The following is an 87413-nucleotide window of genomic DNA, read 5'->3' as shown; positions in this document are numbered from 1 at the left end:
GATTTTGTCGTGAAGCCAGTGCCGACGCTGCCGACATAGACCAGGCCGCCTTCTCGCTGTGCCGCCAGCAGAACCCGCCCGATCCCGCCCAGTGCTGCGGCCGACGGTTCGTATCCGACTATGAGAAAGGTCTCCGACTGGATGCACTTGATCTTGAGCCAGTCCCCGCCACGGCCGGAGCGATATGGCGCGTCGCGGCGTTTGGCTATGATGCCTTCGAGGCCCATTTTGCAGGCCAGCTTGAGGAAGTCGGCTCCGTGCGCATCGACTTCCTCGCTCAGACGGATCGAGCTGTGCTGCTTGCCAATCAATCGCTCAAGCATTGCTCGGCGGTCTTCCAGAGACCGGGCCCTTAGATCAACTCCGTCGAGATAGACCAGGTCGAACGCATAGAGCATGGCGTTGCTTGCGAACGCCTTGCCACCGCGGCCGCCCAGCGCCTTCTGGAGAGCGCCGAAATCAGGAGCGCCGCGATCGTCAAGCACGACGGCCTCGCCATCGAGTATCGCAGTGTCGAGGCCGAGCTCGCGCACGTCATGGGCAATCGTAGGGAAGCGCGCCGTCCAGTCGTGGCCGCCTCTCGTGATGACGCGGACATTGCCCGGCTCAACGTGCACGGCCAATCGGTAGCCGTCCCACTTCACCTCGAAGGCCCAATCATCACCCTCCGGGGGTTTCGACTGCAGCAGCGCCAGACAGGGCTCGACGCGATCGGGCATCGGATCCAGCTTGAGCCCGCGTTGACGCTTATTGCGCGGCCTGGGAGTTGGTGGGCTTGATATCGTCTCGGCCGCAGGGCCGACCTTGAGCAGGCGACGCGCCATACTGAACTCCACGCAACAACTCGAACTCGACGAAAGGATTACGAATTCAGCTTCCGGTCATGTTCGTCGTCGGCTTTGTCGGCGTCGGGATCCGGCTCCGGAACCTCGAACTCGCGCTGCTCGACGAGCGGGATTTTCATCCAGTCGCCGGTCGCCTCAAGGCCGTTGGCTTCCGCGTCATCGATCAGCGTGGAGATCAGCTCGTCCGCCCCTCTGCGACGACGCTGATGGCGGCATTCACAGAGGCAGCATCGGTGTCGTCGAGTGGATTCGCCCTGACGCCAGCGATGTCACGGAGCTTGCGCGCGAGCTCTTGCGCCTGAATGGCCACCGGGTCGGAATTGGATCGGGGTGAGCCATTTGCTGGATCAAGTTCGAGGGATTGTTGTCGAGGGTCGTCGGGACGTGTTCCCGCGCCGCTCCGCATGACTTCGCTCGACTGGCTCGACCGGAACATTCGCTGAGCGAACATGACACAACTCCAAACTCGACTGGAGTCGCGAACGGGCGACGCGCGGAATCGTTCCGGAGACGGAACTGACCGGGCTGCGGTTCCGGCGCACACGTCTCGTCATGTCCGCGACGTCGTCCGAGCCGCTGGCTCTTTAGCCACGACGAGCCATCGCGGGGATGTCCCCCGAGGGATTGCGAACAGTCGCCGAAATCAACGTCTTGGCGAAAGGTTCGCCATTGAATGTCGCCCGCATATCTCATTGGTCGCCAGCCCCATCTGCTGCGGCGGTCTGCATCTGATGCGGGTGACGAGGCCTGCCGACAACGCGGTTGACCAACTTGATGCCAATGGTACTGATTGCGGCCGCAAACACCGATTTCAAGTCCAAATGTGTCCGACTTGTCGTATCGTCGTGGGCGTCGTGAAGATTGAGGGTCAAAAGATGCCGACGCAGATGCTCCGTGGCCGCGCCGGCAGCTCAATTCAGCCGACCCACGCCTTGAAGGCGCGGCGATTGGCATCGACAACATTGCTAACAGGCGGTCTGCTGCTGGCGTTGATCACGTTAGTGCCCAGTGCGCAGGCAACCCTGTGGAACGGCAATGCCGACACCAACTGGGATAACCCTGGTAACTGGGCTGGAGGAGCAGTCCCCCTAGGCATGTCGACGGCCGACATTACTGGCGCTACGGGCAACCAGCCCGTTGTGGGCGCCGGCGTGATCGCGAACCCGCGAGGGGTCTCTGTTGATGGAGGACAGCTTTTAACTGTGCAGGACAGCGGCCGGCTAGCAGGCGATTTGCTTGGCGTAGGCTTCGGCTCCGGCCAGGCATCTGCTGTCCTGATCAAAGCGGGCGGTACCGTGTTGGTGGACCGTGTGTCCATCGGTCTTGGTACCAGTGCGGGTGCCATTACCGTGACCGGAGCGGGCTCGACTCTGACAGCAATTAACAACAGAATTTCTGTCGGTCTTGTTTCGGCTGGTCAGCTAATCGTCAGCAATGGCGGCATTGTGACGGTCGCCAGCGGTTACGCGCTTGAGTTGGGTAGAGACGGTGTGGCCGGTACATTGCTGATCGGCAATGGCGCGGCTGCAGGCACAGTAACGGCGGATATAATTCAATTTAATAGCGCGATATCCTCAATCGTTGCTGATATGACTGGCGCGACGACTATTACGGCAATAATCAACGGCGCTGGTAGTCTAACGAAGGCCGGCGCTGGTACGCTAACGCTGACCGGCGCGAACGCCTATTCCGGTTCGACGACGATTTCCGCTGGTACTTTGCAGGCGAACTCGTCTGCCGCGCTAGGCGATGGTTCCACAACCAACACGCTGATTTTCAATGGCGGGACGTTGCAGGCGACGGGTACGATCTCGTCTCCTGCCACGCGCGGCGTTGTGATGACGGGTGCGGGGACGATCGACAGCAACGGCAACGCGGTCTCGATCGCGGGCACGGTCACGGGCGGAGGCGCGCTGACCAAGACGGGCACCGGCACGCTCAACCTGAGCGGTGTCAACACATTCGCGGGCGGCTTAACCTTGAACGCCGGCACTCTCGGCGTCGGCAGTAACAATGCGGTTGGTACAGGGCAGCTCTTCGTCGCGAGCACCGCCACTGTTGTCGCCCTTTCGAACGTAACGCTGGCCAACGCGATCCGGCTCGGCCCCAGCCCCGGCTTGGGCACGGCTAACCCGGTGTTCGACACAGGCGCCAATACGCTGACGCTCAACGGCGTGATCTCGGGAACAGCCGTCGGCATCGAGCAGACGCCCTACGGCCTGACCAAGACCGGCACGGGCACGCTCGTCCTGAACGGCGCCAACACCTATACCGGCGCGACCGTCGTCAATGCCGGCAAGCTCGTCGTCGGCGCGGACGGCACGACCGGCGCCACCATCGCCTCGTCGAGCAGCCTGACCATCGCGGCCGGGGCGACGATCGGCGGCAACGGCGCGACGCCGACACTGACCGTCAACGGCACGATCTCGCCGGGCAATTCGGTCGGCACGCTCAACATCAATGGCGGCCTGATCCTCGGCGCATCCTCGACCACCGTGATCGAGATCGAGGGCGCGACCTCGGACCGCATCAACGTCACCGGCACGGCGGCGCTCAACGGGACGCTGCAACTCGTTGCGGCGGGCGGAACCTATGCGTTCGCGACGCCCTACACGATCCTGACCGCGACAGGCGCACGCACCGGGACCTTCGCGACAGTCAACACCACCGGCAGCTTCGGCGTCGGCGTCACCTCGGCCGTCGCCTATGGCGCCAACAACGTCCAGGTGACGCTGACGGCGGCCCCGCTGGTGGTTGCGCCACCCCCGACACCGGCCACGCCCGCAGCACCGGTCACACCCGTCGTCACGGCAACCGTTCCCGTCTTCGGGCTGACGCAGACGCGCAACATCACCGCGGTCGCCTATGGCCTCGATCGCGCAGTCGCGGGCGGCGCCGACGTCTCCTCGCTCTTTGCCGTCTACAACCAGCCGACCCGCGCGGCGCTGGCGGCCGCTGTCAACACCCTGTCGGGCGAGATCCATACCGCCACGAGCGCGATCGGCTATCGCGCCTCTGACCAGTTCCTGCGCGTGATGCTCGATCCCTTCGCCGTGGGCCGCGACGGCCGCATGCTGGGCGGCGGCGCGAGCGATTTCACCGCCGATGTGCCGAGCCGGAAAGGGCCGGTCCCCGCCCCGACGCTGCGGATCGAGCCGAGCTACAATGTCTGGGCCGCCGTCTTCGGCGCGACCGGCACRACCAATGGCGACGCGACCGTGGTGGGCTCGGCCAAGCGCGAGCTCAAGGAYGTCAACGTCGCCGTCGGYGCCGATGTCCGKSTCGCKCCCGGAACGGTCGCGGGCTTYGCGCTGTCGGGYGGCCAGTCGAACGCCMGGCTKWSTGGCGGGCTTGGCACCGCCGAAGCCGATATCTTCCAGGCCGGCCTCTATGGCGCGACGCARCTCGGCGCGCTGCGGCTGGGCGCCTCGGCGTCCTATGGCTCGATGCAAGTGCAGACGCGGCGTTCGATCCCGGCGCTGGGCCAGAACCCWATCGCCGACTACCGCGCCGACGTCCTGGGCGGGCGGCTGCAGGCGGCCTACGAGGTGTTCAGCAGCGGTGGTTTCTCTGTTTCGCCCTTCGCGGCGCTGCAGATCCAGAGCGTCCATCTGCCGAATTTCCGCGAGACGAATTCGCTGACGGGCGTCGGCGCCGGCGTCAACGGACTGAGCCGGACCAACACCGCGTTCCGCTCGGAACTCGGCGTCAAGGCGGCCAGCGTCACCCAGATCGGCGGCCGCAGRCTGACGCTCTTCACCGAGCTCGGCTGGGGCCAYGATTTCCTGCGCGACATGACCTTCGGMGCGACGCTCGTCGGCGTRCCATCGGCGAGCTTCGTGATCGCCGGCGCACGCCAGGACCGCGACGTCGGCCTGTTCGCCGCCGGGGTCGACTACCWGATCTCGCCCAATCTCGTGCTCGGCGGCCGYTTCGACGGYACCGCATCGGCCAACAGCCGGACATACGCCGGAACCGCCTCGCTCAGAATGAGCTTCTGACGAAGTCCTGGAGGCGACCGCGCCTCAGCGGCTGCCCATCGCCATCGCGACCTTTTCGCGGCGGCGCTCCATCGAGGAGGGGATGCGCAGGGATTCGCGATATTTCGCGACGGTGCGCCTGGCAATGTCGATGCCGCCGGCCTTGAGCCTTTCGACGATGGCGTCGTCGGAGAGTACCTCGGCGGGCCTTTCGTCATCGATCATCTGCTTGATGCGGTAACGCACCGCCTCGGCGGAATGTGCCTCGCCATAGCCGGTGGCGGCGATCGCGGCCGAGAAGAAGTACTTCATCTCGAAGACCCCGCGCGAGCAGGTCAGGTACTTGTTCGAAGTGACCCGCGAGACCGTCGATTCATGCATGCCGATGGCGTCGGCCACGGTTTTCAGGTTCAGCGGGCGCAGATGCTCGACGCCATGGGCGAAAAAACCGTCCTGCTGGCGCACGATCTCGCTGGCGACCTTCAGGATGGTGCGGGCGCGCTGTTCGAGCGAGCGCGTCAGCCAGTTCGCGGTCTGCAGGCATTCGGCGATGAAGGCCCTGTCCTCGTCCTTGAGCACGGCCTTGGAAACCTTGGCGTGGTAGGTCTGGTTGACCAGCACGCGCGGCAGGGTGTCGGGGTTGAGATCGACCAGCCAGGAGCCGTCGGGCGCGGCGCGGATGAAGACGTCGGGCACCACCGTCTCGGCGGTCGAGCCCCCGAAGCCGCGTCCGGGCTTGGGGTCGAGCCGCCGGATCTCGGCGACCATGTCGGCGATGTCCTCGTCATCGACCCCGCAGATGCGCTTCAGGGCGGCGAAATCGCGCTTGGCGACAAGATGGAGGTGGGCAACCAGACACTGCATCGCCGGGTCGAAACGATCGCGGTCGCGCAGCTGGATCGAGAGGCATTCGCAGACGTCGCGCGCGGCAACGCCGGAGGGGTCGAAGCCCTGGATCACATGCAACACGCTCTCAACCCGCGCGACGGAGATGCCGAGCCGCTCGGCTATCTCCGGCACCGGCTCGCCGAGATAGCCGGAATCATCGACGGCATCGATCAGGTGCCGGCCGATGATACGCTGCGCCACGTCGGTGATCGCCATGTCGAGCTGTGCGCTAAGGTGGTCGTGCAGCGAGGCTTCCGCCGTCAGGCTGCTCTCGAAGCCGTCGGGCCCGTCCTCGAACGAGCCGCCCGAGCCGCCATACGCGCCGCCGATGATCGGCAGCGAATCCGCACCACGGGTATCCATCCGGGCGACGCTGGGCTGCTCACCCTGAAAGACGTTGTCGAGCCCGGTGCCGAGGCGGTTCTCCATACCCTCCTGGCTGTTCATGCTCTCGGAGCGGGCGAAGGTGTCGGCATCGACGGCGAGCGGCCCGTCGCCGCCATTGGCCTGCAGCGGCCCTTCCCTGGCATCGTCGCGTTCGAGCAGCGGATTGCGCTCGAGTTCGCCCTCGACGAAGTTCTGGAGCTCGAGATGCGAGAGCTGCAGGAGCTTGATCGCCTGCAGCAACTGCGGCGTCATCACCAGGGACTGGCCCTGGCGCAGCTCCATGCGCGGCATCATCGCCATTGCGCTCTCGATCCCTTCCAAAGCCGCGTGCCATTTCGGCACGGTTCTTGCCTGTGACGAAGAGACTAGCGCCGTCGCAGCGACGCGTCAAAGCCCTTGCCGCATCATTGAGCAGGGAAGTTAATGCAGCGCAGCATAATCTCGCAATCGCAATATATGCGATGCGATCATCGGCCTCAGAGCCGGAAATCCTCACCGAGATAGACCCGGCGCACATCGGGATTGGCGATGATCTCGGCGGGCGAGCCTTCCGTCAGCACGCGGCCGGAATGGATGATGTAGGCGCGGTCGACCAGGCCCAGCGTCTCACGGACATTGTGGTCGGTGATCAGCACGCCGATGCCGCGATCGGTCAATTGCCGCACCAGAGCCTGGATGTCGCCAACGGCGATCGGGTCGATGCCGGCGAAGGGTTCGTCGAGCAGGATGAATGAGGGCTTGCCGGCGAGCGCGCGCGCGATCTCGCAGCGCCGGCGCTCGCCGCCCGACAGCGCGATCGAGGGCGCCTTGCGCAGGCGGGCGATATTGAACTCCTCCAGCAGCGTGTCGAGTTGGCGTTCGCGGGTCTTGCGGTGAGGCTCGACCACTTCGAGCACGGCGCGGATATTGTCCTCGACGCTCAGGCCGCGAAAGATCGAGGCTTCCTGCGGCAGATAGCCGATGCCGAGCCTGGCGCGCTGATACATCGGCAATTCGGTGATATCGTTGCCTTCGAGCGAGATGATGCCGAGGTCGGCCGGCACCAGCCCCGTAATCATGTAGAAGATCGTGGTCTTGCCGGCGCCGTTCGGGCCGAGCAGGCCCACGGCCTCGCCCTGCCGCACGAACAGGCTGGCTTCCGAGACGACGGCGCGACCGCCATAGCTCTTGCGCAAGCCATCGACGGCCAGCACACCGGGCCCGCCGATCGAGGCGGCGGTCGGCTTGCCGGTATCACTGCGGGACCCGATCATGCCGCGCAGGCGGCCAAACAGGCCCGAGCGGGCGACGGTGGGCGCGGCCAGGACCGGCGGCAACGGCGGAGATGGCGGGGTATCGGAAATCGTCACTGCGAGGACTGCGCCTGGTCTGGAAATCGGCGGGACTGAGCCGGCAAAGCGCCGGCCTATGCGATGGAAACAGGTTCAGTTCGTCGGCGGCGCGGGCTTGCCAGGCGTGGCGGGCTTTGCGCCCGGCGCGGTCTTGGCGTCGCCGGAATTTGGCACGAAGAAGCCTTGCACCCGGCCCTTGTTGTTCTCGACATTGGCGACGCCCGTCACCGTGTTGTAGACGAGCCTCTCGCCGCGCGTGATGTTGGGGCCGTCGTTGAGAGCGACATTGCCAGTCATGATCACGACGTTGTTGGCGCGGTCGAAAGTGGCGTTGTCGGAGGTCGCGGCCTGCGTCTTAGACACGACCGTCACCGGGCCGGCGCAGTCGATCTTCTTGATGCTGCTGTCGCCACTGGCCGCCGCCGGCGCTGCAGCGGCGCCTGTGGCTGCAGCCGGCGTCGCGGCAGGCGTCGTCGCCCGCGCCGCGCCGGCGCCACCCTGCTGGCCTCCGCGCCCCTCATAGAACACCGTCATCACCGAGCAGCGCACCGTGGTCTCGCCCTGGACCGCGACGACATTGCCGGTGAAGATCGCCTTGTTCTGCTTGTCGAGCACGTCGAGCTTGTCGGCGTCGATCTTGATCGGCTCCTTGCTGTCGCCGCCAAGTCCGCCGAGCGAATCGCCGCCGCCGCGGGCGCGCTTGGCCGGAGCAGCAGCGGGAGCGGACGTAGCCACGCCGGGCTTGGGCTGGGCCTGTACGGGCAAGCAGGACAGTGTCGCGAACGCAAGCGTCGCAATAGCCGTCACGATCTCAGTGGAGGACTTTGGCGCGAAGGTCATGTCAAGGTCTCGTTTGAGGGGTTGAAGGCCTGTCGGACGATGCGGCAGCGCCATCTGGATTGACAACCGTCGGAGACCGAAGCAGTTCCGGCGCCGGCGTGCTGCCCTCCCGCTCGGGGCCTGAAAGCGTCCGCGCCGGCGCATTCTCGATGAGCGCATGGACGCGGCCCTCGAACACGATCAGCGCACCGCTGTCCTTCACATCGAGCGAGTCGGCGTCGATGGTCGTCGTGCCGAGATTGACCTTGACCGGCTCCTTTGAAACCACCGTCCCGCCCTTGAAGTCGATATCGGCCGTGCGCATGCGGATGTCATAGCCGGTCTCGGTGCGAACATGAACATCGTCGACGAGGCGCAGCTTTTCCTTCTGCGTGTCGAACAGTCCTGTCTTCGAGTTCACCGTGACCCAGCCTTCGCGCTCCATCTGCAGCCTGGCGGTGAGCGTCACCAGTTCGACCTGCGTCGGGTTGCGGATGTCCTGCAGGGCGGCCTCGGCCGTCACCTCATAAGGCCGGTTGTCCTTGCGGTAGCCGGAGAGCCGCGGCGTCTCCATCTTGACCTTGCCGTTGGAAATGCCGACCGCGCCGATCGACACCTTCTCCAGCCCCCGCAACGGGTTCAGGAAGGGCGAGACGATCAGGGCCAGCACAGCCACGACCGCGGTGACCGGAATCGCGCGGCGCAGCAGGCGCACAAGCAGCGTATGCCGGCGCGCCGCCTTGAACGCAGCCTGCCGGCGCGTCGCACGCGCCGGCGGCGCCGACCAGTCACTGGATGTCATCGCCACAGTCATGTCCCGCGCAATGGCAGTCGCTAACGGCTTTTTCGTGTCGGCAGACGCGCGTCAGCCTGCGCCGTGCCGGTTAGCCTCGCTCCAAACTGACGCAAGAAGCCTTAGAATTTGTCAAGTATGGGCAAAGATATCGGTCTCGGCCCAGCCGGCCAGATCGAGCTCCGCCCGAACCGGCAGGAAGGCGAAGCAGGCCTTCGCCAGCTCGGTGCGCCCCTCGCGCGCCAGCAGCGCTTCGAGCCGCGTATGGAGCGCATGGAGATGCAGCACGTCGGACGCGGCGTAGGTCAATTGCGCCTCGCTCAGATTGTCGGCCCCCCAATCGGATGATTGCTGCTGTTTCGAGAGTTCGACGCCGAGCAATTCCCGCACCAGATCCTTCAGCCCATGCCGGTCGGTGTAGGTACGGGTCAGCTTGGAGGCGATCTTGGTGCAGTAGATCGGGCCTGTGACGATGCCGAAGGCGTTGCGCAGCACCGCGACGTCGAAACGGGCGAAGTGAAACAGCTTCAGGACCGCGGGGTCCGTCAGCAGCCTGATCAGGTTTTCCGGGCGCGGGCCGCCTTTCACAATCTGCACGACATCGGCCGAACCGTCGCCACGCGACAGCTGGACGACGCAGAGCCGGTCGCGGTGCGGGTTGAGGCCCAGCGTCTCGGTATCGATCGCAACGCTGGCCCCCGCGACATAGCCGCCGGGCAGGTCGCCGCGATGGAAACGGATGGTCATGACGCAAACCTCGCTGGATGGCGCAAGCGCCCGTGTGAGACGGGCCGCAAGCCCGCTTTCGCAGCTACCGGCGTGGCCGACGCCGTACAAGCGTTTTCTGCCCAGCCGGACGGACGATGAAGACAGGCTCGCATCGTTTTGATATGCGCTGACCTATGGTAATCGCCGGACGCCGGCACTCCGGAGGCAGGGACGGGCATGCGGGATCAAGCCATCGGACCGGCGCTGCAGCAGCTTTCGGAGGCGCTCGTCGCCGCGCAGACGCCCGACGCCTGCACGCTCGCTTTCAAAAGCTTCATCGCCGTCTTCGACATGGTCAACTTCTGCTGCGGCGAATTCGACTGGCGCATCCGGCAGCGCTCGGTGATGAACGTCGTCGAATGGCCGATCACCTGGTTCGAACGCTATGTCGAGACCGGGCTGATCGAGAACGACCCGCTGCTCGCTATGCTGGAGCGGACCAGGAAGCCGGTGACATGGGAGATGATGCGCGCGGCCCCGAACAGGCACCGGCACGAGCGCCTGCTGTTCGAGCTGGCGGAGAGCTTTGGCTGGACAGAAGGCTTTGCGATCCCGATCCCGCGCGGCGGCAGCCGACTTGGTCTCGTCAGCCTGTGCGGAAAGCGCGAGCCTTTTTCTCAAGCGGAAATCGGCGCGCTCTCGCTTGGCTGCGTGTTCTACTATGAGCAATTTCGCGGACTTAATGCCGGCCGGCCCTTTCCGCTGCCGCCCTCTGGGCTGACGCCGCGCGAGATCGAATGCCTCGATCTCGTCGCCAAGGGCAACACCGACCGGGCGATCGCCAGCAGGCTCGGAATTTCGCAGGCGACCGCGCACGACCATGTCGAGAACGCCAAGCGCAAGATCGTGGTCAAGACGCGGGCGGAGGCCATCGCGGTCGCGGTCTCGCTCGGAATCGTCACGACATGATCGGCGTTAACCCTTAATTCACCATAAGCTTCGCCTGGGCGTGGCGACGTGAGAGAAAGGCTTCTGCGAACGGAGCCTGTGCGTCCTTGTCCCTTTTCCGCCTCCTCACCGATTTCGACGGCCGCATCGGTCCGGTCAGGTTCTGGATCGGCAGCGCCATCGTCGCGCTCGCCCTGCTGGCGATCCAGCAGGGCACGGCGCGCCTGCCCGATCGCTATCTCGCCGGCCAGATCGTCGCCTTTGCCAACGCGTTTGCACTGTTCCCATGGGCGGCGCTCGCCGCAAAACGCGCAACCGACCGGGGCGGATCGACGGTGTTCGGTATCCTGCTGGTCTGCGCTATCGTGCTGCCTACCCATCTGCGGCCCTTCCTCGGCATCGGCTGGGAACCTTCGCTGCAGACGGTGTCGCTGATCGCCTGGGTCGTCGCCTTCATCGATCTCGGCATCATGCCCTCGGCGCATGAGGCAACGCGGGTTGCGGAGCGCGCGCCCGATGCTAAAGCGGGGGCATGGACCCCGTTCGCACCGCCGCCCTCGCCTTCGACCCGCTCGACCCTATCGCGCTGACGCAGGCGCTGATCCGCTGCCCCTCGGTGACGCCGCTCGAGGGCGGCGCGCTGACCCTGCTGGCGGATGTGCTGTCGTTCGCCGGATTCGAGACGCACCGGCCGGTCTTCGGCGCCGACGGCATGCCCGACATCGAGAACCTCTACGCCCGGATCGGGACGGAGGGGCCGGTTCTCGTCATCGCCGGACATACCGATGTCGTGCCGGTTGGAGACGCCGCCGCCTGGACGCGCGATCCGTTCGGGGCGGAGATCGACGGCGGTATCCTCTACGGCCGGGGCGCCTGCGACATGAAGGGCGGGCTTGCCGCGATGATCGCGGCCGCACTGCGCTATCGCCGCGACAACCCGGACGCGCCCGGCTCGATCGCCTTCCTGATCACTGGCGACGAGGAGGGTCCTGCCGTCAACGGCACGGTCAAGCTGCTGGCCTGGGCGAAGGAGCGCGGCGAACGCTTCGACCATTGCCTGCTCGGAGAGCCGACCAATCCGGCGACGATGAGCGACATGATCAAGATCGGAAGGCGCGGCTCGCTGACGGGAAAACTCACCGTGCACGGCAAGCAGGGCCATGTCGGCTATCCCCATCTCGCCGAAAACCCGATTCGCGGCATGGTCAGGCTGCTGGCGGCGCTCGACGCTGCCCCACTCGATTCAGGCACGGCCTATTTCGATGCGAGCAATCTCGAAGTGACCACGCTCGATGTCGGCAATCCCGCGACCAATGTCGTGCCGGCGCAGGCCAGGGCGGTGTTCAACATCCGCTTCAACGATGTCTGGACGCCCGACACGCTGGCAGCCGAGATCGAGCGACGCCTGCGCGAGGCCGCAGGCAACACCGTGCGCTACGAACTGACCTTCGAGTCGACCAATGCAGTCGCCTTCCTGACCCAGCCCGGCCCGTTCGTCGACATGGTCGCGGACGCGATCGAGGCGCAGACCGGCAAGTGCCCTGCCCTCTCGACCACCGGTGGCACGTCGGATGCGCGCTTCATCAAGAGCTATTGCCCGGTGGTGGAGTACGGCGTGGTCGGGCAGACGATGCACCAGATCGACGAACGCGTCGCGATCGCCGACCTCGTGACGCTGGAGGCGATCACGCGGCGCCTGCTCCAGAGTTATTTTGCAGTGCAACATAGCCCTTGACGGCCGGGAACTTCGTGGCAGTATGGTCGTTAGACGAAAGTCTAAGATCGACCATCTGGAGTGCCGGCCATGGCGCTTGCTGCCGATGATGTGGCGCGCTCGTTGCGCGGATCCTGGCGTCTGATGTCACAGGGCGCGAAGGCGCTGCCTGAACTCGACCTGACGCGCGAGGGCTTCCTGCGCTCCTATGGCGCGGCGATCCTGACGCTGCCGGCCATGGTCACGGTACTCGCCGCCGAGCGCAGCATCTCCGGCCTGCCCAATGCCGAGGGCCTGTTCCATTCGACGCCGCTGGTGGCGGCGGTGATCATCTCCCAGGTCGCGGCCTTCCTGTGCGTGCCCGCCTTGCTCGTAGCGCTCGCGCCGAATCTGATGCGTTCGCCGGCGCTTTCGGGCTTCATCATCGCCTGGAACTGGACCGAGGTTTTGTCCGCTGGTCTGCTCGCCGTACCAGCCGCCGTCCACGCCATAGGGTGGTCGACACCCGAACTCGCATCGATGCAGTGGTTAGCCTTCGCGGCGATCGTGGCGCGGCTGCGCTATGCAACAGCGAAGGCGACGCTCGGTGCGGAGCATGGCCTTGCTCTGGCGATCGTCTGCGCCAGTTTCCTCGGCCAGTTCGGCATCGCGAGGCTACTGGGGCTGTGGGGCTTCTGAGAGCTCGCCGGCATATCCAGGCCTGTCCGAATCCTGGCAGGCGTCAGTAATCCACGCCCGCCAGATACAGCCCGCAGGGTGGCGCCAGCGCGGCGCATTGCGAGCGATCCTTTGCCGCCAGTACCTTGCCGAGTTTGTTCTCGGGCCAGCGGCCCGCGCCGACCATCTTCAGGGAGCCGACGATCGAGCGGATCTGATGATGCAGGAAGGAACGGGCATGGGCGTAGACCACGATCTCCGACCCCTCGCGGACGACATCGAGACGGTCGAGCGTGCGCATCGGGCTGTTGGCCTGGCATTCGGCGGCGCGGAAGGTCGTGAAGTCGTGATGGCCGAGCAGCGCCTTGGCCGAGCGGTCCATCGCCTCGTGGTCGAGTTTGACGGGCACATGCCAGACGCGATCGTAGTCGAGCGCGGCCTGGGCCCGCCGGTCGAGAATGCGATAAATGTAGTAGCGCCGCTTCGCCGAAATCCGCGCGTCGAAGGTGTCGGGCACGGCGTCCGCGCTCAGGACCACGACCGGCAGATGTTTCAGCCGCGCGTTGCTGGCGTCGCGCACGACATCGCTGCGCCACTCCTTGTCGAGATCGACATGGGCGACCTGATGCGTGGCGTGGACGCCGGCATCGGTGCGCCCGGCGCAATGCAGGCGTACGGCATGGCCGCAAAACGCCTCGACCGCCTCCTCGACGCTCTGCTGCACGGAGGGGCCGTTGAGCTGGCGCTGCCAGCCCGAAAACGGCGTGCCGTCATATTCGATGACGAGCTTGTAGCGCGGCATCAGAGCTTCGCGCCGGCTGCGAGTCTGGCTCCGCGCAGGAAATCGGCCCCCGTCATCGGCTTGCCGCCGGCGCGCTGGACCTGCAGCAGCTTCACCGCGCCCTCAGCGCACGCGACCGTGCCTTCGCCATCGAGCAGCGTGCCGGGTTCGGCCGCGCCTCCCGCCAGCGCCGTGCGCAGCAGCTTCAGCCGCTCTGGACCCTTGCCGAGATCGATTTCGGCATAGGCGCCCGGAAACGGCGAAAGACCGCGCACGAGGTCGTGGACCTGCTGCGCCGGCCGCGCCCAGTTCACCTTGGCTTCGGCATTCGTGATCTTGGCGGCGTATAGCGCGCCTTCCTCGGTCTGCGGCGTGAAGCGCAGGCCGCCACGGCCGAGCGCAGCCAGCGCCCGGACCATCAGATCGGCTCCCAGCGGGGCCATCGCGTCATGTAGCTCGCCTGCAGTCATGTCCGGGCCGATCGCGAGCGTCTCGACCATGCCGACCGGGCCGGTATCGAGGCCAGCCTCCATCTTCATGACGCAGACGCCGCTCTCGGCGTCTCCCGCCATCACGGCGCGCTGGATCGGGGCCGCGCCACGCCAGCGCGGCAGCAGCGAGCCGTGCAGGTTCAGGCAGCCGAGTTCCGGCAGATCGAGGATCGTCTGCGGCAGCAGCATGCCATAGGCGACGACGACCGCGACATCGGCTTCCTGCGAGGCGATGGTCTGCGCGGCCTCGGCCGTCTTCAGGGTTTTGGGCGTGAAGACCGGGATGCCGAAGCGCTCGGCGGCACGCTGGACGGGCGAGGGTTTGAGCTCGAGCCCGCGCCCGGCCTGCGCGGGAGCGCGGGTGTAGCAGGACACGACCTCGTGGCCCTGCCCGATGATCTCAGTCAGGGTCGGCACTGCGAAATCGGGCGTGCCCATGAAGATGACGCGCAGGGTCATGCCCAATAAGCCAAGCGGGCGGCTCGTCCAAACAAGCCCTTATCCTGAGGAGCCGCGCAGCGGTGTCTCGAAGGATGGCCGGGAAGGCTTTGAAGCTTCCTTCGAGACGCGGCCGCACGGCCGCTCCTCAAGATGAGGGCCGAGGGTCTGATCAAACCGAGCATCAAGCCGCGCTCTCGCGCTTCGCGACCTTGGCGAAACGCTTGGTGACGCGCTCGCGCTTCAGCCGCGAGAGATAATCGATGAACAGCACGCCGTTGAGATGGTCGATCTCGTGCTGCAGGCAGGTGGCGAGAATGCCATCGGCCTCGACCTCCTGCGTCGCGCCGTCGAGGTCCATGTAGCGGACCTTGACCGCCTTGGGCCGCTCGACCTCTTCGTAGTATTCCGGGATGGAAAGGCAGCCTTCCTCGTGGATATTCGTCTCCTCCGAGGACCAGGTCACCTCCGGGTTGAGGAAGACCATCGGCTTCTTTTCCTCCGCGTCGGACTTCGTCAGGTCGATCGTGACCACGCGCTTGCGCACGCCGATCTGGATGGCGGCAAGCCCGATTCCGGGCGCGTCATACATCGTCTCCAGCATGTCGGCGGCGAGTGTCCTGATCTCGGGCGTCACGGCGGCGACGGGTTCCGAGGCCAGCCGAAGCTGGGCGTCGGGCAGGATGACGAGAGGACGAATGGCCATGGGGGCTCTGCGCGGAATGTCTGACGGGAGCGCGGACATAAGCATTTGTGGGCAAGCGGTCAAACCGTTCCGCTTTCGTTCGATTTCGACGCTCGAATCGGTTAGACTCACGCGATGAAAGAGATCGCCTTCATCCTGCTCGACCGCCCGGTGACCTGGGCCGAGGCCGCCTTCTGCTTCGCAGGGCTCAGTCTCGTGCTGCTCATGCTGGTCGTGATCTCGATCTGGCGAGGCGCGCGCAGCCGCGAGATCGAGGCGGCGATGGCGTCCGAACGCACACGCGAGATGGACGACAAGGTCGCCGAGATGAACCGGCTGCAGGCGGAGATGACCGGCCGGATGCAGTCCATGGCCGAAATCCTGTCGACGCGGCAGGGCGACCTCGCCCGCCTCGTCGCCGACCGGATGGACGGGTTGAGCCACAAGGTCGGGCAGGGGCTGGAGCAGAATGTCCGCCAGACCACGGAGAGCCTCGGCAAGCTGCAGGAGCGCCTCGCCGTCATCGATTCCGCCCAGAAGAACCTGACCGACCTGACGTCCGAGGTCGTGACGCTGAAGGACGTGCTGTCCAACAAGCAGGCGCGCGGAGCCTACGGCCAGGGCCGGATGGAGGCGATCATCCGCGACGGCCTGCCCGCCGCCTTCTTCTCGTTCCAGCCCCAGCTCTCCAACGGCAAGCGGCCCGACTGCATGGTGACGCTGCCGGGCGACGGGCGCGGGCTGGTGATCGACGCGAAATTCCCACTCGAAAGCTTCACGCAGTTGCGCGAGGCGCGCGGCGACGACGCCCGGAAAGCCGCCGGAGCACGCGTGCGCAACGATGTCGGCGTGCATGTGAAGGACATCGCCGAGCGCTATTTCCTGCCCGGCGAGACGCAGGACATGGCGCTGCTCTTCGTGCCGTCGGAATCGATCTATGCCGACCTGCACGAGTATTTCGACGACGTCATCCAGAAGGCGAGCCGCGCCCGGATCATGATCGTTTCGCCATCGCTGCTGGCGCTGGCGATCCAGCTGATGCAGTCGCTGGTGCGCGATGCGCGGATGCGCGAGGAGGCGCAGGTGATCCAGTCCGAAGTCGGCAAGCTGCTGGACGATGTCCGCCGGCTCGGCGAGCGCGTCGACAAGCTCGACACGCATTTCCGGCAGGCCCAGGACGACGTCGCCCAGATCAAGACCTCGGCCGGCAAGGTCACCGGCCGGGCCGAGAAGATCGGCGCACTGGAGTTCGATGACGCTAGGGGCGCCGAGCCGCCGCTGCCCTTCGCCAAGGGGCTGGAACTCAAGAATGCGGCGGAGTGAGCCGGCGCTAGATCACGACTGAAAGCTCGGGCGTCTCCAGGCGACGCGCCGAGCCGGGCAACGCCCGCAGGATTTCGCGGCGGAGCGATTGCAGCCCCGGCGCGCGAAGGTCGCGCGGGCGCGGCTGCAGGTTGACGAAGCCGCCGGCGACGCCTCCGGTCCTGGCGCAGCGCAGGAGAATGCGGTCGGCGAGCAGCAGCGCCCGATCGAGATCGCCGCCCGCCAGCACGATACCCGGGCGGCTTTCGCTCCAGAGCGTCAGCACAAGGCCAAACAGCCTGTCCTGCGCATCACCGGGCAAGCCGGCGAAGGGTTCGTCGAGCAGCAGGAACTTCGGACGCGTCACGAACAACCGCGCGATCGCGACGGCATGGCGCTGCTCCGGCGAAAGCTGGTCCAGCCTGCGCGCCTCGAACCCGGCCAGGCCAACGCGAGCGAGCGCGTTGGCGACCAGCCCTTCACGGGTGAACGGCGTCAGGCCATCCGCGCCGAAGGCGACGTTGTCGCCGACGCTGAGCCAGCGATAAAGCTCCGCGTCAGGCCCGAGACGGGCGCAGCCCAGGGGCAGTGCCGCGCTCCCCCCAACGGCCTCGCGATCGCCGGCAAATGCACCAAGAAACGCAACGATCTCGCCTGATCTGAAACAAGCGGCGGGCCACCCAGACTGCGCGATATCGGTTTGGCTGAAGGCGGCTTCACCCGGCATGATCGTGCTCCCGCATGGCGCGAAGGGAGCACGCGGCGAGGCTGGGCGCCGCCCGTCATCCCACGCTTTAGCTGCATTTGTTTCGCGCCCGCAAGCTGGTGGCTCAAATCGGCGCGTGTCCTGTTTCTAGGTTCGACCGTTCTTTTTGTCAAACGATCTCCGACTGAAGAAGCTTTGCCGCCGCGCGCCATCGACGGAACGGTTTCGGCCTGTTTGCCGGTCGTGCTACCAGCGTTCAAGGCGCGCATCGCCTGCTTTCGAATCAAGGCCGCCGCCACCGTGACAGCCGTCGCCGACATGCCGCATTTCAGGCTCGCCGAGGTCCTTGCCGATCCGGCCATGGCGGTCGCGCAACTGGCGGACCGCCATGGCAGAGTCGCGGCCAGCGAGATGCGGCCCGAGCTCGTCGCAGGCCTGCGCAGCGTGCTGGAGCAGGGCCACGCCTCGGCGCGGGAGCTGCTCGCGGGCCCACGCAACGGGCTTGCCTGTGCGCAGCGCATCTCAGTGACGATGGACGCCATCGTGACCTGCCTGCATGTCGCGGCGAGCCGCTATTTTTACCCGGCGGTGAACCCCTCCCAGTCCGAGCGCATCGCCGTCGTCGCGGTCGGCGGCTATGGCCGGGGCACGCTCGCGCCGGGCTCGGATGTCGATCTGCTGTTCCTGTTCCCGCACAAGCAGACCGCCTGGGGCGAAAGCGTCGTCGAAGCGATGCTTTATCCGCTCTGGGATCTGAAATTGAAGGTCGGTCATTCCGTCCGCTCGGTCGACGATTGCGTGCGCGAGGCGCGCGCCGACATGACGATCCGCACCGCCTTGCTGGAGGCGCGTTTCGTCGCCGGCGATGCGCTCCTGTTCCACGACATGGTCCGGCGCTTCGGCGCCGAGGTGGTCGAGGGTAGTGCGCCCGCCTTCACCGAGGCGAAGCTCGCCGAGCGCGAGACCCGCGTCCGGCGCGCCGGCACCTCACGCTATCTGGTCGAGCCCAACGTCAAGGACGGCAAGGGCGGCCTACGCGATCTCAACACGCTGTTCTGGATCTCGAAATACGCCTACCGCGTTGAGGATGTCCGCGACCTCGTCAGGGCCGGCCTGTTCGACCGCAAGGAACTCGTGCTGTTCCAGCGTTCGGAGGAGTTTCTCTGGCGGGTCCGCTGCTGGATGCATTTCATCACGGGGCGGGCGGAGGAGCGGCTTTCGTTCGATCTGCAAAGACAGGTCGCGGCCGCGATCGGCTATGCCGGCCGCAGCGGTCAGGCTCCCGTCGAGCGCTTCATGAAGGCGTATTTCCTCGTCGCCAAGGATGTCGGCGACCTGACGGCGATCGTCTGCGCGGCGCTGGAAGCGCGCCAGCAGAAGCCACGCGCCTCGCTGTCGCGGCTGATCGGCTCGTTCACCAAGCGCAAGCGCGTGCGCGCTCTCGGCCATGCCGATTTCACCCTGAAGAGCCAGCGCCTCTGCGTGGTCGATGGCGACGCGTTCCGCCGCGACCCGGTCAACCTGCTGCGGCTCTACGAGATCGCCAGCCGCGACGACCTCGCGATCCACCCCGATGCGAGCCGGCTCGTGACCCAGTCGCTGCGACTCGTCACGCCGCAGTTGCGGGCCGACCCCGAAGCCAACCGCATCTTCCTGGAAATCCTGACGGCGCGGCGTTCGCCCGAAGCGGTGCTGCGGCGGATGAACGAGTCCGGGCTTTTGGGCAAGTTCGTGCCGGATTTCGGCCGCGTCGTCGCGATGATGCAGTTCAACATGTACCACCACTACACCGTCGACGAGCATCTGATCCGCTCGATCGGCGTGCTGGCGGAGATCGACGCAGGTGTGCTCGAACTGGAGCATCCGCTCGCCAACGAGATCATGCCGACGGTCTCGAACCGGCGCGCACTCTATGTCGCGCTGTTCCTGCACGACGTCGCCAAGGGCCGGATCGAGGATCATTCGATCGCCGGGGCGAAGATCGCGCGCAAGCTCTGTCCGCGGCTGGGCCTGAGCGAGGCGCAGACCGAAACCGTGGCCTGGCTGGTCGAGCACCATCTCGACATGTCCACCGTCGCCCAGAGCCGCGACCTCGGCGACCCCAAGACGATCGAGACCTTTGCCGCCACCGTGCAGACACTGGAGCGGCTCAAGCTGCTGCTGATCCTGACCGTCGCCGACATCAAGGCGGTCGGGCCCGGCGTCTGGAACGGCTGGAAGGGCCAACTCCTGCGCACGCTCTATTACGAGACCGAAATCGTGCTCGCCGGCGGCTACTCGGTGATCGAGCGCAAGGCACGCGTCGAGAAGAAGCAGGATGCGCTCAAGGAACGGCTTGCAGACTGGCCGGATACGCTGCGCGACGCCTATCTCGCCCGGCACTACTCGCCCTACTGGATCAAGACGGACCTCGCCCGCCAGGAAAAGCACGCCCGCTTCCTGCACCAGGCCGAGAGCGAGGGCCGCACCACCGCGACGCTGGTCGAGACCGACCAGTTCCGCGGCGTCACCGAACTCACGATCCTCGCGCCCGACCATCCGCGCCTGCTGGCGATCGTCACAGGCGCCTGCGCAGCCGCCGGCGGCAACATCGTCGACGCGCAGATCTTCACCACGACCGACGGGCTCGTGGTCGACACGATCTCGGTCTCGCGCGCCTTCGACATGGACGATGACGAGTTGCGGCGGGCCGAGCGGATCGCAGCGGCGATCGAGCGCGCGCTCAAGGGCGAGATCAGGATCGCCGACCTCGTGGCGCAGCGCCGCGCCCCGCCGCCACGCGGCGGCACCTTCCAGGTCGCGCCCGAGGTCATCATCGACAACGTGCTGTCGGCGCGCCACACCGTGCTGGAGGTCGCAGGCCTCGACCGGCCGGGCCTGCTCTACGACCTGACCACCGCGATCGGGAAGCTCAACCTCAACATCGCCTCGGCCCATATCGCGACCTTCGGCGAGAAGGCGGTCGACGTGTTCTACGTCACCGACCTGACCAATGCGAAGATCGTCTCGACCGCGCGCCAGCTCACCATCCGCAAGGCGCTGCTCGACGTCTTCGCCTTCTGGCACGACAAGCCGGTCACGGCGAAGGCGAAAACACCCGTTCGCGCTTGATTTCGCCGGCGCGAAGCCCGATATCGGCCGCGAATGCAGTCGCCATCCCCGCCGTGGGGACTGCCATGTCCCAATAGGAACTGGATCACGCCATGACGCAGCATCCTGCGCCGGAAAACCCGAACGCCGAACCCGACATCGACGAGACCGCGCTGTCGCCGGAAGAGATCATCCAGGCTAATTTCGCTAAAATCGAAGCCGAGCGCGACGATTTCAAGGACAAACTCCTGCGCACGCTCGCCGACATGGAGAACTTGCGCCGCCGCACCGAACGCGAGATCGCCGACGCCAAGGCCTATGCCGTGACGAGCTTCGCGCGCGACATGCTGGGCTCCGCCGACAATCTGCGCCGGGCGCTCGACAGCGTGCCCGAGGCCGCGCGCGCCGCCAAGGACGCGGCCCTGATGGCGCTGATCGAGGGCGTCGAACTGACCGAGCGCGATCTGCTCAAGACGCTGGAGCGCCACGGCGTGCGCAAGATCGACCCGCAGGGTGAAAAATTCGACCCGAACCTGCATCAGGCGATGTTCGAGGCTCCCGACGCCGAGGCGGCCAAGGGCATGGTCTCGAAGGTCGTTCAGTCCGGCTACAAGATCGGCGAGCGCGTGCTGCGGCCTGCCCTGGTCGGCGTCTCGGCCGGCGCACCCAAGCCGCCCGAAGCCCCGGCGACCGACGCGCCAACCGGCCACTGAGCCGTGCTGGAAGCCGCCGGCGTCGCCGTCTTCGCATTGACCGGCGCGCTGGTGGCGGCCCGCAAGGGCATGGATCCGTTCGGCTTCATCCTGCTCGCGACCGTAACCGGCGTCGGCGGCGGCACGTTGCGCGACCTGCTGCTCGGACGGCTCGTCTTCTGGGTCCGCGACCCCTTCGACGTGCTGGTCTGCTCGGCCGTGGCGCTCGTCTGCTGGGCCACCGCCTATGCGAAACCCGGCATGCTCGACGGCTGGGCCGGGAAGCGCCTGCTGATCTGGGCGGACTCGGCCGGGCTCGCGCTGTTTGCCGTCGCCGGCACGCTCAAGGCGCTGGATGTCGGCATATCGCCTCTGTCTGCGATCGCGCTCGGCGCGATGACCGCCTCCTTCGGCGGCATCCTGCGCGACATCCTCGCCGGCGACCGGCCTATGGTGCTGTGGAGCCGGGATTTCTACGTCACGGCGGCCGCAGCCGGCGCAGCCGTGACGGCGGGGCTTTCGCTGCTCGTCATCGAGCCGGCGATCGTGATGGCGGCGGGGCTTGCGACAGGCTTTGGGCTGCGGGCCGGTTCGATCCTGTTCGGCTGGTCTTTTCCGAACCTGCCGGGCAAAGGCCCCGGGGCCCATTGATCACTCCGCCGGCTTGGTCACGCGCCTGAGCGTCAGGTTGAGCCGCCCGCCCTGCGGCAGCAGTTGCGACGAGCCCGACAAAATGCGGTCGATGCCGTGATAGGCCAATCGCGCTTCGCCGCCGAACAGCAGCGCATCGCCCGAGGCGAGCTTCAACGAGACCGTCTTGCCGCCACGCTTTGTGCCGCCGATGCGGAAGAGCGCGGCGTCGCCGAGCGAGAGCGACAGGACCGGCGCCTCGAAATCCTGCTCGTCGCGATCCTGGTGCAGGCCCATCTTCGCGCCCTTTTCGTAGAAATTGACGAGGCAGGCTTCGGGCGGATGGACGTAGCCTGCAAGTTCCTCCCAGGCCGTCAGCAGAGGGGCGGGCATAAGCGGCCAGGGCTCGCCCGTGTCGGGATGCAGCGGCTGATAGCGATAGCCCCGCTCGTCGGAGACCCAGCCGAGCGGGCCGCAATTGGTCATGCGCACGGAGAACGGTTTTCCGGTCTTGGGCATGCGCGGCTGGAAGAACGGAGCCTGGCGCGCGACGGCGCGCAACTCCGCCACCAGAGCCGCCTGCGAGCCCTCGTCGAGATAGCCCGGCCAGTGCGTGACGCCGGGCGCGATGGCGATCGCGGTCACAGGCTCGCCTCAGAGGCTGTCGAGGCCGAGGACATCGGCCATCGAATAAAGACCCGGCTTGCGGCCGCGCCCCCAGAGCGCCGCCTTGACCGCGCCCTGCGCGAACAGGCTGCGATCCTCCGCGATGTGAGCGAGCTCGATGCGCTCGCCGCTGCCGGCGAAGATAACCTTATGGTCGCCGACGACGGTGCCGCCGCGCAGCGCGGCAAAGCCGATCGTGCCGGGCGGGCGTGCTCCGGTCTGGCCGTCACGGCCGGCAACGCGCGCCTGCGCCAGATCGACGGCGCGTCCGGCTGCAGCGGCCTCGCCGAGCATGACGGCCGTGCCCGAGGGCGCATCGACCTTCATGCGATGGTGCATCTCGGCAATCTCGATGTCCCAGTCAGTGCCGAGCGTGGCTGCGACCTTGCGCACCAGCGCGGCGAGCAGGTTGACGCCGAGGCTCATATTGCCGGACCGGATGATGGCGGCATGGCGCGCGGCCGCCTCGATCTTCGCCAGATGTTGCGGCTCCAGCCCCGTCGTCCCGACGATATGGACGATACGGGCCTGGGCGGCCAGCGCTGCGAACTCGACCGTCGAGTCCGGCGTGGTGAAATCCAGCACGCCTTCCGCCTCGACGAAGGCCGGCAGGGCCTCGTCGCTGACGGGCACGCCGGAGGCCGGCAGGCCGGCGAGCACACCGGCATCCTGGCCGACGACGATGGAGCCGGGCCGCTCGATCGCCGCCGAAAGTACGCAGCCGTCGGTCTCGTGGATTGCTTTGATCAGCATCCGGCCCATGCGCCCGGCGGCGCCGACGACGACGAGACGCATGTCGGTCATGGGTGGGGTCTCCAGAAGGCGAAGCCGGTCGGCACGCAGCCGCTATAGAATGGATCGCGCCGCTGCGACACCCGAAAGCTATCCCGCAACGAAAAACGGCCGGGTTGCCCCGGCCGTCCGTGTCTCGTCTCGCGTCTGGATCAGGCCGTGGTCTGGATGCCCGAAAGCTTCCAGCCGGCGCCGCGCTCGCGCAGGAAGGTCCAGTGCTCCGTAACCTCCTGGGGAACCGTCGCATTGCCCTCGACGATCTTGCCGGACGAACGCTCGTAGAGCGCGTTGATCAGGCTGAAACGCATCGCGACCGTCGCGTAGTCGGCATCGCCCTCGCGCCAGGCTTCCGCAAGATCGCCCTGCAGCAGCTTCACGTCGGTGACGCGGTCGACCAGACCACGCTTGGCGTTGCCGGAGAGATCCTCGTCGAAATAGCCGAACATCTCCTGCGTCGTGCGCTGGCGCAGGCCGGCCTCGTCCTCGTTGGAATAGGAGGCGTTGATTTCGGTCAGCAGGCGCTCGAAGGCGTTGAAGTCGTCGGGTCCGACCTGGATCGGAGCCGTCTGGACGACCGGGCGGGCAGCGCCACCGCCGCCCATCGCCGCCATGCGGTTCTGGGCCTGAGGCTGATAGGCCTCGCGCGGCATCGGCGCGCCGGCGCCGGCGAACTGCGGCTCGGAACGACGACGGAAGAAGCGCAGGGCCAGCCAGATGACGCCGCCGATCAGCGCGATTTGCAGCAGGAAGCCGAAGATGCCGGCCAGCGAGGCGAGGCCGCTGAAGAAGCCCGCGCCGGACAACATGCCGAACAGGCCGGCGCCGAGCAGACCAGCGCCGAGGCCGAGCATCAGGTTGCGCGCCATCGACGGACGAGCCGCCTGCGAAGCGGCGGCCGCCGCGCCAGCCGTTGCGGCCGACGGCCCGGCGGGCGACGGCGTCGCGCTGCGCTGGAAGGGCTGGGCGCCGTTGGGCGCGGTGTCAGTACGGGCCGGCGCCGATTCGGTGCGCGAGCCGCGGCTGCCGACACTCTTGCCGCCACCCGGGCGGGCCTCGGCGATGACAGGCGCTACCAGCAGAGCAGCGGCGACAAAAGCGACGACCCGGCCACGCCGGGCGAGCGAAATCAGGGACATGGTTCCTCCTGGAGCCCCCTCGGGCTCTCTTTGCGGTGATATGGCCCCGCCCCATCAGACTTACAAGACAGGCCAACCCAAAGTATCTACGACTAAAGGCTAAGGTGCCGTTCCTGCCAGGTTTGGGACCGGCGCAATGTCATGCTAGAGTCACGTTCGTTACGGCGGAGGCTCGCTCATGCGTATGATCTCGTCGAGAATGACCTCGACCGGTTGGCTGCTCGGCATCGCCATGGCGGCGTCACTGGCCGCCACCCCGATCGCTTTCGCGCAGGACCGCCCGGTGGCGCTCGACAAGCCCCGGCTCGCGCAAGCACCCGAACCGCTCTGCTTCTGCTGGACTGACGGGCGCAAGATCGCCGAAGGCGCGATGGCGTGTATCCGTACGACACAGGGCCGGCGTCTGGCCGCCTGCGGCCGCGTCATCAACATGATGTCGTGGGAAGTGACCGAGAACCCATGCCCCGAAAGCTGAGCCGGCCCACAGGTTGGCCGGCCATTCCCGCAGCATGCCCCTGAAGACGAAAACGCCGCCGGGTGATGCCCGGCGGCGTTCGTCAAACTCTGCAGTGTGGTCCGTGGGACTTAATGACCGATTCCGGTCAGAACGCGCCCAGCACGATCGCCATCATAAAAATAAAGGCCGCACCCATCACTAAACGGTCGAGACGTAGCGTGAGGCTCATCACACCCTCCTGTGTCATTGACCTGTCATCACGCTAGCAGAACTGCGGCCGGCCGCAAGAGGGCGCGGAGGCGGCAACACCGTGGCACAGCCTAGAGTACGCTTAAAAATCGATTAAACCCTTGTATTGATTTGGGGATAATCTCGTTTACCGCGCTGCCAGAACACAGTTTTCCAAGGCCTTCGCAACTGAAACGACATGTTCGTCTGAGCCGAAGCCGGCGATGATTTGAATGCCGACCGGGAGGTTGCGCGGGCCCCGCACCACCGGAATCGTCAGGCAGGGCACGCCGAGGAGCGTCCAGAGCCGGTTGAACTTGGAATCCCCGGTCGAATCCATCGTGTCCGGCGCCGTGCCGGGCGCGGCGAAGCTCGCGACCACATCGACCTGCGCGAAGAAATCACGCGCTGCCGCGCGGCCCTGTCGCGAGAGCCCGCGCGCCTCGTCATATTGCGCGGGCGTGACGCTGCGGGCAGCGTCGAGATAGGCGCGCAGTTTGGGCGCGATGGCGTCGCGGTGGCCGGCGTACTCCCAGGCGAGCGCCTGCGTCGCCTCCCAGTCTTGCAGGGGGCCGTGGGCGTGGAAGGCCGCGTCCAGTGCCGGCGGACTCGCAAGTTCGACCAGTTGCGCGCCCGCCTGCATCGCGATTTCGCGGAAGCGCTGCAGCGCCGCCTGCGAGGCCGGTTCGGCTGGACCGGCGAAGTCCTGCGCGCATATGCCGATACGCAGGCCCCTGAGTTCGGCGGCATCGGAGTCGAGTTCGGGGCGTTCGGTGATGGCGGCCAATGCGAAGCCGAGATCGTCGGCGCTGCCGGCCATCAGGCCGAGCGTATCGAGAGACCAGGAGAACGGCTTCACGCCGTGGGTCGGCAGCAGGCCATAGGAGGGCTTGATGCCGGCGATGCCGCAATAGGAGGCTGGCCGAATGACCGAGCCGCCGGTCTGGGTTCCGATGGCGAGCGGGATCATTCCCGCACCCACCGCCGCAGCCGAGCCGGCCGAAGAGCCGCCCGGGCTCGCGACCGGGTCGTGGGGATTATGGGTCGGCGCGGGATCGAGGAAAGCGAAGGCGGTGGTATGGGTCTTGCCGGCCACGGTCGCGCCGGCCGCCTTCAGCGCCATCACGATCGGCGCATCGGCGCGCGGCCGCCAGTCCTTGTAGATCGACGAGCCCATCTGCGTCGGCAGATCGGCGGTGTCGATGATGTCCTTGACGCCGCAGGCGATGCCGGCGAGCGGGCCGACGCCGGCGACCAGCGCCTCGGGGCGGCTGACGAAGGCCTTCAAGCCCGGCTCCATGCGGTCGATCAGGGCCGCGCTGCGGGCCAGTTCCGCGTCCGCCGTCGTCTCGCCTTCGGCGATCCGCCGGGTGATCTCGCGCAGGCTCAGCATGTCATTCCCCGATCACTTTGACGATTTCGGCGGTGACCCGGCGCGCCAGCGGCAGCGCGAAGAAAGCCACAACCGCCGCGCTCGGCCACGCGATGGTGAAAGCATGCATCCAGCGCGACAGAAAATCCGGCGAGAAGCCGAGATTGACGAAGGTGATCACGGCCGACACCAGAAACGCCATCATGAAGGCCATGACGACGGGGAAGATGAAGCGGGCCTTGCCGGTCATGTGCAGCGCTCTCGGGGCGGATCAGGTTCTGTCGCACAAGCGATGCCATCCACGCCAGCCTGATTGCGGCATGGGCGGCCGCACCGGATGCGCGGGCGAAGGCAGGCCTTTCGCTGCACTGGTTCCGGGCCGCCTGACGCATCAGGTGACCTTCGGGCAGGGCGAGAACGCCCGGTAACTGCCCGTTAACCGCAGTCCCAAAGTTAACCCGGCTGTGTCGCCGCGGGCTCACCCGGTTGAGAAACCGTTCATCAGACGGGTCGCATTTGATCTGTCATGCGACGCGTTCATCTCGCCCTCATCGCGCTCGGGGTCCTCGGAACGGGCCTTGCCGGCTGCGGAAAATTCCAGAAAGCCCAGCGCGCGCCCTGGCGCGACCAGGCTGAGGCCGCCTGCCTGTCGTCCAAGCAGGTGCAGCTCTCCTCCTATGTCAGCCTGCGCGACAAGCCGCTGGACGGGCCGGGCACATGCGGCATGGAAAAGCCGCTCAAGGTCCAGGCCTTCCTGAACGGCAACGTCCACCTGACCAGCGCGGCGACCCTCGCCTGCCCGGTCGTCGCGACAACCGATGTCTGGTTCGCCAAGGTGGTGCAGCCCGCCGCCCAGAACGTACTGGGCGCGCAGGTCGTCGAAATCCGCGCCGGCTCCTATTCCTGCCGCGCCATGAACAACGGCACGGCAACGACCCGTACATCCGAGCATGCCTTCGGCAACGCCGTCGACGTCTTCTCCTTCCGTCTCAACGATGGCCGCAACGTCACGGTCAAGGATGGCTGGCGCGGCTCGCCGGAAGAGCAGAACTTCCTGCGCGAAATTTTCGTCGGCGCCTGCGAGTATTTCTCGACCGTGCTCGGGCCGGGCGCGGACCCGCTGCATTACGACCATTTCCATATCGACCTGGCGCGGCATTCCAAGGATCGGCACATCTGCAAACCGGTCATCAAATACACGCCGAACTACAACTTGCCGCCGCCGGACCCGGCGCGGCCCTATCAGTCGGCCGAGCCGCTGCCTCGCCAGTCAACGCCGAACATGGTCGCGGGCGGCAGCCTGCTGCGCCAGCCCAGCGACGGCCTGCGCCCGCCGGGCGGGGTGCAGGGCGGTTACCCGGTCGCCACCAGCCGCGCCGGCCAGGGCCTCGACAGCCAGGCCCGCTTCCTCGAGGAATACGACCGCACGCCGCTGAACGCGCCGCGCTACAACCGGCCCGGCTCTGGACAATATCAGCCGCTGCCGAGCGAACAGCGCGGGCCGCTGCAACTGCCGGGCTCGACACCGCCGACCGAGGAGATGGTGCTCGGCGATGACGAAGGCACCGGCGTGATGGACATGGAAGGCTTCGATCAGGCCCAGCCGGCCCAGATCACGCCGGAGAAAGACCCGTTCGCGTTCAGCTCGGGGCGCTCGCCGCAGCGGCGCTAGGCAAGGTGTCCGGCGTTGTTCCGGACGAGCCGCTCCGGACGAGCGATCAACGCGACACCAGCACCTGCCGGCACTCCGCCGGCAATGCATCGAGCGACATCGGCGGCTTGGGTTTCGGCGCGGAGCCGGTACGCGGCGGCTTTGGCGGCGCGAACATCGCAGCGCGCTGGCGCTCGATCCAGCCCGTCAGTTCCTCGCCGCAGCCATCGCCGAAATTCGGCGGCTCCTGGCCCTGGCAGCCCTCCATGCCGATGGGGCAGGTCATCCGAATATGGAAATGATAGTTGTGGCCCCAGATCGGCCGGACCTTGTTGAGCCATGACCGGTCCGCGCCAGCTTCCCGGCAGAGCGCGACCTTGAGCGCCGGATTGACGAAGATGCGCTCGACGCGCGGGTCGCTCGCGGCCGTCCGTATCAGCTTGGTCTGACCGGGGGTCCAGTTCTTCGGATCGACGTCGCGCCAGTCGGCGCGCGCCATGTTGACCGCCGGCATGTTCTCGCGATCGTCCTTGTCGAGCCTCTCCCTCGGCATAGGAGTCAGCCAGAGATCGGCGTCGAGGCCGATCTGGTGCGAGGCATGGCCGGTCAGCATCGGCCCGCCGCGCGGCTGCGAGATGTCGCCGACCAGGAGGCCCGGCCAGCCATTGATCCGGGGCACGTCGCGCGCCAGTTTTTCGAGATAGTCGATCAGGATGGGGTGGCCCCAGTTGCGGTTGCGGGCCAGCCGCATGACCTGCCAGCTCGGCCCGTCGATCGGCAGCGCGGTCGCGCCCGCAAGACAGCCCCTCGCGTAGGAACCGATGGCGCGGGCGCGCATGTCGGCTGGCGCGGTCTTCTGGCCGAAGAGCGCGCGCGCCGCATCCGGGAAGGCGGCGATGTTGGCGGCGCGACGCCTCGCTTCGTCGGCGGCGTTGTCCTGCGCGCGGGCCAGCGGCGACGCGAGCATGGCAGCCATGAGCACGAGGACGGGAGCGATTCGGCGGGCAACGTCGCGCATTGCGGCAGAATCGCCGCGACGGAGGGCAAAGGTCAAGCGCCGTATCGGGCGATTCCCGATGGACAAGTCGGGGCCGAGCCGCCAGCCTTGGACCCAGGCAGAAAGCGGACAGCCAAGTTCCGCAAGATCCTGCACCGGGAGGAGACCACACCATCATGACCGATTTTACGATCGACCGCCGCACGTTGCTTGGCGGGCTCGGCGCAAGCGCCGCCCTGCCGCATGCGGGCTTGGCTCAGGCGGCCTGGCCGCAAGGGCGCACCATCAAGCTCATCGTGCCCTTCCCGCCCGGCGGCGCGACCGACATTCTGGGACGGCTGATGGCCGACAAGCTCGGCCAGGCCTGGGGCAGCAATCTCGTCGTCGAGAACAGGCCGGGCGCCGGCGGCAATATCGGCGTCGACGCCGCAGCCCGCTCGGAGCCCAATGGCGAGACGCTGCTGATCGCCTCGGTCGGCCTCGTTGCCAACCCCTATCTCTACGCCAAGGTCAATTACGACCCGATCAAGGATCTCAACCCGATCACCATGGTCGCGCTGGTGCCCAACCTCCTCGTCGTCAACAAGGAACTGCCGGTCAAGGACACCGTCGAGCTGATCGCCTACGCCCGGGCCAATCCCGGAAAGCTGACCTATGCCTCGTCGGGCGTCGGCACCTCGATCCATCTCGCCGGCGAGCTGTTCCAGAAACTGACCGGCACCAAGATGGTCCATGTGCCCTATCGCGGCTCGTCGCAGGCGCTCCAGGACCTGATCGGCGGACGCGTCGACCTGATGTTCGACAACATCACCTCGGCCCTGCCGCAGGCGCGCGCCGGCCTGATCCGTGGGTTCGGCGTCACCACTGCACGGCGTGCGCCGACCGCAAGCGAGTTCGCGCCGATCGGCGACCTGGTGCCCGGCTTCGACGTCTCGTCCTGGTTTGCGCTGTTTGCTCCGGCCAAGACGCCCCAGGCCATGATCGAGCGCATCCAGGCCGACGCCAAGAGCGCGATCGCCGACCCTGGCGTGCGCGCCAGAATGGACCTCCTGGCGGCCGACCCCGTCGGCAATACGCCCGCCGAGCTTGCCGCGTTCGTCCTGTCCGAACAGACGAAATGGGGCAGCCTGATCAGGGAGGTCGGGATCAGGGCGGAGTAGAGCCGCGCAGCCGCGCGCTGCCTCATGGAACATGCGGACCATTGCTGACGTTCTCCCTGCACATTCGGCCGGCGCTCAGGCGGCGGCCTTGCTCGGGAAGGAACGCCTCATGTCAACGATCCTCATCATCGTCCTGCTGATCGTCCTGCTCGGCGGCGGCGGCTATTACGGCCATCGCAGCTATGGCACGGCCGGCCTCGGCGGCGTGCTTGGCCTGGTGCTGACCATCGTCGTCGTGCTCTGGCTGCTCGGCGCCATCGGCGGGGTGCCGGTTCGCGTCTGACGATCAGGCGGCGGTCGCGTTTTCCCAGACGGCGACCGCCGCCGCCAGATCTTCCAGCGAGACGCCGACCGACTTGAACAAGGTGATCTCGCCACCAGGCGCAGTGCCTGCGATCCGGCCGCAGCAGAGATCGGCCAATGTCCCGGCAATCGCTTCGGCGCTATAACTGCCTTCGGCGATGGCAATCGCGACGTCGCCGCCCTCCCCGATCGCCTTCCTGGAATCAACCACGACGCGGGCGCGGTTCAGCGCATCGGCATCCGTTTCGCGCATCTGCATGGTGAAGGCGCCGATCAGGTCGAGATGGGCGTCGCGCTTGAGCCACTTGCCGTGGATCAGGGGTTCGGTCGCGTTGGTGGCGCAGGAGATGATGTCGGCGGTCCGCGCCTCGCCCTCCAGATCGGTCACGGCGTGCGCCTCGACACCGTCCAAAGCCAGTTCCGCCACCACGGCGGCGGCGGCCTCGGGGCGGCGCGCCCAGATCGCGATGTCGGTCAGCGGCCTGACAGCGCGATGCGCCCGCACCAGAAAGGGCGCGAGCGCGCCGGCTCCGACCATCAGCATGCGGCTGGCATCGGCGCGCGCCATGTAGCGGGCGGCGAGCGCAGACGCCGCAGCGGTGCGCCACAGCGTCAAACGGGTGCCATCCATCACCGCAAGCGGCGCACCGGTCTCGCCATCCATCAATATGTAGGCGCCGAGCACGCCAGGCAGATTGCGCTTGCCGTTGCCGAAGAAGACAGAGACGATCTTGGTGCCGATATAGGGACGCGCCGCATCCGGCCCGCTCCAGGATGGCATGATCAGCAACAGCGCCGGATCCTGACCCGGGCGCTGGACATCGTGGTGGATGCGCGGCGGCATCGCGGCATCGCCGCGAAAGGCTTCGTCGAGCACATCGATCAGACCGGGATAGTTCAGCGCGGCGTCGATTTCGCCATTGCCGAAGAGCCGCATCAGGCGCGGCCGCTGGTCAGCGCAGGCAGGGCGGAATCGGGTACGGCGGCGCGCAGCATCTGCGTTTCGCCGCGCAGGCTGTCGGCCTCGCGCCGGTTGCGCCGCGCCGCACGGCGGTACTTGCCCTGGGCGAGCCAGGAGGCGAAGCCGCCGATCAGGACGCCCGCCGCCAGAGCCGCCAGCACGATGGCGAAGAGCGGCACGTCGAAGGCGACGACAGGTGCATCTCGGCTGATCGGATCGAACGAGATGCGCACGGGTGCGCGATTGGCGACCGAGAACAGCACGATCGCCAGCGCGACCGGCACGAGGATCAGGGCTTTGAAGAAGGCTTTCATCGGGTTTCCTTTCAGCCGCTGTTCCGGTGATGGAGCGCCCGGTATCGAGCCTCGCCATCTTCCATACCCGCGACGTCATTCCGGACAAGCGGCGAAGCCGCGCCGATCCGGAATCCATCATCGAGCACGGTCGGTCGTTTACGATGGATTCCGGGTCTACGCTTCGCTGCGCCCGGAATGACGGCGCGTTTTCATCGACAGTCGCAGCCGGTCAGCCCTTGTCGTTCAACCGGAGCCGAAGCTCCTTGCCGGTCTTGAACACGGGCACGAATTTCTCCTCGACCTCGACGGCGTCGCCGGTGCGCGGATTGCGGCCGACGCGGGCGGAACGCGCCTTGCGGGAGAAGGCGCCAAAGCCGCGCAATTCGACGCGATCGCCACGGCCGAGCGCCTTGACGATCTCGTCGAGGATCGCCGTGACGATGTTCTCGATGTCGCGCTGATAGAGGTGCGTGTTACGCTCGGCGATGCGCTGGACGAGTTCTGATTTAATCATTTTTCCAGTATAACCGCTTGTATCAACATCACTTTTCAAATGCAGGCTGCCAGAGCGCCAAGGGCGCGTCAAGACGCAAACCGATCGGCTGATCGGCGGCACGCGCGATCAGCGTCGCCACGGTTTCGAGCCCCGCCGCCCGCGCCAATGCCTCGCTGGCGCTCCAGAGACCGTAGGAGGAGGATTCGCTGCGCCGGCGCCAGTCGCGCACCGGCAGATCCTTGGCGACGCCCTTCTCGCTCTCCAGCCATGCGATGGCTTCGGGTTCACCGCCGATGCCGTCGATCAGCTTGAGCGTGACCGCCTGACGTCCGGAATGGACGCGGCCGTCGGAGACGGCGGCAAGCTCGGGGTCGCTGATCATGCGGCGGTCGCGGACGAGGCGCTTGAACCAGTCGTAATTGTCGTCGACGACGCGCTGGAGCGCCGCGCGCGCCTCGGGCGAGGTCGGCTCGAAACCGTTGGGCGCCGCTTTCAGCGGGCTCGACTTGATCTCCTCGAGCTTGACGCCAACCGTATCGAGCAGCCGCCCGACATTGGGGAACTGGAAGAGCACGCCGATGGAGCCCACGAGCGAGGTCTGGCGCGCCACGATGCGGTCTGCGCCGAGCGCGGCGATGTAGCCGCCGGACGCAGCGAGCCCGTCGACGACGGAAATGATCGGCTTCTTCGCCGCCAGACTGCGAAGCGCCAGATGCAGCGCTTCCGAGCCGGTGGTGGTGCCGCCGGGGCTGTCGATCTTGATCAGCACGGCCGAGGCCTTGCTGTCCTCCAGCGACTTGATCAGGTCGAGCGTGCGCCTGTCGCCGGAGATGAAGCCGGAAATCGTGACGCGCGCGATATGGGCCTGGCTGATCGAGCCGGGCGTGCGTCCGCTCCAGGCGAGCCCGGCGATGACGGCGGCGGCAATGACGCCGACGACGGCGAGCAGCCGCCAGAGCGTCAGCTTGCGCCTCAGGCTGCGGCGGTCGGCAAGCAGATCGGCATCGGACGACATCGGGTCGGTGCTCCGTCTTCGTAGCCTCGTGATGTAGCCTCGCGCCGCCGGAGGGGCAAGGCGATTGGACAGGCTCAGGCCGCGACCTTCGCACGCGCCCGGTCGAGCGCGAGCAGTGCCAGCCCGCTCGCGACCGAGCGGAAGGCGTCGCCGATATGGACGCGGCTCGCGCCGAAGCGGCGGTCGAACAAGGCGCGGACGGCCGGGACATGCGAGGTGCCGCCGGTCATGAACACGGCCTCGATTGCTCCCGCGGAGACATTCGCGTCGGCCAGCGCCCGGTCGAGCGCGGCCTCGATCGCGCCGACATCGTCGGCGATCCAGCTCTCGAACTCACTGCGGCGGATGACGCGGTCAATCGTCACGCCTGTCTGGCGGAAGCTCAACATGGTCTCGTCTTCGGCCGACAGCGCGATCTTGGCGGCGGAGACGGCGCGGTAGAGTTCATAGCCAAGATCGTATTCGATCACGGTCAGCAAATCCTCGAGCTTGCCCGGCTCGACCGCATCGCGGATCAGGGCCTTGAGCTCGGCCATGGTCTCGCGACTCTTCATCAGCGAGAGCCGGTGCCATTGCGCGAAGGCCGCGTGGTAGTGCGCCGGGATCGGCAGCAGCTTCTCGAAGGAGCGGTAGTCGGTGCCCTTGCCCAGCGCCGGCGAGATGGCGTGCTCGATGATGCGGTAGTCGAAGGTATCGCCGGCGACGCCGACGCCGGCATGCGAGAGCGGGATCGCATCGAGCCGCCCTGCCCCGCCGGGCTCGAAGCGCATCACCGAGAAGTCGCTGGTGCCGCCGCCGAAATCGGCCACCAGCATGGTCTGGGGCTGTTTCAGGTCGCGGGCATACCAATAGGCCGCGCCCAGCGGCTCATAGGCGAAATCGACCTCGGACATGCCGGCTCTGGCATAGGAGGCTTTCAGCCTGCCTAGAGCCAGCTCCTCGTCGGGCCGGTCGCCGGCGAAGACGACGGGGCGGCCGGAGACCAGCGGCGTGCCCGCAAGATCGGCAAGCCCGCTTGTCAGGTCGCCGAGGAAGACGCCAATCAGATCCTCAAGCCTGAAGAGCTTGCCGAAGAGCCGGGTTTCCTGGAAGGCCCGGCTGGAGAGATGGGTCTTCAGCGATTGCAGGAAGCGATGCTCGGTCGTCATGCCCAGCGCCATGTCGAGCGCGTCGGGACCGCTGACATGGGTGATATGGGTCTTGGGCGGCCGGCCCTCGCGCCAGAACATCAGCGCCGATCGATAGGCGTCGACCGCGCCCTGCTTCGTGGCGAAAGAGCGCGTCGTCACCGACCCATTGGCGTTGGCCAGCGCGACGACGCTGTTGGTCGTGCCGAAATCGATGCCAATGGCAGCGGTGGTCATGGTTGGGGTCCTGGGTCTGGCGTCATGGTCGGGCTTGACCCGACCATCTCGGAAACCAGCGCGCTGGTCTGAGAGATTCTCGGGTCTGCGCTTCGCTACGCCCGAGAATGACGAGCAGCGGCGAAACAAAAGCCCGCGCGGATTGCTCCGCGCGGGCTGGCTGGACTACCGGCCGCCAAAGCGGCCGAAAGCTTACTTCTTGTCGGTCGTCGCCTTCTTGAGGGCGGCGCCCAGGATGTCGCCGAGCGAAGCGCCGGAGTCGGCGGAGCCGTACTGCGCCATCGCTTCCTTCTCCTCGGCCATCTCCAGAGCCTTGATCGAGACCTGGATCTTGCGCGCCTTCTTGTCGAACAGGATGACGCGGGCGTCGACCTTCTCGCCAGCCGCGAAGCGCTCGGGGCGCTGCTCGGCGCGATCGCGAGCGATCTCGGCGCGCTTGATGAAGGTGGTCATGTCGGTGCCGACGATCTTGACGTCGAGACCGCCTTCCTTGACCTCGATCACCTCGGTGGTCACGACCTGGCCCTTCTTGAACTCGCCGGCATCCACGAAGGGATCGCCGCCGAGTTGCTTCAGGCCGAGCGAGATACGCTCCTTCTCGACGTCCACATCGAGAACGACAGCCTGCAGCATGTCGCCCTTCTTGTATTCCTCGATGACCTGCTCGCCCGGACGGTTCCAGTCGAGATCGGAGAGATGGATCATGCCGTCGATATCGCCTTCGAGACCCAGGAACAGGCCGAACTCGGTCTTGTTCTTGACCTCGCCCTCGACCACAGCGCCGCTCGGATGGGTCTCCGCGAAGACCTCCCAGGGGTTGCGCAGGGTCTGCTTGAGGCCGAGCGAAATCCGACGCTTGACCTGATCGACCTCGAGGATCGCGACGTCGACTTCCTGCGAGGTCGAGACGATCTTGCCGGGGTGGACGTTCTTCTTGGTCCAGGACATCTCGGAGACGTGGATGAGACCCTCGATGCCGGGCTCAACCTCGACGAACGCGCCGTAGTCCGTGATGTTGGTGACGCGACCCTTGAGGCGCGCACCGACAGGGTAACGGGCCGCAATGCCATCCCACGGATCGGCAAGCAGCTGCTTGATGCCGAGCGAGATGCGGTGCGTGTCCTGGTTGATCTTGATGATCTTGACCTTGACCGACTGGCCGATGGTCACAACCTCGGACGGATGGTTGACGCGACGCCAGGCCATGTCGGTGACATGGAGCAGGCCGTCGATGCCGCCGAGATCCACGAACGCACCGTATTCGGTGATGTTCTTGACGACGCCGTCGATGACCTGCCCCTCTTCGAGCGAAGCCACGAGCTCGGAGCGAGCCTCGGCGCGGGTCTCTTCGAGGACGGTGCGGCGCGACACGACGATGTTGCCGCGGCGGCGATCCATCTTGAGGATCTCGAAGGGCTGCGGCTGGCCCATCAGCGGGCCGACGTCGCGGATCGGGCGAATGTCGACCTGCGAACGCGGCAGGAAGGCCACGGCGCCGTCGAGATCGACGGTGTAGCCGCCCTTGACGGTGTTGAAGATGACGCCCGAAACCTTCTCGCGGGCCTCGAAGGCCTTCTCGAGCTTGACCCAGCTCTCTTCGCGGCGAGCCTTGTCGCGCGAGATGACGGCTTCGCCGAGCGCATTCTCGATCCGGTCCAGATAGACCTCGACCTCGTCGCCGACCTTGATGTCCTGGTCACGGCCGGGGCCGTTGAATTCCTTGAGCGCGACGCGCCCTTCCGTCTTCAGGCCGACATCGATGATCGCCATGTCCTTTTCGATGGCGACGACGATACCCTTGATGACGGAACCTTCGAGGGCGTCGTTCTGGCCGAACGATTCCTCGAGCAGGGCGGCGAAATCCTCGCGGCCCGAATGATAGCTTTCCACGGCTGACATGCAGTCTCCTTAACGCCGGCCGCGTATCCCGCGGATGTCCGGCAAGCGCCGATTGGGTTGGTGCCACACTCCGGATCGCCCCGTCGGCGCCTCGCGAGAGGCTCGTCCGCCTAGGCCCGCGCCATCAGCGCCAGGGCCAGAGCGAACGGCGCTTTGCCGCCGGTTCAGATCCGCATCCGAACGGTCCGTTCCAAACACGAAACGGGAGCCGGCCTGAAAGACCGCCCCCGGCTGTGATCGATCACGGCCTTATCGAACAGGCGCGATGTAGTGGAAAGCGGGGTTGAGGGCAAGGGCGCGAGCCGTCGCCCGAGAAAAGATGAATGCGCGATGAACCCGATCGCCCCTGCCTGCGACCAATGCATGTCCGCCTCGTCCGGGGCGCCGCCATGACCCAGCCGACAGGAGCCTCCGATGCCCAAGACCTTCTCCCTGAAGCTCGCCGGCCTCGCCTTCCTGGCGGCCGGCGTCGCCGGTCCGGCCCTCGCGCAGAGCGCCCCCAGCGCGACCGACTACAAGAACCCGATCCGCGACTGCTCGCATAACGGCATCGCCGCCTATCACGTCACCGTCTGCGAGGGCTCGACCGGTCCCGGCGCCTTCGTCTGGAAGACGCCTCTGCCCGGCGCAAGCTCCGGCAAGGTCACGGGCGCGGCCAATGAGGAAGCGCTCCCGCGCGGCGGCCGCCATGCCGCCACGGCCGGCAGCGCCGGCGGCACCGCGCTGTATGTGAACGTCTCCGGCCGGCATGTCGGCGACAGCCAGATCCTGCTGACGCTCAACCCCGACAATGGCAGCGAGACGAAGGTCTATCTCACCGTCCACGTCATCCGCTGCGACAACACCAACATCAATACGCGCGGCGTCCGCGAGGCGGCGAAGCGGCCAGTCCCGGAACTCCGCGAGACCGTGAAGCGGCCGGCACTGGAACGCCCGACGCCGGTTCCCGCCTCCTTCGGCGAGCGCGAAAAGCAGGGCGGCTGCTGATTGCTCCAGGGCCTGGCCTCGATACGGAATGCCAAGGGGCTCGTGGCAGCGTCGTCGCGGGCCCTTGCCAGCGCAGGCACAGCAGCCAATGTCTCCGGGCAAGGCCGACAGCCCGGCCGGTTCAGCAGCGGAGCCCGCCATGTCAGAGGATGCCGAAACACCGGCCGACAGCAAGCTCACCCGCACCAAGCAGGCCTGGGCGCGGGCCGGCAAATTCCTGACCGGACGGATCGCACGCCCCGAAAGCGAGCGCCTGCCGCCCGGCCAGCATCTGGTCAGGGACTGGCCGGTGCTCGATCTCGGCCTCCAGCCCAATATCGTCGCGGCGAACTGGACGCTCGACATCGACGGCGCTGTCGAAAACCGGCTGCACTGGCGCTGGGCCGATTTTCTGGCGCAGGAGCAGGCGAGCGAAGTCTCCGACATCCACTGCGTCACGACCTGGTCGCGCTACGACAATCGCTGGGACGGCGTTTCGACGCAGAGCCTGCTCGCGCTGGCGCAACCGAAGCCCGAAGCCGGCTTCGTCGTGCTGCATTCCAACGACGGCTACACCACCAATCTGACGCTGGAGGATTTTGCCAGCGAGGATGCGTTGCTCGCCCATAGCTGGGAGGGCAAGCCGCTGACCGCCGAGCATGGCGGGCCGGTACGGCTCGTCCTGCCGAAGCTCTATTTCTGGAAGAGCGCCAAATGGCTCAAGCGGATCGAATTCACCCACGCCAACCAGCCGGGATTCTGGGAGGTGCGCGGCTATCACGACCGCGGCGACCCCTGGCAGGAGCAACGCTACAACGACGATTGACGTTTTGTATCGTCGCTAGATACGCTTCAGCACATAGCCTGCGGCCTCCCGGTCCCAGGTGTCGGGCGTCACGCCGCGCTCGCGCAGCTTGAATTTCTGGATCTTGCCGTTCTCTGTCGCAGGCAGCGCGTCGAGAAAGGCGATGAAGCGCGGCACCGCGAAATAAGCCAGACGCGGCTCGCAATATTGCACGAGATCGAGCGCGCTGACGCCGCTGCCGGGCTGGCGCACGATTGCCGCCATGACCTCGTCCTCCCCGAGTTCGGAGCGCACTGGAAAGACGGCGACAGTCGCGACCCCGGCATGGCCAAGCAGGACTTGCTCGACCTCGAAGGACGAGATGTTCTCGCCGCGCCGTCGGATAGCGTCCTTCAGCCGATCGACGAAGCGAAACAGCCCATCGGGACCGCGCAGCACGCGGTCACCCGAGTGGAACCAGAGATTGCGCCAGGCCTCGGCGGTTTTCTCCGGCATGCCGAAATAGCCGGTTGCGAAGGCGAAGGGCTCGCTCGCACGCAAGACCAGTTCTCCGGCCTCGCCATCAGGCAGTTCGTTGTCGTCCTCATCGACGACACGCGCCTCGAAACCCGGCATGACCGGCCCCATGCAGCCCGGCTTCTGGCGGGCCAGCGGCGCGCCGATGACGAAATTCGTTTCGGTCGAGCCATAGCCCTCTAGCAGCCCGATGCCGGTTCGCTGCGCGAACTCGCCATGGACATGGGGCGGGACGCCGGGCGCCAGCGCAATCCGGACGGTATGGGCGCGCTCGGCGGGGTCCGGCGGGCGCGACAGCAGGATCGGCACCATCGCGCCGAGCAGATAGGTCACGGTCGCCTGCCGCTCGACCAGCATCGACCAGAAGCCCGAGGCCGAGAAGCGCGGCTCATAGGAGACTGTCGCGCCGTGCAGCAGCGCCTGGAACAGGGTGTTGAGCGCATTGGTGTGGAACAGCGGCAGGGTCGTGCAGAGCACATCCGTCTCGTCGATCCCGAGCAACATGCCGCTATTGACGCCCCACCAGTAGAACTGCGCATGCGGGCAGCAGACCCCCTTGGACGGGCCGGTGGTGCCGGAGGTGTAGAGGATCGCCAGCGTGTCGCCTGGCCGAACCGGAGCGGACGGGACCGGCTCGGCGGCGTCGGGCATCTGTCGCGCAATGGCCGGTGGTGCAGGGGCTCCCTCGACTGGCGCGCCGATGGTCCAGATCGTCTGAAGCGGCAGCGTCGCCAGATCGACCGCTTCGAGGATCGGCAAAAATTCGGACTGGATCGCCAGCAGCCTTGCGCCTGAATTCTCCAGCATGTGGCGTAGTTGCGCGCCGCGCGAAGCCGTGTTGATCGGGACGATGACGGCGCCGAGCCAACCGCAGCCCAGCAGCAGCGCAACGAACTCCGGCCGGTTCGAGCAGATCACCGCGACACGGTCGCCTGCCGTGACGCCGGCTTTCGCCAGCATGCCGGCCGCGCGGGCGGCAAGAGCGGGCGCTTCGCCAAAGCTCCAGACCGTCTCGCCGATCCGGACCAGCGCCTTGTCGCCGAAGCGGATAGCCTGACGCTCCAGCATCCTCGGCAATGTCCGCTCGCGAGGCGGGAACAGTTGCTGCCGGCTCGGCGCTGAGATGATCGTCTCCGGCTGTTTCGTCTCGGGCTTTCCGCGCATCCGTGTAACCAACCCTCAGACCGTCAACTGGCCGATGCTTGCGCCGCCGCAGACGTAAAGCGTCTGGCCGGTGACGAAGCTCGCCTCGCGCCCGCAGAAGAACGCGACCGCATTGGCGACATCCTGCGGCTGGCCCAGCCTTTTGACCGGAATGGCCCGCGCCAGCGCGGCCTCCGTCTCGCTGCCGGCCGGCACGACGCCGTGGAACATCTGCGTCCCCGCGATCGGGCCGGGCGCGACCATGTTGACGGTGATGCCGTCGGGCGCGAGCTCCAGCGCCCAGGTCCGCCCCAGTCCGATCAGCCCGGCCTTGGTCGCCGAATAGGCGCCCCGCGTCGCAGCCCCCAGCGCCGCGCGCGACGACATCAGCACGACCCGGCCGAAGCGGCGTTCGCGCATGCCTGGCAGCACCGCCTTGAGCAGGATCAGCGCCGCCCCGAAATGCAGCTGCGCCAGCGTGGTGAAGTCGCTTGGCGGCGTGGTCTCGACGAGGTTTGGAAGGATCACGCCGGCATTATGGACGAGGTGAGTGACGGCATGCCTTGCCGCGACCTCGGCAGCGCTCGCCGCCGTCGCCTCGGGATCGAGCAGATCGACGCTGGTGTGGGTCTGTCGCTCATGCGTCCAGTCGGGCGGATTGCGATCGAGCACGATCACCTGCATGCCGCGCCCGATCAGCGTGCGGCCGATCGCTGCCCCGATCCCGGCGCTGCCGCCGGTGACGATGGCGACATCGCTCATGGCCCGGCTCCGGCGCCGGGGATCAGCGCCAGCACGCGCAACGGGCTGCCCGAGCCCTGCCTGATCTTCAGAGGGGCGGCCACGATCACCGCGCCCTTCGGCGGCAGCTGATCGAGCCGCGTCAGGCATTGCAGGCCATAGCGGCCCTTGCCGTGCATGTAGAAATGCGCCGGATAGGGTGGGTTGAAATGATGCGCCTGACCGGCATCGGTGCCGATCGTCTCGGTGCCGAAGCCGAGCACATCGCGCTTTTCGACCAGCCATTTCACCACTTCGGGGCCGGGACCGGGCGTATGGGCGCCGTCCTCGCGAAGACCGGCAAAGTCGGCAAAGGACTTTTTCGACCAGTCGGTGCGCAGCAGCACCCAGCTGCCGGGCTCGATGCGCCCATGCGCGGCCTCCCACGCCTCGACGAAGGCGATGGTCAGGACGAAATCGGGGTCAACCGCACTCTCGGCGGAACAGTCGATCACAACGGCCGGCGCGATGAACTTTTCCGGCGGGATGGTGTCGACCGCGTTTTCCGGCAGATCCTTGCCGGAGACCCAGTGGATCGGCGCGTCGAAATGCGTACCGGTGTGCTCTCCGACCGAGAAATTGTTCCAGTACCAGGCCGGCCCGCGCGCATCGTAGCGCGAGACCTCCTCCAGCCGGAACGGCGCGCATTGACCGAATTCCGGCGGCAGGGCGATGGTCGGAAACTCCGGCGTCAGCGTCTGCGTCAAGTCGACGACGCGGATCGCGCCCGACGAGATCGCGGCGGCGAAGGCGAGAAGGTCGGGCGCGGGCATGAGCGGTGTCCTCGTTGCGTCCTGATCAGCGGAGAGCGCCGTCATTCCGGGCGCAGCGCAGCGTAGACCCGGAATCCATCATACAGCACGGACAGTGCCTTACGATGGATTCCGGATCGGCGCGGCTTCGCCGCTTGTCCGGAATGACGGCGCTGTTGCACGGAAATTCACCCACCACCCAGTTCGCGTTCGAGCGCCTTGGGATTGGCGGCGAGGCGCTCGCGGATGTCCTGGGCGATATCACCCACGAAGACGTCCTCGACGCCCTGCTTCAAGGCCGCGACGACAGCCTTCGCCAGCGCCGAGGGTGCGAGCTTGGGCGGCGGCACTGTCTGGAACCATTCCGTCTCCAGCGGCCCGAAGAACGCGTTGAGCACCTTGACGCCGCCCGGCCTGAGCTCCGCGCGCAAGCATTGCGCAGCCGAGAGACAGGCGGCTTCGGCGGCGGAATGCGCGCCGTAAGCCGGCCAGTTCATCAGCGCATGGACCGAAAGCAGGTTTACGAAGGCGGTGGCCGAGTTGACGCCGTCCGCGCCCCGGAAGCGCAAGCTCGGGCCAAACGCCTGCGCCAACCGCATCAGCCCGAAATAGCGGATTTCCATCTCGTCGCGCGCCACCGTGACGCCGCCGCGCTCGACGATGCCGCCACTGCGCACATGTTCGGCTGTGTTGACGACGATGTCGATACGGCCGCCATTCTGGCTGGCGAGATCCGCGACCGATTGCGTGTCGGTGAGGTCGAGCGGCACGAGCTCGACCTGCGGGATCCCCGCCAGCACCGCCATCCCGGGAAAGGGCTTCCAGGGATCGGCGACGCCGACGAAGACGATCGACGCACCAGCCTCCGAGAAGGCTTTCGCCATGGCCTGCCCGACGGCGTTGCGGCCATCAGTGATCAGCACGCGGCGGAATTTCGGATCGCAGGTCATCTCGCGGAGAATGGGATCGGCTTCCATGTCGGGCGTCTCCTGAGCCGGCAATGCGATCATCACGGCAGCGCCGCTCTTGTCGAGCCTGAGGGCGAGCCGCACGTGGGCACCTTCGGCCGCGTCGCCATGGAGATGCGCCACGACCATCGGCCCGGCGTCGAGCGCGACCGTGCCGACGCGCCAGGGCGTGCGTTCGCGGAAATAGGGATCGGTCGAAATCCGTACCGTGGTCTCGACGACCAGCCGCCCGCAGGGATCGACATCCCTGAAAGGCAACCTGACCGAGAGACAGTTCGGACAGGCATCGCGCGGCGGGTAGGCGACATGGGCGCAATCCTCGCATATCTGCAAAGCAAAGCGCCCCTCGGCCGCGGCCGCCGTCAGCCCATGGGCCGTTCGACTGCGCCCGCCATGAGGCAGCAGCGGCAAACGCGTCTTCGCCAGCGGATTCTTGCGTTTGGGACGGGCGAGCGGGGTACTCATGCCGCGCTTGCCAGCAGCGTGGCGCAGGAGGACAGGCCACGATCGTAGTTGATCATGCCGAAGCCCGAGACGAGGCCGATCTTCGCGTTCTCGACCTGCGCGCCCAGCGCCGTGCCGGTGAGTTGCCGGAGGGCCTCGACCAGCCCGAGGTAGCCGCCGCCCGCGCCCGCCTGCCCGACTGAAAGCTGGCCGCCGCAGGTGTTGTGCGGGAACGTCCCGTCATTGGTGAAGCCGTGGCCGCGCACGAAATCGGGGCCCTCGCCCTTGGCGCAGAAGCCGAGATCCTCGAATTGCAGCATCGAGATCACCGGATAGTCGTCATAAGTTTCAACGAAATCGACGGTGTCAGGCGCAATCCCGGCCATGCTCCAGAGATCGTCGACATCCATGGCCCAGCCGCCCCTGATCTGGACAGGGTCGTCGGCGAAGGCGTTGTGGCGCTCGATGGTCGAGAGAATGCGCACGCCCGTAAGTCCGAGCGAACGCGCCGCATCCTCGCGGCAGACCAGAAAGGCCTCGGCGCCGGCGCAGGGCATGACGCAGTCGAAGAGATGAATCGGGTCGGCGATCGGCCGGGCCGCCATATAGGCGTCGAGCGTCAAAGGCTCCTTCATCAGGGCATGCGGCAGCGCCAGCGCATTGTCGCGCTGCGCGACGCAGAGCTTGCCGAAATCCTCCCGCGTCGCGCCGTAGAGGTTCATGTAGTTCCGGGTGATCAGCGCGAAGCTCGCATTGGGCCCACCCGAGCCATAGGGGTAGACCGCATCCTGCGCGAAACGCGAGAAGGTCGAGAGCGTCTTGCGGAAGGAATCGACATGGTTGGTGTCGGCCCCGACGCAGGCGACGAAATCGGCATCGCCCGCCTGCACCGCCCGCGCAGCGCGCCTCAGCGCCACTACGGCGCTCGCCCCGCCGAGCGGGATATGGTCGAGCCAGCGCGGCGTCAGGCCCAGATGCTGGGTCAGGCCGATCGCGGTGTCGGGCCCCACGGTGAAGCTCGACAGCGAAAAGCCGTCGAGGTCTTTCGGGCGCAGGCCCGCCTGGCGCGTGAGGCCGTGCAAGGCGCGGCCGATCCACCATGCGGCGCTCTCGCTCGAAAAGCGTTGATAGGGTACTGTCACCGGCATGCAGGCGACTACACCGTCATAAGGTGTTCGCGCCCGGCGCGAGACATTGCCCATCAGGCCGCCACCCGCTTCTTGAGATTGCGGGTGTCTATGCAGTCGGGACCGCCGAGGCTCGTGGAGACCAACTCCTTCAGGCTGCCGCGCTGGATTTTCTGCGTCGAGGTCAGCGGCAGCGCCGGCACGAAGGCGACATATCCCGGCGCCTTGTAATAGGCGAGCCGCGACAGGCACCAGCCGACGATCTCGGCGGCCAGCGCCTCACTGCCATGCTCGCCTTGCGCCAGCACGACGCAGGCAAAGACCTCGTCGCCGCGCATGGCGTCCGCCGTCGCGGCGACGGCGACCTGAGCGACGGCGCTATGCTGCATCAGCACGCTCTCGACTTCGACGGCGGAGATGTTTTCGCCCGAGCGGCGGATGACGTTCTTCTTGCGATCGATGAAATGCAGCGAACCGTCCGCGCCACGCCGGACGACGTCGCCGGTATGGAACCAGCCGTCGGCCCAGGCGTCGGCAGTCGCCTGTGGGTCCTTGAGATATTCGCGGAAGAAGCCATAGCGCGGTTCGGGTCCGGCATGGCGGACCAGCAATTCGCCCGGCGCGCCGGTCGCGGCCTCCGCGCCGTCATCGGCAAGGACACGCGCCTCGAGTTCGCCGCCGGGCCGGCCGAAGCAGCGCGTGCCGACATGGCGCGGATCCTGCGAGGCGACGACCACCGCGCCTGCACCTGTCTCGGTCATCGCCCAGGCCTCGACCAGGGGAAAGCCGAAGCGCGCCTCGAAGGGTGCATGCAGCGCCTGGTCTACACCGGCACCGAAGCCGAACCTGACCGCGTGCGCCCTGTCTTGAGGGGTCTCGTCGGCTCCCATCAGCATGGGCGGCATGACGCCGAGATAATGCACGATGGTCGCGCCGCTCTCGCGGACGCTCGCCCACCAGCTGCGCGGATGAAAGCGGTCGAGCGCGATCAGGCAGCCGCCGGTCGAAACCATCGCCATCGCGGAATAGGCCATGGCGTTCATGTGGAAGACCGGCAACGGCGTCAGCATGCGCTCGACGCCTTCGGTCATGGCGATGAGGCCGCCGATCGTGGCGTACCAGTGTCCGGCATAGAGGAAATACGCGTTGGGCAGCACGCAGCCCTTGGGCCGGCCGGTAGTGCCCGACGTGTAGAGCAACGCGCATTCGCTGTCGCGATCCGGGACGCCTGCCTTCGGAGCAGGCCCTGAGATAACGGGCGGCGCATCCTCGGGACCGAAGACTGGCACCTCGCGGCCGATCGCGCGGGCGGCCGCAGCGATGTCGACTTGCCTGCCTTCGATCGCGAGCGCCGCCACGATCTCGGAATGCCCGACCAGATACTCGATCTCGGCCGCGCGCATGTCGGGATTGATCGGCACCAGCGAGACGCCGAGCGCGTTCAGCGCGAACCAGTGCAGGAAGAAAGCCGGCCGGTTCTCCAGCAGCACGCCGACGCGGTGGCCGTGGCCGTAACCCGCCGCGCGATAGGCCTCGCGCAGGTGCAGCACCCGCGCCTGGACCTCGCCATAGCTGTGTTGCCCGGGCGCGATGGCGTAGGCGCGCGCCGTCTCGGGCAGGACGCAGAGGAACGGCTTTTCGCCGTGCCGCGATGCACTGGCGGCAAAGGCGGCGAAGACCGTCGCGGGACCGTCCGGCAATTGCGTCGCCACCGCCATCAGGCCGACAGCGCCGCGATATCGGAATACTGAGCAGCGCTTGCGCTCACGGCTTCGCCTTGCCTAGCATCCGGGAGATCGACGAGACTGCCTGCGACACGCGCCGCTCCTTCAACCGGACCACCCTGCTGGAGAAATATTTTAGGTCTGAAGTTTCCGAGCGTCAACCGTGCTCCGGTCGGCGCGCGAGGGTATTTGCGTGCAAATGCAGATAATCAGCCGCACACCGCGATCACCATCGGCAAAGAGGCCGGGCGGGCGAGCAAGGCCAGAATGTGAAAGCTTCCCAATAGCAGGAAAACATCGTCGGAATCGATTATTTTTGGCGTCATTTCGAGAGACCAGCAGTGTTTTTCGCCGTAGTCGCGCAGTGCGAAAGGCTCGCTTGGGGCTGACATTGCGCGAGCCGCGAGTGACGGCGCGGTGACGCGCCCGATGCGAAATCCTGCGTCATTGACATGCAAATGCATATGTTTAAGCTTGAAATATCTTGGCGGTTTTGGAGCGCTCGCGACGACGCTCCCGCCGTCCTGATGCAAGGGCTGGGGCACGGACCGGATGCGCATCCTCTGGCAGAGTTTCGTCGATACGGCGCAGAATGCGCCCTATCTCGAACGCCTGTCGAGCTATCTCAATGGCATCGCCGCGCCCGGAACGACGATCGACGTCGCTGGCACGTCACCACCCGACCGCGATTTCGGCCGGCTCACCGAGTTCCGCTGCGCCGCGCTGGCGATCGACCGCTGCATTCAGGCCGAGGGCGAAGGCTACGACGGCTTCGTAATGGGGCATTTCCAGGACCCCGGCCTTTATGAGGCCCGCTCGGCCGTCGCCATTCCCGTCATCGGCACCGGCGAGGCGACCCTGCATTTTGCGGCACAGCTCGGGCGCAGGCTGGCGCTGGTCTCGATCGACCCGGTGTTCGAGGTCTGGCATCACGAGCAGGCGGAGCGCTACGGACTGTCCAGCCGGATCAGCGGCGTCACCGGGCTGGGCTTCGCGCCGGAGGATTTCAATCCGGCCTTCGCGGGCGACGACGCGGCGCTGGCCCGGATGCGGGCCGTGTTCGAGGCCAAGGCGCACCCACTGGTCGAGGCCGGAGCCGATGTCGTGATCCCCGCGGGCGTGCTCCCGGCCCTGCTTTTGTGCAGCTCGCGCGGCTACAGGATCGGCCATGCGCCGGTGGTAAACTGCGCGGCGGTGGCGCTCAAGGCGGCCGAGATGGGCGTCGCGCTGCATCGCCTCGACGGGATCGAGCCCAGCCGCGGCCCGAGTTTTGCGATGGCGCCGGAGCGGGCCATCGCCGATTTCAGGCGTTTCGTTGCGCGAGGGCGTCGGGATGACTGAACTGCAAAGGCCTCGAAACGCCTGCCTATCAAGCTCCAGCCGGGCGCAGGAACGCCAGCACGGCTTCCGCGAAGGCTTCGGGCATCTGGTCGGGCAGAGGCACCATCCCGCCCTCGATCTCGACGAGGCTTGCGCCGGCGATCGCGGCGGCGACCTTGCCGCCATGCGGGTAGGCATGAGGGTCGGCGGTCGGCGAGATCACCAGTGTCGGGCACCGCACCAGCGGCAGCCGCGCCTCCATGACATAGCGATTGACGACGCGATGCCCCTCGGCCGCGAGCCGGCCGGCCTTCAGCGCGTCGGTGACGAAGCGATCGAGCAATTCACTATCGCCGTTCGGGTAGAAGGGCTGGCGCATGCCCCAGAGCGCGGCGAGGTGGCTGCCGTCGGCAGCGCGGATGACCTCGTCGATCATCGTCTTGCCGGGCCGGGCATAAAGTTCGCGCTTGGCGGCATCGACGAAGGGCGGGGCCGAAAGCACCATGGCTCCGACCCGCGCAGGTCTGGCCGCCGCCATCTCGATGGCGATCGCCGCGCCGGTGTGATGGCCGGCCAGGATCGCCCGCTCGAGCCCAAGCGCGTCGAGCAGGGCAAAGGCGCAATCCGCCCAGGCCTCGATGGTATCGCTGCCGGCGGGCAAGGCGTCGGAATCGCCGAAGCCGACCGTGTCCATCGCGATTGCGCGATAATGCCGGCCCAGCAGCGGCAGCACCTCGCGAAACTCGTCCCAGGAACGCGGCGTCTGGTGGAGCAGCAAGAGCGGCTCGCCCTCGCCTGCCTCCGCGATATGGATCGCCCCGGTCGGCGTTTCGACGAAGCGGCGCGTGATTTTGGGGGCGGGCATCGGCGTCCATCGCTGGAAGAGGGCGCGGCAGCGCTAGCAGCGACGGGGCCGACCGGCAAGCCGCCGAGACCATGGGGCCTATCCGCCTTCACCATCTTCGCATCGGAGCGAACCCGAACGTTCGCAATCAACAAGGGGAGCCTATCGTGACATCCAGTCTCCGGACCACCAGCCTTCGCCTCAGCTTCGCTTTGGCCGGCTCGATCCTGGCCATTTCCGCGGCGCGCGCCGACATCACCGTCGGCTTCGTCACCGCGCTCAGCGGCCCCGGCGCCTCGATCGGCATCCCCTATGGCAAGGGCATTGCGGCTGCAATCGACTATATCAGCTCGGTCAATGGCGAGAAGATCAGGCTGATCCAGCTCGACGACACCTCCGACCCTTCGACGGCCGCCCGCAACGCGCGCAAGCTCGTCGAGGAGGAGAAAGTCGACATCCTGATCGGTACCGCGCAGGCCCCGGCCTCGATCGCGATGATGGCCGTGTCGCAGGAACTCAAGGTGCCGATGATCTCGGTCTCGCCCGTCGTGCTGCCGCCGACGACCGAGCGCTGGGGCATCGCCGTGCCGCAGACGCCGCCGCTGATGTTCAAGGCCGTGACCGACCGGATGGCCAAGGACGGCATCAAGAACGTCGCCTATATCGGCTTCTCCGACGCCTGGGGCGACCTCGTCTATGCCGGCGCCAAGGCGGCCGAGGACCGCAAAGAGGTCAAGCTCGTCGCCAATGAGCGCTATGCCCGCACGGATACCTCCGTGACCGGGCAGGTGCTGAAGATCGTCGCGGCGCGGCCCGACGCCGTGATGAACGGCGGCTCGGCCACGCAAGGCGCGCTGCCGCTGCTGGCGCTGACCGAGCGTGGCTTCAAGGGCAAGATCTACGGCACGCCGGCATTGGTGAACGCCGATTTTATCCGCGTCGGCGGCAAGGCGGCGGAAGGCATCCTGGTCTCGACCGGCCCGGTCATCGTCGCAGAGCAGTTGCCAGACAGCCATTTCGCCAAGAAGCCCTCGCTCGCCTTCCGCGCGAGCTATCTCAAGGTCAACGGCACGGAGACGACAGACGGCTTCTCGGCCTATTCCTTCGACGCCTGGCTGATCTTCACCGAGGCCGCCAAGCGCGCAATGGCCAAAGCCAAGCCCGGCACGCCGGAATTCCGGACCGCGCTCAAGGACGAGATCTTCGCGACCAAGGAGCTCGCCGGCGTGCATGCGATCTACAACTTCAAGCCGGAAGCCGCCTATGGCGTCGACGAACGCAGCCTCGTGCTGGTGCGGCTGACCAACGGCGTCTGGAAATACGAGCCCTGAGACCAGCCCGGACCCACGCCCCGCCCTCGCAATGCCGGCCTGACATGACATGACCAGCGACATCGCCGCCATCCTGGCCATAGACGGCATTGCGAGCGGAGCGATCTATGTGCTCATCGCGATCGGTTTCGTGCTGATCTTCGCGGTGACGCGCGTGATCTTCGTGCCGTTCGGCGACATCGCGGCCTTCACCGCGCTGACGCTGGCGGCGCTGGAGACGCAGAAGCTGCCGGGAACGGGCGGGCTCGTCGCATTGCTGGCGCTGGTCGCGACCGCGATGCAGGTCACCGCGGATCTGCGCGCGGGCGCCGCGAGCGCGATCCCGCGCACGCTTGCGTTCTATCTCGTCTTGCCGCTCGTCCCGGTCGCGCTGATGTGGCTGGCGGCGGGCGCGGCCCTGCCGATGCCGGCACGGATCGCGCTGTCGCTGCTGCTGGTCCTGCCGATCTCGCCTTTGCTCGACCGGATCGTGTTCCGGCCGATCGCGGATGCCTCGGTGCTGCTGCTGCTGACGGTGGCGATGGCGCTGCATTTCGCGCTGGTCGGCCTCGGACTGCTGTTCTTCGGTCCCGAGGGCATCAGGACGCAGCCGCTGAGCGAGGCGAGTTTCGAGGTCGCCGGAATGCTGGTGCAGGCACAGACCTTCATGGTCGTGGCCAGCGCCGCCATCTTCAGCGGGCTGCTCTATGCCTTCTTCGGCTACACCATCACCGGCAAGGCGTTGCGCGCCACGGCCGTGAACCGCACCGGCGCGCGGCTCGTCGGCATCCGGCCGGCGCGCACCGGCACGATCGCCTATCTGCTCGCCTCGGTGCTGGCGGGCATCTCCGGCATCCTGATCTCGCCGGTGACGACGATTTTCTACGATTCCGGCTTCCTGTTCGGCCTGCGCGCCTTCGTCGGGGCGATCATCGGCGCGATGGTGAGCTATCCCATCACGGCGCTCGGCGCGGTCCTCGTCGGCATGCTCGAAAGCTTCGCCTCGTTCTGGAGCAGCGCCTTCAAGGAGGTCATCGTGTTCTCGCTGCTCATCCCCGTGCTGCTGTGGCGCTCGCTCACCGTGGGCGAGACCGAGGACGAGGCCGAGGAATGAGCCCGCTCCAGATCCGCCTGACCGCCGCGACCGCCATCGTCCTGCTGGCCGCCGCGCCGTTCTACCTCAACCCCTTCAGCATCACGCTGCTGAACTATATCGGCGTCTACGGGCTGGTCGCGCTCGGGCTCGTGCTGCTGACCGGGGTCGGCGGCATGATGTCGTTCGGGCAGGCGGCCTTCGTCGGCATCGGCGCCTATGCGACCGCCTGGGCCAGCGCCCTGCAGGGCTGGTCGCCCTGGCTCGGACTCGTGCTCGCGGTGGTGCTGACCTGCAGCGTCGCCGCCGTGCTCGGCGCGCTTACGCTTCGCCTGGGCGGGCATTTCCTGGCGCTCAGCACCGTCGCCTGGGGGCTGTCGATCTATTTCCTGTTCGGCACCGTCGAAGGGCTCGGCAACTACAACGGAATTGCCAACATTCCGCCGGTCGCCATCGGCCCGGTTGCGCTCACGGCGAGCTGGCAGGTGTTCTACCTGATCTGGGCGGTCATGCTCGCGGCCCTGCTTTTGTCACACAACCTGCTCGATTCTCGCGCCGGGCGGGCGATGCGGGCGCTGCGCGGCGGCAACCTGCTGGTCGAGAGTCTCGGCATCGACGCCTTCGCCACGAGGCTTTCGACCTTCGTGGTCGCCGCTTTGTTCGCCGGCCTGTCGGGCTGGCTTTACGCTCATCTCGGCCGCTTCGTCAGCCCCGCGCCCTTCGAGGTCCATGTCGGCATCGACTATCTGATGATGGCGATGGTCGGCGGCGCGACCGAGCTGATCGGCGCCATCGTCGGCGCGGCGCTGGTCACCCTGTCGAAGAACAGCATCCAGGACTACCTGCCGCTGATCGCCAAGGGCGCGTCGGGCCAGCTCGAGATCGTCGCCTTCTCGATCGTCTTCATCATCCTGCTGCAAAGGGCGCGCGGCGGCATCGTGCCGGTGCTGACAAGGCTGCTGCCAAGGCAGCGCGCGCAGACGCCGCCGCCGGCCGCGCTGCTGCCGGCGCGCACGAAGCCCGCGCCCGGCACGCCGCTTCTCAGCGTCGAGGCGGTGCAGCGGCGATTCGGCGGGCTCGTCGCTGTCGACAAGGTCGATTTCGCGCTCCAGTCCGGCCAGATCCTCGGCCTGATCGGACCCAACGGCGCCGGCAAGAGCACGATGTTCAACCTGCTCACCGGCGCACTGCGCTGCAACGAGGGCAGGATCGTCTTCCTGGGTGAGGACATCACGCGCGCTCCGCAGCGCATGATCGCGCGCGCCGGGATCGCGCGGACCTTCCAGCACGTGAAGGTCCGGCCCAAGATGACGCTGCTCGACAATGTCCTGCTCGGCACGCATCCGCGCACCGCTTCCGGCTTCCTGCGCGGCGCGTTCAGGCTCGACCGGGCAGAAGAAGCGCAGGCCCGCTTCGAGGCGCGCCGGCAGCTCGAGCGCGTCGGGCTCGGCGACAAGCTGTTCGAGCTCGCCGGCAACCTGCCGCTCGGCAACCAGCGCGTGCTGGAGATCGCCCGCGCACTCGCCGCCGACCCGGTTCTGCTGGTGCTGGACGAGCCGGCGGCGGGCCTGCGCAAGCAGGAGAAGCAGGCGCTGGCGGCGCTGCTCAGATCGCTGCGCTCGGAACATCTGACGATCCTGCTGGTCGAGCACGACATGGACTTCGTCATGGGGCTGGTCGACCGGATCGTGGTGATGAATTTCGGCTGCAAGCTCTGCGAGGGCGAGCCGGCCGAAATTCGCAACGACCCGCGCGTGCAGGACGCCTATCTCGGAGGGACGGCGTGATGGCGCTGCTCTCGATCGCCGACCTCTCCGTTTCCTACGACAAGGTCGAGGCGGTGCGCGGCGTCTCGCTCGCAATCGAACCCGGCCAGATCGTCACCGTGATCGGCCCCAACGGCGCGGGCAAGACGACGCTGCTCGCCGCCGCCATGGGCCTGCTTCCCTCGACCGGGACGATGGTCTTCGATGGACAGGATCTTCGCAGGCTCGATGTCGAGGCCCGGGTCGAGCGCGGCTTCTGCCTCGTGCCGGAAAAGCGCGAGCTGTTCGGCGAGATGAGCGTCGGCGACAATCTCCTGCTCGGAGCCTATGGCCGGCGCGGCGACCGGGCCGGGGTGCGCCGCAGCCTCGACGAGGTCTTCGACCGATTTCCGCGCCTGCTCGAACGCCGGCAGCAACTGGCCAACACCCTCTCGGGCGGCGAGCGGCAGATGCTGGCTCTGGGCCGGGCGCTGATGGCCAAGCCGCGCCTGCTGCTGCTCGACGAACCGAGCCTCGGCCTTGCGCCGTTGATCGTGCGCGACATCTTCAGGATCATCGCCTCGCTGCGCGATCTCGGCGTCTCCGTGCTGCTGGTCGAGCAGAATGCCCGGGCCGCGCTGGAGACCGCCGATTTCGGCTACGTCATCGAGACTGGCGAGATCGTCCATTCCGGACCGGCCGCCGACCTCATCCACGACCCCAGGCTGATCGCAACCTATCTCGGTGGGCATTGAGCAGATGACCGTGATCAAAGCGGACGCAGTTTCATGATCGAACTTGAGAAGGTGCTCTACCGGGCGGAAGCGACCGCGAGCGGCGGGCGCGAAGGCCGCACTGTCTCCAGCGACGGCGTGCTCGATCTCGCGCTGACGATCCCCAGGGAGCTCGGTGGGCCGGGCGGCGCGGGCACCAATCCCGAGCAGCTTTTCGCGGCCGGCTATGCCGCCTGCTTCCTCGGCGCGGTCAAGCTCGTCGCGCGGCAGCGCAAGATCGCGTTGCCCGAAGAGGTCACTGTGACTGCTGCTGTCGGCATCGGCGCAGTCGCAATCGGCTACGGACTGGAAGTCGAGCTCAGGGTGGCGTTGCCGGGCGTCGAGTCGGCGCTGGCGCGGGATATCCTCGCCGGGGCGCATGAGCGCTGCCCCTATTCCAACGCGACGCGCGGCAATATCGCCGTGCGGCTGAGCCTGGCGTGAACACCAGTGGACGAGCCAAGGAGGAGGCACCATGGCTGAACGATCATTCGAACGAGAGGTCCAGGATCTCAAGCTCGGCGCGGGCGACCTGTTTCGCGGCGAGGGCATCCTTGCCATCACCAAGGCCCTGCTCCAGTCCGGCGTGTCCTATGTCGGCGGTTATCAGGGCTCGCCCATCTCGCATCTGATGGATGTGCTCGCCGACGCCAAGGACGTGCTCGACGATCTCGGTGTGCATTTCGAAAGCTCGGCCTCGGAAGCGGCCGCGGCCGCGATGCTCTCGGCCTCGGTGATGTACCCGATCCGCGGCGCCGTGACCTGGAAATCGACCGCCGGCACCAACGTCGCCTCCGACGCGCTCTCCAACCTCGCCTCCGGCGGCGTCACCGGAGGGGCGCTGATCGTCATCGGCGAGGACTATGGCGAGGGCTCCTCGATCATGCAGGAGCGCAGCCACGCCTTCGCGATGAAATCGCAGATCTGGATGCTCGATCCGCGCCCCAATCTGGGAAGCATCGTCAAGGCGGTCGAGGACGGGTTCGAACTGTCGGAGGTCTCGAACACGCCGGTGATCCTGCAGGTCCGCATCCGCACCTGCCATGTCCATGGCCAGTTCGTCGCCAAGGACAACCGCAAGCCGGACTTCACCCTGCGCCAGGCGCTGGAAAGCCCGAAGCGCGACACCGGTCGCATCGTGCTGCCGCCGGCCTCCTTCATCCATGAGAAGGAGAAGCTGGAAAAGCGCTGGCCGGCCGCAATCGACTTCATCTCCTCGCGCAAGCTCAACGAGGTGATGGGCCCCGAGGATGGCGAGGTCGGCATCATCCTGCAGGGCGGCATGTACAACAACGTGCTGCGCGCTTTGCAGCAGCATGGGCTGGCCGATGTCTACGGCGCCTCCGCCGTGCCGCTCTACGTCATGAACGTGACCTACCCGCTGATCCCCGACGAACTTGCCGACTTCTGCGCAAGCAAGCGGGCGGTGCTGATGGTCGAGGAGGGCGCACCGGAGTATATCGAGCAGGGGCTGAACACGCTTTTACGCCGACGCGACATCCAGACCACGATCGCCGGCAAGGACATGCTGCCGATGGGCGGCGAATATACCGCTCAGGTTCTGGCGAAGGGTATCGGCAGCTTCCTCGAAACCCATGCCGCCATGCTGCTCGGCAACCGCCCGCCCTTGCCCGATCCGAGCGCCGTGCTCGACGATCCCCGCGTCAAGGCGCTCGCCGCTGTCGTGCCGCAGCGTCCGGCCGGGTTCTGCACGGGCTGCCCGGAGCGGCCGATTTTCGCCGCGATGAAGCTGGTCGAGAAGGAACTCGGCCAGCACCATGTCGCCGCCGATATCGGCTGCCATCTGTTCTCGATCCTGCCGCCCTTCAACATCGGCGCGACGACGATGGGCTATGGGCTGGGGCCGGCCTCGGCCTCGGCCTTCAACGTCGCGGCCGACAAACGTTCGATCTCGATCATGGGCGATGGCGGCTTCTGGCATAACGGGCTGGCGAGTTCGGTCGGCAACGCCGTCTTCAACAAGCAGGACGGCGTGATCCTCGTCGTCGACAACTATTATTCCGCGGCGACCGGCGGGCAGGACATCCTGTCGTCGCGCGCCCAAAACCCCGGCCGCCAGACCAACAACTCCATCACCTCGGCGGTGAAGGGCATCGGCGCCAAGTGGGTCCGCCAGATCGACCGGACCTATGATGTCGCAAAGATGCGCGACACGCTGCGCGAGGCGCTGACCACGAAGGAGCCCGGCCCCAAGATCATCGTCGCCTCATCGGAATGCAGCCTGAACAAGCAGCGGCGCATCAAGCCACTCTTCAGCGCGGCGGTGAAGCGGGGCGAGCGCGTCGTGCGCGAGCGCTTCGGCGTCGACGAGGATGTCTGCACCGGCGACCATGCCTGCATCCGGCTCTCTGGCTGCCCCTCGCTCTCGGTCAAGCACACCGACGACCCGCTGAAGGACGATCCGGTCGCGGCGATCGACAATACCTGCGTCGGCTGCGGCAATTGCGGCGAGGTGGCCGAGGCCGCCGTGCTCTGCCCCTCCTTCTATCGCGCCGACATCATCCACAACCCGACCGGATTCGACCGCTTCGTGGCGAAGTTGCGCGGCGCGGTCATCGGTTTCCTGCAGCGCCGGCGCGAGCGCAGCCGCATCGTCTTTCCGGCCTGAGGCGCTCAGCAATGAACACTTTTGAGGTTTCGCGCGCCGCATTATCGACCGACAAGCCGCTCTCGCTGGCGATCCTGGCCATGGGCGGACAGGGCGGCGGCGTGCTGGCCGACTGGATCGTGGCGCTGGCGGAGAGCGAGGGCTTCGTCGCGCAGTCGACCTCGGTGCCCGGCGTCGCCCAGCGCACCGGGGCTACGATCTACTATATCGAGATGCTGCCGCCCAAGGACGGCCGCCTGCCGGTGCTCTCGCTGATGCCGACGCCGGGCGATGTCGACATCGTGCTGGCGGCCGAGTTCATGGAAGCCGGCCGCTCGATCCTGCGCGGACTGGTGACGCCGGAGCGGACCACGCTGATCGCCTCGACGCATCGTTCCTTTGCGGTTGCGGAAAAGGAACAGCCCGGCGACGGCATCGGCGACCCACTCGTCGTGGTCGACGCCACCGATGTGGCGGCGCGCAAGACCATCGCCTTCGACATGCAGGACCTGGCCGAGCGCCATGGCAGCGTGATCTCGGCTACGATGTTCGGTGCGCTGTCGGGCGCCGGCGTCCTGCCCTTCGGCAAGGCGGCTTTCGAGGCGACGATCCGGGCCGGCGGCAAGGGCGTCGAGCCGAGCCTGCGAGCCTTTGCCGCCGGCCACGACCGTGCCAGCGACAAGCCGCGCGACCCGGTCAGGAAATCGGCGCCCAAGCGCTTCGAGCCGGTCCCGGCCTCGGCCGGGCATGCCGCACTCGACGCACTGCTGACGCGTATCCGCGACGATTTTCCCGAGACGGCACAAGCCATGCTCTATGCCGGCGTGAAGAAGCTCGTCGATTTTCAGAACCCCGCCTATGCGGGCGACTATCTCGACCGGATGGGGCGATTACTGGCGCTGGACGAGCGCTCGCACGGAGTCGAAGAGGGGCACGCGTTCACGCAGACCGCCGCGAAATATCTCGCCGTCGCCATGGCCTATGACGATGTCATCCGTGTCGCCGATCTCAAGGTCCGGGCCAGCCGCTTCGCGCGTGTCCGCAACGAGGTCGGCGCCAGCGTGGATCAGCTCGTCTACACCACCGAATTCATGCATCCGCGCATGGAGGAAGTGCTGGGCACCCTGCCCCGACGGCTCGGTCTCTGGCTGGAGGCGCGGCCGACGCTCGTCGCGCGGCTCGACCGTATCGTCAATCGCGGCCGGCGCGTCCGCACCGGCACGATCCTGTGGTTTTCCGCGCTTTATCTCCTCTCCGGTCTGAAGCCGATGCGCCTGGGCACGCTGCGCCATCAGCGCGAAATCGCCCATACCGAGGCCTGGCTCGCCGTGGCCGAGGAGACCCTGCGGCAGAATTACCATCTCGCCGTCGAGGTGCTCGGCTGCCGCCGGCTGGTGAAGGGCTATTCCGACACCCATGCGCGCGGCGCGGCGAAATTCGACAGGGTGCTCTCGGCCCTGCCGCTGCTGGTCGGGCGCGAGGACGGCGCAGCCTGGCTCAAGCGGCTGCGGCAGGCTGCTCTGCTCGACGAGGACGGCATCGCGCTTGATGGCGCGCTGAAGACGGTGGCGAGTTTATAGGAGCGCGTCGGCCCGCTCAGATCTCGTGCTTGCGGATGTTGCGCAGCACCTTGTGCAGGGTGCCGGTGAAGGCCTGGTACTCGTCCTCGTCGACGCCTTCGAACATGGCGGCGAACATGTCGTACATCATCGGCCAGATCTGCTCGAAGGCCGCCCGCCCGTTCTCGGTGACGTGGATTTCGCGCACGCGCATGTCCTCGTCGCGCTGCTGGCGGCGGATGAAGCCTTGTTTCTCCATCGAATCGAGCGTGCGGCTCATGGTCGACTGCTCGGTGACCGCGAAGACCGACAATTCGTTGATGGTCAGGCCCGAGGTGATGCACAGAACCGCCAGCGCCCGCATCTTCGGCGTGGTCATGTCATGGGCCTTGAGAGCGTCCGAGAGGTTGGCGTTCCAGCGCGCCGAGACGCGATTCATCAGATAGGGTGCGAACTGGTTCAGCCCGATCTCGCCCATCGAGGGCCGGGCGTCGCTGCCGACGCGCCCGAGCACGCTGCCGGGTTGCGGCTCGGCCGCGGCATCGACCATCGCGGCGGCGCTCATCTTGGCATGGTCGTTCATGGCTTTCGAGTTGCAGCCGCGAGCTGCCCTGTCAATGCACAAGACCAGGCGCAAGACCCGCTTTCGATACGTCCTGCCCCGCGTAGCTCAGGGCTTGTCCTTGACGATATGGGCTGCGATCAACCGCGCGAGTTCGACGGCGTTTCGCGCCTCCAGCGCCGCAATCATGGCGTGGTGGTCGCGGTCGCTCTGCACCAGCGTCTCGTGCGAATTCCATACCGTGACGTCCGAGCCGCGAGAGCGGTCGCGCAATGTCCAGATCGTTTCCTCCAGCACCGGATTGCCGCAGAGGCTGTAGAACAGGTGATGGAACTCGCTGTTGATCTGGCTCTGCTGGATACGGGTGCCGGCCTGCACCGCATCGCCGAAACGGTCGGCGAGCTCCTTCAGCCTGGCGATCGTCGCCGCGTCGATGCGCGCGACGACGGCGGGCGCGGCTGCTGTCTCCAGGATGACGCGGGTCTCGCGGATGGCGCGGGAGGTGCCGGCGTCGATCTGCGCGACGCGATAGCCGCGATTGGGCACATGCTCGATCGTCTTGCGCACCGCGAGTTCGTCGAGCGCACCGCGCACGTCGAAGCGGGTCGCCGCGAATTTTTCCTCCAGATCGATCTGACGCAGCCATTCGCCCGGCCGGAAGGCGCGCAGGTTGATCGCCTCGGCGATTTCGCCGGCGAGGGCGCTCTTGTTGCTGCGACGAGTGGTTTTCATCCGAATCTCTGGCGTGGCCGGAGTCTCTAGCAGATTTCGATTCACAGCGATCTGCCCTGTTGCGGCCCGCAGCGTAACATGCAACTTTATTGGCGCCAATTATTCCGCCAACGAGTTTTCGTCATGAACGCCTCGCCAGAGATCACCCGCAAACCGGAGGACGAGGCCACGTCGCGGGCTCGCGCGCTCTATGATCTCGGCCCGACCTCGATCATGGCCTGCAAGGCCGATCCGCGTTTCAGCTACTGCCTCTACGTGCCGCAAAGCCTCGGCAAGGGCGGAGAAGCGCCGGAACTCGTCGTCGCCATGCACGGCACCGGGCGCGGCTTCATCGGCTATCGCGACGGCTTCGAGGAATTCGGCCGCTGGAACAACTGCGTCATTCTCGCGCCGCTGTTCCCGATCGGCGTGCTCGGCGACGATAATCGCGACGGTTTCAAATACATGCGCGAGGGCGCGATCCGCTATGATGAGGTGCTGCTCGCAATGGTCGATGAGGTGGCGCAGCGCTATGGCCTGTCCTTCGACCGTTTCGGCCTGTTCGGTTATTCGGGCGGCGGCCATTTCGCCCACCGCTTCCTGATGATGCAGCCCAAGCGGCTCTTCGCCTGTTCGATCGGCGCGCCGGGCTCGGTGACGCTGCTCGATCCGAGCCGCGACTGGTGGGTCGGCACCCGCAACATGGCCGAACTCTTCGGCGTTACGCCCGACATCGAGGCGATGCGCCAAGTCAAGGTCCAGATGATCGTCGGCGCGGCCGATCTGGAGACCTGGGAGATCACCCACCGGCAGGGCGGCCGCAACTGGATGCCAGACGCCAATCATGCCGGCGCGACGCGACCGGAACGGCTGGCGCGCTTGCGCAAATCATTCGAGGATGCCGGCGTGTCCGTGCAATTCGATCTCGTGCCGAACATGGCCCATGATGGCCTGCGGGCGGTGCCGCGGGTTCAGGATTTCTTCGCCGGCGTGCTCGCGGCGCGCCGCGCCGAAGCGGCCTGAGCCCTCCCGGCAAGCCTGTCCAGAACAAGGGGAACCGACATGAACCGCCTCATCGCCTCCGCCGTCATGCTGGCGGCCTGCGCCAGCCCGGCTGCCGCCCAGTCGATCACCGTCGCGGTTGCAGCCGATGTCCGCAGCATCAATCCCGGCGTCAATCGCGACGACAACACCGACGATTTCGCGCTGCAGATCGTCGAGGGGCTGGTCGGCTATGACGAGGGCGGCATCGTCCAGCCGCTGCTGGCCGAGAAGGTCGACACGTCCGCCGACGGCAAGACCTACACCTTCACCCTGCGCAGCGGCATCAAGTTCCACAACGGCGCCGATCTGACCTCCGCCGACGTGCTCTGGAGCTGGAACCGATATATGGACCCGAAGACCGACTGGCGCTGCCTGTCGGAATTCGACGGCCGGGGCGGCCTGAAGGTCGAGGCTGTCGAGACGCCCGACGCGAAAACCGTCGTGATGAAGATCAACCAGCCCAACGCGCTCTTCCTCGACTCGCTCGCCCGCACCGACTGCGCCATGGCCGGCGTCACCCATAAGGATTCGGTCAAGGCCGACGGCAGCTGGGACAAGCCGATCGGCACCGGCCCGTTCAAGTTCGGCGAATGGAAGCGGGCCGAGTATTTCACCATGACCGCGTTCGACGGCTACAAATCGCCGAAGACCGACGGCAAGCCCGATGGTTATGTCGGCTCGAAGCGCCCGCTGGTGAAGGACGTCAAGTTCCTGATCGTCAAGGATCCCGCGACCGTAAAGGCCGGGCTGACCTCCGGCGCGCTCGACATGAGCGAAATCCTCGCCAGCGATGTCGAGGAGATCCGCAAGATCCCCAATCTCGCCGTGGCCACCGCGCCGACCGCGACGCGCCATGTCCTGCTGATCCAGACCCGCGACGCGGTGACAGGCAACGTCAAGCTGCGCAAGGCGATCGCGGCCGCGCTCGACATGGACGAGATCGTCGCCACCGCCTCGAACGGGTTGGGCCAGACCAACAACTCGCCGATCTACTCGCGTTCGGCCTATTTCGGCGCGGTCGAGAAGCAGGGCCATAAGTATGATCCCGCCGCCGCCAAGAAGCTGCTCGCGGAAGCAGGCTACAAGGGCGAAAAGATTTCGATCCTCGCCAACAAACGCCCGACCGTGCCGAGCTTCCCCGCCGCCGTCGTGGTTCAGGCCATGCTGCAGGCCGCCGGCATCAACGCCGAAATCGAGGTGATCGACTGGGCGACGCAGCTCGACCGCTACAACAAGGGCAATTACCAGATGCAGTCCTTCTCGTTCTCGGCGCGCTTCGACCCCGCGCTCGCGTTCGAGCAGTTCGCCGGCCCCAAGGACAAGCAGCCGCGCAAAATCTGGGACAATCCGCAGGCGCAGGAGAAGATCGACCGACTGACGGCCATCGCCGACAAGGTCGAGCGTCAGAAGCTCGTCGACGAACTCCACAAGGGCGTCATCGACGAAGTCCCGCTGATCTTCATGTACAACGGCGTCGACTCGATCGCACACAGCAAGAAGCTCTCGGGCTTCCAACCCTGGCAGTCGAAGCTGAGGATGTGGGAAGTGACCGTCGCGAAGTAACCAAACCGCCCCTCCGCTGACGACCGAGCCCGGGAGCTCCCGATGCTGCGCTTCGCCCTGACCAGGATCGCCATGGCCGCACCGACGCTGCTGATCGTGGCGGTGTCGGTCTTCGTGCTTATCCGGCTGATCCCGGGCGACCCCGCGGCGCTGATGCTCGGCGATTTGGCGACGCCGGCCAGTCTCGCCGATCTGCGCGCCAAGCTCGGGCTCGACCAGAGCCTGTTCATCCAGTTCGGGATCTGGTCCGGCAACCTGCTGCACGGCGACTTCGGCTCATCCATCAACACGCAGGAGCCGATCCTGCCGCTGATCCTGTCGCGCTTCTGGGTCAGCGCCCAGATCGTGCTTGTCGCGGTGTTCTGCGCCAGCCTGGTCGCGGTGCCCGCCGGCGTCATCGCCGCATGGAAGCAGGATTCCTCGCTCGATCTCGGATTGGTGGCGGTCGCGACGCTCCTGCTCTCGATCCCGACCTTCTGGCTCGGCCTGCTGCTGCTGCTGTTCTTCGGGCTCAAGCTCGGCTGGCTGCCTGTCGTCGGCTATGTCTCGATCGGCGACGATCCCTGGCGCGGCATCCTCTATCTGGTCATGCCGATCCTGACGCTGTTCCTGCACGAGATCGGCGTGCTGATGCGCATGGCGCGGGCCTCGACGCTGGAGGTGCTCAGGCTCGACTACATCACCCATGCCCGTGCCAAGGGCCTGTCGGAGATGGCGGTGCTCTGGCGGCACGCCTTCAAGAACGCGTTCGGACCGACCTGGACGCTGATCGGCCTCGTGCTCGGCAATCTGCTCGGCGGCATCGCCGTGGTCGAGACCGTCTTCACCATCCCCGGCCTCGGTCGCCTGCTCGTCGATGCGATCTTCGCCCGCGACTATCCGGTGATCCAGGGCTGCATGCTCTTCGTCGCCTTCACCTATGTGCTGGTGAATCTCATCATTGACCTCTGCTATCCGATCTTCGATCCAAGGGTTGCAGCCGAATGAAGCTCCCTCCGCTCAATGCGCTGATCGGCGGCGGCCTGATCGGGACGCTGCTCGTCGCGGCCGGCATGGGCGCGCTCTGGACGCCCTATGATCCCTTGCGCCTGTCCTTCCGCTTCAAGCTCGCGCCGCCATCTTCGATGTTCTGGCTCGGCACCGACGAATTCGGCCGCGATGTGCTCTCACGCCTGATGGCGGGGGCTGCGACCTCGGTCTGGATCAGCATCCTGACGGTCTCGCTCGCGGTCGTGCTTGGCACCCTGATCGGACTGTTCTCCGGCTATATGCGCGGCTGGGTCGACCGTATCGTCATGGCCTTCAACGACGCGCTGCTCGCTTTCCCCGGCATCCTCCTGGCGCTCGGCCTGCTTGCCGTGGTCGGCGCCAATAAATACGGCATCATCCTGGCGCTCGGCATCGCCTATACGCCCTCTGTCGCGCGTATCGTGCGCGGCACGGTCTTGTCGCTGCGCGAAAAGGAGTTCATCGCCGCCTCGCGCGTGATGGGCAATTCCGAGACCTTCACCATGGCCCGCCACATCCTGCCCAATTGCATCGCGCCGCTGACGGTGCTGGCAACCTCGATGTTCGGCTATGTTCTGCTCGCCGAAAGCTCGCTCTCATTTCTGGGGCTGGGCGTACCGCCGCCGGCTCCGACCTGGGGCAACATGCTGGCCGGCGCCAGACCCTATCTCGGTCAGGCGATGTGGCTCGGTATCTTCCCGGGCCTGTGCATCTCGCTGACCCTGCTCGGCATCAACCTGCTCGGCGACGCTGTGCGCGACAAGCTCGACCCCCGCATGAGGGGCGTACGATGACCGGCCTTGCGACGACCCGGCCGCTGCTTGAGGTCGAGAACCTCACCCTTGCGATCAAGGCGACAGGCCGGACCGTGGTCAACGCCGTCGGCTTTGCGGTCTCGGCCGGCGAGATCGTCGGCATCGTCGGCGAATCCGGTTCTGGCAAGACGCTCGCCGCTCGCGCCATCATGGGCTTCGTCCCTCCGGCAGTGGCGCTCAAAGCCGGCTCGATCCGCTTCGACGGCGACGAGATCACCACGATGTCGCCAAAGCGCCTGCGCGCCGTCCGCGGCGCCAAGGTCGGCATGGTCTTCCAGGAGCCGATGACCTCGCTCAACCCGTCGATGACGATCGGCCGGCAGCTCGAGGAAGGCCTGTCCCTCCACCGCGATCTCGACGCGGGCGGACGGCGCGCGCTGATCCTCGATATGCTCCGCCGCGTCGGCCTCTCAGACCCGGAAGGCACGCTCGACGCTTATCCCCACCAGTTCTCCGGCGGCATGCGCCAGCGCATCATGCTGGCCTCGGTGATGCTGCTCAAACCCGCGCTGCTGCTTGCCGACGAGCCGACGACCGCGCTCGACGCGGTCGTCCAGCGCGACGTGATGGAGTTGATGGTCGGTCTGACCAAGGAGAACGGCACCGCCGTGCTCCTGATCTCGCATGATCTCGGCATGGTCGCGCGCTATTGCAGTCGCATCGTCGTGATGTGCCAGGGCGACGTCGTCGAGCAGGGGATCGCCGAGGACATTCTGGCGCGGCCGCAGCATCCCTATACCCGCAAGCTGCTGGCCGCGATGCCGCTGCGCGGCCCGGTCCGCGATCTGCCGGCAGCGCCGACCCCGATCGTCGCCGTGCGCGATCTCGTCGTCGATTATCCCGGCCGGCAGCGCTTCTTCCGCAAATCCGCGCCCAAGCGCGCGCTGCACGGCATATCGCTCGATGTGAAGCCGGGCGAAGTCGTCGCCGTCGTTGGCGGCTCGGGCTCCGGCAAGACCACGCTCGGCCAGTCGATCGCCGGCCTCGTCAAAGCCAGCGGCGGCGAGATTCTGTTCGACGGCAAACCGATCTTCAAAAGCGAAACGGCCTATTGGACCTACCGGCTGAACTGCCAGATGGTCTTCCAGGATCCCTATTCCTCACTCGATCCGCGCATGACGATCGGAAAGCTGGTTGCCGAACCGCTGCGGCTGGTGCCGGACATGACCTCGGCGCAGAAGGCTGCCCGCCTCGCCGAGGTGCTGGCCGAGGTCGGGCTCGCGGACGGCTTTTCCGAGCGCTATCCGCACGAATTGTCTGGCGGTCAGCGTCAGCGCGTCGCGATCGCGCGCGCCGTGGTGCGGCGGCCGAGCTTCGTCATCGCCGACGAGCCGGTCTCGGCGCTCGACGTCACCGTGCGGGCGCAGGTGCTGGAGCTTTTCGCCGAGTTGCAGAGGAAGCACGGCTTCTCCTGCCTGTTCATCAGCCACGACCTCGGCGTGGTCGAGCAGGTCGCGGACCGCGTCGTGGTGATGAACGAAGGCCGCATCGTCGAGGAAGGCTCGCGCGACCAGATCTTCGACGCGCCGCAACACGCCTATACGCGAAAACTGCTGTCGGCCGTGCCGGGGCTGGAGAGCGTCGAGGGCGGCGGCGTGCGGCTGTTCTGGCGGTTGGGCGAAGGGGCATGATGATGCGCGCGCCTCCCTTCTCCCCTTGTGGGAGAAGGTGGCTCGGCGAAGCCGTGACGGATGAGGGGTCGCGCGACGCATCTTCCGTTTCCGTGGCCGACCCGCCGATAAATCCGGTCGGCGCGACCCCTCATCCGGCGCTTCGCGCCACCTTCTCCCGCAAGGGGAGAAGGGAAGCGGCGCGGCGCATTCGCCCTAACCCAAGGCCCTATCCATGAAGAACGGCATGATCGTCTGCCCGCAGCCCGAGGCCGCCGAGGCCGGCGCGGCCGTGCTGGAACGCGGCGGCAATGCGGTCGATGCAGCCATCGCATGCGCCTTCATGCAGGGCGTGGTCGATCCGCTGATGTCGGGCATCGGCGGCTTTGGCTCGATGCAGCTCTATATGCCGGGCAAGGGTATCCACCAGATCGTCGAGTTTTATGCGAAAGCCTCGCTCGCTGCGACGCCGGACATGTGGGCTCAGAAGCTTCTCGGCCAATCGCGCGACGGCTTCGCCTTCCTGCTGGAGGGTGGCATCAGCGAATTCGGCCATCTCGCGGTGTGCACGCCCGGCAGCGTCAAGGGCTATGATTACGCGCTGTCGCGCTTCGGCACGATGGACTGGGCCGACGTGATCGCGCCGGCGATCAGGCAGGCGCGCGAAGGCGTGCTGGTGCGCCCGCACATGCACTGGTTCTGGACGCAGGATCAAAAGGGCTCGGGCCAGGTCAACACCCCCGACAAGCTGCGCTACAGCGAGACCGGCAAGCGCCTCTATTTCAGGCCCGACGGCAGCGCCAAGCGCCCCGGCGACATCCTGGCCAATCCCGACATGGCCAATACGCTGGAGCGCCTCGCCAAGGGCGGCGCCGACCTGTTCTATCATGGCGAACTGGCGCAAGAGATCGCCGCCGATTTCGCCGCCCATGGCGGGCTGATCTCGCGCGAAGACCTCGCCGCTTACGAACTCTCCGTCGCGGAGCCGATCTGGGGCTCCTATCGGGGCCATCGCATCTCGACGAGTCCGCCGCCGGCAAGCGGCGTGCTGATGCTCGAAATCCTGCACATGCTCGAGCATTTCGAGATCGGCTCGCTGACCCATGGTTCAGCCGAGCATGTCCGGCTGCTGGCCGAGGCGATGAAGCGCATGACCATCGACAAGGACGCTTTCATGGGCGATCCGGCCTATGTCGATGTTCCCGTCGAGCGGCTGCTCTCGAAGGACCATGCCGCCGCCCGGGCGCAAAGCATCCGCAGCGGCGAGAAGGCCGATGTGAAGCGGCTCGAACGCTCCTCCTCGCGCGAGACCACCCATGTCTCGGTCGTCGACCGGCACGGCAATGCGGTCGCGCTGACGCATACGCTGGGCTCGCCCTCGGGCGCGATCACCGAGGGGCTCGGCTTTATCTACAACGGCACGATGAGCCGCTTCGACCCGCGACCGGGCCACGCCGGCTCGATCGCGCCCGGCAAGCGCCGCTCGTCCTCGGCCGCGCCGACAATCGTTTTCAAGGGCGACGATCCCTTCATCGTGATGGGCGCGCCGGGCGGCAGCTATATCGCGCCGGCGATGGCTCAAGGGGTCATGAACGTGGTCGATTTCGGCATGGGCATGCTGGAGGCCGTCGCCGCACCACGCATCGTCGCGGTCTCCAACAGCATCGACATCTCCAACCGCATCCGTCGCAGCGTCGGCGAGGAGCTCGTGGCGATGGGCTACGACGTCAAGCGCTCGGCCCAGAGCTATCCCTTCGCTGCCCTGCACGGCGTCCGCATCGAGGACGGGCTCTGCTCCGGCGGGGCCGATCCGCAGCGCGACGGCATGGCGATCTCGGTTCCGGCACGATAACCGCCGTCAGACCCGCCCCGACACCGGAATGAACGCACCGGTGACGCCGCTGGCGTCCTCTGCCAACAGGAAGGCGATGGCCTCGGCGATCTCCTTCGGCGTCACCCATTTCGCGTGGTCGGCCTCGGGCATCGCCTCACGGTTCTGCGGCGTGTCGATGATGCTGGGCAGGATGGCGTTGACGCGCACGCCATCGCCCTTCAATTCGTCGGCGAAGCTTTCGATCAGCCGGTGCACGGCGCTCTTGGCTCCGGCATAGGCGCTGAGTCCTGAGGGCGCCTTGATCGCCGCACCCGCGCCAATGGCGACGAGGCTGCCGCAACCGGCGGCTTTCATCGGAGCCAGCGCCGCGCGGAAGATGTTCAGCGTCGTCAGCACATTGAGCCGGTACATCTTGTCCCAGAGATCGGGTCCGCTTTCGACGGCCGAGGCTGCCGCGAAACCGCCGACCGTATGGGCGACGCCGTCGATGCGGCCAAAGCGGGCGAGCGTGGCGCGCACGGCCTCGTCGCAGGCGGCGGGATCGAGCAGGTCAAGACCGGGCAGGACGAGATGACGATCGCCGCCACCGAAGGGCGCCAGCAGTTCGGCCAGCGCGGCAGCGTGATGATCGACGGCGACGAGGCGCGTGCCGCGTCCTGCAAGCGTCGCCAGCAAGGCGCGGCCGACATTTCCGGCTGCGCCGGTGACGATCACGATCGAGGATTTGTCGCTCATATCGGCTCCCTGGCGAGGCTGGACTTATCAGTGCGGCGGTTGAAGCCGGCGGCGAATGCGCGCGGCGGCGGCTTCGAACCCGCTCAGCACGAGGAAGACGAGACAGAGCCTGACCGGCAGATCGAAATCGGCGAGACCCAGCGCCGCGACCAGAGGGCGCGACCCGCTGAAGGCCAGCCAGGCCGCGGCGCAGGCAAGACAGGTCGCGGCGAGGGGCAGAAAGCGCACCATCACAGCCGCCGCAGCGACTTGATGTCGACGCGCAGCACCAGCACGTTGCCGATGCGCTCGACCTCGCCTTCGAGCGAGACGGGGATTGCGGCGATCTCGCGGATCGCGTCGGGGACAGGGCCGCCATCGGCTGCCGCAAGCACCAGATAGGAGCTGCCCGCAACAGGAGCAGCGGTGACGAGGACGGCGGGAATCTGGCCGATCAGACAGAGATTGGCGCAGGCCTTGTGGGCGAGGCCGGAGCCCGGGCGCATCGCGCCGGAATAGCATTTGCCGTCGCAGATCTCGCCGGCGATGCGCCAGCGGCCCAGCGCCTCGCGGTTGGCTGGCGGCAATGCGGCGTCCGCGCCCAGCGCCTTGACGGGTCCGTCGACCACCAGCATCTCGATGCTGCCGCGTTTCAGGATACTGCCGCGCAATTCGACCGGGCCCGCGCCGTCGGGCAAGGCTGCGCCATGCTTGCCGTCGCCGGCCAGGAGCAGAACCCGCCCGCGCGGGTGCGCGGCATCGGCCGGCAGATGCAGCAAGGGCGATCCGGCAAGGCTGACATGCCCGCGCATGACGACTTCGCCGCCCCAGGCTTCTGGACCGACGGGTCTGCCAGTCGCGTCGTGCTCGCCGAGCCGCAGCAGGCTACCGGCCGGGTCGTCGGCATTGCGGCTGAGGCCGAAGCCGAGCAGCGCTAGTCCTGCGACGAATACGACGCCGGCAAGCACCAGGAAACGGCCAAGCCTGCGCCCGGTCTTGCCGCTCCAGCCGATGAAGAAGACGTCGTCCTGCGGCGCCGGCGTCATGACGCCTCCGGCGGTATCACGATGGGCTCGACCGCCGTGCCCAACGGATTGGGGCGCGGATCGAGCAGGATGATGCGGCCTTCGAGCTTGAGCCGGTAGGTCGAGACCCGCTCGGTGAAAGGCGCCGGGGCGCAGCCGTCGCGCAGGCGGTATTCGTAGCCATGCCAGGGGCAGACGACGCAGCCATTCTGGATGCGGCCCTCGCCGAGCGGGCCGTTCTGGTGGGCGCAGAGATTGCTGACCGCGGCCAGCGTGCCGCCATCGCGGAAAATCGCGACGGATTGGCCATCGGCCAGCGGCACGACGAGCCCGCGCCCTTCCGCGATGGCGTCGACCGACCCGACGCTGCGCCAGAGCGGATCGGCGGTTGCGGGCGCGGGGCGGCCGTCGCCGGCGCGCTCGCGCCAGGCAGCCGTGAGATGCAGCGCGGTCAGGATCGCCGCACTCGCGAAGACCAGTGTCGGCAAGCCAGCGTTGCGGGCGTCCTGCAGCGCACCGAAGGCCACATGCGCGACGATCAGGCCATAAGCCGCATAGACCGCCATGTGGATGGCCTTCCACAGCGGTGGCCCGAGAAAATTCAGCCAGAAATCATGGCTCGTTGCCGCCAGCAGCAGGAGGATGAGGAAGGCGGCGAATCCGAACGGGATGAAGGGAAAACCGCGAAGATTTCCATAGCCGGCGTCGGTGGCAAACAAGGCGACCCAGGGGTCGAGCGGGCTGAAGGCGAAATACCATGACAGCACGGCGGTCAGATGAGCGGCGGCAACCGCGCAGGTGATCACGCCGAAATGCCGGCGGTTGTAGAGCAGGGGCAGGAAGCGCGTATCGAGCCGGGCGAGCGGGCCGATCATCAACACGATCGTCAGCAGGATGAAGGCGCAACTGCCATAAGCCTTGATCGCCAGCGACTGCTCGTCGAGCAGCGTGCCGGGCGAGCGCCCTGCCGGGGCAAAGCGCAGAAAGGCGGTCAGATAGACCGCGACACCCGCCAGCAGCACGGCATCGTAGACGATCTTGCTGCGCGTCCAGCCGACGGGGTGATAGCTGACGCTCACGAAGCGATATCCAAAGAAAGCGCGCCGAGGCGCAGCGAAGGCTGCTCGGGCAGCCGGTGCTGGCGCAGGCTCCACGCTGTCGCGAGGATCAGCGGCAGCACGAGCGCAAGCGCTACCCAGAGCATGAGATGAAGCTGCTTGTGGCGACGGCGCACCGGATCACCCCTCGGCCCGATTGGCGACAAACCAGCGCCAGAGCACATAGGGCCAGAGCAGCGTCAGTCCCGGCAGCAGCAGCGGGCGGAAGGCATAGGCCCCGCGCGCCGACGGATCGAGCCGTTCGATGCCGAAGAGCAGGAACGCCATCGCGACCACGAGCCCTGTCGCCAGCCAGGCCTGGCCGAGCGCGACGACGAACTGCGCAACCGCCATATGGCGCTCCTCTGGACGGTCGGACAGCGTCGGCTCGCAATCAGGACCGGGCGGCGGCGGTTTCCCAGCGCTCGAACAGCCAGACAGCTACAGCACCATAGATCACGTGTCCGACGAAGCTCATATAGGAAAGCTCGCCGCCCTCCCCGAGCAGGTAGAACGACAGCCCGCCGATCGGCGCCATCAGGCCGAGCGCGTTGAACCAGGTGAAGTTGCCCCACACGATGGCGTCGGCGATGGTCTGGTCGCGATTGATCCAGCGCGTGGCGATCAGGCCCAGCACCGCCGTGTAGAAGATGAAATGGATCGGCTTGAAGCCGCCTGTGAAGATCAGCCAGACGAGGCCGGCCGTGAAGGTGACGAAGACGATCGCGTCGAGCACATCCTGCCAGCGCGGCACGAAGCGCGAAACCACGAAATAGGCGACCGGATAACCGACGATGCCGACGCCATAATGCAGCGCCTCGCGCAGCAGATAGGGCACGGAGAGGCCGAAGCGATACTGCGCGATGGCATCGATCAGCCCGGCCGGCTCCAGCGGATAGCCGAGCACCGCCCTGGTCAGCACGCGCGCCCAGACCTCCCAGATCAACAGGCCGACAAGGCCGCCGAGGAACAGGCGCCCTATCGTGGCGAGGCTCGGAAGGACGGGGGCGGGCTTGGCGGTCATCGACATCGGTTGGCCTCATGGCGCGGCAGCCAGGCTGCTCGTGGATCAGTGATGACAAAACACCTGCCGGAAACGGGTCGCCCCGAGCAACACACGTCGTTTCACGTCAAGGCGACAAACGCGTGATCACGTTACAGCGTCACGCAGCAGCGCGGCCTGCGCGCCCTCCAGCACGGCGTCGCTTTCGTCCTTGAGATCGACGCCGGTGAGGGAGCGGCGGAAGGCCTGGTCGATCAGCCAGGCGAGCTTGGTCGCGGCATGCGGGAAGGACAGCCCGCCGGGCCGGATGTTCGAGACGCAGTTGCGGGCTGCGTCGGTCAGGCCTGGCCTCGGCGCGAAGGTGAGATAAGCGCCCAGCGAGTCCGGCGAGGACAGGCCCGGCCGCTCGCCGATCAGCACCAGCGCCATGCGCGCGCCGAGCGCATGCGCGGCCTCGTCACCCAGCGCCACGCGGGCCTGCGACGCGACCGCGACCGGCGCGAGCAGGCTGTGCCGACGTTCGAGAGCGGGCAAAAGCGCCTCGACGAGAGCCACGGCGTTCTGATGCACCGCCGTCGAGGAGAGACCGTCGGCGATGATGATGGCGAGGTCGCAGGGCGCATGCCTTGCCGCCAGCGCCACGCGGCTCTCGGTCGAGAGCCCCCGGCCGAGATCGGGGCGGCGCAGATAATCCTGCCGCGTGCGCGCCGCGCTCTCGATCTGGATCGTGTCGAGCGAGAGCCGGCCGAGACCCTGCGCGACCTCCTCGGCCCGGAACGGCTCGTGGACCGCATCGCGAGCCTGCGCATGAGCAAGACCGAAGCGCAGCACCTCGCGGGTGGGCAGCGAGGCTCCCGAGCGTCCGAGCCCGATCCGCGCCGGCGTCAGCTCCGCCAGTTGCGCCCAGCGCTGCGCCACGGAGACGTTCCTGTCGTCGCTCATATCGCTGCTCTCTACGCCGCCCTGCCTGGAAGCACGGAGAGCAGCGACTGCCCGCCCTGCCCCGAGGTCAGACGCCCGGCCGCATCGGTGATGTCCATGCGTTGCAGCCAGGCCTCGAACTCCGGTGCGCGGCGAACGCCGAGCACCTCGCGGATGTAGAGCTGGTCGTGAAAGGAGGTCGACTGGTAGTTCAGCATCACGTCGTCGGCGCCGGGTACGCCCATGATAAAGCTGACGCCGGCCGTGCCCAGCAAGGTGAGCAGCGTGTCCATGTCGTCCTGATCGGCCTCGGCATGGTTGGTGTAGCAGATGTCGCAGCCCATCGGCACGCCCATGAGCTTGCCGCAGAAATGATCCTCCAGCCCGGCGCGGATGATCTGCTTGCCGTCATAGAGATATTCCGGCCCGATGAAGCCGACCACGGTGTTGACCAGCAGCGGCTGATAGGCGCGCGCCACCGCATAGGCGCGGGCCTCGACGGTCTGCTGATCGACGCCGTGATGAGCGTTGGCCGAGAGCGCCGCACCCTGCCCGGTCTCGAAATACATGACGTTGTCGCCGACCGTGCCGCGCTTCAATGAGCGGCCGGCCTCCAGCCCCTCCTGCAGCAGCGACAGCGTGACGCCGAAGGAGGCGTTGGCGGCCTGCGTCCCCGCCACGGACTGGAAGACGAGATCGACCGGCGCGCCCTGCTCGATCAGCGCGATCGACGAGGTGACATGGGTCAGGACGCAGGCTTGCGTGGGTATGTCGAAGCGGGCGATCAGCGTATCGAGCAGCCGCAGCATGTCGCCGATCGCGCCCAGCGAATCCGAGGCCGGGTTGATGCCGATCACCGCATCGCCGCAGCCATAGCTCAGCCCGTCTATGGTCGAGGCGAGGATGCCGGCGGCATCGTCGGTCGGGTGGTTGGGCTGCAAGCGCACCGCGAGCGTGTTGGCTAAGCCGATCGTGTTGCGGAACTTCGTCACGACGCTGCATTTCCTCGCAACCAGGATCAGATCCTGGTTGCGCATCAACTTGGAAACCGCCGCCGCCATCTCCGGCGTGATGCCGGCTGCGAGCTTCGCCAGCGTTTGCGCCGTCGCCTTGTCGGAACAGAGCCAGTCACGGAACTCGCCGACGGTCAGGGACGACACGGCCGCAAACGCCGCCGCATCATGACTGTCGACGATCAGCCTTGTGACCTCGTCGTCCTCATAGGGAATCAGCGCCTCGTTCAGGAAGGTCTTCAGCGGCACGTCGGCCAGCGCGATCCGCGCCGCCATCATCTCCGCCATGCTGGAGGCGGCGACGCCGGCCAGCACGTCGCCCGAGCGCATCGGCGACGCCTTCGCCAGCAGCGTCTTCAGATCGGCGAAGACATGGCCCTGTCGCCCGACCGCCGCACCATAAGCCATGCCATCAACCCTCTCTTCCGCAACATGCTATTGCGGATATTGGAATGCGCAAACGGGCCTGCAGCATTGATGCCACGCGCCACGCCCCTTATCGCTTCGCATGAGAGCGGACTCCAGCCGCCGGGAATCAGGAAACGCCATGACCGAACGCCGGACCATCGGGGTCTTCGACTACGTCGTCATTGGAGCGGGCTCGGCCGGCTGCGTCGTCGCCAACCGTCTCTCGGCCGATCCGTCCAAGAAGGTTCTGGTGCTGGAGGCCGGCCGCAAGGACGACTGGATCTGGTTCCATATCCCGGTCGGCTATCTCTACGCCATCGGCAATCCCCGCGCCGACTGGCTGTTCAAAACGGAGCCGCAGGCAGGGCTCGACGGGCGCGAACTGCCCTTTCCGCGCGGCAAGGTCGTCGGCGGCTGTTCGGCGATCAACGCGATGATCTATATGCGCGGGCAGGCCGCCGACTATGATGGCTGGCGCCAGCGCGGACTTTCCGGCTGGGGCTGGGACGATGTCCTGCCCTATTTCCTGAAGCACGAGGACCATGTCGCGCCAGGCGCCGACGGCTTTCACCGCTCCGGCGGCGAATGGCGCGTCGAGCATCCGCGCGTGCGCTGGGACATTCTCGACGCGGTCCGCGACGCCGCCGAAAGCGCCGGCATCGCCAAGATCGCCGACTTCAACACCGGCGACAATGAAGGCTCGGCCTATTTCCAGGTCAACCAGAAGCGCGGCCGGCGCTGGAGCGCCTATACCGGCTTCCTCAAGCCGATCCTCGACGTGCGCGACAATCTCCGGATGGAGACGCGCGTCATGGTCGAGCGCATCGTCGTCACCGACGGGCGGGCGAGCGCGGTCGAATTCAGCCATGGCGAGGAGAGCCTGCGCGTCGAGGTCAGCGGCGAAGTGGTGCTGAGCGCCGGCTCCTTCGGCTCGCCGGCGCTGCTCGAGCGTTCCGGCATCGGCGACGGCGCCCGCCTGCAGGCGCTGGGGCTGGATACCGTCGCGCATCTGCCGGGCGTCGGCGAGAACCTGCAGGACCATCTCCAGATCAGGCCGGTCTACAAGGTCGATGGCGTGCGCACGCTGAATAGCGATTACGCCAAACTATGGCGACGGCCGCTGATGGCGCTGGAATATGCAGCGTTCCGCACCGGCCCGCTGACGATGGCGCCTTCGCAGGTCGGGGCTTTCGCCAAGTCGTCGTCCGACTACGCCACCGCCAATCTCGAATTCCATTTCCAGCCGCTCTCGCTCGACAAATGGGGCGACGGCCTGCACCCGTTCGGCGCGTTCACCGCCAGCGTCTGCAATCTCAGGCCGTCGAGCCTGGGCAGCGTCCATCTGAAGAGCCCCGATGCAGCGGCCGCGCCGGCGATCTCGCCGAATTACCTCGACACCGACGAGGACAAGCGCGTCGCAATCGATGCGCTGAAGCTCGCGCGGAAAATCGTGGCGCAGCAGCCGCTCGCCCGCTTCCATCCGCAGGAGCATTCGCCCGGCCCGGACGCGACCTCCGACGAGGCCCTGCTGGCGGCCGCCAAGGTGCTGGGCACCACGATCTTCCATCCCGTCGGCACGGCCAAGATGGGCCGCGACGACGACCCGACTGCCGTGCTCGACGAGAGGTTGCGCGTACGCGGCGTCCGGGGCCTGCGCGTCATCGACGCCTCGGTGATGCCCGCCATCACCTCGGGCAACACGGCTGCGCCGACCATGATGATCGGCGAGAAAGGCGCGCAGATGATTCTGGAGGACACGAGGGCTGCGTGAAGCTGCGCCATGCGTGCTATGACAAGAGCGTGCCGGATGACGCCGGCCCGCAGGAACTGTCATGACGCTGCAGCCACCCCCGCCGCCGCAACACAGCCTGCCGGTCCGACTCGTGATGGCCCTCGCCCGAGGCGTCCTGATCTTTCTGGTCCTGCTCGACGAGGTCGCGCGCCCGCTCTACCGCCCGCTCTCCGACTGGCTGGCGCGCTTGCGCATCGTCGCCCGGATGGAGGCCGCGATCGCGAAGCTGCCACGGCTCGCGATTCTCGCCCTGCTGGCGATCCCGTTTGCGGTCGCCGAGCCCCTCAAGATCATTGGTGTCATCATGATCGCGCGCGACCAGGTCGTCGCCGGCCTCGTCGTGTTGGGCCTGTCCTATCTCGCGAGCTTCCTGCTGGTCGAGCGCATCTACCATGCCGGGCGCGACAAGCTTTTAACCTATCGCTGGCTCGCCTGGGTCATGGGTCTGATCACGACAATCCGCGGCCGCGCTGTCGCCTGGGTCAGGGCGAGCGCGGCCTATGCCTTCGCGCTGCGGGTGCGCGACGAGGTCAGGAACTGGTGGCGCGGGCAGCGTTCGATGTGAAGGCCGGGTCTCGCGCAGGCCGACCTCTCAGAACGAAATGTCGAGCCGTCCGCGCAGGGTCTGGTCGCGCGTGCGTTCGCTCAGCGCCGCCGCATAGGAAAGCCCCAGCGCCGCATTGCCGGCGACGCGCCAGGTCAACCCGGCCTCCGCCACGAACGCATCGCGCGCCAGCGGCGCTGCATAGACGCGATAGCTCGCCGAACCCGAGGCGAAGGCTAGCACCGCGGCCGGCGTCGTCTCGCCGAAGGCGTGCCGCCAGCCGACCATTGCGCGGGCAAAGATCGGCGTCGCGCCCAGTTGCGCCTCGGCGCGCAGGCCCAGAGTGGAGAAGCCGAGCATCTGGTCGCGGCCGGCAAGCGTCAGCGCAGCCGGCCCGCCGCGCTCAGTCACCGCTTCGGTCCGCAAAGAGAGGAGCGCCAGTTGCGCGAAGGGCTCGAAGGCGATGCCGGCCCAGGGCAGCCGATAGCCGACCTCGCCAAAGGCCTGCGCGGTCGTGCTGCGGCCATCGGAGCGCAGCAGATCCGACAGGTTTCGCAAGCCCACGAGCCGCGTCAGCCGCGTTTCGTTCCAGGACAGCGCCGCCCCGCCACGCAACGCGAAGCCGCCGACGAGCGCGCCGCCATAAAGCCCGACATGGCCGCTCTCCTGGCTGCCATTGGTCGAGCGTGCGTCGAGATCGAAGCGGGTGCGGGTATAGCCGCCGGCGACGCCGACGCGCCATGGCGCGGGCCCCGAAGGCGATTCATATTCGAGGCCAACCAGCATCCCACCGGTGGTGCGGCTCAGCGAAGCAGCATTGCCATCGGCGTCGCTGCGGCCCTGCGCGCCAACCGCCTCGCCCCACGCCGTAAAGCGGCGGCTGTCGAGACCGGCGGCGGGCAATGTCGCCGGCTGCGGCCTGCCCGGCGCATCGGCCGAAAACGCGCCAGAGACGAAGCCTTGCGGCGTAGCGGCGAAAGGCGCGCGCAGCCGGTTGAGCATGGTCTCGCGGACGAGGTGGCTGGTCTCGACCGCGACCGTCACCGCCTGGGCATGGCCCTCGCCCGAGAGCGCATCGAAACCGGCGCGCGCTTGGTCGAACGTCGAGAATAACAGCGTGTCGTAGATGCGGTTGCCGGTCCCAAGCCTCTCGACGACGCGCGCGATGCCGATCTGGTTGCGTGTCTGCGCAACGAAGCGCACTTGCGTGGCGGGCCCCTGCGGCGTGGTCACAGGCGGCGCGAAGGCGACGTCGTTGCGCGCCAGCGTCAGCGCCACCTCGTTTGCGCCATAGCTCAGGCTCGGCGTCAGGAAGGCGAGGTTCGAGGTCGATCCGGCGAATTGCCCGCTGACGCCGCCCTGCGCGGTCAGGATGACATAGCGGGTCGCGAGCGCGTAATCGCCCTGCTCGGCGAAGACCTGCACGGTTCCACCCGTCAGCAACGCCGTCCCCGTCGCAACGATCCTGTCGCTCGCGCCGGTCGCGTTGAGTTCGACCTGGTAGTTCGCCCCCGGTCCGAAGGCGACGTTGCCGGCGACGTTGAGCGTGCCGATCGAATTGCCGGGAGCGACCGTGCCGGCGACCGCATTGATGCCGCCGATGACGCCCGAGCCACCGAGTGCGCCGCCGTTCAGCGTCACCACCGAGCCGGTGAGAGAGCCATTGACGACCAGCGTCCCGGCCGTGACGCTCGTCGCGCCGGTGAAGGGGCTCGTCCCGGTCAGGATCAGCGCGCCCGCGCCCTGCTTGACGAGCGTGCCCGTTCCCGAAAGCGCACCGGCATAGGCGCCGGCCGAAAGCTGGTCGAAGACGAGCGCGGCATTGTTCAGGATCGCGCCCTGCAGGCTCAGGCTGTTGCCGACCAGCGTGCCCGCCGTGACGGTCGTACCGCCGGAATAGCTGTTCGCGCCGGTCAGCGTCAGTGCTCCGGTTCCAACCTTGTCGAAGCCGCCCGTGCCGGTGATGCCGCCCGAGAACGTCGTCGAACTGCCGTTTCCGCCAGCGCTCAGGCTCGCCGCGCCCAGCGCAACCGTGCCGCCGCCGGCAAGCGAGCCGATGGTCTGGCTGAAGCCGTTGAGCGCGAGCGTCGCGCCGGTCGCGATCGTGAAGGCGGAGCCCGGCGAGAACGCGCCTGCGGCTCCGGCCTGCAGCGTCCCGCCGCCGACATCGGTCGAGCCGGTGTAGCTGTGCGTGCCTGTCAAAAGCAGCGTGCCAGCGCCGGCTTTCGACAGGCCGCCCGTGCCAGAGAAGGACTGTGCCACCGTGAAGGTGTTGGCGGCATCGGCGATGTCGAAGCCGCCGCCGGCCGGTCCGAAGCTGATCGGCCGCACGCTTTGGGTGAAAGCCGCGCCGGTGATCTGCAGCACGCCGCCGTTCAGCGTGAGTGCGCCCGCGAGACCGCCGAGATTGGCTTCCGACGACACGCTGAGCGTGCCGCCTTCCAGCACCGTCCCGCCGGTAAAGGTGTTGGCGCCAGTCAGCGTCAGGATGCCGGCGCCGCGCTTGGTCAACGAGCCTGGCGTGAAGTTGGCAAGAATGTCGTTTGCGATCGTCGCGCTGTCGGTGAAATCGGCAACGATACGACCGTCGAGCACGATGGCGCCGGCCGCGATCGTCAACGTCCCGGCGCGCCCGCCATTGCCGATGTTCAGCGTCCCGAGTTCGGCGATCTGGAGATCGCCGGAGGTCAGGACCAGCGCGCCGCCATCGGCAATGGTGACGCTCGTCGCTTCGACCGCGCCGGGCCCGATCGAGAGCCCGCCGCCCCCCACGGTCCAGGTCGATCCTGCTCCTGTCACCAATGCGGCGATCGGCGCCGCGAGGCCGATGATCGAGGCGCCGCCTGTCGAGGTCAGAGAGCCGCCGGCCGCGACGGTCAGCGAAGCGGGAAAGCCGAGGCTCTGCACCGCGAGAATGCCGGTGGTGATGGCCGAGCCCGCGCCCGTGACCAGCACGGCGCCGGCAAGCAACGTCGTCCCGCCGCTGGCGAGCGCGCCGCCCTGCTCGACCGTCAGAGTACCCGCCACAGCCGTATCGTTCGCGATAGTGACCGCCGAGCCCACGCCGCTGATCCGCGCCGCGCCGAAGACGAGGAATGAGCCGGCGCCCGTCAGCTTGGCGCCCTGCTCGACGACCAGCGTGCCGGCCTCGATGTCGATGAGCCCGCCGACGGCGAGATCGCCGCCGCGCAGGACGAACTGGCCGGTGACGCAGCTGCAGAGCGTCAGGTCGCCGCCGATCGAACTGCCGGCGCCCGTCAGCACCTGAATGCCCGGCCCCTCGTGGCTGAGCGAGCCGTCGCCGCTCAGCGCGCCCGAAAAGATCGCGGCAACGGCGTTGAAGCCGGTCGACAGCGTCGCCCCGTTGCCGATCTCGACATTGCCCGCGCCGGCGAGCGAGCCGACCGTGGCGAAGGCATTATCGGCGATCCTGAGCGTAGCGAGTGCGGTGACCGTATGATCGGACGCCTGCGACAGCGGGGATGCACCATCTGCCGTCAGTATGCCCTCTAGAATCTGGGTCGCGCCGAAATAGGTGTTGTTGCTGCCGGTCAGGACCAGTTCGCCGGCGCCGGTCTTGGTCAACCCACCGGCCCCGGCGATGTCGCCTGACAGGGTCAGGGCGGTGGCGGCTGCGACATCGAAGGTTCCGCCGCTGGCGTTGAGAGTCACGATGCGGGCGGACGCGACGCTGGCGGTGGTGATGAGCCCGCCGCCATTGAAGCTCAACCCGCCGGCGACGTCGCCCAGATTGCTGTCCGACGAGATCGAGATGCGCCCGCCATTGATCGTCGTGCCGCCGTCATAGGTGTTGCCCCCCGACAGCGTCAGCGTGCCCGCGCCGGTCTTCACCAGCGAGCCGCCGACGCCGCTGATCGTACCGATGACGGTCGTGCTGAGGCGGTTGCCGCCGACCGTGAGTTCATTGCCGCCGAGACCATAGTTGCCCGCGCCGGCGATCGAGCCGGCGCTGAGCTTGCCGTCGCCAAGCGGGCCGGTGCTGCCGGAGAAGTCCGTCGTGTTGCCGTTGCTGGTGATGATCGCGGCATCGCCGGCCGTGCTCGTGCCGGTGAAATTCAGGGTGTTGTTGTTGACCAGGGTCTGAATCTGGCCGGAATTGTTGACGACGCCCGCGCCCGTGATCGTCAGCACGTTCCCGATCGTGATGGTGTAGGCGCTCGCGCCGACGCCGAAATTCAGGCCGTCGAAGCTCGCATCCGCCGTCGTCAGGATTGCCGTGGTGTTGGAAAGACCGAAAAAGGCCGTCCCGGTCGGCACCGTGGCCGGCGTCCAGTTCGCTCCCGCATTGAAATTGCCGGAGCCCGGATTCAGCAGCCAGGTCGCGTCCTGCGCCAGCACGGGCCCCGGCAGAAACAGCGCCGTGCCGGCGAGCAAGGCGCGCAACAGGCGCGACAGTGGAGCAGCGACCCTGCAACCAGAAACAAAATCCACGTACTGACGAGCCCCCGCCGTGGCTCCAGCCTAATACTTGGGCAGCGGCGCTGCAATGGATTGCAGCGGAATGCGGCCTTGCGCCGGAGGCGTTGTCCGCGCCGCGGCCCGATCAGACGATCTGGTTGCGCAGTGCGTTTTCGCCGCGCCCAAGCCGGCCGAGATTCTCGACGAGCAGATCGACGACATTGGTTTCGTAGGCCCGGGTCTCGCCGGCGCTGTGGGGCGTGATGATGACCTGCGGCAGCGTCCACAACGGCGACGCCGCCGGCAGCGGCTCCTCTACCGTGCAGTCGAGGCCCGCGCCGGCGATGCGGCCTTCGGTCAGGGCCGCCAGCAGCGCGGCCTCATCGACGACCTTGCCGCGCGCGACGTTGACCAGCATCGCCGAGGGCTTCATCGCGGCCAGAGCTTTCACGCCGACCAATCCTTCGGTTTCCGGCGTCAGCGGGCAGGTCAGCGCGACGATGTCGGCCTGCGCCATGACCTCGTGCAACTGGTCGGGCCGGACGATCGCATCGATGCCCGCGACCGGCTCCGGCTGGCGGCGCACGCCGATGACGCGCAGTCCGAACGCGCCGCTAAGCGCCGCCAGCCGCAGCCCGATGCGGCCGAGCCCGACGATCACCAGCGTCTTGCCGCCGAGTTCATCCTCCCGCGTGTTGCGGTCGCCGATCATCGGCCGCCAGAATTTCGCCGTCTGGTTGTCGCGGGCGAGATGGATCTGCCGGGTCAGGCCGAGGATCAGCGCCATGGCGTGCTCGGCGACGGCGCGCTCGTTTGCGCCCTGCGCGCTGGCGAGCCGGATGCCGGCCTTCGCAAAGGCCGGCTTGTCGTACTGGTCGGTGCCGGCGCTGACCGACTGGACGAAGCGCAGCTTCGGCGCGGCCGCGATCAGTTCGTTGCGCCACATTCCGGAGACGACGATCACATCGAACTCGGCGGCACGCGCCTTGAGCTCGTCGAGGGTCCGCATTTCCACGGTTTTCGCCGCCGACCCACGCGTCGCGAACTCGGCCTGCAACTGGTAGGCGGCATGGGCGAAACCGATCGTCAGGTCGCGCTCTGAAGGCCAGGACGTCATCGATGTTTCTCCGGAAAGGCGAAGGTGGGTCGAACTCAGTGCAAGGTTACAGTCCGGTCGGCGCGCTGTCGCCCATCGGCGGCGCGAAGGCGGCCAGCGTCTGGCTCAGCCGCTCCCAGGCTGCAGCATCGCCCGGCAAACCGAAGCGTAGCCGGTGCGCGTCGTTCTGGAAGCGCCTGATATAGAAGCCATGGCGGCCGAGATGAGAAAACAGCGCGGGAGCGTCGGGCGTTGCGAGCAGGCGAAACAGCGCTGTGCCGCCGACGACCCGGCCCAGCGGCGCAAGCAGCGCGTCAAGCCGCGCGGCGTCGGCGCGGCGCGCGGCGCCTGTCCGCGCAAGCCAACCCGTGTCGGCCAGCGCCACCGAGCCTACATGCAATGCCGGGCCAGGCACCGCCCAGGGGCCGAGCGCCGAACGCAGGCCCGCGACCAGCGCCGGCTCCCCAATGGCGAAGCCAAGCCGCAAGCCCGCAAGCCCGTAGGTCTTGCCGAAAGAGCGCAGCGCGAGCACGCCCGACGGCAGCACCGGCACGATGCTCGCCTCCGGCGTGAAATCGGCGAAGGCCTCATCGACCACCAGCAGCCCGCCGCGCGCCGACACGGCCTTGGCCAGCGCCACCAACCGATCGAGCGGCACGACGCGCCCGTCGGGATTGTTGGGATTGACGAGCACGACGACGCCCGCCCGCCCGGCTGCGTCGAGCTCGGTGATTTCGCTGACATCCGCGCCGGCCTTGCGCCATGCCAGCGCATGCTCGGCATAGGTCGGTCCGAGCACCGCCACCGGGCCCCGCGCCACCAGCCGGGGCAGCAATTCGATCAGGATCTGAGTGCCCGGCGCAGCGACGATCCCGGCCTCGGCCGGCACGCGATAGGCCGCGCGCGCCGCGGTCAGCACGGCACTTTCGTCTGATGCGCCCGGAAGACGCTGCCACAGGCTTAACGGCAGGCCCGGAAGCGGATAGGGGATGGGATTAATCCCTGTGGACAGATCGATCCACGGCCCGGGCGCGGCTGGAAACAGTGCCTGCGCCTGCGCCAGATCGCCACCGTGCCAGATTTCGCCTTCAGCCACGATCGTCCCCACTGCGCATGAGCCCCGCCGAGACCCTGCCGCTGCTTCTTGCCGCCCTCGTGATCGAGGCTGCGCTCGGCTATCCGCAAGGCTTGTATGCGCGGATCGGCCATCCCGTCACCTGGCTCGGCGGCTTGATCGGCCAGCTCGACCGGGATTTCAACCGGCAGGATTTGGCATTCGCCGTGCGCCGCAGGAAGGGCGTCGCCGCGCTCGCCATGCTTCTCGGCGCGACCATGGCGCTCTCGCTGGCGCTGGCGCTGTTCTTCCATCTCTTCGGTGCGTTCGGGATTTTACCGATGGCGCTGCTGGCCTCCTCCCTGCTGGCGCAGCGCAGCCTTTACGAACATGTCGCGCGCGTGGCCGAAGCCCTGGAAAGCGGGGATCTCGGAGAGAGCCGCAAGGCCGTCGCCATGATCGTCGGGCGCAATCCCGAGACGCTGGACGAGGCCGCGGTAGCGCGCGCCGCGATCGAGAGCCTGGCCGAGAACTTTTCCGACGGCGTCGTCGCGCCCGCGTTCTGGCTCGGCGTCGCCGGCCTGCCGGGCGCGGCGCTCTACAAGGCGATCAACACCGCCGATTCGATGATAGGGCACAAGACCGAACGCCATCTCGCTTTCGGCTGGGCCTCGGCGCGGCTCGACGATCTCGTCAACCTGCCGGCCTCGCGGCTGAGCGCTCTGCTGATCGTCGCAGCCGCCGCGCTCGACTGGCAAGCCGACGCGCCGGGCGGCTGGCGGGCGATGCGCAGGGACGCGCGCAGCCACCGCTCGCCCAATGCCGGCTGGCCGGAGGCCGCGATGGCAGGCGCGCTCGGGTTGCGGCTGGCGGGGCCGCGCATCTATGGCCGGACCAGGGTCGAGGATGCCTGGATGGGCAATGGCCGGGCCGAAGCCGGCGCGGCCGACGTCCGGCGCGCGCTCAGGGTCTACCGCAAGGCTTGCCTGCTGCTCTGGGGGCTGGCAGGGCTCGGCTCGCTGATCGCTGTCGTGGTCTCGTCGATCTGAGCTGGCCGGCTCAGCCTCAGAACTCGATTCCCGCCTGCGCTTTCACGCCCGCCGCGAAATGGTGCTTCACCAGCGTCATCTCCGTCACCAGATTGGCTGCCGCGATCAGCTCCGGCTTGGCGTTGCGGCCGGTCACGACAATGTGGAGATCGTGCCGGCGCGCGGCCAGCGTCGCGACGACCTCGGCCAGGGGCAGATAGTCGTAGCGTAGCGCGATGTTGAGTTCGTCGAGCACGATCAGCCGGATCGTCTCGTCGGCCATCAATTCCCGGACCTTGGCGAAGGCGCGCTCCGCAGCCGCGATGTCGCGGGCCTTGTCCTGCGTCTCCCAGGTGAAGCCCTCGCCCATGCTGTGCCAGGCGATCTGGTCGCCGAAAGCATCGAGCGCCCGGCGCTCGCCGGTCTCCCAGGCGCCCTTGATGAACTGCACCACGCCGACGCGCCAGCCATGGCCGAGCGCGCGCAGCATCAGCCCGAAGGCCGCCGTCGATTTGCCCTTGCCCGGCCCGGTGTTGACGATCAGCAGGCCCTTCTCGATCGTCTTCGAGGCGACCTCGGCATCCTGCACCGCCTTGCGCTTGGCCATCCTGGCCTTGTGGCGGGCGGCCTCGTCGGTCTCGGTCGTCATCGCATCGCGTCCGCTATTTCACCTGCATGGGGATTCCGGCCACCATGAAGACCACGCGGCCCGCCTGCGCCGCAAGGTTCTGGTGGAGCCGGCCGGCCTCGTCGCGAAAGCGCCGGGCCAGCGCATTATCGGGCACGATACCCAGCCCGACCTCGTTGGAAACCAGCACGACCGGAGCCGATGCTGCCTTGCAGGCCGCGATCAGATCGAGCCCAGCCGTTTTCGTGTCGTGGCCGGCAAGAATCAGATTGGTCAGCCAGAGCGTCAGGCAGTCGACCAGGATCGGCCTTCCGGCGGTGACGGAACGAATCCCTTCCGGCAGCGCCAGCGGCGCATCGACCGTCAGCCAGTCCGGAGAGCGCCGCGCCCGATGCTCGGCGATGCGCGCGATCATCTCGTCGTCATAGGCCTGCGCGGTCGCGATATAGGCCCAGGGCGGCGGCAGCGCCTCGATCAGCGCCTCGGCATGGCGGCTCTTGCCGGAGCGCGCGCCGCCGAGGACGAGAGTGAGATGGGGAGTTGTCGCCACGTCGGGTCCAATCGTGAGCGCGCTGCATTGCACAGCCGCCGCCACATGGCTAATGATCATCCCCGACGGTGCCCCGGCAACGGGGTGAAAAGGGAACGCGGTGAAATACCGCGGCTGCCCCCGCAACTGTAAGCGGCTAGTGTCGCGCCATCGGCCACTGGGAGACATCCCGGGAAGGCGGCGCGAAGCCTTAAGACCCGCGAGCCAGGAGACCTGCCGTCGTCGTATCCGCAATCCAACAGGCCGCCGGCGGGGCGGCCAGGAGAACCACGATGAACACCGTCTCGATTGCCTCCCAAACCAGCGTCTCGGACCGCGCCAAGGCGGCTGCCGTCGCGCTCGTGCTCGGCAGCGTGCTGATCTTCACGGTCGGCTTCGCGCATTCGACGAGCGTCCACAACGCCGCTCACGACACGCGCCACACGCTCGCCTTCCCCTGCCACTGAGGGGAAACGACATGATCAATCGCGTTCTCACGGTCAGTCTTCTGGCCGGGCTTCTGGCTGGGCTCGTCATCGCCGCGCTCCAGCACGTCACCACCACGCCGCTGATCCTCAAGGCGGAAACCTATGAGGCGGCGCTGCGGGCTTCAGTTCCGTCGCTTGCAGCCTATGACGGTGGAGCCCGCATCATCCTCGCCCATGGCGCGGGCGGCGACGCAGCCGGCCACGACCACGCCGAATGGAAGCCGCAGGACGGCCTCCAGCGCACGGCCTTCACCACGCTCGTCACGGTCGCGACCGCGATCGGCTTCGCCGCGCTCCTGCTCGGCGGCATGATCGCGGCCGGCGAGACGATCGACGACCGGCGGACGATGATATGGGCGGCCTGCGGCTTCCTCGCCTTCGGGCTCGCGCCGGCCGCGGGCCTCGCGCCGGAACTGCCGGGCAGCGCAGCAGCCGACCTGCAGGCGCGCCAGATCTGGTGGATCGCAACCGCGCTCGTCACCGCAGGCGGCCTCTTCGTCTTCCTGCGCATGGACACGCCCTGGCTGAGGGCGCTCGCGGTGCTGGCGATTCTCGCGCCGCACGTCATCGGCGCACCGCATCCCGCCGCGCCCGAAAGCAAGGTGCCCGCCGAGATCGCGGCGCATTTCACCGCCCTGTCGCTGACCCTGCAGGCCGCGCTCTGGCTCGCCACCGGCTTTGCCGTCGGCGTGCTCTGGCCAAGGGCGTCGCGCAAGGCTTCGGCTACCCGCCGTTCGGCCCAGGCCTGACGCCTCGCGAGCTCCCCGAGCGGGAGCGCGCTCGCAAACGGAGGCGATCCATGTCGCAAGGCAATCTCACCATCCATGTCTGCACCGCCTGCCGGCGCGTGCGGGAAGACCTCACCGAGGGCTTCGACCAGCCGGGCCTGGGCCTCGCGGAAGCCCTGACCGCTAAACTGGCTGGCACGGAGGGCATCACCGTCACGCCCGTCGAATGCCTCGCCGTCTGCAAGCGGCCCTGCACCGTCGCCTTCGCGGCCGACGGCAAATGGACCTACCTGATCGGCGACCTCGACCAGGACACCCATCTCGACGATATCGTTAGCGCGGCGCAGAGCTTTGCCGCCAGCGCCAACGGCATCATTCCCTGGAAAGAACGACCGCTGCCCTTTCGCAAGGGCGTGGTGGCGCGCGTGCCCCCGATGCCGCGCGAGCAAGGACAGACATCATGACCGAAACACTCGCCACGACCACGCTTGCAAAGGTGCCCTGCACCATCATCACCGGCTTCCTCGGGGCCGGAAAGACCACGCTGGTGCGCCATCTGCTCGAGAATGCCGGCGGCAAGCGTCTGGCCGTCCTGGTCAACGAGTTCGGCGATCTCGGCTTCGACGGTGAATTCCTGAAAGGCTGCGGCATTTCAGGCTGTACCGACGAGGATGTCGTCGAACTGCCCAATGGCTGCATCTGCTGCACCGTCGCCGACGATTTCGTGCCGGCGCTCGAAAAGCTTCTGAACCGCGAAAACCCGCCAGAGCATATCCTGATCGAGACGTCCGGCCTGGCCCTGCCCAAGCCGCTGGTCACCGCCTTCAACTGGCCGGCGATCCGCAGCAGAGTCACCGTCGATGGCGTCATCGCGGTGGTCGACGGACCGGCCGTGGCCGAGGGCCAGTTCGCCGATGACCCAGAGGCTATGGCCGCCCAGGCCGCGCAGGATGCGTCGGTGGAGCACGACAATCCGCTGGAGGAGGTCTTCGAGGACCAGATCCTCTGCGCCGACCTGATCCTGCTGAACAAGAGCGACCTCGTCGATGCGGCCGGCCGCGAGCGCGTCAAGGCCGAGATCGCGCAGCATCTGCCCAAGGCGATCAAGATCGTCGAGACTAGCCATGGCAAGGTCGAGCCGGCGCTGGTGATCGGTTTGTCGGCCGCAGCCGAAAACGATCTTGCGGGACGTCCCTCGCATCATGGCGAGGGCGAGGACCACGACCATGACGATTTCGACTCGGTCTCGCTGCCGCTACCGGCCGGCCTCTCGCCCGAGACCCTGTCGGCGCGCATGAGCAAGGCTGCGGAAGCCGAGGGCGTGCTGCGGCTGAAGGGCTTCGCCGCCGTGCCGGGCAGGCCGATGCGGCTCGTCGTGCAGGGCGTCGGGCGTCGCGTCAGCCATCATTTCGACCGGGCCTGGGGCGAAGGCGAGGCGCGCGACGGCAGGATTGTCGTGATCGGCCTCAAGGGCTTCGACCAGAAGGCTGTCGCGGCGGCGCTGAACGGGTGATGATGGCGCCATGCACCTTCTTCCGACCAGCGAGATCAGGCTTGACGACGGCGCCGACGCCGTCGATCTCGGCCTGCCGCCAGGGGATGTGCTGGTGCTGTCCTTCGCCGACAGCGACCTCTCGGCAATCGCCGCAGCAGCCGGGGGGAGCGGGCTTGCCGTCCGCCTGGCGTCGCTGCGCCGGCTGAGGCATCCGCTTTCGGTCGATCTGCTGATCGAGAAGACCGTCGCGAACAGCCGCTTCGTACTGGTGCGCTGCCTCGGCGGGCTCGACTACTGGCGCTATGGCGTCGAGCAGCTGGCGGCTTCCTGCCGGACGCATGGCGTGGCGCTGGCGGTGCTGCCGGGCGACGACCGGTCCGATGCCAGACTGGCGGAGTACGCGACCGTACCTCCCGCCTGCGCGCAGGCGATGCTGGATTATTTCCATGCCGGCGGCGGCGCGGAGAACATGCGGCGGTTGCTGGCGCGGGCGGCGGACTATCTCGATGCCACCCTTCCCTCATCCGACCCGGCTGCGCCGGGCCACCTTCTCCCCCGAGGGGAGAAGGCAAGACGCGCGAAGGATCTGGCGCCCTTCTCCCCTCGGGGGAGAAGGTGCCGGCAGGCGGATGAGGGCCGGCGAGACGCCGATGATCTCGCCCCTCTCCCACTGCCTTCGCTTTTCGTGCTCGGCCAAGATGCAAGGCCGAGCGACTGGCGCGAAGCCCTCGCCGCCCTCCCCGACGACCGCGCGCTCGTTCCCATCCTCGTCTACCGTTCCGGCGTCGCGGCCGGCGATACGGCCATGGCCGACGCGATCTCGGCCGCGCTCGCCGCGCGCGGCCATGCGCCCCTCGTGCTGGCGCTGACCAGCCTCAAGGACGCGACCGTCGCCGCCGAACTCGCCGCGCTGATCGCGTCGCGCAAGCCCGCGCTGATCGTCACGACCACCGCCTTCTCGGCCCGCGACGGCGCGGATTTCGTGCTCGACGCGGCCGATTGCCCGATCCTTCAGGCCGTACCCGTCGGCAGCGCGCGCGAAGCGTGGCAGGCGTCGCCGCGCGGGCTTTCGGCCGTCGATCTCGCCATGCAGGTGGCGCTGCCGGAGTTCGACGGGCGGCTCGGGGCC

At 67.2% G+C, this 87413-nt stretch carries 84 protein-coding genes and 2 riboswitches (1 of these 86 running past the window's edge); of the genes, 38 read left to right on the top strand and 46 right to left on the bottom strand.

The window, feature by feature from the left end:
* On the bottom strand, positions 1-824 hold an 824-nt coding region (gene ligD, locus AC1DZY_RS14185), incomplete at its 3' end, for a non-homologous end-joining DNA ligase (RefSeq protein ID WP_476820762.1).
* 59 nt (positions 825-883) lie between these two features.
* Here ligD and AC1DZY_RS14180 point away from each other — a divergent pair.
* Both AC1DZY_RS14180 and AC1DZY_RS14175 read left to right on the top strand, forming a co-directional pair.
* The gene (locus tag AC1DZY_RS14180) at positions 884-1147 is read left to right on the top strand and encodes a hypothetical protein (RefSeq protein ID WP_476820761.1); all 264 of its coding nucleotides are present in this window, start codon (positions 884-886) and stop codon (positions 1145-1147) included.
* A gap of 390 nt (positions 1148-1537) precedes the next feature.
* The gene (locus AC1DZY_RS14175; protein ID WP_476820760.1) at positions 1538-4846 is read left to right on the top strand and encodes an autotransporter outer membrane beta-barrel domain-containing protein; all 3309 of its coding nucleotides are present in this window, start codon (positions 1538-1540) and stop codon (positions 4844-4846) included.
* 24 nt (positions 4847-4870) lie between these two features.
* On the opposite strand, the gene rpoN is transcribed toward AC1DZY_RS14175, so the two are convergent.
* From rpoN to AC1DZY_RS14150, 5 genes are all read right to left on the bottom strand, one after another.
* Positions 4871-6400, bottom strand: a complete 1530-nt coding sequence (rpoN, locus tag AC1DZY_RS14170) for an RNA polymerase factor sigma-54 (protein WP_476820759.1) — start codon at positions 6398-6400, stop codon at positions 4871-4873.
* Positions 6401-6576: 176 nt separating this feature from the next.
* Positions 6577-7416: an LPS export ABC transporter ATP-binding protein gene (lptB, locus tag AC1DZY_RS14165; protein ID WP_476820770.1), complete on the bottom strand. Its 840-nt coding sequence runs from the start codon at positions 7414-7416 to the stop codon at positions 6577-6579.
* Positions 7417-7524: 108 nt separating this feature from the next.
* Positions 7525-8271, bottom strand: coding sequence for an LptA/OstA family protein (locus AC1DZY_RS14160; RefSeq protein WP_476820758.1), 747 nt, complete (start codon positions 8269-8271; stop codon positions 7525-7527).
* A 1-nt stretch (position 8272) separates the two neighbouring features.
* Positions 8273-9052, bottom strand: coding sequence for an LPS export ABC transporter periplasmic protein LptC (lptC, locus tag AC1DZY_RS14155; protein ID WP_476820757.1), 780 nt, complete (start codon positions 9050-9052; stop codon positions 8273-8275).
* A 123-nt stretch (positions 9053-9175) separates the two neighbouring features.
* Positions 9176-9790, bottom strand: coding sequence for a ribonuclease D (locus AC1DZY_RS14150; protein ID WP_476820756.1), 615 nt, complete (start codon positions 9788-9790; stop codon positions 9176-9178).
* 198 nt (positions 9791-9988) lie between these two features.
* Between AC1DZY_RS14150 and AC1DZY_RS14145 the strand changes: the two genes are divergently transcribed.
* The 4 genes from AC1DZY_RS14145 to AC1DZY_RS14130 all read left to right on the top strand — a co-directional run bounded on the left by AC1DZY_RS14145 (position 9989) and on the right by AC1DZY_RS14130 (position 13091).
* Positions 9989-10720 carry a helix-turn-helix transcriptional regulator gene (locus tag AC1DZY_RS14145; protein ID WP_476820755.1) on the top strand — a complete coding sequence of 244 codons (732 nt, stop codon included), beginning with the start codon at positions 9989-9991 and terminating at the stop codon, positions 10718-10720.
* A gap of 86 nt (positions 10721-10806) precedes the next feature.
* Positions 10807-11289 carry a DUF805 domain-containing protein gene (locus tag AC1DZY_RS14140; protein WP_476820754.1) on the top strand — a complete coding sequence of 161 codons (483 nt, stop codon included), beginning with the start codon at positions 10807-10809 and terminating at the stop codon, positions 11287-11289.
* Positions 11232-12434, top strand: coding sequence for a succinyl-diaminopimelate desuccinylase (dapE, locus tag AC1DZY_RS14135; RefSeq protein WP_476820753.1), 1203 nt, complete (start codon positions 11232-11234; stop codon positions 12432-12434). Before AC1DZY_RS14140 ends, dapE begins: the two co-directional genes overlap by 58 nt.
* Positions 12435-12503: 69 nt before the next feature.
* Positions 12504-13091, top strand: a complete 588-nt coding sequence (locus AC1DZY_RS14130) for a hypothetical protein (RefSeq protein ID WP_476820752.1) — start codon at positions 12504-12506, stop codon at positions 13089-13091.
* 43 nt (positions 13092-13134) lie between these two features.
* Here the strand turns inward: AC1DZY_RS14130 and truA are convergent, their stop codons facing one another.
* From truA to AC1DZY_RS14115, 3 genes are all read right to left on the bottom strand, one after another.
* Positions 13135-13872, bottom strand: coding sequence for a tRNA pseudouridine(38-40) synthase TruA (gene truA, locus AC1DZY_RS14125; protein ID WP_476820751.1), 738 nt, complete (start codon positions 13870-13872; stop codon positions 13135-13137).
* On the bottom strand, positions 13872-14801 hold the full coding sequence (gene fmt, locus AC1DZY_RS14120) for a methionyl-tRNA formyltransferase (RefSeq protein ID WP_476820750.1): 930 nt from the start codon (positions 14799-14801) through the stop codon (positions 13872-13874). The genes truA and fmt overlap by 1 nt, the downstream gene beginning before the upstream one ends.
* A 163-nt stretch (positions 14802-14964) precedes the next feature.
* The gene (locus AC1DZY_RS14115) at positions 14965-15486 is read right to left on the bottom strand and encodes a peptide deformylase (protein ID WP_476820749.1); all 522 of its coding nucleotides are present in this window, start codon (positions 15484-15486) and stop codon (positions 14965-14967) included.
* A gap of 114 nt (positions 15487-15600) precedes the next feature.
* Here AC1DZY_RS14115 and AC1DZY_RS14110 point away from each other — a divergent pair, with 114 nt between their 5' ends.
* Positions 15601-16788 carry a DNA recombination protein RmuC gene (locus tag AC1DZY_RS14110; protein WP_476820748.1) on the top strand — a complete coding sequence of 396 codons (1188 nt, stop codon included), beginning with the start codon at positions 15601-15603 and terminating at the stop codon, positions 16786-16788.
* A 7-nt stretch (positions 16789-16795) separates the two neighbouring features.
* On the opposite strand, the gene AC1DZY_RS14105 is transcribed toward AC1DZY_RS14110, so the two are convergent.
* Entirely contained in the window at positions 16796-17494 is a 699-nt protein-coding gene (locus AC1DZY_RS14105; RefSeq protein ID WP_476820747.1) for an ATP-binding cassette domain-containing protein, read from the bottom strand.
* Positions 17495-17544: 50 nt separating this feature from the next.
* Positions 17545-17619, bottom strand: a riboswitch (SAM riboswitch).
* Between the two features lie 214 nt (positions 17620-17833).
* On the opposite strand from AC1DZY_RS14105, the gene AC1DZY_RS14100 reads away from it, so the two are divergent.
* The 3 genes from AC1DZY_RS14100 (at position 17834) to AC1DZY_RS14090 (ending at position 21906) form a co-directional block, all read left to right on the top strand.
* Positions 17834-20584, top strand: a complete 2751-nt coding sequence (locus AC1DZY_RS14100; RefSeq protein WP_476820769.1) for a [protein-PII] uridylyltransferase — start codon at positions 17834-17836, stop codon at positions 20582-20584.
* Positions 20585-20676: 92 nt separating this feature from the next.
* Positions 20677-21276: a nucleotide exchange factor GrpE gene (gene grpE, locus AC1DZY_RS14095; protein WP_476820746.1), complete on the top strand. Its 600-nt coding sequence runs from the start codon at positions 20677-20679 to the stop codon at positions 21274-21276.
* Between the two features lie 3 nt (positions 21277-21279).
* The gene (locus AC1DZY_RS14090; protein WP_476820745.1) at positions 21280-21906 is read left to right on the top strand and encodes a trimeric intracellular cation channel family protein; all 627 of its coding nucleotides are present in this window, start codon (positions 21280-21282) and stop codon (positions 21904-21906) included.
* Here the strand turns inward: AC1DZY_RS14090 and AC1DZY_RS14085 are convergent, their stop codons facing one another.
* The 3 genes from AC1DZY_RS14085 to AC1DZY_RS14075 form a co-directional block, all read right to left on the bottom strand.
* Complete coding sequence (locus tag AC1DZY_RS14085) at positions 21907-22530, bottom strand: alpha-ketoglutarate-dependent dioxygenase AlkB family protein (RefSeq protein WP_476820744.1); 624 nt, start codon at positions 22528-22530, stop codon at positions 21907-21909. It lies immediately after the preceding gene.
* A gap of 9 nt (positions 22531-22539) precedes the next feature.
* A complete protein-coding gene (dapB, locus tag AC1DZY_RS14080) occupies positions 22540-23346 on the bottom strand; it encodes a 4-hydroxy-tetrahydrodipicolinate reductase (RefSeq protein ID WP_476820768.1) in 807 nt (268 codons plus the stop codon).
* A 149-nt stretch (positions 23347-23495) separates the two neighbouring features.
* Entirely contained in the window at positions 23496-24479 is a 984-nt protein-coding gene (locus tag AC1DZY_RS14075; RefSeq protein WP_476820743.1) for a Tim44 domain-containing protein, read from the bottom strand.
* Positions 24480-24657: 178 nt separating this feature from the next.
* Between AC1DZY_RS14075 and AC1DZY_RS14070 the strand changes: the two genes are divergently transcribed.
* Positions 24658-24954, top strand: a complete 297-nt coding sequence (locus AC1DZY_RS14070; protein ID WP_476820742.1) for a hypothetical protein — start codon at positions 24658-24660, stop codon at positions 24952-24954.
* 358 nt (positions 24955-25312) lie between these two features.
* On the opposite strand, the gene AC1DZY_RS14065 is transcribed toward AC1DZY_RS14070, so the two are convergent.
* Together AC1DZY_RS14065 and AC1DZY_RS14060 are read right to left on the bottom strand one after the other, a co-directional pair.
* Positions 25313-26557, bottom strand: a complete 1245-nt coding sequence (locus AC1DZY_RS14065; protein ID WP_476820741.1) for an amidase — start codon at positions 26555-26557, stop codon at positions 25313-25315.
* Position 26558: 1 nt separating this feature from the next.
* Positions 26559-26786, bottom strand: coding sequence for a DUF2798 domain-containing protein (locus AC1DZY_RS14060; protein ID WP_476820740.1), 228 nt, complete (start codon positions 26784-26786; stop codon positions 26559-26561).
* A 276-nt stretch (positions 26787-27062) separates the two neighbouring features.
* On the opposite strand from AC1DZY_RS14060, the gene AC1DZY_RS14055 reads away from it, so the two are divergent.
* Positions 27063-28208 (top strand): extensin-like domain-containing protein, encoded by a 1146-nt coding sequence (locus AC1DZY_RS14055; protein ID WP_476820739.1) that lies wholly within the window; start codon positions 27063-27065, stop codon positions 28206-28208.
* A gap of 46 nt (positions 28209-28254) precedes the next feature.
* On the opposite strand, the gene mepA is transcribed toward AC1DZY_RS14055, so the two are convergent.
* Positions 28255-29205, bottom strand: coding sequence for a penicillin-insensitive murein endopeptidase (gene mepA, locus AC1DZY_RS14050; protein WP_476820738.1), 951 nt, complete (start codon positions 29203-29205; stop codon positions 28255-28257).
* A 155-nt stretch (positions 29206-29360) separates the two neighbouring features.
* Here mepA and AC1DZY_RS14045 point away from each other — a divergent pair, with 155 nt between their 5' ends.
* Positions 29361-30344: a Bug family tripartite tricarboxylate transporter substrate binding protein gene (locus AC1DZY_RS14045; protein ID WP_476820737.1), complete on the top strand. Its 984-nt coding sequence runs from the start codon at positions 29361-29363 to the stop codon at positions 30342-30344.
* Between the two features lie 109 nt (positions 30345-30453).
* Positions 30454-30627 carry a DUF3309 family protein gene (locus tag AC1DZY_RS14040; protein ID WP_476820736.1) on the top strand — a complete coding sequence of 58 codons (174 nt, stop codon included), beginning with the start codon at positions 30454-30456 and terminating at the stop codon, positions 30625-30627.
* Positions 30628-30630: 3 nt separating this feature from the next.
* Here AC1DZY_RS14040 and lhpI read toward each other — a convergent pair whose 3' ends face one another.
* From lhpI to rpsA, 6 genes are all read right to left on the bottom strand, one after another.
* The gene (gene lhpI, locus AC1DZY_RS14035; protein WP_476820735.1) at positions 30631-31584 is read right to left on the bottom strand and encodes a bifunctional Delta(1)-pyrroline-2-carboxylate/Delta(1)-piperideine-2-carboxylate reductase; all 954 of its coding nucleotides are present in this window, start codon (positions 31582-31584) and stop codon (positions 30631-30633) included.
* Positions 31584-31922: a lipopolysaccharide assembly protein LapA domain-containing protein gene (locus AC1DZY_RS14030; protein WP_476820734.1), complete on the bottom strand. Its 339-nt coding sequence runs from the start codon at positions 31920-31922 to the stop codon at positions 31584-31586. Before AC1DZY_RS14030 ends, lhpI begins: the two co-directional genes overlap by 1 nt.
* 211 nt (positions 31923-32133) lie before the next feature.
* Entirely contained in the window at positions 32134-32418 is a 285-nt protein-coding gene (gene ihfB, locus AC1DZY_RS14025) for an integration host factor subunit beta (RefSeq protein WP_476820733.1), read from the bottom strand.
* 28 nt (positions 32419-32446) lie between these two features.
* Positions 32447-33415 (bottom strand): signal peptide peptidase SppA, encoded by a 969-nt coding sequence (sppA, locus tag AC1DZY_RS14020; protein ID WP_476820732.1) that lies wholly within the window; start codon positions 33413-33415, stop codon positions 32447-32449.
* A gap of 74 nt (positions 33416-33489) precedes the next feature.
* The gene (locus tag AC1DZY_RS14015; protein ID WP_476820731.1) at positions 33490-34779 is read right to left on the bottom strand and encodes an Hsp70 family protein; all 1290 of its coding nucleotides are present in this window, start codon (positions 34777-34779) and stop codon (positions 33490-33492) included.
* A gap of 192 nt (positions 34780-34971) precedes the next feature.
* On the bottom strand, positions 34972-36678 hold the full coding sequence (gene rpsA, locus AC1DZY_RS14010) for a 30S ribosomal protein S1 (RefSeq protein ID WP_476820730.1): 1707 nt from the start codon (positions 36676-36678) through the stop codon (positions 34972-34974).
* Between the two features lie 414 nt (positions 36679-37092).
* On the opposite strand from rpsA, the gene AC1DZY_RS14005 reads away from it, so the two are divergent.
* A complete protein-coding gene (locus AC1DZY_RS14005) occupies positions 37093-37665 on the top strand; it encodes a hypothetical protein (RefSeq protein ID WP_476820729.1) in 573 nt (190 codons plus the stop codon).
* Positions 37666-37804: 139 nt separating this feature from the next.
* Positions 37805-38470, top strand: a complete 666-nt coding sequence (locus tag AC1DZY_RS14000) for a sulfite oxidase-like oxidoreductase (RefSeq protein WP_476820728.1) — start codon at positions 37805-37807, stop codon at positions 38468-38470.
* A gap of 15 nt (positions 38471-38485) precedes the next feature.
* Here AC1DZY_RS14000 and AC1DZY_RS13995 read toward each other — a convergent pair whose 3' ends face one another.
* From AC1DZY_RS13995 to AC1DZY_RS13965, 7 genes are all read right to left on the bottom strand, one after another.
* Positions 38486-40129, bottom strand: coding sequence for an ATP-dependent acyl-CoA ligase (locus AC1DZY_RS13995; RefSeq protein ID WP_476820727.1), 1644 nt, complete (start codon positions 40127-40129; stop codon positions 38486-38488).
* 15 nt (positions 40130-40144) lie between these two features.
* A complete protein-coding gene (locus tag AC1DZY_RS13990) occupies positions 40145-40870 on the bottom strand; it encodes an SDR family NAD(P)-dependent oxidoreductase (RefSeq protein WP_476820726.1) in 726 nt (241 codons plus the stop codon).
* Entirely contained in the window at positions 40867-41661 is a 795-nt protein-coding gene (locus AC1DZY_RS13985; protein WP_476820725.1) for a cyclase family protein, read from the bottom strand. Before AC1DZY_RS13985 ends, AC1DZY_RS13990 begins: the two co-directional genes overlap by 4 nt.
* A 167-nt stretch (positions 41662-41828) precedes the next feature.
* A complete protein-coding gene (locus tag AC1DZY_RS13980; RefSeq protein WP_476820724.1) occupies positions 41829-43073 on the bottom strand; it encodes an SDR family oxidoreductase in 1245 nt (414 codons plus the stop codon).
* Positions 43070-44200, bottom strand: a complete 1131-nt coding sequence (locus tag AC1DZY_RS13975; RefSeq protein ID WP_476820723.1) for a thiolase family protein — start codon at positions 44198-44200, stop codon at positions 43070-43072. The genes AC1DZY_RS13980 and AC1DZY_RS13975 overlap by 4 nt, the downstream gene beginning before the upstream one ends.
* A gap of 53 nt (positions 44201-44253) precedes the next feature.
* Positions 44254-45897 (bottom strand): AMP-binding protein, encoded by a 1644-nt coding sequence (locus tag AC1DZY_RS13970; RefSeq protein WP_476820722.1) that lies wholly within the window; start codon positions 45895-45897, stop codon positions 44254-44256.
* A gap of 215 nt (positions 45898-46112) precedes the next feature.
* Entirely contained in the window at positions 46113-46448 is a 336-nt protein-coding gene (locus AC1DZY_RS13965; protein ID WP_476820721.1) for a hypothetical protein, read from the bottom strand.
* Between the two features lie 7 nt (positions 46449-46455).
* On the opposite strand from AC1DZY_RS13965, the gene AC1DZY_RS13960 reads away from it, so the two are divergent.
* A complete protein-coding gene (locus AC1DZY_RS13960; RefSeq protein WP_476820720.1) occupies positions 46456-47244 on the top strand; it encodes an aspartate/glutamate racemase family protein in 789 nt (262 codons plus the stop codon).
* Positions 47245-47272: 28 nt separating this feature from the next.
* Here AC1DZY_RS13960 and AC1DZY_RS13955 read toward each other — a convergent pair whose 3' ends face one another.
* On the bottom strand, positions 47273-48088 hold the full coding sequence (locus AC1DZY_RS13955) for an alpha/beta fold hydrolase (protein ID WP_476820719.1): 816 nt from the start codon (positions 48086-48088) through the stop codon (positions 47273-47275).
* Positions 48089-48279: 191 nt separating this feature from the next.
* Between AC1DZY_RS13955 and AC1DZY_RS13950 the strand changes: the two genes are divergently transcribed.
* From AC1DZY_RS13950 to AC1DZY_RS13920, 7 genes are read left to right on the top strand one after another with little or no spacing between them, the layout of a single operon-like run.
* The gene (locus AC1DZY_RS13950; protein ID WP_476820767.1) at positions 48280-49398 is read left to right on the top strand and encodes an ABC transporter substrate-binding protein; all 1119 of its coding nucleotides are present in this window, start codon (positions 48280-48282) and stop codon (positions 49396-49398) included.
* A 49-nt stretch (positions 49399-49447) separates the two neighbouring features.
* Complete coding sequence (locus AC1DZY_RS13945) at positions 49448-50491, top strand: branched-chain amino acid ABC transporter permease (protein WP_476820718.1); 1044 nt, start codon at positions 49448-49450, stop codon at positions 50489-50491.
* Positions 50488-52257, top strand: a complete 1770-nt coding sequence (locus tag AC1DZY_RS13940) for a branched-chain amino acid ABC transporter ATP-binding protein/permease (RefSeq protein WP_476820717.1) — start codon at positions 50488-50490, stop codon at positions 52255-52257. The genes AC1DZY_RS13945 and AC1DZY_RS13940 overlap by 4 nt, the downstream gene beginning before the upstream one ends.
* Complete coding sequence (locus tag AC1DZY_RS13935; RefSeq protein ID WP_476820716.1) at positions 52257-52970, top strand: ABC transporter ATP-binding protein; 714 nt, start codon at positions 52257-52259, stop codon at positions 52968-52970. The genes AC1DZY_RS13940 and AC1DZY_RS13935 overlap by 1 nt, the downstream gene beginning before the upstream one ends.
* Positions 52971-53003: 33 nt before the next feature.
* Positions 53004-53432 (top strand): organic hydroperoxide resistance protein, encoded by a 429-nt coding sequence (locus AC1DZY_RS13930; protein WP_476820715.1) that lies wholly within the window; start codon positions 53004-53006, stop codon positions 53430-53432.
* Between the two features lie 31 nt (positions 53433-53463).
* Entirely contained in the window at positions 53464-55617 is a 2154-nt protein-coding gene (locus tag AC1DZY_RS13925; protein WP_476820714.1) for a thiamine pyrophosphate-dependent enzyme, read from the top strand.
* A gap of 11 nt (positions 55618-55628) precedes the next feature.
* The gene (locus AC1DZY_RS13920; RefSeq protein WP_476820713.1) at positions 55629-57176 is read left to right on the top strand and encodes an indolepyruvate oxidoreductase subunit beta family protein; all 1548 of its coding nucleotides are present in this window, start codon (positions 55629-55631) and stop codon (positions 57174-57176) included.
* Between the two features lie 16 nt (positions 57177-57192).
* Here AC1DZY_RS13920 and AC1DZY_RS13915 read toward each other — a convergent pair whose 3' ends face one another.
* Together AC1DZY_RS13915 and AC1DZY_RS13910 are read right to left on the bottom strand one after the other, a co-directional pair.
* Positions 57193-57633, bottom strand: a complete 441-nt coding sequence (locus tag AC1DZY_RS13915; protein ID WP_476820766.1) for a MarR family winged helix-turn-helix transcriptional regulator — start codon at positions 57631-57633, stop codon at positions 57193-57195.
* A 192-nt stretch (positions 57634-57825) separates the two neighbouring features.
* Positions 57826-58449: a GntR family transcriptional regulator gene (locus tag AC1DZY_RS13910; protein WP_476820712.1), complete on the bottom strand. Its 624-nt coding sequence runs from the start codon at positions 58447-58449 to the stop codon at positions 57826-57828.
* 123 nt (positions 58450-58572) lie between these two features.
* Here AC1DZY_RS13910 and AC1DZY_RS13905 point away from each other — a divergent pair, with 123 nt between their 5' ends.
* From AC1DZY_RS13905 to ggt, 6 genes are all read left to right on the top strand, one after another.
* The gene (locus AC1DZY_RS13905; protein WP_476820711.1) at positions 58573-59451 is read left to right on the top strand and encodes an alpha/beta hydrolase; all 879 of its coding nucleotides are present in this window, start codon (positions 58573-58575) and stop codon (positions 59449-59451) included.
* Between the two features lie 39 nt (positions 59452-59490).
* The gene (locus tag AC1DZY_RS13900; RefSeq protein WP_476820710.1) at positions 59491-61035 is read left to right on the top strand and encodes an ABC transporter substrate-binding protein; all 1545 of its coding nucleotides are present in this window, start codon (positions 59491-59493) and stop codon (positions 61033-61035) included.
* A 42-nt stretch (positions 61036-61077) separates the two neighbouring features.
* Entirely contained in the window at positions 61078-62022 is a 945-nt protein-coding gene (locus AC1DZY_RS13895; protein ID WP_476820709.1) for an ABC transporter permease, read from the top strand.
* Complete coding sequence (locus tag AC1DZY_RS13890; RefSeq protein WP_476820708.1) at positions 62019-62837, top strand: ABC transporter permease; 819 nt, start codon at positions 62019-62021, stop codon at positions 62835-62837. Before AC1DZY_RS13895 ends, AC1DZY_RS13890 begins: the two co-directional genes overlap by 4 nt.
* Positions 62834-64489 carry an ABC transporter ATP-binding protein gene (locus tag AC1DZY_RS13885; protein ID WP_476820707.1) on the top strand — a complete coding sequence of 552 codons (1656 nt, stop codon included), beginning with the start codon at positions 62834-62836 and terminating at the stop codon, positions 64487-64489. Before AC1DZY_RS13890 ends, AC1DZY_RS13885 begins: the two co-directional genes overlap by 4 nt.
* A 214-nt stretch (positions 64490-64703) precedes the next feature.
* Positions 64704-66320 carry a gamma-glutamyltransferase gene (gene ggt / locus AC1DZY_RS13880; protein ID WP_476820706.1) on the top strand — a complete coding sequence of 539 codons (1617 nt, stop codon included), beginning with the start codon at positions 64704-64706 and terminating at the stop codon, positions 66318-66320.
* Between the two features lie 6 nt (positions 66321-66326).
* On the opposite strand, the gene AC1DZY_RS13875 is transcribed toward ggt, so the two are convergent.
* The 9 genes from AC1DZY_RS13875 to AC1DZY_RS13835 all read right to left on the bottom strand — a co-directional run bounded on the left by AC1DZY_RS13875 (position 66327) and on the right by AC1DZY_RS13835 (position 72483).
* Positions 66327-67037, bottom strand: a complete 711-nt coding sequence (locus tag AC1DZY_RS13875) for an SDR family oxidoreductase (RefSeq protein WP_476820705.1) — start codon at positions 67035-67037, stop codon at positions 66327-66329.
* A gap of 27 nt (positions 67038-67064) precedes the next feature.
* Positions 67065-67268, bottom strand: coding sequence for a hypothetical protein (locus tag AC1DZY_RS13870; RefSeq protein ID WP_476820704.1), 204 nt, complete (start codon positions 67266-67268; stop codon positions 67065-67067).
* Positions 67268-68062, bottom strand: a complete 795-nt coding sequence (locus AC1DZY_RS13865; protein ID WP_476820703.1) for a hypothetical protein — start codon at positions 68060-68062, stop codon at positions 67268-67270. The genes AC1DZY_RS13870 and AC1DZY_RS13865 overlap by 1 nt, the downstream gene beginning before the upstream one ends.
* A complete protein-coding gene (locus AC1DZY_RS13860; protein WP_476820702.1) occupies positions 68059-69120 on the bottom strand; it encodes a Rieske 2Fe-2S domain-containing protein in 1062 nt (353 codons plus the stop codon). The genes AC1DZY_RS13865 and AC1DZY_RS13860 overlap by 4 nt, the downstream gene beginning before the upstream one ends.
* The gene (locus AC1DZY_RS13855; protein ID WP_476820701.1) at positions 69117-69275 is read right to left on the bottom strand and encodes a hypothetical protein; all 159 of its coding nucleotides are present in this window, start codon (positions 69273-69275) and stop codon (positions 69117-69119) included. Before AC1DZY_RS13855 ends, AC1DZY_RS13860 begins: the two co-directional genes overlap by 4 nt.
* A 4-nt stretch (positions 69276-69279) precedes the next feature.
* A complete protein-coding gene (locus tag AC1DZY_RS13850; RefSeq protein ID WP_476820700.1) occupies positions 69280-69492 on the bottom strand; it encodes a hypothetical protein in 213 nt (70 codons plus the stop codon).
* A 40-nt stretch (positions 69493-69532) separates the two neighbouring features.
* Entirely contained in the window at positions 69533-70168 is a 636-nt protein-coding gene (locus AC1DZY_RS13845) for a hypothetical protein (RefSeq protein ID WP_476820699.1), read from the bottom strand.
* 120 nt (positions 70169-70288) lie between these two features.
* Positions 70289-71083 carry an ethanolamine ammonia-lyase subunit EutC gene (eutC, locus tag AC1DZY_RS13840; protein WP_476820698.1) on the bottom strand — a complete coding sequence of 265 codons (795 nt, stop codon included), beginning with the start codon at positions 71081-71083 and terminating at the stop codon, positions 70289-70291.
* Positions 71084-71094: 11 nt separating this feature from the next.
* Positions 71095-72483 carry an ethanolamine ammonia-lyase subunit EutB gene (locus tag AC1DZY_RS13835; RefSeq protein ID WP_476820697.1) on the bottom strand — a complete coding sequence of 463 codons (1389 nt, stop codon included), beginning with the start codon at positions 72481-72483 and terminating at the stop codon, positions 71095-71097.
* A gap of 139 nt (positions 72484-72622) precedes the next feature.
* Between AC1DZY_RS13835 and AC1DZY_RS13830 the strand changes: the two genes are divergently transcribed.
* Both AC1DZY_RS13830 and AC1DZY_RS13825 read left to right on the top strand, forming a co-directional pair.
* Positions 72623-74254, top strand: a complete 1632-nt coding sequence (locus AC1DZY_RS13830; protein WP_476820696.1) for a GMC family oxidoreductase — start codon at positions 72623-72625, stop codon at positions 74252-74254.
* A 61-nt stretch (positions 74255-74315) separates the two neighbouring features.
* Entirely contained in the window at positions 74316-74840 is a 525-nt protein-coding gene (locus AC1DZY_RS13825) for a hypothetical protein (protein WP_476820695.1), read from the top strand.
* Positions 74841-74867: 27 nt separating this feature from the next.
* Here the strand turns inward: AC1DZY_RS13825 and AC1DZY_RS13820 are convergent, their stop codons facing one another.
* From AC1DZY_RS13820 to cobD, 3 genes are all read right to left on the bottom strand, one after another.
* Positions 74868-79271, bottom strand: a complete 4404-nt coding sequence (locus AC1DZY_RS13820) for an autotransporter domain-containing protein (RefSeq protein WP_476820694.1) — start codon at positions 79269-79271, stop codon at positions 74868-74870.
* Positions 79272-79383: 112 nt separating this feature from the next.
* The gene (locus tag AC1DZY_RS13815; RefSeq protein ID WP_476820693.1) at positions 79384-80355 is read right to left on the bottom strand and encodes a D-2-hydroxyacid dehydrogenase; all 972 of its coding nucleotides are present in this window, start codon (positions 80353-80355) and stop codon (positions 79384-79386) included.
* A gap of 46 nt (positions 80356-80401) precedes the next feature.
* Positions 80402-81430, bottom strand: coding sequence for a threonine-phosphate decarboxylase CobD (gene cobD, locus AC1DZY_RS13810; protein WP_476820692.1), 1029 nt, complete (start codon positions 81428-81430; stop codon positions 80402-80404).
* Between the two features lie 17 nt (positions 81431-81447).
* On the opposite strand from cobD, the gene cbiB reads away from it, so the two are divergent.
* Positions 81448-82437, top strand: a complete 990-nt coding sequence (gene cbiB, locus AC1DZY_RS13805; protein WP_476820691.1) for an adenosylcobinamide-phosphate synthase CbiB — start codon at positions 81448-81450, stop codon at positions 82435-82437.
* 16 nt (positions 82438-82453) lie between these two features.
* Here the strand turns inward: cbiB and cobO are convergent, their stop codons facing one another.
* Complete coding sequence (cobO, locus tag AC1DZY_RS13800) at positions 82454-83065, bottom strand: cob(I)yrinic acid a,c-diamide adenosyltransferase (RefSeq protein WP_476820690.1); 612 nt, start codon at positions 83063-83065, stop codon at positions 82454-82456.
* Between the two features lie 13 nt (positions 83066-83078).
* Positions 83079-83594 (bottom strand): bifunctional adenosylcobinamide kinase/adenosylcobinamide-phosphate guanylyltransferase, encoded by a 516-nt coding sequence (gene cobU, locus AC1DZY_RS13795; protein ID WP_476820689.1) that lies wholly within the window; start codon positions 83592-83594, stop codon positions 83079-83081.
* A gap of 50 nt (positions 83595-83644) precedes the next feature.
* A riboswitch (cobalamin riboswitch) is annotated at positions 83645-83829 on the top strand.
* Positions 83830-83866: 37 nt separating this feature from the next.
* Between cobU and AC1DZY_RS13790 the strand changes: the two genes are divergently transcribed.
* The 5 genes in view from AC1DZY_RS13790 to cobN are tightly spaced (at most 50 nt apart) and all read left to right on the top strand, a layout consistent with a single transcriptional unit that may run on beyond the window.
* Positions 83867-84040, top strand: coding sequence for a CbtB domain-containing protein (locus tag AC1DZY_RS13790; protein WP_476820688.1), 174 nt, complete (start codon positions 83867-83869; stop codon positions 84038-84040).
* Positions 84041-84051: 11 nt separating this feature from the next.
* The gene (locus tag AC1DZY_RS13785; RefSeq protein ID WP_476820687.1) at positions 84052-84810 is read left to right on the top strand and encodes a CbtA family protein; all 759 of its coding nucleotides are present in this window, start codon (positions 84052-84054) and stop codon (positions 84808-84810) included.
* A gap of 50 nt (positions 84811-84860) precedes the next feature.
* On the top strand, positions 84861-85253 hold the full coding sequence (locus AC1DZY_RS13780) for a DUF1636 family protein (RefSeq protein WP_476820686.1): 393 nt from the start codon (positions 84861-84863) through the stop codon (positions 85251-85253).
* Entirely contained in the window at positions 85250-86302 is a 1053-nt protein-coding gene (gene cobW, locus AC1DZY_RS13775) for a cobalamin biosynthesis protein CobW (protein ID WP_476820685.1), read from the top strand. The genes AC1DZY_RS13780 and cobW overlap by 4 nt, the downstream gene beginning before the upstream one ends.
* A gap of 10 nt (positions 86303-86312) precedes the next feature.
* A protein-coding gene (gene cobN, locus AC1DZY_RS13770) for a cobaltochelatase subunit CobN (RefSeq protein WP_476820684.1) crosses the window boundary here: on the top strand, positions 86313-87413 show its beginning. 2415 nt of this gene lie beyond the right edge of the window; 1101 of the gene's 3516 nt are visible here — the first part of the coding sequence; it begins with the start codon at positions 86313-86315; its stop codon lies beyond the right edge, outside the window.

It is taken from the genome of Allobosea sp. P2_A10 (assembly GCF_056405115.1).
This window is presented reverse-complemented; position numbering and strand designations above follow the sequence as displayed.

What these genes read in the sequence shown, in the direction of transcription:
- AC1DZY_RS14180 (WP_476820761.1), top strand. Translation starts at nt 884, where the DNA reads ATGTTCGTCGTCGGCTTTGTCGGCGTCGGGATCCGGCTCCGGAACCTC.
- rpoN (WP_476820759.1), bottom strand. Translation starts at nt 6,400, where the DNA reads ATGGCGATGATGCCGCGCATGGAGCTGCGCCAGGGCCAGTCCCTGGTG.
- AC1DZY_RS14160 (WP_476820758.1), bottom strand. Translation starts at nt 8,271, where the DNA reads ATGACCTTCGCGCCAAAGTCCTCCACTGAGATCGTGACGGCTATTGCG.
- lptC (WP_476820757.1), bottom strand. Translation starts at nt 9,052, where the DNA reads ATGACATCCAGTGACTGGTCGGCGCCGCCGGCGCGTGCGACGCGCCGG.
- AC1DZY_RS14150 (WP_476820756.1), bottom strand. Translation starts at nt 9,790, where the DNA reads ATGACCATCCGTTTCCATCGCGGCGACCTGCCCGGCGGCTATGTCGCG.
- AC1DZY_RS14145 (WP_476820755.1), top strand. Translation starts at nt 9,989, where the DNA reads ATGCGGGATCAAGCCATCGGACCGGCGCTGCAGCAGCTTTCGGAGGCG.
- dapE (WP_476820753.1), top strand. Translation starts at nt 11,232, where the DNA reads ATGGACCCCGTTCGCACCGCCGCCCTCGCCTTCGACCCGCTCGACCCT.
- AC1DZY_RS14130 (WP_476820752.1), top strand. Translation starts at nt 12,504, where the DNA reads ATGGCGCTTGCTGCCGATGATGTGGCGCGCTCGTTGCGCGGATCCTGG.
- truA (WP_476820751.1), bottom strand. Translation starts at nt 13,872, where the DNA reads ATGCCGCGCTACAAGCTCGTCATCGAATATGACGGCACGCCGTTTTCG.
- fmt (WP_476820750.1), bottom strand. Translation starts at nt 14,801, where the DNA reads ATGACCCTGCGCGTCATCTTCATGGGCACGCCCGATTTCGCAGTGCCG.
- AC1DZY_RS14115 (WP_476820749.1), bottom strand. Translation starts at nt 15,486, where the DNA reads ATGGCCATTCGTCCTCTCGTCATCCTGCCCGACGCCCAGCTTCGGCTG.
- AC1DZY_RS14110 (WP_476820748.1), top strand. Translation starts at nt 15,601, where the DNA reads ATGAAAGAGATCGCCTTCATCCTGCTCGACCGCCCGGTGACCTGGGCC.
- AC1DZY_RS14105 (WP_476820747.1), bottom strand. Translation starts at nt 17,494, where the DNA reads ATGCCGGGTGAAGCCGCCTTCAGCCAAACCGATATCGCGCAGTCTGGG.
- AC1DZY_RS14100 (WP_476820769.1), top strand. Translation starts at nt 17,834, where the DNA reads ATGGCGGTCGCGCAACTGGCGGACCGCCATGGCAGAGTCGCGGCCAGC.
- grpE (WP_476820746.1), top strand. Translation starts at nt 20,677, where the DNA reads ATGACGCAGCATCCTGCGCCGGAAAACCCGAACGCCGAACCCGACATC.
- dapB (WP_476820768.1), bottom strand. Translation starts at nt 23,346, where the DNA reads ATGCGTCTCGTCGTCGTCGGCGCCGCCGGGCGCATGGGCCGGATGCTG.
- AC1DZY_RS14075 (WP_476820743.1), bottom strand. Translation starts at nt 24,479, where the DNA reads ATGTCCCTGATTTCGCTCGCCCGGCGTGGCCGGGTCGTCGCTTTTGTC.
- AC1DZY_RS14070 (WP_476820742.1), top strand. Translation starts at nt 24,658, where the DNA reads ATGCGTATGATCTCGTCGAGAATGACCTCGACCGGTTGGCTGCTCGGC.
- AC1DZY_RS14065 (WP_476820741.1), bottom strand. Translation starts at nt 26,557, where the DNA reads ATGCTGAGCCTGCGCGAGATCACCCGGCGGATCGCCGAAGGCGAGACG.
- AC1DZY_RS14060 (WP_476820740.1), bottom strand. Translation starts at nt 26,786, where the DNA reads ATGACCGGCAAGGCCCGCTTCATCTTCCCCGTCGTCATGGCCTTCATG.
- AC1DZY_RS14055 (WP_476820739.1), top strand. Translation starts at nt 27,063, where the DNA reads ATGCGACGCGTTCATCTCGCCCTCATCGCGCTCGGGGTCCTCGGAACG.
- mepA (WP_476820738.1), bottom strand. Translation starts at nt 29,205, where the DNA reads ATGCGCGACGTTGCCCGCCGAATCGCTCCCGTCCTCGTGCTCATGGCT.
- AC1DZY_RS14045 (WP_476820737.1), top strand. Translation starts at nt 29,361, where the DNA reads ATGACCGATTTTACGATCGACCGCCGCACGTTGCTTGGCGGGCTCGGC.
- AC1DZY_RS14040 (WP_476820736.1), top strand. Translation starts at nt 30,454, where the DNA reads ATGTCAACGATCCTCATCATCGTCCTGCTGATCGTCCTGCTCGGCGGC.
- lhpI (WP_476820735.1), bottom strand. Translation starts at nt 31,584, where the DNA reads ATGCGGCTCTTCGGCAATGGCGAAATCGACGCCGCGCTGAACTATCCC.
- AC1DZY_RS14030 (WP_476820734.1), bottom strand. Translation starts at nt 31,922, where the DNA reads ATGAAAGCCTTCTTCAAAGCCCTGATCCTCGTGCCGGTCGCGCTGGCG.
- ihfB (WP_476820733.1), bottom strand. Translation starts at nt 32,418, where the DNA reads ATGATTAAATCAGAACTCGTCCAGCGCATCGCCGAGCGTAACACGCAC.
- sppA (WP_476820732.1), bottom strand. Translation starts at nt 33,415, where the DNA reads ATGTCGTCCGATGCCGATCTGCTTGCCGACCGCCGCAGCCTGAGGCGC.
- AC1DZY_RS14015 (WP_476820731.1), bottom strand. Translation starts at nt 34,779, where the DNA reads ATGACCACCGCTGCCATTGGCATCGATTTCGGCACGACCAACAGCGTC.
- rpsA (WP_476820730.1), bottom strand. Translation starts at nt 36,678, where the DNA reads ATGTCAGCCGTGGAAAGCTATCATTCGGGCCGCGAGGATTTCGCCGCC.
- AC1DZY_RS14005 (WP_476820729.1), top strand. Translation starts at nt 37,093, where the DNA reads ATGCCCAAGACCTTCTCCCTGAAGCTCGCCGGCCTCGCCTTCCTGGCG.
- AC1DZY_RS14000 (WP_476820728.1), top strand. Translation starts at nt 37,805, where the DNA reads ATGTCAGAGGATGCCGAAACACCGGCCGACAGCAAGCTCACCCGCACC.
- AC1DZY_RS13995 (WP_476820727.1), bottom strand. Translation starts at nt 40,129, where the DNA reads ATGCGCGGAAAGCCCGAGACGAAACAGCCGGAGACGATCATCTCAGCG.
- AC1DZY_RS13990 (WP_476820726.1), bottom strand. Translation starts at nt 40,870, where the DNA reads ATGAGCGATGTCGCCATCGTCACCGGCGGCAGCGCCGGGATCGGGGCA.
- AC1DZY_RS13985 (WP_476820725.1), bottom strand. Translation starts at nt 41,661, where the DNA reads ATGCCCGCGCCCGACCTTCTCGCCTTCGCCGCCGCGATCTCGTCGGGC.
- AC1DZY_RS13980 (WP_476820724.1), bottom strand. Translation starts at nt 43,073, where the DNA reads ATGAGTACCCCGCTCGCCCGTCCCAAACGCAAGAATCCGCTGGCGAAG.
- AC1DZY_RS13975 (WP_476820723.1), bottom strand. Translation starts at nt 44,200, where the DNA reads ATGCCGGTGACAGTACCCTATCAACGCTTTTCGAGCGAGAGCGCCGCA.
- AC1DZY_RS13970 (WP_476820722.1), bottom strand. Translation starts at nt 45,897, where the DNA reads ATGGCGGTGGCGACGCAATTGCCGGACGGTCCCGCGACGGTCTTCGCC.
- AC1DZY_RS13960 (WP_476820720.1), top strand. Translation starts at nt 46,456, where the DNA reads ATGCGCATCCTCTGGCAGAGTTTCGTCGATACGGCGCAGAATGCGCCC.
- AC1DZY_RS13955 (WP_476820719.1), bottom strand. Translation starts at nt 48,088, where the DNA reads ATGCCCGCCCCCAAAATCACGCGCCGCTTCGTCGAAACGCCGACCGGG.
- AC1DZY_RS13945 (WP_476820718.1), top strand. Translation starts at nt 49,448, where the DNA reads ATGACCAGCGACATCGCCGCCATCCTGGCCATAGACGGCATTGCGAGC.
- AC1DZY_RS13940 (WP_476820717.1), top strand. Translation starts at nt 50,488, where the DNA reads ATGAGCCCGCTCCAGATCCGCCTGACCGCCGCGACCGCCATCGTCCTG.
- AC1DZY_RS13935 (WP_476820716.1), top strand. Translation starts at nt 52,257, where the DNA reads ATGGCGCTGCTCTCGATCGCCGACCTCTCCGTTTCCTACGACAAGGTC.
- AC1DZY_RS13930 (WP_476820715.1), top strand. Translation starts at nt 53,004, where the DNA reads ATGATCGAACTTGAGAAGGTGCTCTACCGGGCGGAAGCGACCGCGAGC.
- AC1DZY_RS13925 (WP_476820714.1), top strand. Translation starts at nt 53,464, where the DNA reads ATGGCTGAACGATCATTCGAACGAGAGGTCCAGGATCTCAAGCTCGGC.
- AC1DZY_RS13920 (WP_476820713.1), top strand. Translation starts at nt 55,629, where the DNA reads ATGAACACTTTTGAGGTTTCGCGCGCCGCATTATCGACCGACAAGCCG.
- AC1DZY_RS13915 (WP_476820766.1), bottom strand. Translation starts at nt 57,633, where the DNA reads ATGGGCGAGATCGGGCTGAACCAGTTCGCACCCTATCTGATGAATCGC.
- AC1DZY_RS13910 (WP_476820712.1), bottom strand. Translation starts at nt 58,449, where the DNA reads ATGAAAACCACTCGTCGCAGCAACAAGAGCGCCCTCGCCGGCGAAATC.
- AC1DZY_RS13905 (WP_476820711.1), top strand. Translation starts at nt 58,573, where the DNA reads ATGAACGCCTCGCCAGAGATCACCCGCAAACCGGAGGACGAGGCCACG.
- AC1DZY_RS13900 (WP_476820710.1), top strand. Translation starts at nt 59,491, where the DNA reads ATGAACCGCCTCATCGCCTCCGCCGTCATGCTGGCGGCCTGCGCCAGC.
- AC1DZY_RS13895 (WP_476820709.1), top strand. Translation starts at nt 61,078, where the DNA reads ATGCTGCGCTTCGCCCTGACCAGGATCGCCATGGCCGCACCGACGCTG.
- AC1DZY_RS13890 (WP_476820708.1), top strand. Translation starts at nt 62,019, where the DNA reads ATGAAGCTCCCTCCGCTCAATGCGCTGATCGGCGGCGGCCTGATCGGG.
- AC1DZY_RS13885 (WP_476820707.1), top strand. Translation starts at nt 62,834, where the DNA reads ATGACCGGCCTTGCGACGACCCGGCCGCTGCTTGAGGTCGAGAACCTC.
- ggt (WP_476820706.1), top strand. Translation starts at nt 64,704, where the DNA reads ATGAAGAACGGCATGATCGTCTGCCCGCAGCCCGAGGCCGCCGAGGCC.
- AC1DZY_RS13875 (WP_476820705.1), bottom strand. Translation starts at nt 67,037, where the DNA reads ATGAGCGACAAATCCTCGATCGTGATCGTCACCGGCGCAGCCGGAAAT.
- AC1DZY_RS13870 (WP_476820704.1), bottom strand. Translation starts at nt 67,268, where the DNA reads ATGGTGCGCTTTCTGCCCCTCGCCGCGACCTGTCTTGCCTGCGCCGCG.
- AC1DZY_RS13865 (WP_476820703.1), bottom strand. Translation starts at nt 68,062, where the DNA reads ATGACGCCGGCGCCGCAGGACGACGTCTTCTTCATCGGCTGGAGCGGC.
- AC1DZY_RS13850 (WP_476820700.1), bottom strand. Translation starts at nt 69,492, where the DNA reads ATGGCGGTTGCGCAGTTCGTCGTCGCGCTCGGCCAGGCCTGGCTGGCG.
- AC1DZY_RS13845 (WP_476820699.1), bottom strand. Translation starts at nt 70,168, where the DNA reads ATGTCGATGACCGCCAAGCCCGCCCCCGTCCTTCCGAGCCTCGCCACG.
- eutC (WP_476820698.1), bottom strand. Translation starts at nt 71,083, where the DNA reads ATGAGCGACGACAGGAACGTCTCCGTGGCGCAGCGCTGGGCGCAACTG.
- AC1DZY_RS13835 (WP_476820697.1), bottom strand. Translation starts at nt 72,483, where the DNA reads ATGGCTTATGGTGCGGCGGTCGGGCGACAGGGCCATGTCTTCGCCGAT.
- AC1DZY_RS13830 (WP_476820696.1), top strand. Translation starts at nt 72,623, where the DNA reads ATGACCGAACGCCGGACCATCGGGGTCTTCGACTACGTCGTCATTGGA.
- AC1DZY_RS13825 (WP_476820695.1), top strand. Translation starts at nt 74,316, where the DNA reads ATGACGCTGCAGCCACCCCCGCCGCCGCAACACAGCCTGCCGGTCCGA.
- AC1DZY_RS13815 (WP_476820693.1), bottom strand. Translation starts at nt 80,355, where the DNA reads ATGACGTCCTGGCCTTCAGAGCGCGACCTGACGATCGGTTTCGCCCAT.
- cbiB (WP_476820691.1), top strand. Translation starts at nt 81,448, where the DNA reads ATGAGCCCCGCCGAGACCCTGCCGCTGCTTCTTGCCGCCCTCGTGATC.
- cobO (WP_476820690.1), bottom strand. Translation starts at nt 83,065, where the DNA reads ATGACGACCGAGACCGACGAGGCCGCCCGCCACAAGGCCAGGATGGCC.
- AC1DZY_RS13790 (WP_476820688.1), top strand. Translation starts at nt 83,867, where the DNA reads ATGAACACCGTCTCGATTGCCTCCCAAACCAGCGTCTCGGACCGCGCC.
- AC1DZY_RS13785 (WP_476820687.1), top strand. Translation starts at nt 84,052, where the DNA reads ATGATCAATCGCGTTCTCACGGTCAGTCTTCTGGCCGGGCTTCTGGCT.
- AC1DZY_RS13780 (WP_476820686.1), top strand. Translation starts at nt 84,861, where the DNA reads ATGTCGCAAGGCAATCTCACCATCCATGTCTGCACCGCCTGCCGGCGC.
- cobW (WP_476820685.1), top strand. Translation starts at nt 85,250, where the DNA reads ATGACCGAAACACTCGCCACGACCACGCTTGCAAAGGTGCCCTGCACC.